This is a genomic window from Vibrio sp. Vb1554 (genome assembly GCF_033344235.1).
In genome coordinates this window covers 1-115,343 of the sequence record NZ_JAWPOJ010000007.1, presented here as the reverse complement: position 1 = coordinate 115,343, position 115,343 = coordinate 1, and the positions used below count along the sequence as shown (strand labels likewise).

Genomic DNA, 115,343 nt, shown 5'->3' with positions numbered 1-115,343 from the left:
ATCATGATCACGCACGACCTTGGTGTGGTTGCAGGTTCGTGTGACAAGGTGCTAGTGATGTATGCAGGCCGTACTATGGAGTACGGCAACGTAAACGAAATTTTCTACAATCCAAGCCATCCTTATGCGGAGGGGCTGCTGAAGGCGATTCCTCGCCTCGATACTGAGGGTGAAATTCTGCCGACCATTCCTGGTAATCCACCAAACTTGCTTCGTCTACCGCCGGGCTGCCCTTATCAAGAGCGCTGTCACCGTGTGATGGATCGTTGTAAGCGCGAGGCGCCAATTCTGACACCATTTGGTGATGGTCGTCAGCGTGCATGTTTTTCTGAATGGGAGGCTTGGAACAAATGAACGCAGTAGACAAAAAACTAATTCTGGACATTTCTGAGCTGAAAGTTCACTTCAGCATTGCCTCAAAGTCGGCATGGCCGTGGTCAAAGCCTTCGAGCCTGAAAGCGGTAGATGGCGTGAACGTTCGACTATACGAAGGGGAAACGCTTGGTGTAGTAGGTGAATCAGGTTGTGGTAAATCGACGTTTGCTCGTGCCATCATTGGTCTGGTTGAAGCTACTGACGGCCAAGTAGTTTGGTTGGGTCAAGACCTTACTAAAATGAAAAGCGTTCAGCGCCGTGAGACGCGTAAAGAAATTCAGATGATTTTCCAAGACCCATTGGCATCGCTGAATCCGCGTATGACTGTTGGTGATATCATTGCTGAACCTCTTGAGACATTCTATCCAGAACTGTCTAAGCAGGAAGTGAAAGATCGCGTTAAAGAGATGATGGCGAAAGTTGGCCTATTACCTAACGTGATTAACCGTTACCCACACGAGTTCTCGGGTGGTCAGTGTCAGCGTATCGGGATAGCGCGTGCGCTTATCCTTAAGCCTAAGATGATCATTTGTGACGAGCCAGTATCGGCGCTTGATGTATCTATTCAAGCTCAGGTGGTTAACCTACTTAAAGAGATTCAAAAAGAGTTAGGGCTTTCTCTGGTATTCATTGCGCATGACTTGTCTGTCGTTAAACACATTTCAGATCGCGTTTTAGTTATGTATTTAGGTAATGCCGTGGAACTTGGCGAGGCCGAGGCTCTGTTTGCTGATCCTAAGCACCCATATACGCGTGCGCTGATGTCTGCGGTTCCGATCCCGGACCCGGATATTGAGCGCAATAAGAAAATCCAAATGCTAGAGGGTGATCTTCCTTCACCTATCAACCCACCGTCGGGTTGTGTATTCCGCACTCGTTGCCCACAAGCAACCGAAGAGTGTGCGAAGACAAAGCCAACCATTTTAGGTAATGACGTTCACGCGGTATCTTGTTTACACGTTAGTGTATAAATTCAGCCTGTGACGGGCTTAAGCGCGACACCTTCATCGGGTCGCGCTTTTTTTATGTGTCTGATTTATACATTCGAATTTCTTGAACATGATGTCCTAAGTTCGATGATTCTCTGTTTGATAGGAAACGCTAATATAGACACAAACAGAACGAGAGGAGAGCAATCATGGGTAAGCTGGTTGAAGGTGTTTGGCAAGATGTCTGGTATGACACAAAATCAAATGGTGGCAAATTTGTGCGCGAAGATGCCGGATTCCGTAACTGGGTTAAAAACGACCCTGATGCGGAGTTTACACCAGAGTCCGGTCGATACCATTTGTATGTCTCTCTTGCTTGTCCGTGGGCACATCGAACCCTCATTTTCCGCAAGCTGAAAGGTTTAGAACCACATATTGATGTCACGGTCGTTTGCCCTGATATGCTCAGCCAAGGTTGGCAAATGGGGCTTCCTGAGCCATTGTTTGGTCACACGCGTATGTATCAAATTTACACGCAGGCCAAACCCGATTACACGGGCCGCGTAACCGTGCCTGTACTTTGGGATAAAAAGACCAATACTATTGTGTCAAACGAGTCGTCAGAGATCATTCGCATGTTCAATTCGGAATTCAATGCGTTAACAGGGAATCACGACGACTACTATCCAGAACATCTAAAACACGTTATTGATGAGTGGAACGATTTTGTTTATCCGAATGTCAACAACGGAGTGTATCGTTGTGGCTTCGCGACTACACAAGAGGCGTATGAAGAAGCGTTTGATTCTTTGTTTAATGCGTTAGATAAAATCGATGCTCACCTAGCGACGCATCGTTACTTAGCAGGGAACACAATTACTGAGGCGGATTGGCGTTTGTTTACGACTCTTATTCGTTTTGATGCGGTGTATGTGGGGCATTTCAAGTGTAACAAGCAGCGCATCGCAGACTACGAAAATATACAAGGCTACTTAAAAGAGTTGTATCAAGTTGAAGGCGTCGAAGACACGACGGATTTCTATCACATTAAACGCCACTACTACTTCAGCCACACTGGGATTAATCCGACGCAAGTTGTACCAAAAGGGCCTGATTTAGACCTAAATACTCCTCATGGAAGAGAAAGGATTGGCTAGTTTGCTGCTTCCATCGCAAATGAAAAAGTACTTAACGGTTAGCAATGCCGTTAAGTACTTTTGTGTCATCTAAATACCGGGAGTAGGAGTTTACTTTTTCATTCATCGTCACCTTACTTAGCGCGTACGATGTCCATCACTAGCTTTCCGTCCACTTTTACAGGACCGTCCTCTTTAGCGCCGAGCGTATACTCAAACACACCAGTCTTCATGCCACCTTTCTCTCTGTGGACCATTAACATCAGCATATCGCCTGATTCTACTGGTTCCATCAAAATTGCATTTACGTTTTCATTCTTTCCCATTTTTAACGGAGCGTAGCCGATAACAGGACCAGGCTTCATTGATTCGTCTGTTCGGTGGACAACCATCCACCCATTGTCATCAGCATGAGCCATTTCAGCGGTCACCGTTCCTCCGGACATATCTTGATCGACGCCTTTAATACTCGGGGCGGAAAAGCTGAATGAAGAAAAACTAATCAGAAACGCAGCTAAACCAAACTTTATCAGTGATGTATTGATGAAATCCTTCATATATATTCCTTAGCAGTCAATGAGTTTGTGCATTGCAGTAGCTTTTACGTATTTCCTAGCAAAAAAGTTTAGCTAAAACGTAAATAATGTCGATAAATTGAACAGGGACCGTGCTGGTTTGGAGCCAATGCATTTTGGGGAGTGGGTCAATCGGTGTAAGAACAAGCACGAGCAATGTCGATTAGGTATGGGGGGCGATAGGAAGAAAAGCTTTGTGCACCAGTAATTATAGGTTGTGCAGTGATTGGTATAAAAAACAAATAAGTGTTCTGGCCAGCAATAGAAAAAGCCCTCGACGAATCGAGGGCTTTGTATCTATATCCAACTAGATGTCAGAAGCGATTATTTAGCTTCTTGGTCTGCTTGGATAGCTGTTAGAGCGATGGTGTACACGATGTCGTCTACTAGCGCGCCACGAGACAAGTCGTTTACAGGTTTACGCATACCTTGCAGCATTGGACCGATAGATACTAGGTCAGCTGAACGTTGTACCGCTTTGTAAGTCGTGTTACCCGTGTTTAGGTCTGGGAATACAAATACTGTCGCTTTACCTGCAACTGGAGAGTTTGGTGCTTTAGAAGCAGCAACGTTTTCCATAATAGCAGCGTCGTACTGTAGAGGACCGTCAATGATAAGATCAGGACGTTTCTCTTGAGCCAGTTTTGTTGCTTCACGTACTTTATCAACGTCTGCACCCTTACCAGATTCACCAGTAGAGTAAGAGATCATTGCAACGCGTGGTTCGATACCAAATGCTGCTGCAGAGTCAGCAGATTGGATAGCGATTTCAGCAAGCTGTTCAGCAGTTGGATCTGGGTTGATTGCACAGTCACCGTAAACCAGTACTTGATCAGGCAGAAGCATGAAGAATACTGAAGATACGATAGACGCATTTGGTGCCGTCTTGATGATTTGGAACGGAGGAACGATAGTGTTCGCCGTAGTGTGAACAGCACCAGAAACTAGGCCGTCAACTTCGTCGTTCTCAAGCATCATTGTGCCTAGGAATACTGAATCTTGTAGCTTCTCACGAGCCACAACTTCAGTCATGCCTTTAGCACCGCGCAACTCAACTAGGCGAGCAACGTAGTTTTCACGAACAGCATCTGCATCAATGATGGTTACACCAGTACCTAGCTCAACGCCTTGTTGAGCCGCTACGCGACGGATTTCATCTGGGTTACCTAGAAGTACGCAGTCTGCAATGCCGCGTTCAGCACAGATTGCCGCTGCTTTAACTGTGCGTGGTTCGTCACCTTCTGGAAGAACGATACGCTTACCTGCTTTACGAGCAAGTTCAGTTAGCTGGTAACGGAACGCTGGTGGGCTTAGACGACGAGACTTCTGAGTGCCTTCAGTCATAGACTCGATCCAGTTACCGTCGATGTGGCCAGCAACGTGTTCGTTGATGAACTCGATACGCTCTTTATCGTCTGCAGGTACTTCGATGCTGAAGCTCTGTAGGTTTAGAGACGTTTGCCAAGTGTTACCTTGTGCTTTGAAGATAGGTAGACCAGTGTCGAATGCTGGTTTACATAGGCCTTCGATTTCGCTAGGGATATCGTAACCGCCAGTTAGCAGTACTGCACCAATATCCACACCGTTCATTGCAGCAAGAGAAGCAGCAACGATAACATCAGGACGGTCTGCAGAAGTAACAAGTAGAGAGCCCGGTTTGAAGTGCTCAATCATGTTTGGCAGAGAACGTGCACAGAAAGTGATGCTCTTGATGCGACGAGTGTTGATGTCACCTTCGTTGATGATATCTGCTTTCAGGTGTTTAGCCATGTCGATTGCACGAGTCGCAATCAGATCAATGCTCCATGGCACACAACCTAGTACACGAATTGGAGAAGTGTTGAAAATTTCCATCACTTTCAATTCGTTTTGTTTCGCGCTGTCTGCATCGTCAAAGATTTCAGATAGGTCAGGGCGAGTACGGCCAGCTTCGTCAACAGGAGCGTTTAGCTTGTTGATGATAACACCAGAGATGTTTTTGTTTTTAGTGCCGCCGAAGTTAGAACATGCTACTTCGATACGCTCTTTCAGTTGCGCAGGGTTATCAGTACCTGGAGTCGCAACTAGCACGATTTCTGCACCAAGTGTTGCCGCGATTTCCGCGTTTACTTGGTTTGCAAATGGGTGCTTACGAGTAGGTACAAGACCTTCGATTAGCGTAACGTCTGCGTCTTTGTTGATTTGGTTGTAACGTTCAACAACGGTTTCTAGCAGCTCGTCCATGTTGTCGTTACCGATTAGGCTTTCAGCAACAGACATCGCCATTGGTTCACCGATCTTCATATCGCTGTTACGACCAACGATAGTTGAAGTCAGATCTGGCTGATCACCACCTGAACGTGGCTGACAGATTGGCTTGTAGAAAGAAACTTTAACGCCTTTACGCTCCATAGCGCGAAGAACACCCATGCTAACGCTTGTTAGGCCAACGCCTGCGCTAGTAGGGATAAGCATAATAGTACGAGACATTCGTAGAGTACCTTTAGCTATTTGGGGGATAAAAGCTCAACTCTTATTCCATGAAGCTCGAAGAATAGGAGTTGAGCCCCTAAGAAATTCGTTTGAATGAAAATCTGGCTAGCCGAGTGGCTAGCCAGGAATTCAATTAAAGACCTGTCAGGCGAGCAGTGTCTTCAGCGATGACTAGCTCTTCGTTAGTAGAGATAACCATTGCAGGGATACGGCTGTTTTCAGTCGTGATAACGCCTTCGCCGCCGAAGCGAGCTTTAAGGTTAGCTTCGCTATCTACTTCGATACCGAAGATGCCAAGACGGTTTAGAACCATTTCACGGATAGGGCCAGAGTTCTCGCCGATACCGCCAGTGAAAGTGATTGCGTCTAGACGGCCTTCCATTGAAGCAGTGTAGCCAGCAACGTATTTAGCTAGACGGTGGCAGAACACGTCCATTGCGCGTGTTGCTTCTTCTTTTTGACCGTAGTTGTCTTCAACGAAACGACAGTCAGAAGTCACTTCAGTTAGACCTTGAAGACCAGACTCTTTAGTTAGCATTGTGTTGATTTGATCAACAGAGTAACCTAGAGCGTCGTGTAGGTGGAAGACGATAGCAGGGTCGATGTCGCCACAGCGAGTACCCATTACCAGACCTTCAAGTGGAGTAAGACCCATAGAAGTGTCTACAGATTGACCGTTCTTGATCGCACATACAGATGCGCCGTTACCTAGGTGACAGTTGATGATGTTTACTTCTTCAACTGGTTTGTTTAGTAGGCCTGCAACTTCACGAGTGATGAACAAGTGAGAAGTACCGTGCATGCCGTAACGACGGATACCGTGTTCTTTGTATAGGTTGTATGGAAGAGCGTATAGGTAAGACTCTTCAGGCATAGTTTGGTGGAACGCAGTGTCAAATACAGCAACGTTTTTCAGCTCTGGGAAGTTTTTCTTAGCCGCTTCGATACCGATGATGTGAGCAGGGTTATGAAGAGGTGCAAATGTTGCAGCGTCTTGAATACCTTTTAGAACTTCATCAGTAATTAGTGCAGATTGAGTGAACTGCTCGCCGCCGTGAACGATACGGTGACCGATTGCGCCTAGGTTAGCTTTAAGCTCTGGCTTAGAAGCAAGAATAGTTTCTACCATAAACGCTAGTGCTTCTTCGTGAGCTGCACCATTGCCTAGTTGAGCTTCGTGCTTGCCATCAAGTTTCCACTTGATGCGAGCTTCAGGAAGGTGAAGACACTCAGCAAGACCTGACAAGTGCTCGTCGCCGTTCTCGGCATCAACAACGGCAAATTTAAGAGAAGAACTACCGCAGTTTAAAACTAAAACTAGCTTAGACATGTATGACTACCTGTTATTCGTCTGATAAAAAATCAGTTAAAGAATGAAAAATTAATCACAAGAATAGCCGATACCCAGAAGGCTGCGTACTAATCCTGGTCAAAAATTGTTCTAATTCCATATAAAGAAATAGTGATGAACCCTTCCATCACTATGATGCGATCCGTGCAGATAGATATCTCGGAGTTGCTTAAATTGTAAATAACAGCAACAATGAGATTGAGGGTCTGCAAAGGATAGCGATAATAAGCAATGATAACAAAAAAAATTTGAAAGAATATTAACTTTCATCAATTTTTTGTACCTTCAGTTGAAATGTTCAACTATTTTTTAGTGAGAGAGCGGTATGAGTAATAAAGTCGGATTGATCCATAGCCTGAAAGATGGCCAGAATTACATGGAGATCTGGCCGGTTCGTAAAGAGCTAAGCGCCATATTTCCGGAACAGCGTATCATTAAGGCGACTCGCTTTGGCATTAAAGTCATGCCGGCCGTTGCTGCGATCAGCGTACTCACTCAAATGGCATTCAACAATTACCACGCGTTACCTCAATCCATTGTTGTCGCCTTGTTTGCGATTAGCTTGCCACTTCAAGGCATTTGGTGGCTTGGTGCTCGATCCAACACGAAATTGCCGCCTTCTTTGGCCTCTTGGTATCGGGAGTTGCATCAAAAAATTGTGGAAACAGGTTTTGCTTTAGAGCCTGTCAAAGCTCGCCCTCGTTACAAAGAGCTTGCGATAATACTGAACCGAGCGTTTCGCCAGCTCGATAAATCGTCATTAGAGCGTTGGTTCTAATTTAAATTGTTTGAAATGGAGTGTGCACTGGCTGCTCCATTTTTGATCCTGCCTCTATTACCTACTTTGACGGTCGTTGATGAAGCGAGCGAAGCTTTGTTTACCAAAGATTCTTTCCGGATGAAGAAGTCCCCCCGATCACAAATGTTGCTTTAGTGTTAAATCTTTCTTTTCTTTACTAAGACTTAGTAGTAATAATAAAAACAAGATGCGCAAGAAGTGCACAGTTATATGAACACAACAATACCGCCTTCAAACATTTGAATTCACGAGTCGATACACATATTGAAAGCTCGTGAAACAAGGACGAAGTCACATCAAGGAGTTATGATGAAAACGAAACGTTTATTAGCCACTGCCGTTCTATCAGCTACTGCTATTTTCTCTTCTACCAATGTACTGGCCGCCACTGCAACTGTCGCAGTTTCACAGATTGTCGAACACCCGGCGTTAGACGCGACGCGCCAAGGGTTACTTGATGGTTTGAAAGCGAAAGGCTACGAAGAAGGCAAAAATCTAGAATTTGATTATAAGACCGCACAGGGTAATCCAGCGATTGCGGTGCAAATTGCCCGTCAGTACGTCGGCGAAAATCCTGATGTGTTAGTTGGCATCGCGACACCTTCGGCACAAGCTTTGGTGTCGGCTAGTCGCTCTATTCCTGTTGTCTTTACTGCGGTAACAGATCCGGTTGGTGCGAAATTGGTTAAGTCGATGGAACAACCAGGTAAAAACGTAACTGGCCTGTCTGATCTTTCACCCGTTGCTCAGCATGTCGATCTCATCCAAGAAATTCTTCCTCAGGTGAAAAGCATCGGGATTGTATTTAATCCCGGTGAAGCTAATGCCGTGACTTTAGTTGAATTACTAAAAGAAAGCGCAAAAGCAAAAGGCATACAAGTGGTTGAAGCGACCGCACTAAAAAGTGCTGATGTTCAGTCTGCGACTCAAGCGATTGCAGCGAAATCAGACATTCTTTACGCCCCAACAGACAATACAGTTGCAAGTGCGATTGAAGGGATGATTGTGGCAGCGAATCAAGCGAAGAAACCTGTATTTGGTGGCGCGACGTCGTATGTCGAAAAGGGTGCAATTGCAGGCTTAGGTTTTGACTACTACCAGGTTGGTGTACAAACCGCGGATTATGTGGCGGCGATTCTTGATGGTCAAGAACCAGGCAAGCTGGATGTAAAAGTCGCGACGGGTTCTGACCTTGTAATTAATGAAAGCGCAGCATCTAAGCTCGGTATCAAGCTGCCAAGTTCTGTGGTTGAACGTGCGACAAGCATGCAATAAGTAACGTTCTTTTGGGGTAAAGACCGTCACGCTGGTTGGTAGAGGCTTGCCCCAAAATTGATACTCGCCAGACTTCTCGTGTAGAGCATTCTGCTAGAGAAGAAGGGGAGTATACGTTAGAAGTCTTACGTTCAGGTTGGTATTAGCCAGCCTGAGCATGCAGAAAGGAGCAGTTATGTCTGCATTTGCTTTTTTTGGTGCACTCGAAATTGGCTTGATTTATGGCCTAGTCGCTCTGGGTGTGTATCTTACGTTCCGTGTTCTCGACTTCCCCGATTTGAGTGTGGATGGCAGCTTTCCAATGGGAGCTGCGGTGGCTGCAACGGCGATTGTCGCAGGTATTAATCCTTGGCTTGCGACAATAATGGCGATGATAGCTGGTAGTATGACGGGGTGGGTAACCGCTTTTCTGGCTGTTCGGTGTGGTATTTTACACCTGTTAGCTTCCATTCTTACCATGATCGCTGCATTTTCAATTAATATTCGTATTATGGGCAAACCTAATATGGCGTTGCTTGGAGAGGATACGATTCTCACTCCGTTTGAAGCATTGGGCGATGCGATGTTTATTCGCCCTCTGGTTGTTGGGGTCTTAGTTCTTCTTTCCGCTTTCTTTGTCATTCGCCTGCTGAACAGCGACTTTGGTCTTGGTTTACGAGCCACGGGTGTGAATGCGCGTATGGTTTCTGCGCAAGGGGCGAGCACTGGCTTTTATACCTACTTTGGCTTGGCTTTATCTAACGGTTTTGTCGGATTCGCAGGCGCGTTGTTTGCACAAACGAACAGCTTTGCAGATGTGACCTCTGGCGTGGGCACCATTGTGGTTGGTTTGGCTGCTGTGATTTTGGGCCAGACCCTCATTCCGGGGCGAAAAATTTGGGTTGCGGTATTTGCTGTCATCATCGGTTCGGTACTTTATCGCCTTGCAGTGGCTTTCGCTTTGAGCTCTGGCATGTTTGGTTTACAAGCTTCAGACCTCAACCTGGTTACCGCAGTATTGGTGGCTGTGGCGCTTATTGCTCCAAAGCTAAAACAGAGCATGAGAGCGAAACAACGCGTTACTGATGCTAAACAAGCGGCATCAAAAAATGGTTCTGGGGAGGCATTATGATCGAACTAAATAATATTCAGGTCACGTTCAACCCTGGGACGATTTTGGAAAATCGTGCATTGAAAGGCGTCTCTTTAGAGGTTCCAGAGCATCAATTTCTTACCGTGATTGGTTCTAATGGCGCAGGAAAATCGACGTTGCTTGGTGCGGTGACAGGTGAGACGCCGATGATAGGTGGTCAGGTGATCATTGATGGCAAAGACGTCACCAAGCAGACGGTTGCCCAACGTGCAACGCAATGCGCCCGAGTGTTTCAAGATCCATTGGCCGGGACTTGTGGTGAACTGACGATAGAAGAGAACATGGCTCTCGCGCACATGCGTGGTAAAAAACGCAGCTGGGGGTTGGCGCTCTCTACCAAACGTCGCAAGCTGTTCCAAGAGCGAATTAGCATCCTCGGTCTTGGTTTAGAAGACCGCTTGGGCGATAGCATTGGGTTACTGTCTGGTGGACAACGACAAGCCGTTAGCCTTGTGATGGCGACGTTATCGGAGAGTAAGTTGTTATTGCTTGATGAACACACGGCTGCGCTTGATCCTCGTATGGCGGCGTTTGTTATCGACTTAACTAAACGTATTGTCGATGAGTTCAATTTAACAGTGATGATGGTGACGCATTCGATGAAAGACGCATTAGCATGTGGCGATAGGACCGTAATGCTTCACCAAGGTGAAATTGTGCTTGATGTGGCTGGAGAGCAGCGCACTAACATGCAAGTACCAGACTTGTTGGATATGTTCTCCAAAGTGCGTGGTGAAGAGCTGGCAGATGACAGTCTCTTGTTGAACTAAGCGGTATCCGACAAGTCACTACGCCTACTAAGTGTGATCCTCCTTGGGAAAATTGGCTGATATGTCAACTCGCAGGGAGGATTTCTTGTCTCTAATTCTTCAATAACATAGTGGCATATCCGATGACGAGGAGTGCCCATAATGAACCTGCCATTTATTTTTCATAGTCAAACTATTGATGGTTTAGCTTTTAATGACGAGCAAGTTACAGTCAGACTGAAAACCGAGACATTGGATTTTGATTCCGTCTATGTGCGTATTGAGCCGGACAATGAAGAATATCTGGTCGACATGGCTCAAGTAGGAACGGCTGGTGAATTATTACTATGGGAGGCATCGTTTCGACCAAATCAAGATCGAGATGTCACACATTATGTGTTTAAGCTCCTTAAAGACGGACAACAATACTGGCTCGATGCTCGAGGCGTACAAAAGCGTATTCCACCCAAAGAGTTCCACTTTAAGTTGAATGTAGAGCATCAACCACCAAGCTGGGTCCAAGAGCAAGTTTTCTATCAAATCTTTCCTGACCGTTTTTCTGCTAGTAAAAGTGAGTCTGATATTCGTCACGCTTATGCTCAGTATGATTCTGCATCGATCGTCAAGGTGTGGGGAGATGCGGTAGGCTCTCACCAAAATACCGGGGCACGTGAATTCTTTGGCGGCGACCTCAAAGGTGTGGAGCAAAAGTTGGACTATCTTGAACAGCTCGGCGTTACTGCGCTTTATTTTAATCCGATCTTTTCTTCACCAAGTAATCATAAATACGACACCACCGATTACTTCACTGTTGACCCTATGTTCGGCACTAATGATCAGTTTGCTGAACTGTGTGAGAAAATCCGTGGTAAGAATATGAAGATTGTCTTAGACGCGGTGTTTAACCACACGTCAGTGCATCATCCTTGGTTTGATATCCAACAAAAAGGAGAAGGAGCGTATGGCAATCCGCAGTCAAAGTTCCGTGATTACTACTTTTTCGAAGGTGAAACCAATCACTACATTGGTTGGAAAGGCATTGGTAACTTACCGGTTCTGAACTTTGAAAATGAACAGGTGCGCGACTACATCTACCAAAGTGAAGATTCTGTCATCAAGTATTGGCTGAAGCCACCGTACTTGGTTGATGGCTGGCGGTTTGATGTAATCCATATGCTTGGCGAAGGAGACGGCGCGAAAAACAATGCTCATTATGTGGCAGCGTTTCGTCATGCAACTAAGTCAGTAAACCCGAATGCTTATGTGTTAGGTGAGCACTTTTTTGAAGCAACGCAGTGGTTGCAAGGTGATCAAGAGGATGGGGCGATGAACTACTACGGTTTTGCTCATCCAGTCCGAGCTTTTATCGCACGACAAGATATTATGTACGATCCAATCAACATTGATGGTTTGGAGTTTAAAGCATGGTTGGACGAAGCCAGAGCAAAAATCCCATTTTCTAATCAGCTATCGCAGCTAAATCAACTCGATAGTCACGATACTGCTCGGTTTATCACATTGGTTGATGGTGATAAGCGTAAAATGAACATCGCGCTAGCAATGCTTATGACTTACGTTGGCACGCCTTGTATTTACTATGGGAGTGAAGTCGGTCTAGAAGGAGGGCTAGACCCGGATAATCGTCGTTGTTTTCCTTGGAATGAAATTGAAAGTTCACAATGGCTATCGCTTTACCAACAATGGATCAAGATCCGTAAACAATGTAAGCCTTTAGAGTCGGGCTGTATTCAATGGCTTCATTGTACTAACAACCAGTTGGCGTACGCACGTGTACTGGGTCGTGAAGCAGTCGTTGTAATGGTTAATCTCAGTGGTAATGAATGTTCAATCGATTTACCTATGTGGCAACTGGGCTTGGAGGTTAGCCAAGTTATATCGTTGTTAGATGACACAGAACAGGTTGATTATAAAGGTCATATCTCTGTCAATATGTCGGCACAGAGCTGCAAATTATGGCGACTAAAGTGACACCACACTCTATATTGATTAAACTCCTTTAATATATAAACGGTCTCAAACAGCGCGCACACATTTGTTTGGTCTCTTGTTATCTGGTGCTGCATTGCATGCGTCACCAGATAACGAGTATCAATTTAATAGCAGTCATAAGAGACTATTGACCTTTCATATGCATGGTACTCAATGGTAAACCAAAGGCGATTTAGCCTCTCATTTGTCATCTTTTTTCCTCTGGCGTTATTTGTAGTGGTTTTACTCGTGACAACGAAAAATTACTATGATGCGGTTAACCGCTATATCGATTCTGAGTATTCGCGTATCGAGCGTGCAATGTCTCGCGGTATTAAAGTACTCACGGCTTTAGATTACAGCTTCACCAACTATACCAATTACGCTAACCCACTGTTTGAAGAACATAATTCTTTAGTCAAAGAAGGGCTTTGTTATCTTTGGCCTATAGATGTGTTATTACTCGAAAGTGTTTATAGTGAAGGGTTACCTGCGGTTGACCTTGATTATATGATCGTAGGGGACGAAAGCTTATGTCAGCAAGGTTCAACGATTAACCAGTTAGCTGAACAAAAGGCGGGTTTTGCGCCGTCATTGTCATTTCTGCACGATATTGAATCGCACATTGTTGGAATTCATTACATTGACAAGCGCGGTTACGTTATCTCCTCACCCGATACCTACGCAAAAAATTTCACGAGAGAACTTTTGTCAACGCTAAAAGCCCGACCTTTTTGGCAAAAAACCGCGCAAGATAAAGTGAATATTACCTTGGCTGGACCAGGGCCAGTGTTGGACTCGATGGAAGGTCAAGTCATTAGTATGACGGTACCCGTCTATGAGAAAGGAGAACACCAAGGTGTTTTGTCTATTGATTTTGACATCAATACGCTCATGGCTTCGTCGCTAGGTCTTGTTGGTCAGTTTCATTTGGTTTCCAATTTACAATCCATTCCTTCAAACAGTACACGAATCAAACCAGTCGAATTAGAGCGATTGAGTGCGAATCACAGCATGTACTACGAGTACAACCTTTGGGATGAAGCTAAGAACCTAGCGGTTTTTGAAAAATACAGCCTTATTGTCGCACTATTTATTTACGTGCTGAGTACCGTCGTCTTGTTCTATGTGAATATGCATAGCGAGCGACGCTACTTTAAAGAACTGGCAGCAAGAGACCCAATGACCAGCTTATTGAATCGTCGAGGTATGCAAACCGTGTGGCGTAATAAGATGACAAAAAAACAGGTTGCTTTAGCAGTGTTCGATATTGATAACTTCAAGAAGATCAACGACACCTATGGTCATGATGTCGGTGATTCTGCAATTCAGCTTGTTGCAAAATGTATACGTGAAAATATTCGCCATACCGATGTTGCCTCAAGGTTTGGTGGCGAAGAGTTCGTTTTAGCGATTTATGACGAAGATTCAGAGGGCATTAAACTCATTTTAGACAGAGTAAAAAAGGCCATAGATGAGCGCTCGACACGCGTAACGAAAGAAGGCTTTACGATCTCTGGCGGTGTGGTGTTTAGTAAAGAGAGCCGAGTAGAAAACTTTGATGAATTGTTTAAAGCGGCGGATGAAAAGTTATATCAAGCCAAAAGTACCGGCAAAAATAAGATCTGTTACTAGGATTTAGATACAAAAAAGGACGAGATATTCGTCCTTTTTTGTGTTCGGGAGTTATGCAACCTGAGAGTTTAAGTCATCGCGGTAGCGTTGAATATGCTCAACAATTGGTGCGGCTTTGTTGAACGTTCTGATTTCTCTAAATAGGTCTTTTGCTTCAGGATAAGCTTGACGTAAGTAAGAGAACCATTGTTTTACGCGGTTTGGGTAATACAAGCCTTTATCGCCTTTCATCTCGAACTTGGAGTAATAGATGAGCAACTCAACCACCTCGGGCCATGACATTGGCTGGTGGTTATGTTTTACCATATTGCCTAAGTTAGGGATATTGAAAGCGCCTCGGCACACCATTAAAGAGCTAACGCCAGTCGTTTCAATGCAACGTTGACCGTCTTCATAATTCCAAATTTCACCATTCGCTATCAGTGGGATATCGAAACGTTCGCGAATTTGGTTGATGTAATCCCATTTTATCTCAGAAGCTTTATAACCACCTTGTTTAGTACGTGCGTGTACGGTCAGTTCATTTGCGCCAGCAGACTGAATGGCATCGACAATTTCAAAGCAATCTTCAGGGTTCTCCCAGCCAAGACGAATTTTTGCAGTTACGGGAATGGCTTCTGGAACGGCTTCTCGACAAGCTTTAACCACACGGTGAATGAGCTCTGGATGTTGGAGTAGCGCTGCTCCACCTTTACTTTTGTTGACCATTTTGGCTGGGCAACCAAAGTTTATATCAATGCCTCTTGCGCCAAGGTTTGCCGCTTTAATTGCGTTCTCAGCCATCCAGTTCGGTTCTTGTCCCAACAATTGCACATGTACTGGCACACCAGATGCAGTCTGAGAACCTTGCAACAGCTCTGGGCATAAACGGTGAAACACATGATCGGGTAATAGCTGGTCGATTACGCGAACAAACTCCGTAACACACAGGTCATAGTCGTTTATCTCGGTCAGGATTTGGCGCATCAAATGATCTAAAACGCCTTCCATTGGGCCTAGTACAACTCGCATAGCTTGCCTAATACAGTTTGGTGGTAAAAAGGAGGGCGATTGTAGCGATGTAAGTTAAGTTTGTCATTAAAAGAGTCGAAGCGCCCAATGCCGTCAAACACACAACGTTAGGTTACGTGCTTTTGAGCTCTGAGGTATAATGCCGCCAAATTTATGGGAAACCAGATGTCATGCAATACACATTGATTGAAAAAGGTGAAGTTCACGTCGATGAATCTTGCCTATTTATCGAAGGCGCAGTGTTAGCTGCGAATCTGACGACAAAACCACTCGCTCCTGAAAAGTGGTTAGAGCCGCTATTAGGTGAGGGATTCAAAGCGATTCAACCAGCTGTGGAAGAGCAAATTCACAAGCAGCATAACCGAATTCAACGAAACGAATATTCCGTGCTAGAGCTAACAGGCAAAGAACCTGAACAACTTGCTGATTTTGCCGAAGGCTTTATGTCTGTTTGGCCAATGATTGAAGAACAGTGGCAAGACGTTGAGCTCAATGATGGATTACAGCGTATGCTGCAAGCATTACTGACCACTTTGATGCTGGCGATCGATGAGCCAGCAACGCAGCAACAGATGCGCGACGCAGGTATTGAAACGCCACCGGCCCTGACAGATTTAGTCGACCAGCTTGATTTAATGGTCGGTGAAGTCGCGCTGGGCGCGGATGAGTTGATGGTAGGCAATAAAGCTCAAAGCCTAAACCCATTCAAAGGTATCGGGCGCAATGATCTCTGTCCTTGTGAGAGCGGAAAAAAATTCAAGCAGTGCTGTGGTCAATAACGTGGCTAAGTCGAATCGCCGCGCTATCCACTTAACAAAAAGCCGACCAGATGGTCGGCTTTTTGTTAATTTTTACGCGTCAGTAGGATTAACGAATTGGATTAACGCGTTTTGCAGGGAAGAATTGTGCAATTACAATTAATGCCAAAGCGATTAAATTACCTGCAAAAATTACGACTAACCATTGTGGCATTGATAAATCAAGGAACTGCCATACAACCTTAGAGCAATCACCATATGCTTCAAACATCCAAGGAACCCACTGATTGAGCGGAGCCCAGCTAGGGAATGTGACGAATAAATCGCAAGTCGCGAATGGTGATGGATTAAACTGGTAGTCAACGTGCTGCATCGCAAGTAACAAACCCTTGTAAGCACTTAATCCCCAGCCTATCAAACCTAGCCAGCGGAAAATTGGGTTCTTGGGTGCCAATATACCAACCATTGCAGCGACGCCCACTCCCATCATCGCGACTCTTTCATAAATACACATGACACATGGTGCAAGCATCATGACGTGCTGAAAATAGAGGGCACATGCTTCAAAGAAAACGACGAATAGCAGAAGCAGTAGCCACGATAAACGTCCCTTTGAAAACTGGTTAAGTGAATTTAAAATAGTCACGTTTTTGTTCCTGTCTGAAATAGAAAAAGCTCTGAATACTCAGAGCTTTTTATCGTGGATAAGTTTCCTAATCAACTCAAATTTTAGTGACCACCGGATACTACGGGAGTCAGATCACCACTATGAGGTAAAATCCAACCAGCTTCGTAGAAAGAAGCGGTTGCAGGCTCTAGGAAGAACATGATTCCCATCAGACCGACAATCGCAAGAACGACGGTGTAAGGCAGCGCCATGATAACCATTCGACCGTAAGACAGGCGAATTAATGGAGCGAGAGCCGATGTGAGTAAGAATAGGAATGCCGCTTGACCGTTTGGCGTTGCAACAGAAGGCAGGTTAGTACCAGTATTGATTGCCACCGCCAGTAAGTCGAACTGATCACGAGTAATGAGGCCTTCAATGAGTGCAGTTTTTACTTCATTGATGTAAACCGTACCAACGAACACGTTATCCGACACCATAGATAATAAGCCATTCGCCACATAGAACAGAGCTAGCTGAGTACCTTTATCTTCAACGGCAAGCACCGCATCAATGACTGGTTTAAACAGCTCTTGGTCAATGATTACAGCAACGATCGAGAAAAATACTGCAAGCAGTGCAGTGAAGGGCAGGGCCTCTTCAAACGCTTTCCCCATGGAGTGCTCTTCAATGACACCAGTAAATGCGGTCGCTAAAATGATCACAGAAAGGCCAATTAAGCCGACAGCCGCTAAGTGCAAAGCGAGTGCAACGATCAACCAAACCGCAATAAGACCTTGAACCCATAGTTTTGCGACATCTTGATTTGTTCGCGTTTTACGCTCTTCACGGTCAAAATCGACGAGGATCTGACGAACGTTGTTAGGAAGCTTCGCGCCGTAGCCAAACACTTTAAGCTTTTCAACTAAAGCACAAGTGATGAGACCACAGAAAAATACAGGGAGTGTCACTGGAGACATACGGATTAGGAATTCACCAAACAACCAACCCGCTTGGTCTGCAATAATTAAGTTTTGAGGTTCACCAACCATCGTGGTTACGCCACCTAAGGCAGTACCTACACCAGCATGCATCAACAAAGAGCGCAAAAAGGCACGATAGTTTTCTAGGTCATCACGCGTTAGTTCAGTGATCGTGTCATCTTGTGTATGGTCATGGTCACCGATAGGGTTACCAGACGCCACTTTGTGATAGATAGAGTAAAAGCCGATCGCCACGCTGATAACAACGGCGATAACCGTCAAGGCATCCAAAAACGCAGACAAAAATGCCGCAGCAAAGCAGAACGCGAGTGATAGTAGGGTTTTAGAGCGAATGCCAAGTAAAATTTTGGTAAAAATGAACAGCAATAGCTGCTTCATGAAGTAGATGCCCGCAACCATAAATACCAGAAGTAGCAGTACTTCGATATTTGCTACTAATTCGTGCTTAACTTGCGCAGGGCTAGTCATGCCGATAGCAATGGCTTCAATAGCAAGTAAACCGCCAGGTTGTAATGGGTAGCATTTTAATGCCATTGCTAGCGTGAAAATAAATTCAGCGACCAACAACCATCCAGCTACAAATGGGTTTATTAGGAAGAATACAATCGGGTTAATTATTAAGAAGGCTATAATGGCAACTTTGTACCAATCAGGCGCTTTACCAAGGAAGTTCTTGATAAAAGCGTTTCCGAGCGATATCGGCATGATAATTCTCTTTATAACAAAATTATGAATAGACACTACAATAGTGCTTAAGTATCTGTTTGTTAGACTTATTAACTAGTCTTTAAAAACAATAACTTAGTAAAACAACAATCCTTTGTTTATTGTAGTCTTGCCAAGTTACTTCCCCTGAACTCAAGCACCGCTCACTTTCGACCGCAAACTCTACACTCAGGCATTTATTAGTCAATAACAAAACGTGATGCTACCGACTAAAATGACTTTTTAAATGTAATAACGCGATCAAAACGGCGTTACTATACCATGAAAGTCTTAAAAAAATCCTCTTGGATTTTAAATGACGGTCAGTGACGAGAAAAGGCAAATTAAGAAAGAATATTAACTGTGATATACAAAGTAATTTTTCATATTTTGAATATAAAAATGTGACACGGTTGTCTTTATTTCTCCGAGATTTGTGAGCTGTTTAATTAAATGAAAATTCATATTTTACTGCTTTCGCTCGCATGTTAGAGCCTCTTAAATTGACACAACATATAGAGTATTAACTCTATGTTATGGAGTCGTTTTCACTATTGATCGTAAATTTTCTCAAACCGCTAAGTAGTGGTATGATGAGTAGTATCGACCCTCAGAAATCAATATTGGATAAAAAGTAGAATGGTCATAAAGGCGAAAAGCCCTGCGGGATTCGCAGAAAAATATATTATCGAGAGCATTTGGAACGGCCGTTTTCCTCCAGGCTCAATTTTACCTGCTGAGCGCGAGCTGTCCGAACTGATTGGTGTTACTCGAACGACTTTAAGAGAGGTTCTTCAACGACTAGCCCGTGATGGATGGCTGACTATCCAGCACGGCAAACCTACGAAAGTTAACCAATTTATGGAGACCTCTGGTCTGCATATTTTGGATACTTTAATGACGCTAGACGTTGATAATGCGACAAACATTGTAGAAGATCTGCTTGCGGCACGTACTAACATCAGTCCTATCTTTATGCGCTATGCATTTAAAGCGAACAAAGAGAGCTCTGAGCGTACAATTAAGAACGTAATCGAATCTTGTGAAGCTTTAATGAATGCGGCTTCCTGGGACGAATTCATCGCTTCCTCGCCGTATGCCGAAAAAGTTCTGCAGAATGTGAAAGAAGATAACGAGAAAGATGAAGCGAAGCGTCAAGAAATCTTGATTGCTAAAACGTTCAACTTTTACGATTATATGCTTTTCCAGCGCCTAGCATTCCATTCAGGAAATCAAATTTACGGTTTGATCTTTAATGGTTTGAAGAAGCTCTACGATCGTGTCGGTAGCTACTACTTCTCAAATCCAGCTTCTCGTGAGCTAGCTCTGAAGTTTTACCATCAATTGCTCGAAACTTGTGAAAGTGGCCAGCGTGAGCAACTACCAGTAGTGATTCGTCATTATGGTATGGAAAGTGCGTTGATCTGGAACGAAATGAAAAAGCAATTACCAACGAACTTCACGGAAGACGACAGCTAAGCGCTGACAAGTTGAATAAACGAAAACCGCAGTGCCTTAGGCCTGCGGTTTTTTTGTTTTTATTTATAAGTCGGCGACGGACCTAGCACCAATAATAAGGTATGGAACGTTTATCCTGCTAGCGAGAGTCTGGGTAACGGTAGATATAATGACTCTACGACATCTGAAAGGACATGGTCGTAAGTATTGAAGATGGTCAATGACAAGTCCGATGTGACGCCATAAAGCTCTGCTTCTGTTAAGTCGACATGACTCCCTGTCACGTATTCATTTAGCGTCTGTATTGAGCGCGTGGAAGCAGGAGAGGTAATGCTAAGTGGAGCGATAACCGCTAGTTGGTTTAGCTTACGCATCATGACCGATGCATAGTTTTTGAAACGCTCATTTCCGCCTTGTTCTCCTAAATCTTGAATGCTGATTCGTAACTGAGTCAGGGTCTCCAAGCTATCCATAATGTTTTGCCAGTTCATGTGATACTCATTATGCAAGTCATCTCTTTGCTCAACCGCTAGCCATGCGATGGTTACTTCATCCATCAAGAACAAGCAATGACGAATCAACTTACCATGCTCCATCTGGTTTCTTGCAACACTATGGTCATCCCATTGTTCAAGTAGTTTCCCTACTTTAATCTGTAATACGCGATACATGGGTTTGTTTTCAAACCGTGAGGTTTCGACTAAAAGATGAAGCTTGTTGGTGAGATCGTTATGAAGGACTTCTAATTCTTGTTCGTTATTTTGTTGAAATTGAAGTGAGTAGTGCGTCGCAGCTCGATGGCGTCTCAGCAGATGAACAACATCTCGTAATAATGTTAACAGCTGATATTTGCGCGCATGTTGCTGCTCTCGTTTAGAAGATAAGTGATATATTCCGGCTAAAATAGCGATGGACAATAGTGTGGAAATCAAAACAAACATAACCAACTCCTTGTTAGTGTTTGGACCTAACAAGGAAGATTGCAGTTTTGATGCCACTAATTAAATTCTATTAAAACAGTAATTTAGGATTGTGATGGGAGAGGTGCTGTACAAGTTTGGTGCACAAATTCCCCAAAAGTGTGAATTCAGTCAAAAAAAGTCCCCGCTGAACTGGCGAGGACTTTTTAAATTTGATTGTAAAGCTACAACTTACATTACGCGCATACCAGGTTGAGCGCCTTCGTGTGGCTCAAGGATCCACAGGTCACTACCACCAGGGCCTGCCGCTAGGATCATACCTTCAGACATACCAAACTTCATCTTACGAGGTTTTAGGTTTGCTACCATTACCGTTAGCTTACCTTCTAGCTCTTCAGGTTTGTAAGCTGACTTGATGCCAGAGAATACCTGACGAGTTTCACCACCGATGTCCAATTGGAACTTAAGCAGTTTGTTGGCTTTTGGTACTTCTTCACAAGAGATGATGCGAGCGATACGCATATCTACTGCAGCAAAAGCATCGAACTCAATCTCTTCAGCGATTGGTTCTTTGTCTAGCTCGGTTTGGCTAGCCTTGTTCTTTTCCGCTTCAGCTTTCTCTTTCGCCGCCATTTCTGCCGCCGCATCTTCTTTAGACGCTTCGATCATCGCTTCAACATTCTTCGGATCGATACGGTTGAACAGTGCTTTGAACTTAGTGATCTCGTGGCCTGTTAGTGGAGCAGCGATGTTTTCCCAAGTTAGCTCTTGGTTTAGAAACGCTTCAGTACGCGCAGCTAGCGATGGCATTACTGGTTTCAGGTAAGTCATCAGTACGCGGAATAGGTTGATACCGACAGAACAGATGTCTTGTAGTTCCTGATCTTTGCCTTCTTCTTTTGCTACAACCCACGGTGCTTTTTCATCAACGTATTGGTTAGCTTTGTCTGCCAATGCCGTGATTTCACGGATTGCACGACCAAACTCACGCGTTTCGTAAAGCTCAGCGATACGGTCAGCAGCAGCAACAAATTCGTTGTAAAGTTCAGGCTCTGCAAAGTTGTCAGACAGTTTGCCTTCAAAACGTTTCGCGATGAAACCTGCGTTACGAGATGCCAGGTTAACGATCTTGTTAACAACGTCAGCGTTTACGCGCTGAGTGAAGTCTTCAAGGTTAAGATCTAGATCGTCGATACGGCTGTTTAGCTTCGCAGCGTAGTAGTAACGTAGACACTCAGGGTCTAGGTGCTCTAGGTAAGTGCTTGCTTTTACGAACGTACCTTTAGACTTCGACATTTTTGCGCCGTTTACGGTTACGTAACCGTGTACGAATACGTTGTTAGGCTTGCGGAAGCCAGAACCTTCTAGCATTGCTGGCCAAAATAGGCTGTGGAAGTAAACGATGTCTTTACCGATGAAGTGGTACAGCTCTGCTGAGCTGTCTTTTTTCCAATACTCGTCGAAATCTAGGTCGTCGCGCTTGTCACATAGATTTTTGAAAGAGCCCATGTAGCCGATAGGCGCGTCTAGCCATACGTAGAAGAATTTGTTCTTCTCACCAGGGATCTCGAAGCCAAAGTATGGTGCATCACGTGAGATATCCCATTGCTGCAAGCCAGATTCGAACCATTCTTGCATTTTGTTCGCTGTTTCAGCTTGTAGCGAGCCAGAGCGAGTCCACTCTTTTAGCATGCTTTCAAACTGAGGCAGGTCGAAGAAGAAGTGCTCTGAATCTTTCATTACTGGCGTTGCACCAGAAACCGCAGATTTAGGATTGATCAGTTCTGTTGGGCTGTAAGTCTCACCACAGTTGTCACAGTTGTCACCGTACTGGTCTTCAGACTTACATTTTGGACAGGTACCTTTTACGAAACGGTCCGGTAAGAACATCTCTTTTTCTGGATCGAACAGCTGAGAGATAGTTCGGCTAGAGATAAAGCCATTTTTCTTCAACTCAAGATAAATGTGTGACGCTAGCTCACGGTTCTCATCTGAGTGTGTGCTGTGGTAGTTATCAAAGCTGATATCAAATCCAGCGAAGTCTTTTTGGTGCTCTTCGCTAACTGCGGCAATCATTTCTTCAGGAGTAATACCCATCTGTTGCGCTTTAAGCATGATTGGCGTGCCGTGAGCATCGTCAGCACAGATGAAGTTTACAGTGTTGCCGCGTAGGCGTTGGTAACGAACCCAAATGTCCGCTTGGATATGCTCAAGCATATGACCAAGGTGGATCGAACCGTTAGCGTACGGAAGGGCACAAGTTACCAGCATTTTCCTTGACGGAAAGTTTTTTGGATCGTTTGCCATACTTAATATTCGCTTTTCTTGATAGGTATAAATAAATTTTGATGGATAATACTACCCCATGAACTGACTAACTCCAAGGTGTCAAACTGCGGAATGCCTTAGTTTTTTTGGGGTTCTGGTTGAGCCTGGACGGTGGTAGCATGACATCTAAAAGGAGGGCTTATGCATCAGTTCACTTCAAAACAAGATTTTTGTCACTGGTTTAACCAATTCCAACATCCACAGTTGGTGGAAAACTGGGCAGATATTCATGGCGCAATTTCGATTACGACACAGGGTTCTATTGATATAACGTTGCCATTCGCAAGTAATGAGCTTCAAACCGTACTGCATGACTGGATCAAACAGCAGCAAGCCTCGGGTAAAGTGGCTGAATTCCCATTTAATATTCGCCTTGGAGTTAAAGCTTTAGAAACTCAAGTGGCTAACTCGGTTAAGGGTGTTAAGAACATCGTTGCCGTCAGTTCTGCGAAAGGTGGCGTTGGTAAATCTACTACCGCAGTTAACTTAGCGTTGGCGATTGCTCAATCTGGGGCGAAAGTGGGATTGTTGGATGCAGATATCTATGGTCCGTCTGTACCTATGATGTTGGGGCAAGAAGATGCTAAACCAGAAGTTCGTGATAGCAAGTGGATGGAACCCATTTTTGCTCACGGCATCTATACTCATTCTATCGGTTATTTGGTGGATAAATCAGAAGCGGCGATATGGCGCGGTCCAATGGCTTCAAAAGCATTGTCGCAGTTATTAACTGAAACAGATTGGCCAGATTTGGATTATTTGGTGATTGATATGCCGCCCGGTACGGGGGATATTCAATTGACTCTGTCACAACAAATTCCGGTAACAGGTAGCGTGCTAGTCACAACACCGCAAGATTTAGCCCTTGCCGATGCAAGGAAGGGAGCGGCAATGTTTAACAAAGTCCATGTCCCGGTTATTGGTGTTGTGGAAAACATGAGTTATCACATTTGTAGTCAATGTGGCGCGAAAGAGCATATTTTTGGTATGGGCGGAGCTGAAAAAATGTCGCAAGAATTTGGCTTAGCATTGTTAGGACAAATTCCGCTTCATATCTCTATGCGAGAAGATATTGACGCTGGCGTGCCAACGGTAGCAAGACGCCCAGAAAGTGAGCATGCAGGGTATTATAAGCAACTTGCCGATCGCGTATGTAGCACGATGTTTTGGCAAGGCAAAGCAAAACCAGATGCGATTAGCTTTACAATGGTGAACTAAGTTTACTATGCCTGTTGGTTGATAATTGCACATTTTAACGTTTGCTCGGAGGTTAATCCTCTGAGCAGGCAGAAACTTATGACTAAACCCTAATTCCAACTAGTAACTATGGGGTGAACTCCCTATAATCAGGCAGTTTATCTTTTTATGTGACTAGAAATCATCATCGGGTGCAAACTAATGTCTGATAATAATCAATGCGTCATCGTAGGTATTGCTGGCGCTTCTGCTTCTGGAAAAAGTCTGATCGCGAGCACTATTTATAATGAGCTTCGCGCGAAAGTAGGCGATCATCAAATCGGTGTCATCACGGAAGATTGCTACTACAACGACCAAAGCCACCTAAGCATGGAAGAGCGAGTAAAGACGAACTACGATCACCCGAGTGCGTTGGACCACGACCTACTGTGTGAGCACCTAGAAAAATTGGTACGTGGTGAAGCAGTAGAAGTGCCTGAGTACAGCTACACTGAGCACACAAGAACAATTAACACCACCACAATGACACCTAAAAAGGTGATCATTCTAGAAGGTATCCTTCTTCTTACAGACCCTCGTCTTCGTGATTTGATGCATGCGACAGTATTTATGGACACACCGTTAGATATTTGCTTGCTTCGCCGTGTTAAGCGTGATGTGGAAGAACGAGGCCGAACTATGGAGTCTGTTCTTAAGCAATACCAACAAACAGTACGTCCGATGTTCATGCAGTTTATCGAACCTTCTAAGCAATATGCGGACATTATTGTTCCTCGCGGTGGTAAAAACCGTATCGCAATTGATGTATTAAAAGCTCACATTGCAAGACTTTTGAAAGCTTAAGCCTATAGACGGCTATATCGCTTTATTTTTAAGAGAAGAAGTGGCACCTTAAGTGCCACTTCTTTTTTTGTTTTTAAATTAGTCAGTTGCAGGTTAAAACCAGACACTTTTCACGCTTTTGTGGAACTGTCAGCGGTAAATGGAGTCTGCGCTTATAATTGTAAAAACACTCGAGCAAGGAAAAACAAATGAAGAAACTGCTCTTAATTCTAGCAATACCGATTGTGGTCATTTTGGTCGCAATTTTAGCGTTAACCATCTTCGTCAATCCGAATCAGTTTAAACCCCTTATTGTTGAGCAAGCACAAAAGCAAACGGGATTAGAGTTGGTGATTGAAGGGGATATCAGTTGGCAATTTTTCCCATCGATTGGCTTTGAGTTGGGACATACAGAATTGCGAAACCCACAAGGCTTTAGTAAACCCAATTTATTCAAAGTTGATACCGTTGGTGTAGACATCTCTGTTATGCCACTTTTTAGTCAACAGCTTGAAATTGGAAACGTCACGCTTGATGGTGCTGAGTTCTACATTGAAACCAAGAAAGATGGCAGCAAGAATATTGATGCATTGACGAAAGCCCAAACACAACAAGCAGAACAAGAGAGCAATGCTGCGCCTACGCAAAATGGTGAAACGCAAACTTCTGGTTCTGAGTGGAGTATTAATCTTGCTGGCGTTACGGTTTCTAACGGTTCATTAGAAATGCAGGATAAGCAAGCCGGTAGTTACACCAAACTTTATGATATTTCATTAAACCTTTCCGAATTCGCTTTTGACAACTGGACAACGGCTGATTTTGGCGTGAAGGGCGAAATGAACGACCAAAAGTTCACCGCGAAAGGTCAGGCAGACTTTAAGCTAGAAAAAGGTTTGGCAAACTACGCGCTAAAGAACATCAACTTTGATGCGACATACTCTGACCCTGCCAATAAAATTGAATCGGCAACGATCGGTTTAGACACGTTTGAATTCGATAAAGTAAATAACCTGACTTATGCCATTAAGGGTGACGCTGGTGGTATGAAGTTAGATATGCAGGGTGCTGGTCAACTTAGCGTGGACAAGGCTATCAGCAAAGTACAGTTGGATAAGTTAACTCTTAAATCGACTTTTGAGGGTGATGCCTTACCTCAGTCCCCGATGAAAGTCGACATGGTGTCTGATCTGTCTTTCGACCTAACGAAAAACCATCTGAGTTTTGTTCTAGAGAAGTTAACAGCGAATGCTATCGCCTTAGATGGTAAGGCTGATGTGGCACTCGGTGATATTCCTAAAGTACGCTTTGCTCTCCATAGCCCCAATATCGATCTTGATGAGTTCTTAGGGTTAGATAAGCAAGCTGCCGAAGGTAATAAGCCTGCTTCTGGTGGCGAGAGTGCTCCTGCCGGACCTGAGGTTGAGCCTGATTTGTCTGCGTTGAAAACGTTAGATGTAAAGGGTGACATTACCATCGACAAATTCAAAGCGGCAAATGCGAAGATGGAAGCGGTAAAAACGAGCTTCACTGTAAATCGTGGCGTGTTTGAGCTTACATCTTTTAGTTCGAAGTTGTACCAAGGCTCAATCTCAGCGACAGCGAAGTTAGATGCACGCCAATCACCAGCGACTTACAGTGTTAAAAAGTCAATCAAAGGCGTGAAAGTTCAACCGCTACTTATAGACGTTGCTGAAAACGACAAACTTGAAGGGACAGGTAACATTGATGTGAATGTTACAGGTAAGAGTCTCACGCCTACCGGTATCAAGAAGAATCTATCTGGTACGGTTGTTATCAATTTTGCTGACGGTGCGGTGAATGGCATCAACGTTGCTCAGTTGATTCGTGAAAACTATGCGAAATTTAAAGGGCAAAAAGTTGAAGGCACCAATGTAGCTAAGAAAACAGACTTCAGTGCGATGACGGCGACATTGAAACTCAACAAAGGTGTAGTATCAACGGATAATATGCAAGCTCAGTCTCCATTGTTACGTGTTCGTGGTAAAGGTACCGCAAACTACATCAATGAAACAGTCGACTTTACTATCAGCACGTCAGTTGTAGGCAGCCTAGAAGGCCAGGGCGGTAAAGATATAGATGAGCTGAAAGACATCACGATTCCAATCAATGTGTCTGGTAAGTGGGCAGATCCTAAATTCAAGCTCGTATTCGATGATGTTCTGAAGCAGAAAGCTCAAAAAGAAATCGATCGTGGCGTGGAGAAGCTAACGGACAAAATCAAAGACGAGAAAACCAAAGATGCGGTCGATGGTTTATTGAAGAATCTTTTCAACTAACCGTGCGTGAAAATCAAAAGGGTTGGCATTTTGCCAACCCTTTTTAAATTACTCTGCGAGTGTTACCAATCGACGCCTTTGAGGGCTTTTACGCCAGATTCAAATGCGTGCTTTACATTTTTCACTTCAGAAACGGTATCGGCCATTTCAATCAGGGTTCGATGTGCGCCACGCCCAGTAATAATAACCGACTGCATTTTAGGTCTGTTGCTCAGTGCTTCGACCACTTCGTCTAAGTCGATGTAGCCGTAGCTCACCATATAAGTTAGCTCGTCAAACAAGATGACATCGATAGAGTCGTCTTGCAGCATGCGCTTACATTCTTGCCATACGCCTTGCGCTGCTTCGGTATCAGCGGCTTTGTTTTGAGTTTCCCACGTAAAGCCGGTTGCCATTACTTGGAATTCAACGCCGAGTTTCTCAAGTAGGTTGCGCTCACCGTTGTCCCAAGTACCTTTAATAAACTGCGCGACAGCACAATTCAAACCATGACCCACTGCGCGTGCGATCGTACCGAATCCTGATGTCGATTTACCTTTACCATTTCCGGTAATGATCAGTAGCAGACCTTTTTCCTCTTTAGCAGCAGCGATTTTTGCGTCTACCTGTTCTTTGACTTTTTGTTGGCGAGCTTTATGGCGTGCTTCTTTATTTTCTTCGATAGACATAATACTTCCTCAATTCCTTTTCGTGCTGTGCCCAAGCTAATTTGGGTTCATTGATTTATCTCGCTATGATAGACCAACATATCGTGAAGAAAAACCACCGATAATTCAGGGAATAAAATGAAGAAAATACTTGTTGTTTGTATGGGAAACATTTGTCGGTCACCAACTGGAGAGGCAGTGTTAAGAGCGAAAGCTCAAAAGCTAGGCGTTGAAGTAGAGGTTGATTCGGCAGGTACAATTGGCTACCACGCAGGAAACCGACCGGATTCAAGAGCGATGGCAGCAGGAAAGCAGCGAGGTTATTCTTTTAAAGGAATGCAAGCGCGCCAAGTCACCATTGATGACTTTGAAAAGTTTGACCTTATATTAGCCGCAGATAAAGCAAATTTGGCCGATTTATTGGATATTTGTCCGTTGAAGTATCGACACAAAGTATCGTTATTTTTAAGTCATTCTGAGTCAGGTTACGACGAAGTCCCGGACCCATATTATGGTGGGGAAGATGGCTTTGAACTGGTGCTTGATTTAATCGAAGAGGCATCAGACGCAATTTTGAAGAAGCTATAATCGCCGTGCTTGAAGACAATAGAAAAAGGGATGAGCTCAGCTCATCCCTTTTTATTCGTGTTAACCCGCTAGTATGTCGGTTGCGACTTTGTAGCTTGGGTCTTCCTTCACGTTAATTTCAACCAAGCTGCCAGCTTTGTCCAAAAGTTTACGACAATCTGGGCTTAGGTGACGAAGGTGCAGCGTTTTACCTTGAGCATTGTAACGCTCAGCCAGTGTTTCAATGGCTTCAATTGCAGAGTGATCTGTCACGCGAGAGTCTGCAAAATCGACAATCACATCTTTTGGATCTTCAGGCGCGTTAAACAACTCCAGGAAGTTAGCCGCAGAGCCAAAGAAAATAGGGCCGTGAATCTTGTACTCTTTTGAACCTTCCTCGTTTAAGCACGTGTCGGCATAGATGTGCTTAGCGTGTTGCCATGCAAACATTAATGCAGAAACGATAACACCAACCGCTACGGCAACAGCAAGGTCAGTAAGAACAGTGACAACGGTCACAAGAACAATAACGAAGAAGTCTTGCTTCGGTACGCGGCGTGCTAGCTTAAATGTTGCCCATTCGAATGTACCAATGACAACCATGAACATCACACCAACCAGAGCAGCGAGTGGGATCATTTCAATTAGCGAAGAAGCGAATAAGATAAACATCAATAGAGCGATAGCCGCAACGATACCAGATAGACGGCCGCGACCACCTGAGTTTACGTTGATCATCGACTGACCAATCATCGCACAACCACCCATTGCGCCAAACACAGAACACGTCATGTTTGCCATACCTTGACCGATACATTCGCGGTTAGATTGACCACGAGTATTCGTCATCTCATCTAAAACTGTCAGTGTTAGTAGAGATTCAATTAGACCAATGGCCGCTAGAATGATCGCGTATGGAAGAATGATTTGTAGAGTTTCTAGCGTAAATGGCACCGCCGGAATAGAGAAGGTCGGCAGTGAACCTGCGAGTGTTGCCGCTTCATCACCAGACATTGTACGCAGGAAGTCAACAACAGTACGAGTTTCCAGATCCAAACCAACCACTAAAGCAGTCACCGTTACGATTGCAACAAGTGAAGAGGGTACAGCCGTTGTGATTTTTGGTAGAAAGTGAATGATTGCCATAGTTAGCGCAACCAAACCAAGCATTAGTAGCATTTGGTCTTGTGGTAGCCAAGTAAGCATGCCGTTGATATCTGGCGCTTTAAACTGACCCAACTGAGCTAGGAAGATAACAATAGCCAGACCGTTCACAAAACCAATCATCACAGGGTGAGGCACGATACGGATGAACTTACCCAATTTAAACATACCAGCGGCAATTTGAAGTATACCAGCGAGCATGATGGCTGCGAATAGGTACTGGACACCGTGAGTCGCGACAAGCGAAACCATTACGACTGCCATGGCACCTGTTGCACCAGAGATCATGCCGGGACGACCACCGAAAATGGAAGTAATAAGACCAACGATGAATGCAGCGTAAAGACCGACCATCGGATCTACGCCTGCGACGAACGCAAATGCGACAGCTTCAGGAACCAATGCTAGCGCAACGGTTAAGCCTGATAGCACATCATTTTTTACGGAGTGCTTAGAAAATTGGGGAAATTCGAACATGTTTGTTTTTAAGTTCTCTTTGCAATGAGTTAAACCCGACACATATTCGTATTTGCACAAGCCACTGAGTGGTTGATTTCTAATCAAACATTGCAGTGTAAACCGTAGTATTAAAAGAGCAGCATCAGAATGGTGTCGAAAACTTGAGTCGGCGCATGCTACCGAAAAGTGTGATTAAGTTCAAGAATGATACGAATAATGGCGTACAAATGTGATCACGAATTGGTATTTATATGAACAATTTATTGGGCAAATATGAAGATAAAAAAGGCTACCAGATGGTAGCCTTTAATTTATTTATGCCGTTAAGCAGTTGAACGTAATGATTTAGCCTAGTTAAAGTTAGGCTTTGTCATCTCTGCTGATGCGCGGTTTTTAGCCACTTGGCTACCCGCACCTTTAGCTTGGTAACGTTCGGTTTTGAACGGTGCTGCTGCAACCGTGATTTCGCGTAGCTCTTGAGGGCCAGGTGCTTTCGTCATCGGTGCGCTAGCGTTTAGCTTAGCCGCAACTTTAATGGCTTCGACTTTAGGCTCTGGTTTATCTACTGGCGCTTCGGCTACAATCTCTTTTGCTGCTTCAACGATAGGCTCTTCAGTAGGTGCCGTTTCTACAATGGCATCAACCGGTTCAGCATGTTCAGTTACAGGAGTTTCAACGATAGGCTCTACCGATGCTGTTTCTACTACTGCCGATTCAGCTTTTTCTGCGATTACTGTTTCAACAACAGGTGCTTCTACTACTGGAGCTTCCACTTTCGCTTCAACGGTTTCTTGAACCTTGTGTTCAACAACTGGCGCATCTGTTACGACAGGTTGCTCGCGACGAATAATCACTTTACCCATTGCCATTTCTGGACACGCAAAGCCACCTTGGATTGTAGGTACTGCTGCTACAGCTTCTTCCTTAACTCGCTCTTCCTTCTTAGGTGCTGGTTTCGGAATGTAACGTGGCATTACTTTACCCATAGCCATTTCAGGAGAAGCGACACCTCCCTTACGTAGGCGGAACGGGTTAGGGCGGCGATCACGGCCACGGCGACGACGCTGGCCGCTTGCACGCAGGTGACGTGGCGAACGACGATTACGACGTTGCTTAGACTCTGCTTGCTTGTTGTCTTGCTGTGCCTCTACCGCTGCTTCTGTTGGCTTTTCAACTTTAGCTTCAACCGTTTCTTGAGTCTTAACCGTTGTTTCTTCGGCTTTCTTCTCAATAGCTTCTTGGTCCTTAACGCGTACAGACTTGTTCAATTTGCGACGTTGGCGGCGCTCTTTCACTTTTTCTGCTTTCGCATTTTGCTGCTTCGGTTTGCTCTCTTCTGGTTTTGTTTCAGTACGAGCTTCCGCTGCTAGCTGCAGACCTTTTTCCGCTACTTTTGCGTTTGCTTTCTGCTCTTGGGCTTTATCTGCCTGTTGAGCTTTAGGTTTACGCTTTTGGTTACGGTTTTGCGGTTTATTTGTTTGTTGTTGAGCTTCGTTTTGCTCATTCGCTTGCTCATCACGAGGCTTACGACGACGTCGGTTATCGCGATTATCACGATTATCGCGCTGGTTGTTATTGCGACGACGATCGTTGCGATCACGCTTGTTACGTCGATTATCGCGATTTGGTTTTTTCTCTTCCTGAGGTTTCTGTTCTTCTTTTGTTTCTTCAGAACCACCGAATAGGAAGCTACCAAGTGCTTTAAACAGACGGCTGAACAATCCAGGTTTCTCTTCTTGTTCAACGTTTTGTTCTTTCTTCTTCGCCTCAGGAGCTGGTTTAGCTGCTGGTGCAGGTGCGGTTTGAGACGGAGCAGCAAAGCCTTTAAGAACTGGCTCTTCAATTCGTTTTGGTTTTACGTCAACTTCCGCTGGCTCTTTACCTTCTGCTTCTTTCATTGCTTCCAGTTTCTTAGGAAGTAAGTAAGAAATCAGATCGAACTCTTCGCCTTCACGAACACGGATAACTTCAAAGTGCGGTGTTTCCATATCAGAGTTAGGAACAACCGTAATTTTCACTTCTTGAATGCGTTCGATATGGTTTACTGAACGACGTTTTTCGTTCAATAAGTAAGAGGCGATTGGCACAGGTACGACTGCAAGTACTTGTGCTGTGTTGTCTTTTAGCGCTTCCTCTTCAATTAAACGAAGTACAGAAAGTGCTAGAGATTCGTTGTCGCGAACGACACCAGTTCCGCTACAGCGAGGACAGATGTGGTGGCTTGCTTCTGCTAGAGAAGGGCTCAAGCGCTGGCGTGACATCTCCAACAAACCAAAGCGAGAAATACGACCGATTTGTACACGAGCGCGGTCAAGGCGAACGGCTTCACGTAGACGGTTTTCTACTTCTCGTTGGTGACGAACTGGGGTCATATCGATAAAGTCGATAACCACTAAGCCACCTAAGTCACGTAGACGTAATTGGCGAGCAATTTCGTCGGCTGCTTCTAGGTTCGTGTTTAGAGCTGTTTCTTCAATATCGCCGCCCTTGGTTGCACGAGCAGAGTTGATATCGATAGACGTTAGTGCTTCAGTCGGGTCAATAACAATAGAACCACCAGATGGCAGACGCACTTCACGTTGGAAAGCCGATTCAATTTGGCTTTCGATTTGGTAGTGGCTGAATAGTGGAACTTCGCCTTCATATTTCTTAACGCGGTTAAGGAAATCAGGGCGCACCAATTGAATGTGCTCTTTTGCACGTTCGTAGATGGTGTTGCTATCAATTAAGATTTCGCCAATATCACGACGCAAATAGTCACGGATTGCACGAACGATAACGTTACTTTCTTGGTGGATTAAGAATGGAGCAGGGTTAGAGTCCGCTGCACCTTTGATTGCACCCCAGTGGTTAAGTAGTACATTCAAATCCCACTCAAGTTCTTCAGCACTCTTGCCAACGCCAGCAGTACGTACGATTAGGCCCATGCCCTGAGGCAGTTCCAAAGTACTTAATGCGGCTTTTAGTTGAGTACGCTCGTCACCTTCGATTCGACGAGAAATACCGCCAGCACGAGGGTTGTTAGGCATCAGAACAAGGTAACTACCGGCAAGAGAAATGAAAGTAGTAAGAGCTGCGCCCTTGCTTCCACGTTCTTCTTTTTCCACTTGAACGATAACTTCTTGGCCTTCCGTTAGCACTTCTTTGATGCTTGGACGACCTTGGTAGGTGTAACCTTCAGGGAAATATTCGCGGGCAATTTCTTTGAGAGGGAGGAAACCGTGACGCTCGGCGCCGTAATCAACAAATGCGGCTTCTAAGCTTGGTTCGATACGTGTGATACGTCCTTTGTAGATATTCGCTTTTTTAGATTCATGCCCTGGACTCTCGATATCAAGATCGAAAAGTCGCTGGCCATCAACCAGAGCGACACGCAACTCTTCTTTTTGAGTTGCGTTAATTAACATTCTTTTCATTGAAAATTCTCGTTGTCTTTTCTTTTATATCTTTCTTGTCGACTTGCCACTGTTTTTTCGCTCTTTCACGGTGCCTGATCCCATGGCTTGTATTTTGCAGCCTCCCGGCTGGAAGGGGATGCTCTCGGGCACTTCAGTCATCACAAGCCTCTTGTGGTTTCTGTTGGAAACGTAGACTTGTGACCCGCTATTTGGGCGGTAGGTACTCAACGTGAATATGCGAGGAGTAGGGTGGCAAGAGTGTTGAATTCGATGTGTCTCACGCCAATGCTGCACTCGACCTTCAACGATCTACTCACATTGCTTGAGGATAAATGATTGGTAATGAATAAAATGTAACCAAACCTTCCTTAGCAGCTGTGAACTATAGCAGTGCGCGTGGCTATCAGCAATCTGCTTTCACGCAAACGATAGAAAATTTGCCGCTAAACTCAAAATTTCTATTTTATAACTGGCTGTTTCATAAGCAATTGAGATGTGCAAACTGTTCAAGACAGAAAACAAATTGAGAACTTGATTGAGAGTTTTAATAATTTAAACAAAAGCTTGGCGAAATTTAGACCAGTATGTGCCACCGAGTGTTTCTTTTACGACAAGAATAATGTGAAGTCGCACGAAATTGAGTTTACAATACCGCCCATGAACGAAATAAGAACAAAAGTCCAGTTCGTCGACATCGACGAAGATATGGCGGGTCAGCGCATTGATAATTTTTTGCGCAACCAATTAAAAGACATTCCTAAAAGCATGATTTACCGAATTGTGCGTAAGGGCGAAGTGCGCGTAAATAAAAAGCGTATAAAAGCAGAGTACAAGTTAAAAGCAGGCGATCTCGTTCGTATTCCACCGGTGACCGTCGAGAAAAAAGATGACGATGTCGCACCAAGTACGAAACTTAACAAAGTCGCTGAGTTGGAAAATATGATTATCTTCGAAGATGACCATATGTTGATTCTAAACAAACCATCTGGCACCGCTGTGCATGGTGGCAGTGGTTTAAAGTTTGGTGCGATTGAAGCGCTTAGGGCTCTGCGTCCTCAAGCTCGCTTTCTTGAACTTGTGCATCGTATTGACCGTGATACTTCAGGGATTTTGCTGGTTGCTAAAAAGCGTTCTGCACTTCGTCACTTGCAAGCCCAGTTTCGTGAAAAGACAGTAAAGAAGTTTTACTTAGCTCTTGTCATGGGGCAATGGAAAAGCAGTTGTAAGGTTGTGAACGCGCCACTGCTCAAAAACGAAGTGAACAGTATTGTTCGTGTTAACCCTAATGGTAAGCCGTCAGAAACGCGTTTTAAGATTTTGGAAAAGTTCGAACAAGCTACATTGATTCAGGCGAGTCCGATTACTGGTCGAACTCACCAAATACGAGTTCATACGCAATACACTGGTCACCCAATCGCTTGGGATGATCGCTACGGTGATCGTCGCTTTGATGCTTACACAGGTCAAGTTGGTTTAGATCGTTTGTTCCTACACGCGGCAAACATCAAGTTCCAACACCCATCAAATGATGAGTGGATGGAAATCAACGCACCGATGGAACCGAAACTAGAAAAAGTGTTGGCGGGTTTAAGAAACGCGTAACCATGTTTTCCTCGCGGATGCAAAAGGGAGCCTGTAGCTCCCTTTTATCGTATTTGGGTTAAAGGACATCGAGTCCTTGAACATGCAACATATCAATCAAATCAATCAATGGTAGTCCGACAAGTGTGTTCGGGTCTTTACCGACTAATTTCGTAAACAAGCAAATTCCCATGCCTTCGCTTTTAAAGCTGCCCGCGCAGTAAAAAGGTTCTTCCCTGTCGACGTAGCGTTCGATTTGTTCAAGCGTTAAATCTCTAAAGTGCACCTCGAAAGAATCAAAGCCGACTTCTGTATGGTTTGTCACGGTGTTATGTACCGCAAGACCAGTATAGAAAGTGATGACTTTTCCACTTTGAGCCAAAAGTTGATTTATCGCGTTATCTCTATTTAAAGGCTTGCCAACGATTTCACCATTAATGACACAAACTTGGTCACTGCCGATAACTAAACTTGCTTTATCCGTCTGGCAAGATATTGCTTTCTCTTGGGCCAGTCTCTGCACAAGTTCAGTTGGCGTTTCTTGGTCAAAAGGTGTTTCATCGCAATCAGGTGGTAAACAAACGAATGGTAGTGAGAGCTTTTCAAGCAGTTGTTTACGAAAAGGGGAAGTTGAGGCTAAAACCAGTTGGTAATTTTTCATTTTGAATTACAATTCGTGGGAGCATTTCCAATAGGATAATCGATCAAAAATGATTCTGGCTAATGCTCTGTATGTTAAGCGTAAAAAAGTACAACTTTTTTGCCTTTTTCTTTGACTAATTTTGATTTGGAAGATAATATTCGCGCCCTATGCAAAAGGTAAAAATACCGCGAACGGTTGACCCAGCTAAAGCTGCACAGAAACGATTGGATTACGATGGCATCATCCAAGCTAGTCTTTTCAAGCGCTTAGTGGAAACAACTGAAGGCGTAAAACGCGACGCAGAAGTCTCATTGTCATTTGGGATGGATGAACAGCGACTCGTTGTTATCTCTGGTAAAGCTAACATCGAAGTCGATTTAGAGTGTCAGCGTTGTAATGAGGTATTCGCACATGAGTGCGAAGTTGAATTCCTTTCTACTCCTTACTACGGTGAGAAAACAGAACAGGAAGCACCAGAAATTTATGATTTGGTAGATCTAAATGAATATGGTGAATTAGACCTCATACAACTTGTTGAAGACGAGTTCATCTTAGCATTACCTCAAATTGCGATGCACGATGAAGCGGATTGTAGCGTTGATTCAAATAACATGGTTTTTGGTGAGATTCCTGAAGAAATTGAGGAAGAAAAACCGAATCCATTCGACGTTTTGAAAAGTCTGAAAAAGTAATAGGTGTGGTAGCCGATTCTTCTTCAGGTTTTTAACCCAATAGTATAGGAGTAGGGTCAATGGCCGTACAGAAAAACCGTAAAACTCGTTCTAAGCGCGGTATGCGTCGTTCACACGATGCGCTAACTACAGCTGCTCTATCTGTAGACGCGACTTCTGGTGAAACTCACCTACGCCACAACGTAACTGCTGAAGGTTACTACCGTGGTCAAAAGGTTATCAACAAGTAAGGTTGAACCTTTGCAAAGTATTACCGTTGCACTTGATGCAATGGGCGGGGATTTCGGTCCACGCGTAACAGTGCCTGCCGCCGTGCAGGCACTGTCTCATTTCCCAGAGCTAAAAGTGATTCTTATTGGTGATCAATCTCTGATCACGTCTCAATTATCTCAACTCGGTACCTCGACCAGTTCCCGCTTGACTATTCTTCACAGCGAGAAAGTTATCTCGAACTCAGAAAAACCTTCATTGGCGTTACGTAATAGCCAAAATAGTTCTATGCGTATGGCTATCGATTTGGTTTCTGAGCAGAAAGCGGATGCTTGTGTTAGTGGTGGCAACACCGGTGCATTAATGGCACTATCGCGTTTCATTCTTAAGTTACTTCCTGGCATTGAACGTCCTGCTTTAGTTTCCGCTTTACCGACGATTACCGGAAAGCGCACTTGGATGCTAGATCTGGGGGCGAATGTATCGTGCGATGCTGATAGCTTGTTCCAATTTGCTGTAATGGGCAGTGCATTAGCTGAAGAACACTTGGGTCGTCCTCCTCGCGTTGCTGTACTCAATATTGGCGCAGAAGAGATTAAAGGTAACGATTTAGTCAAACGTTGCGCAGAAATGCTTTCTCAGACCGATGCGATTAACTTTGTCGGTTATATTGAAGGTAATCAAATTTTGCATGATGTTGCTGACGTCATTGTTTGTGATGGATTTGTCGGCAACGTATGCTTAAAAGCCAGTGAGGGAACAGCTCAACTTTTTATCGAAAAAATTAAAACCAGCATAATGGCATCAACGATAAAGGGTTGGATAGCTAGAAAGTTGTTTTCTAGGCTGTTTAATGAACTAAAAACACTGAACCCCGACCAGTATAACGGCGCAAGTTTGCTAGGATTGCGCGGCATTGTCATAAAAAGCCATGGAAGTGCGGATGTATCTGCGATTGTCAATGCACTTGGCGAGGCAGTACACGAGGTCAAACGACAAGTACCAAGCCGTATTAGCGATCGTTTGGAAGCGGTTTTACTCGAGAGGCATTATTAGTCTTCATGTATAGCAAAATTTTAGGTACTGGCAGCTACCTGCCATCTCAGGTGCGTACAAACGCAGATCTAGAGAAAATGGTAGATACAAGTGATGAGTGGATCGTTGCTCGCACGGGTATTAAAGAGCGTCGAATTGCTGCAGAAAACGAGACTGTAGCAGACATGGCATTCTACGCAGCTGAAAACGCTATCGATATGGCGGGTATTGATAAAAACGATATCGACCTGATTATCGTAGCCACAACGAGCAGTAGCCATACTTTCCCTTCATCTGCGTGTCAGGTGCAGGCAAAGCTTGGCATTAAAGGTTGTCCAGCTTTTGACTTAGCCGCTGCTTGTTCTGGTTTTGTGTACGCATTATCTGTTGCAGACCAACATATCAAATCTGGTATGTGCAAAAACGTACTTGTGATTGGTTCAGATGCTTTGTCTAAAACGTGTGATCCGACAGACCGTTCAACCATTATTCTATTTGGTGATGGTGCCGGAGCCGTTGTCGTAGGCGCTAGCCAAGAGCCTGGCATTATCTCTACCCACATATACTCGGATGGTCAATTCGGAGAGCTTCTAAGCCTACCTGTACCTGTGCGGGGGCAAGATGCGGATAAATGGCTTCATATGGCTGGGAACGAAGTATTCAAAGTCGCTGTCACTCAGCTATCGAAACTAGTAAAAGATACGCTTGAAGCCAACAACATGCATAAGTCTGAACTAGACTGGCTAGTGCCGCACCAAGCGAACTACCGCATTATTTCAGCGACAGCGAAGAAACTTTCGATGTCACTAGACCAAGTCGTGATTACACTTGATAAACACGGCAACACATCAGCTGCGACGGTGCCAACAGCACTAGATGAAGCGGTACGTGATGGTCGTATTAAACGCGGTCAAACTCTGCTTCTTGAAGCGTTTGGCGGCGGATTCACTTGGGGCTCGGCCCTTGTGAAGTTCTAAGTTTCACAAGAATTCAAAATTTAAGGTGCACTTGGTGCATCTTATTTCTTTTTACTTTGCTTAAAGGAAAACAACATGAGCAAGTTTGCTATCGTATTTCCAGGTCAAGGTTCTCAAGCTGTAGGTATGCTTGCAGAACTAGGCGAACAATATGACGTAGTAAAACAAACATTTGCAGAAGCATCTGACGCACTAGGTTACGATCTATGGGCGCTTGTTCAAAATGGACCTGCAGAAGATTTAAACGAGACTTTCCGTACTCAACCAGCTTTGCTAGCTTCATCTGTTGCAATCTGGCGTGTATGGCAGGAACTTGGCTTAGAGCAACCAGCAAACCTAGCCGGTCACAGCCTAGGTGAGTACTCAGCACTTGTATGTGCGGGTGTTATTGACTTTAAAGAAGCCATCAAGCTGGTTGAATTACGTGGTCAACTTATGCAAGAAGCAGTACCAGCTGGTACTGGCGCAATGTACGCGATTATCGGTTTGGCTGATGATGCGATTGCAAAAGCGTGTGAAGACGCAGCGCAAGGCGAAGTGGTCTCTCCAGTAAACTTTAACTCGCCTGGTCAAGTCGTTATCGCTGGTAGCAAAGACGCAGTAGAGCGAGCTGGTGCGCTATGTAAAGAAGCTGGTGCGAAGCGTGCGCTTCCTCTCCCTGTTTCAGTACCTTCACACTGTGCACTTATGAAGCCAGCAGCGGAAAAACTTGCTGTAGCTCTCGAGTCTATCGAATTTAACTCACCACAGCTGCCAGTTATCAACAACGTTGATGTGGTTGCTGAGACAGATCCTGCAAAAATCAAAGATGCGCTTGTTCGTCAGCTACATAGCCCAGTTCGTTGGACTGAGACAGTTGAACTGATGCACGAACAAGGCGTAGAAAATCTTCTTGAGCTTGGTCCTGGTAAAGTTTTAACAGGTCTAACAAAACGTATCGTGAAAACGCTAACTGCAGCCGCAGTGAATGATATCGCATCGCTAGACGCTGCGAAGTAATCCATCAAGCGATAAATTTGCGATAAGAAAAGGAAACACAACATGATGAATCTAGAAGGTAAGATCGCGCTAGTTACCGGCGCAAGCCGTGGTATTGGCCGCGCGATCGCGGAACTTCTTGTCGAGCGAGGTGCTACGGTTATCGGTACTGCTACTTCTGAAAGTGGTGCGGCTGCTATCAGCGAGTATCTTGGTGATAACGGTAAAGGCTTAGCGCTTAACGTGACTGATGTCGAGTCTATCGAAGCGACATTAAAAACGATCAACGAAGAATTTGGTGTGATCGATATTCTGGTGAATAACGCTGGTATTACTCGTGACAACCTATTGATGCGCATGAAAGATGATGAGTGGAACGACATCATCGATACCAACCTAACGCCAATCTACCGCATGTCTAAAGCGGTTTTACGCGGTATGATGAAAAAACGTGCGGGTCGTATCATCAACGTAGGCTCTGTTGTTGGTACCATGGGTAATGCTGGTCAAACTAACTACGCAGCAGCGAAAGCGGGCGTGATTGGTTTTACTAAATCAATGGCTCGTGAAGTTGCGTCTCGTGGTGTAACAGTGAACACTGTTGCTCCTGGTTTCATCGAAACTGACATGACTAAGGCACTAAATGATGACCAACGTGCGGCAACATTGTCGAACGTGCCAGCAGGTCGTTTAGGTGACCCACGTGAAATTGCATCAGCAGTAGTTTTCCTTGCTTCTCCTGAAGCAGCGTACATTACTGGTGAAACTTTGCATGTAAATGGTGGCATGTACATGGTTTAATGCGACAGTTTATGCAAAATAAGCTATTTTACATTGTGAAAAATAGCCTATAGTTGCAGTTAACTGTCATGAACTTGTCATGCTTATGCGCAAGATTTGTGCATGATTTAAGTCAAAAATGTATTGAAATTCGGTTAAATTCGCTAATTTTGTGGTTTGACCAGCAAGGACCCCCTTGCAACTTTCAATAGTTCGAATAAACTACGGAATCATCGCATTAGGCGAAATCTGTAAAGGAAAAGAAAAATGAGCAACATCGAAGAACGCGTAAAGAAAATCATTGTTGAACAGCTAGGTGTAGACGAAGCAGAAGTTAAAAACGAAGCTTCTTTCGTTGACGATCTAGGTGCTGATTCTCTAGACACTGTAGAACTAGTTATGGCTCTAGAAGAGGAATTCGACACTGAGATTCCTGACGAAGAAGCTGAGAAGATCACTACTGTTCAAGCTGCAATCGACTACGTAAACAGCGCTCAGTAATTAGCTCTCCCAGGCGGTCTCCTAGACCGCCTGTGTTCTTTCTAACTTCTTCTATCCTCTCATAGAAATATTCAATTCCCGGAGAATTATATCGTGTCCAAGCGTCGTGTAGTTGTCACTGGCATGGGTATGTTGTCACCGGTAGGCAACACAGTAGAATCATCTTGGAAAGCCCTGCTAGAAGGTCAAAGTGGTATCGTAAATATCGAGCACTTTGATACTACGAACTTCTCAACTCGTTTTGCAGGTCTTGTTAAAGATTTCGATTGCACAGAGTACATGTCTAAAAAAGATGCTCGTAAGATGGACCTTTTCATCCAGTACGGCATTGCAGCGGGTATTCAAGCTCTTGATAACTCTGGCTTACAAATTACCGAAGAAAATGCGGCTCGAGTTGGTGTTGCTATCGGCTCAGGCATTGGCGGTCTTGACCTTATCGAAACTGGCCATACTGCATTAGTAGACAAAGGCCCTCGCAAAGTTAGCCCATTTTTTGTTCCTTCGACCATTGTAAACATGGTTGCAGGTAACCTATCTATCATGCGTGGTCTTCGTGGTCCAAATATCGCGATTTCTACCGCATGTACTACTGGCCTGCATAATATCGGCCATGCAGCACGTATGATTGCCTACGGCGATGCAGATGCGATGGTTGCTGGTGGTGCAGAAAAAGCTTCTACGCCTCTTGGCATGGCTGGCTTCGGTGCAGCTAAAGCACTATCTACTCGTAATCAAGAGCCTCAAAAAGCGTCTCGCCCATGGGATAAAGGCCGTGATGGTTTTGTTCTAGGTGATGGTGCTGGCATGATGGTGCTTGAAGAGTACGAACACGCAAAAGCACGTGGCGCGAAGATTTACGCAGAACTGGTTGGTTTTGGTATGTCTGGTGATGCTTACCACATGACATCTCCAAGCGAAGACGGCTCTGGTGGTGCACTTGCGATGGAAGCGGCGATGCGTGACGCTAACATCACAGGTACTCAAGTAGGTTATGTGAATGCTCACGGTACTTCTACTCCAGCTGGTGATGTTGCAGAAATCAAAGGCGTGAAACGTGCTCTTGGTGAAGAAGGTGCGAAGCAAGTTCTTGTATCTTCAACTAAGTCGATGACGGGTCATCTATTAGGTGCTGCTGGCTCTGTTGAAGCAATTATCACGGTTATGTCTTTGGTTGACCAAATTGTTCCGCCAACCATTAACCTTGATGATCCAGAAGAAGGTCTAGACATCGACCTTGTGCCGCATACAGCGCGCAAAGTTGAAGGTATGGAGTACGCTATCTGTAACTCGTTTGGCTTTGGTGGTACAAACGGTTCTTTGATCTTCAAGAAGTTCGCTGAGTAACACTATCTAACCTAATTTAGATAAGCGAAACTTGTATTCTAACGGCTCGATGCTTAGCATTGAGCCGTTTTGTTTTATTTGTTGTCTGCTAATTTGAAGGTACGTGAATGTTTTGGGTAAATGGAGTTCCGCAAACGCATGTAGAGCTAGGTGATCGCTCATTCCAATACGGTGATGGAGGCTTTACCACCATCCTGACCCAAAATGGAGAGTTGGTTTACTGGCAGGAACATACTGAGCGCATGAGTGCTTGCCTTGACGCTTTGAAGATCTCTTCACCTGACTGGAAAGTTGTGCATGATTGGGCAAGCAAAGCGGTTTTATCTGACGCACGAGCGGGGGTGAAGATTCACGTTAGCCGCGGTATTGGCGGGCGAGGGTATAGCCCTAATGGGATTGAAAGTCCTATCGTGACGATTTCCAATTTTGCGTTTCCTTCTCATTATTCATCTTGGCAAGAACAAGGTGTGGACTTGGGCGTTTGTAATACTCGTCTAGGGATTCAACCTTTACTTGCGGGACATAAGCACAACAACCGTTTAGAGCAGATTCTCGCCAAGGCTGAAATCGACAATACAGAGTTTGCAGATGCAATAACGTTAAATGTGCAAAACCATGTCATTGAAACTACAATGGCCAACCTTTTTTGGGTTAAAGGTAATAAAGTATTTACGCCGGAGCTGACCTTATCAGGCGTTACGGGCGTAATGCGTCGTAAGGTGCTTGAGTTACTTAAAGTAAGTCATATTGAAGTCATCGAGGGGCGTTTTATACTTCCAGATTTGCTGAGTGCTGACGAGGCTTTCATGTGTAACTCAATATTAGGTGTCGCACCTATTCGCAGCATAGTGACATCGAACTCTAAGACTATATTTCCGATAGGAAAATTGACTCAACGACTGCAAGGGAATTTAACTACGTGATTAAAAAACTGTTGGCTTTTGTTGTGCTGATCGCAGTGATAGGCGCAGCAGCTGTTTTTTATATAATTTCACAGGCTAAACAATACGTTGAAAAGCCTATTCTATTGGAACAACCTCAGCTGTTTACTGTAGAAAGTGGTACAAGCTTTCATCATGTCATGCGCGCCTTAGTTGAAGATGAGGTGATTGAAACATCGGAGTACATCCGTTTAATTCCTCACTTATATCCAGAATTGTTGCAAGTGCGAGCGGGTACTTACCAACTTGAGCCTGGTATGTCACTTTCGCAAACATTGGAGCATCTGAATACTGGAAAAGAATACCAGTTTGCGATCACTTTTGTTGAAGGCAGCCGCTTTTCTGAATGGGTAGATCAACTAAAAAGTGCTCCTTATTTAAAGCATGATTTAACCGATCTTTCAGAAAAAGAAATGGCTGCGAAGCTCGGAATTGAGAGAGAAAAGCTAGAAGGGTTGTTTTTAGCAGAAACCTACCATTACACAGCGGGTGCGAGTGAAAGCCAGTTATTAAAACGAGCGCATCGAAAACTCAATAAAATACTGGACGCTAGCTGGGAAGCTCGTCAAGAAAAGCTGCCATTACAGGATAAATATGAAGCCTTGATTCTCGCGTCTATCATCGAGAAAGAGACGGCTATTGATTCTGAGCGTGAGCGCGTCGCTTCTGTGTTTATCAACCGATTGAACAAACGTATGCGGTTACAAACTGATCCGACAGTTATTTATGGTATGGGTGACGCCTACGATGGCAACATTCGTAAGAAAGATTTGCGTACGCCGACACCATATAACACCTATACCATCAATGGTTTGCCACCAACACCGATTGCGATGGCTGGTGAAGCTTCCATTGAAGCGGCTTTGAATCCAGAAAGCAGCAACTATTTATATTTTGTAGCAAGTGGAAAGGGCGGACATGTATTCTCGAAATCCCTTGCTGAGCACAACCGTGCTGTTCGTGCCTATTTAAGAGAACTAAGAAAGAACAAATGATGAAAGCAAACTTTATTGTCGTTGAAGGCCTAGAAGGCGCGGGTAAAAGCACTGCGATTAAAACCGTTTTAGATACGCTAAAAGCGGCCGGTATTGAGGATATCGTAAATACCCGTGAGCCAGGAGGCACACCGCTAGCAGAAAAAATGCGCGCTCTGGTGAAAGAAGAGCACGAAGGCGAAGAACTTAAGGACATGACGGAGTTGCTTCTTCTGTACGCTGCACGTGTTCAGTTGGTTGAGAACGTGATCAAACCAGCTTTGGAAAACGGTCAGTGGGTGGTTGGTGACCGACACGATATGTCGTCGCAAGCTTATCAAGGTGGTGGCCGTCAGATTGACGCATCGTTAATGAAAAATCTCCGAGATACAACGCTTGGTGATTTTAAACCTGCTCTCACTCTCTATATGGATATTGACCCTCGTGTTGGGCTTGAGCGTGCACGTGGGCGTGGTGAGTTAGATCGTATAGAGAAGATGGATATTAGTTTCTTCGAGCGTACACGTGAGCGTTATTTGGAGATTGCTCATGCCGATCCTTCCATCGTTATCATTAACGCAGAACAGACGATTGAAGGCGTGTCGCGTGATATTCGGGACGCTCTAAACGAGTGGCTAGCTCGTCAATAAGTGAAACGTAAATTTAGGTGACTCATGTTAAATGATTATCCATGGCTACAGCCAATATGGGACAACCTCAAAGTAGGGTTAGAGTCGGACAGAATACCAGGTGCGCTTTTATTACAAAGCGAGCAGGGCTTGGGCATCGAAAAACTTATCGAGTTTTTTAGCCAAGCACTTCTTTGCCAAAATTACGCGAGTGAAGCATGCGGTTTTTGTCATAGCTGCCAGCTAAATCAATCTCAAAACCACCCTGATTTACACTGGATCAAGCCAGAGAAAGAAGGAAAGGCGATAACGGTGGACCAAATTCGCGCTTGTAACCGTCTTGCTCAGGAATCATCTCAGCTTAATGGTTACCGCCTATTTGTAATAGAACCGGCGGACTCTATGAACGAGTCGGCATCGAATGCGCTGTTAAAGACGCTAGAAGAGCCTGGGGCAAAGTGCTTGTTTTTGCTCGTTACCCACAATCAGGAGCGTCTGCTCCCAACGATTCGTAGCCGTTGCCAACACTGGGTTGTTGCGCCTCCGTCAGCGGAACAAGCGATGCAATGGATGCACGAACAAGGGGCGAAGCAAGTTCCTGCTTACGCCTTAAAACTGAATATGGGCTCTCCAATAAAAACATTGGATGCGTTAAATAATGGCGATCTCGAAGCTTACTTGGCTTTTGAACGCAGTTTTATTAAGGCAATGTCTTCGCCTGTTTCAGACGTTTCTGAGTGTGCTTCTTTAATCGCTAAACACTCAGAGCAATCACTAGACTGGGCATGGTATTTACTGACAGATGCTCAGAAAGCGCAGTTTGGTGTATCAGAAGCTCAAATGCTTCCGGGCGCGACAAAGTTTCAACCGGACAACTATAACGGTTTGTACTCATCAGCGAAGGCGCTGATGAACCTGAAAGCTCAGGTGCAAGCCTTTCCTGGCCTGAACCTTGAGCTACTATCAATGAATTGGTTAATTGAATCACGAGAGGCATTATGTTCGTAGATTCTCATTGTCATTTAGACAAATTGAATTACGACGATCTCCACATCAATGTGGAAGACGTTATTAACAAAGCTAAACAAGCAAACGTAACTGAGCTACTTTCTGTTGGAGTAACGCTGGATTCTTTCCCGAAAATGATGGAAATGATCGAGCCTTATGACAATGTTTATGCTTCGTGCGGTGTGCATCCACTTGATGTTGAAAGCGACTTTTCGATGGACGTATTGCGCCACCATGCGTCGAATGCAAAAGTCGTCGCTATTGGCGAAACGGGTTTAGATTATCATTACAAGCCCGAAACGGCCGCGTTACAGAAAGAGCGCTTTGAGCAACACGTTGATCTTGCAGTGGAGCTCAACAAACCTTTAATTATCCATACCAGAAACGCACGTGCGGATACTCTTGATATTTTGCGTAAGGGTGGGGCAGAGAAATGTGGTGGTGTTATCCACTGTTTTACAGAAGATCTTCCATTTGCTGAAGCTGCACTGGAGCTGGGGTTTTATATTTCTATCTCGGGGATTGTTACTTTCCGTCAAGCTACAGAGTTAAAAGAAGTGGTGAAGACTCTACCTTTAGAGAAGCTTCTTATTGAGACAGATTCTCCTTACTTGGCTCCTGTCCCTCATCGTGGCAAAGAGAATCAACCCGCTTATGTTGTCGAAGTCGCTTCTTATATTGCGCAACTCAAATCGTGCTCTCTTTCTGAAGTGGCACAAAAAACCACCGAAAACTTCCGAAATCTTTTTTTGCGATGAAAAAATAATAAGAGCATAAAAAAGGAGCTTAGGCTCCTTTTTTGTTGATAAAAACAACAGATACGCTCACGAGTTTAATGTTTACTAAAAATGTTGATTTAATAACATTCAAAAATCACAAATGTAATTTTGTTACTAAAAATAACATTGGGGCGTATTTTATTTACGCCTTAAAATTAATTATATAAATAATTAATTCTTTATAAAACAGTAATATAAGTGCAATGCAAACCTTTTCATCGGCTGTTTTTGGGTGTGATCCAAGACTTGTTTTGAAACTAAATTTCGTAACTGTGTGGAAAGTTTGAGGGTCATCAATATATATTTAGAGCCGGAAAATATAATGCAGTTGTGGTTACATTTTCATTGGGTGCTAACCTTTAGGCTACGGGGGTGTGCCGTTAGTGCCCAAATAATACTTATAAATTTATCAGGAGCATAAACATGTTTAAGAACCTTTTTGCTAACCTGCAAAAAGTTGGTAAGGCTCTGATGCTTCCAGTATCAGTTTTACCAGTTGCAGGTATTTTATTAGGTGTGGGTGCTGCCCATCTAAGCTTTATTCCAGAGATCGTTTCTAATCTTATGGAACAAGCTGGTGGTTCAGTATTCGGCCAAATGGCACTTCTATTTGCAGTAGGTGTAGCTCTAGGCTTCACTAACAACGACGGTGTTGCAGGTCTTGCAGCTATCGTTGGTTACGGCATCATGACGGCAACGCTAGGTGTAATGGCGGGCGTTATGGGTGTTGAGAAAATCGATACAGGTGTACTAGGTGGTATCCTTGTCGGTGGTGTGGCTGCTTGGGCATTCAACCGTTTCTTCAAAATCCAACTTCCAGAGTACCTTGGCTTCTTCGCTGGTAAGCGCGCAGTGCCAATCATCACTGGTTTTGCTGCGATCATCCTAGGTGTTATCCTTTCTGTTATCTGGCCACCAATTGGCGGTGCAATTTCTGCATTCTCTGATTGGGCTGCACACCAAAACCCACAGCTAGCATTCGGTATCTACGGTGTTGTTGAGCGTTCTCTAATCCCATTCGGTCTACACCACGTATGGAACGTACCGTTCTTCTTCGAAGCAGGTTCTTGTGTTAACGCTGCCGGTGAAGCTCAAAATGGTGTACTAACTTGTTACCTAGTTGCTGATGAAGCATCTCGTGCTGCTGGTAATGGCTTCGGTCAGCTAGCGGGTGGTTACATGTTCAAGATGTTCGGTCTACCAGCTGCAGCAATCGCAATTGCTCATTGTGCTAAACCAGAAAACCGTGCAAAAGTAATGGGTATCATGGCGTCAGCTGCACTGACTTCATTCCTAACTGGTATTACTGAGCCAATCGAATTCTCATTCCTATTCGTTGCTCCACTACTATACGGTATCCACGCTCTACTAGCTGGTTCTGCATACATCGTTTCGAACACTCTAGGCTTTGTACACGGTACTTCTTTCTCTCACGGTCTGATCGACTTCCTAGTTCTATCTGGTAACGCTCAGAAGATGGTGCTAATGATTGCCGTTGGTCTAGTTTACGCAGTAATTTACTACGTAGTGTTCCGTGGTGTAATCACAGCGCTTGACCTAAAAACACCTGGCCGTGAAGATGAAACGGAAAGTGCAGCTGTAACTTCTGGCTCTGATATGGGCGGTGAACTGGTTGCAGCGTTTGGCGGTAAAGCTAACATTACTGGTCTAGATGCATGTATCACACGTCTACGTGTAGCAGTTGCAGATACAGCAGCTGTTGACCAAGACAAGCTAAAACAACTAGGCGCTGCTGGTGTTGTAGTTGTAGCTGGTGGTGTACAGGCTATCTTCGGTACTAAGTCTGATAACCTAAAAACTGAAATGGATGAGTGGATTCGTAACCACGGTTAATCGCAGTCATTCATAGTAATGCATAAAAGGAGGCTTCGACCTCCTTTTTTAGTTCCTATTTTATTAACTGACAGTTCCTTTTTTAGTGTGATCCTAAACTCATCTTTACTTTTGTCAGCTTTTTCATACATCGAGCTTACCCATCGTTGACATATTGATATGCCATTATGTTTGAATAGCGAATAATGTTTTTTTGAATAATTGATAACGTGTATGAAGAACAAATTCATTTTAGTTTTGGGACTAGTTTCTAGTACGGCAATGGCGGCAAGCGAGCCAACGGATCTATCAGTTGGTATGGCTGTCGATCAACAATTAAGTGTTGTTGTAGAGTTAGATAACAAATATCGTGGCATTATCGGAAACGATGGTATGGCGTTTGATTACATCGCTAAGCGTGGAACATTCGATCAAAACATGCCTGTGACTTGGTATGTCGGCGTTGGTGGCTGGTATGAATGGGATGACGAGTTTGGTGTGAGAGTACCACTTGGTGTGAACTGGGATTTATCACGCGGCTGGGACCTTTATGGTCAAATACACCCAGAGCTAGATCTTTACAAAGGTGCTGACTTGCAACTTGGCGGCGCCGTTGGCATCAAGTACAGTTTCTAGAATTGAACTAATGTATGTATAAAAAAACGCCGGTAACTACCGGCGTTTTTTATGTGGAACTTAACGTTCTATTGTTTATCCATGGCTCGCTTGATGCAAACGGCAGCGCCGCCCCAAGTGATACCTAAACCAATAACCATCATAATAATTGCGCTGATTGTCATTTTGCTGTCTCCTTGCGGTTCACTGCGTTGATCACTAGACCAAAGATAAAGAGTGCGGCGATAAGTGCCCAGCCTAAAGTTAGATCATAGCCACCGTAGCCTTCAGTAATTAGGGCGTATAGCTTGGTCGCTAAGATAATGGCGAGCATGATTGGTGTAACGAAGCGTAAGCAGACCTCGAACCATTGACCAACAGAGAAATCAGAGCGCTCGTTAACGTAATTACGTACTTCTGGCACGCGCTTCAATAGCCACGCCATCAAGACAATCTCAACCAGACCACCAACCATGATGCCAACGTTGTTTGCAAAGTGGTCTACTAGATCGAGTAGCAGCAGACCGCCATTGGTAGCAAACGCCATAGAGACAACGAAGCCAATACCAATCACAACATTTGCAGCTTTTTTACGGCTCCACTTCAGCTTGTCGATAATGGCTGAAGTTACGGCTTCCATAATTGAAATATGCGAACTTAGACCAGCAACCACCAGTGCAAAGAAGAACAGTGGACCAAGAATATATGGGGCAGGTAGTAGGTTAATTGCCGCAGGTAAAGTAACAAAAGCCAAGCCAACGCCTGCAGATACCACCTCTGTTAACGGCTTACCTTGCTCTTGAGCCATGTAACCCAATACTGAGAAGATCATGATGCCGGCTAGGATCGAGAAGCCACAGTTGATCAACACGGTCATAAACGCGTTATTCGTTATGTCTGACTTTTCTGGTAGGTAGCTAGAATAAGCTAGCATGATGGCGAAGCCGATACTTAGCGTAAAGAAGATCTGACCATATGCCGCTGCCCATACTTTCACATCCCAAATTTTGCTGAAATCGGGTTCGAACATGTAGTTCACGCCATCTAGAGCTCCTGGCAAGAAAATCATACGTCCGATTAAGAAAATCACCATCAAGAATAGGATTGGCATCATAATTTTAGATGCTCGTTCAATTCCTGATTTCACGCCTTTGGCAATAGCGGTGTAAGTAATTGCCCAAGCAATCACCATGGATAAAGCAATCTTCCATTGAATACTGCCTAAGTCTGTTGGTGAGTTGTCACCTAGCTTTAGGTATTCACTAAAGAAAAATGCGTTGGTATCGGTTCCCCAACCTTGAGTGAACGACAACCCAAAGTAAGAAATCGACCAACCGATAACAGCCACATAGTAAACGGCAATAACTGCAGCCACACCAACTTGGAACCAGCCAAGCCATTCAAATTTAGAATGAATTTTCGCTAGTGTTTTTGGTGCCGAGCCTCGGTATTTTTGTCCCATACTGAACTCAAGGATCATAAATGGAATACCGGCAGTGATCATGGCAAAAATGTAAGGAATAAAAAATGCGCCGCCACCGTTTTCATAGGCCATGTATGGGAAACGCCAAATGTTTCCCAAACCGATAGCAGACCCAACTGCTGCTAAGATGAATCCCGCCCGGGATCCCCATTGTTCTCGCTTCATATTTGACTCCTATAAGACTCCCTGAGGAATGAAGCTCTCTACGTAACACAGTAATAATTGCGCAAACAGTTGGAAGAAAGGACCGCTGTTATCCATCAGCTTTTCTATCCTTAATTCTAACTTCTTATAATTTTATAGAGCTATATTCTGGCTACTGTAAGAGAAAGTAGATTATTAATCTTAAAATTTTGATGTGTGTTTGATAAAACTGAAATATTTATCTGTTTTCACTGATCAGACTAACTTCTAATAATACTTAGCGCAATAGAATCTAAATGTTAATTCAGATGCGTTGTCTGGTTTTAATCTTGTTAAATTTGAGTTTGATTGTGGTTTTATGTGGGTGTGTGGTTGTTTGTCTGGAATAAATGACTGGGATCTAATAATTGCTTTGGTGTTTAAGACTATTTTGATTAATTAGGGCGTACGGCTATCTTTTGTGCACCTATCTAGATGATGCTTCGTTACTTTGCCAAACAATGGTGTTTAGACGATATCCTTTATCGGCTCTGTGCAGGACTCGTTCAGCGTTCTTTGTGACGAGTCCTATAAAGGAACATGCATAAAAATTAGAAGCGGAAACTAAAACCGACATTTGATTGGAATTGGTTCATCCAATCAGTATCGAACTTAATGATACAGTTTGAGCCGTCATTAGGTAGAGTACAGGCGCCAGATGTATCGTTATCAACGACCGTTCCTAACCATCTCAGTTGGGCTGTTAATGCAAAGTTCTTTGAAAATTCATATTCCAGCCCTGCAAAAGCGCTAGCCGAAAATCCGTATTTTTTGTCTACCCAATCCACATCGGCGTAAGAAGCGCCCAAACCTACACCGATATAGGTTTGCCATTTTTCTGCGACAGGATAGTACATGCTGCTTTGGAAGTGCAGATAATGGATATCTGCCGAGTTGGACAGCTTTTCAAGTTCCGTCGATTGATTGGAGTAAAACAATCCGATCCTTCCTTTTTCTAAGGGAGTCTCGACTGAAAGAGCGTAATTCACTGCGGGGTCGAGATCGTATGTATTACCACTTTCATCCTCTACTTGGCCGCCTCCTGTATAGCCTATGTATGGTGTAACGATGATATTCGCTTGTGCATTGATAGCAGTACTCATCATCATGATTCCTACTAGCCAGCTGAGTTTTTGGTTCATGCCCTATCTCCTTATTATGACTAAGCTAATTGTGATGGGTTAGTCAAAATTGCGCGACTAAATTAAGCAAATCTTGAACATATTTCACACCGGTGTTATTAATTTGTTACATATTAAGGAGGTGTTTATGGAACACGATCTAAAATCCGCATTAATCATTGTGGTGACTGTTTTTGCAGTGCTTTTGTCATTTGGCATCATTGCTATTACAACAGCTTAAGATAACCACTTTTACCAAACGTTTTAACAAAATGGCGTGAGCCTATGATACGTAACAGCGGTATAATCACAGAAAGCCATGCAGAGCTTGATGTAAAAGTTTATGAGCACTTTAGGCATGGTAAAACTGCTTTAGTCACGCAAGGTGGAGGGCAGAGAGGGATTTTTACCGCTGGCGTTTTAGACGCCTTTTTACTTTCCAACTTCGATCCTTTCGATGAATTCTATGGCACCTCTGCCGGAGCACTTAACTTATGTTCTTACTTGTGTCGTCAACATGGCATGGGCAAAGCTTTTATTACCGAGCTGACAACGTCTCCTGAATTTTTTAATCTGTTTCGCTATATCCGAAAGCAGCAGTACTTAGGTTTAGAGTGGGCATTAGAACGGATTCAAGATTTCCCATACAAGCTTGACCTTGATTTAGGTCGCAGTGCATTGGGAAAACGAGGAGCGTTTGCTGCGGTAACGAATATAGAGACGCTATCAGATCAATATCTACCAATCTTGGATGACTCGTGGTTTAACACTATGCTAGCGACATGTGCGATTCCCAAGTTATATCACGGACCTGTCGACGTAAATGGCAATAAGTTTGTGGATGGCGGCGTGTCTGCCTCTATCCCTGTTCAAGAAGCGTGGCGTCAGAATGCTCGCAACATTATTGTCATTCGCACAGAGCCGTTTTCAGAGATTGAAGCGAGAGCCCAAAGTGAGGTGGGGGATGTGCCTGTCGAATGGTATCGGGAGTCTATCAACTCAGTACAGCAATCATGGCAGCAAAAAGTGAATCAGTGGAAGCTGGATTGGGCGTCGTTCTTCCAACAAAAAATTAATGCAGCACATCAATCGAAGCTTGCAGGGAAAATGCTGTTAAATGGAGGCCGTTGGTTGTTCGGTGCCGATAACTTGTATCGTTTAAGCCACCTGATTGGTGAGAATTTTGACTCAGGTTTAGCCGACATGCTGATGATTCATTATCAAACATTTGAGCTCACGCAGGCCTTTATATCTGCTCCACCTGACGACACTTTTATTTTACAAGTTGCGCCTAAAGAGGGACTTCGTTCTTCTTCTTTGTTAAGTGACCAAGAGTCACTAGAGCATGACTATCAACTTGGGCTTCAAGCTGGGTTTAACCTAGTTCAACTCTACGACCAGCTGGATGTTGAAATTGATGGTAGAGAGAGTGCATAAACCTTCTTACGTTCACGATGTGCGCAATATACAAAGCATATAAATAAGGCTCCATTTTCTGAGCCTTATTTGCGGGTTCTTGTGATTAATTCCAGTTAGGTATAACGACTACGCTTGTAGAATGCGCATGCAGTTGGTTGAGCCCACAACATCCATTACATCGCCTTGAGTAATAATGACTAAATCACCTTTGTGCAAGAACCCTTGCTCTTTAAGGCTAGTAATCGCTGCTTGAGCCGTTGGTAAACCCGCATCACTTTTTGACTCGAAATATACAGGTGTCACGCCTCGGTATAATGCTGCTCGATTTAGTGTCGATTCATTCCGTGATAAGGCAAATATTGGCAAGCCAGAGCTTAAGCGAGACATCATCAACGCAGTCCTGCCGGACTCAGTTAACGAGATCATCGCTTTAATTCCTTCCATGTGATTCGCAGAGTACATGGTTGCCATTGCGATGGTTTCTTCAGCGGTTTCGAAGGTTCTATCTAAGCGATAGGTTGATAGACTTGCCTCCGACATTTTTTCTGCCCCCACACATACTTCGGCCATGGATTTGACCGTTTCTACAGGATATTTACCTGCAGCAGTCTCTCCAGACAGCATCACCGCGTCAGTGCCGTCTAGAACCGCATTGGCTACATCCATCACTTCAGCACGCGTTGGCATTGGGCTAGTAATCATGGATTCCATCATTTGTGTCGCAGTAATCACGATACGGTTTAAACTGCGTGCGCGGCGAATCAGTTTTTTCTGGACACCAATGAGCTCAGGGTCACCGATTTCTACACCAAGGTCACCACGTGCAACCATCACCACATCGGATGCGAGAATAATGTCGTCAATAGACTCATTGGTCGCGACGGTTTCTGCTCGTTCGACTTTAGCCACTAACATGGCTTCAAGGCCTGCATCTCTGGCTAAGCGTCGAGCGTAATGCATGTCTTCGCCGTTACGTGGGAATGAAATAGCAAGGTAGTCCACTTGAATTGCTGCGGCGGTAAGAATGTCGGCTTTATCTTTCTCAGTGAGCGCATCCGCTGACAATCCGCCGCCTTTTTTGTTGATCCCTTTATTGTTGGACAGTGGACCACCGACAATCACACGGGTATGAACTTTATTACCCTCTACTTTGGTAACTTGCAGCTGAACGCGTCCATCATCGAGTAATAAAATGTCATTTGGTGAAACATCTTGCGGTAGTTCTTTATAATCTAACCCTACAGATTCTTGATTGCCTTCACCTTTTGGTAAATCACTATCTAATGTGAATTTATCGCCCACATTCAAAATGACTTGGCCGTCTTTAAACGTTGATACACGGATTTTAGGGCCTTGTAAGTCACCAAGAATTGCAACCTGACGCCCAAGTCTTGCTGCAATGGTACGGACTTTGTTCGCACGTTGAATGTGGTCTTCACTGGTTCCATGTGAAAAATTCATACGGACAACGTTTGCACCGGCTTTGATGATCTCCTCAAGTATATTGTCCTTATCCGTTGAAGGACCCAGCGTAGTGACAATTTTTGTTCGTCTTAATTTGGAAGTCATAGATTCTCCGATGAATGTGTGTGTAAAGGTAACTTGAACTCTATCCTTACTTTACGCAATCGCTCTCAAGGTTAGCCTCGTTGCTGAGCCCACACCTTAAAGCTATTTGAATATAAGTATATGCACAGAATGTTTACATTAAGAGTAACCCCGGTAAAACAGACAGATATTCGACAGGCAATGGCCTTATTGATAAAAATGCGCTGCTTTAAAGGCACTACTTCATAATTTAGTGAATAAAAATAAGTTATTTTTCAAACAATTTAACAGGAGTAGATTCTTCGTTATTTGATTGAATACACAAACAAACAGGTTTATACGTGATGCTTGTCACGGGGATTTATTAATTCACTTCACAATTAGTTCGCAAAGTAAAAAAATTGTCCCGTTATAGAATTTCGGAGTGCAAGATGTACATGGCTCAACCGGGCCATATTGATCATATCAAACAGGTCAATGCTGGTCGTGTATATAAACTAATTGACCTAAAAGGTCCTATTTCTCGAATTGATTTGTCCAAGCAGAGTGAGCTTGCTCCTGCTAGTATCACCAAAATCACTCGAGAATTAATTGAAGCGCACTTGATTCATGAAACGACAGTACAAGAAGCGACGAGTCGTGGTCGACCTGCTGTCGGTTTGCAGGTCAATAATGAAGGCTGGCAATTTTTGTCAATGCGTTTGGGGCGGGGTTATTTAACCATTGCTTTGCATGAGTTAGGCGGTGATGTACTGATCGATACTAAAATCGAGATACACGAGCTTGACCAAGACGATGTGCTTGAGCGCCTGCTTTACGAAATTGATGAATTTTTTCAGACTTACGCGGATCAACTGGATCGGGTTACCAGTATTGCCCTTACACTGCCTGGTCTCGTGAACTCAGAGCAAGGTGTCGTTTTGCAGATGCCTCATTACAATGTCGAAAATCTTGCTCTTGGACCAGAGATATACAAAGCAACAGGCTTGCCAGTTTTCATTGCCAATGACACGCGAGCTTGGGCATTAGCAGAAAAGCTTTTTGGTCATTCTCAAGATAATGACAACTCCGTTCTTATCTCTATCCACCACGGTTTAGGTGCGGGCATCATTCTGGATGGGCGCGTTTTGCAAGGCCGTCACGGTAACATTGGTGAACTCGGGCATATTCAAATTGACCCAAATGGAAAACGTTGTCATTGCGGCAATATTGGCTGTTTGGAAACCGTTGCCAGTTCTCAAGCAATTCGTGAAGAAGTCGTAAGACGAATCGCTGATGGCGAAGACTCTATTCTTGCTAAACAAGAGGAAATGAGTATTGAGAGCATTTGTGAAGCCGCTGCAAACGGTGATCCTTTGGCCGTCGATGTGATTGAAAAACTTGGACGCTACTTAGGCTCTGCAATTGCTATTGTGATCAACTTATTTAACCCTGAGAAAATCTTGATCGGTGGTGTGATTAACCAAGCAAAAGATGTGCTTTATCCTGCGGTTCGTCGATGTATCGAAGAGCAGAGTTTACCGGTTTATCACCAAGATCTTGAGCTGGTGGAGTCTCGTTTCTATAAGCAAGCCACAATGCCTGGTGCCGCGTTGATTAAGCAAGCGTTGTACGATGGTCAACTATTGATGAAGGTTGTGGAAGGTTAAGTACTTTTTAACATGATGATGTGCCTGGCTGTTGAGACTGCATTTGTAGGTGATTTAGGGTGAGACTTAACGGCTCACCCTTTTTGATCGCCTATTACTAGAAAGGGAATTTGAGTTATGTTGCATTGCTATATCTGCGCCATTCATGTAATTTCCTAAAAAGCTCAAGTAAATAAACAAAATGGCTTTCAATGTGCTGCGTGACTTTGCGTCTGATGCAAAGAGAAGTAATACGCTAAAACTGTTGTACTTTAAAGCTGTGCTCGAAAAGCCAAATATTTTAAGGTTATTTGGTTATATAACCTTGCTGTGTCTGTACTGATTTCGAGTAAAATAAGAATTATCCATAATTTAGGTAGTAGTATGTCCGGAGTGTTAAATACGGTTGACCAGCGTACAAACTTGGTTGGTGAAAATCGACTAGAGCTTCTGCTGTTCACTTTAAATAGTCGCCAATTATTTGCGATTAATGTGTTCAAAGTGAAAGAGGTCATCAAGCTTCCACCGTTAACCAAGCTCCCTGGATCGCACTACAATATTCGTGGGGTTGCTTCTCTACGAGGTGAAGCGGTACCAGTGATTGATTTACGAGGCGCAATTGGTTTTCCTGCTTTACGTGGTGAAGCGGAAGAAGAAAATTTGATCGTGACAGAGTACAACCGCACGGTGCAGGGCTTCTTAGTCGGTCCGGTTAAAAACATTATTAATACGGCATGGACTGAAATTCAGCCGCCTCCTTCCACGTCTGGTCGCTCGAATTACCTCACGGCTATCACGCAAATCAAAGAAGGGGATGCCTCTCAAATTGTCGAAATTATTGACGTTGAAAAAGTTTTAGCAGAGATCGTGCATTACGACGTGACTATTTCGGAGGACATTCTCGATCAAGAACTGGCCCAAGCAATGGTCGGGCGTAATGTTCTGATTGTGGATGATTCCTCTACAGCTCGTAATCAAGTTCGCGATACGCTTTCTCAATTGGGTATGAATATCATCGAGTGTCGTGACGGGCTAGAAGCGTTAACGGTTTTAAAACGTTGGTGTGATGAAGGTAAAGATGTAGAAAAAGAGCTGTTGATGATGATTACGGATGCTGAAATGCCTGAAATGGACGGTTATAAACTGACCCATGAAGTGCGCCAAGACCCACGTATGTCTAAGTTGTTTATCACATTGAACACTTCTCTGAGCGGTAGTTTTAATGAAGCCATGGTACAAAAAGTAGGCTGTGATCGCTTTATATCTAAATTCCAACCGGATCTGCTGGTTGAAGTTGCTCAAGACCGATTACGCCAGATGCTTTCTAAAAGTGCATGATTAGATCTAGTGAAATCAGAGGGAGCGCACCTCTCTCTGATTTTTAACATCTCTCTCCTTAATTCCTCTGTACTAATGGAAATCCCGAGACTTACTTTGTAGATTGTTCAAGTAGTGCGTGCAATCAATCAACTTACCAGCAATAACGTGCGTGACTTCTCCCTCTCTTTCAAGAATGCCTTTCACCATTAATACTTTAGCGCCTAAATACGCTTGCTTTTGGGCTCGTGCTGTCGCTTGCCAAACGACCACATTAATGTTGCCCGTGTCATCTTCTAACGTAAAAAATGTCACGCCAGCGGCGGTGCCTGGAGATTGTCTTCCTGTTACCACACCTACCACTGTGACCAGTGACTTATGCGGTTTCTCTGTCAGTTGCCTCATGCGGGTAAAGTGAGGGAGTTTGCCCGTTTCTTCTAATAATTTAATTGGATGGCGGCTAAGAGATAGTCCCGTGCTTGCGTAATCCTCAATTAAATTTTCATATTCAGAGGGTTGAGTCTGGTAGCTAACATTGGGTTCTTCGACCTTGTGAAACAATGGTAGGTCAGATAAGGAATCCATTGCTGCCCAGCGAGCGTTATAACGATTTCCCGATAAGGCCTGAAATGCATTGGCTGAAGCCAATAATTCAATGTCACTTCGGCTTCTTAATATCTGCTTTACTTCTTGAATCGATCGGTAACCATTAAGTGGTTTGCGCTCAATAAGCCTTTGTGCGCTTTCTGCGTTAAAGCCTTTCACCAAGCGAAAACCAAGTTGCACGCCGAGCCTGCCATTCGGACGTGAGACGAGATGATGTTGATATTTTGAATGATTGACGCACACCGGCAATACTTCGACGCCATGTCTGCGAGCATCTTGTACTAATTGCGATGGGCTATAAAATCCCATTGGTTGGCTGTTCAATAATGCAGTGTAAAATTCGGCTGGGTAATAATATTTTAACCATGCAGAACAATATGCCAGCACTGCGAAAGACGCTGAATGACTTTCAGGGAAGCCGTACTCACCAAAGCCGCAAATCTGATCGAAAATGCGCTCAGCAAACGCTAAGTCATAACCTCTCTCTTGCATACCATTGATCAGTTTTGGTCTGAATTTAGCGAGATCGCCATTCTTTTTCCATGATGCCATCGCTCGACGGAGTTGATCGGCCTCGCCGCCGCTAAACCCTGCGGCTACCATGGCTAGCTTGATGACTTGCTCTTGGAAAATAGGGACGCCCATAGTCCGCTCCAGAACGCTTTTTACTTCTTCCGATGGATAACTGACAGGCTCTTTGTGATCTCGTCGTTTTAAAAAAGGATGCACCATATCACCCTGAATAGGGCCTGGACGAACAATTGCAATTTGAATCACTAAGTCGTAATAACAAGCAGGCTTTAGGCGAGGAAGCATGCTCATTTGTGCACGAGATTCAATTTGGAATACGCCTATCGTGTCAGCTTTTTGGATCATGCGGTACACGTGTGGATCATCTTGTCGGCGAGTGATCTCGGAAATCGAGAGGGATCGCTGGTGATGTTTCTCGACCAGTTGAAAGCACTTTTTGATGGCGTTTAACATGCCGAGTGCGAGTACATCGACTTTTAGTAGCTTCAAGCTTTCTAAATCGTCTTTATCCCATTGAATGATAGTGCGATCTTCCATCGAGGCATTTTCAACAGGTACCAACTCATATAAAGGGCCAGATGAAATTACAAAGCCACCTACGTGCTGAGATAAATGGCGTGGGAAGCCAATGATCTCGTTGACCAATTGGATAAACTGCTGCCCTTTGAGAGATTCTGGTTGTAAGCCAAGTTCAATAATTTGAGCTTGCCAGCCTTGGCTGCGATCTCGGCGATTAACGTTCTTAATGAAAAAATCTAATTGGGTCTCTTCAATCCCTAGTGCTTTACCGACTTCACGCACGGCACTTTTAAAGCGATAGCTGATCACTGTTGCAGCAAGTGCTGCACGCTCACGACCATATTTTTTGTAAATATACTGGATAACTTCTTCACGGCGCTCGTGTTCAAAGTCCACATCAATATCCGGCGGTTCCTTACGTTCTTTACTGATAAATCGTTCGAATAAGACAGCGATTTGTCGAGGATCGACGGCGGTAATTTCCAGGCAATAACACACTACAGAGTTTGCAGCGGAACCTCGCCCTTGGTAAAGAATACCTTGCTGTTTCGCAAACATTACGATGTCGTGAATAGTAAGGAAGTAGTAGTGGTATTTAAGCTCTTGAATAAGCGCCAGTTCATTCTCGATGGTTTGATTGACTTCTGCTGGCACGCCTTCAGGAAAACGCAGCTTTTTACCACGTTCGACCAACATACGTAAGTAAGAGTCGGGTGTATAACCATCTGGGATCAGCTCGGTAGGATATTCGTATTTTAAATCGGAGAGCTTAAACTCGCATAAATCGGCGATGTAAGTACTTTCTTCCAGCCATTCTGGTTTGTAAATCCGAATCAACTTTTTAAAAGGACGAAGCGCTCGCTCAGTATTCGAAATACGGTCAAAACCGAGTTTATCGACGCTACACCCATGTTTTATAGCAGTAAGTACATGCTGTAATGGCAAGCGTTCAACATCATGCATGAGAACGCCTCCGCAGGCAGTTATAGGTAATTGAAATTCATGTGCTAACTGCTCGCAGTGCGCAATGTACTCAGTATCGTTGTTACTCAAATGGCGCTGAATCGCTACCCACAAACGATTAGCGTGGTGTTGATTGAGCCAGCGCCCCCAATAGTGATCACTCTCTTGATGTGTGGGCAGCCACAATACCAAACAATGTCGAACCGACATCAAATCCCATTCGAACAGTTGATAGTTGCCTTTTTCACTGCGTCTCCTTGCGTTTGTGATGATACGACACAACTCGGCATAAGCCTTGCGACAAGGGCAAAGCAGTACGATTTGGCATTCATCATTTAACCAAAACATACTTCCAACGATTTGTTTGATATCGAGTTTATGTTGTTCGATGGTCGTATGGGCTTTGACAACGCCCGCGACTGAACATTCATCCGTTATAGCTAGAGCTTGATAGCGATAGAAAGCAGCTTGGAGTACCAGCTCTTCTGCATGAGAAGCCCCAGTCAAAAAAGAGAAGTTAGACTGACAAAATAGTTCCGCGTAACTCATAATGACCCAACAAAAATAACTGTCGATTTAACAAAAATAGCCATGAAGAAACCAGTGCTTGTGCTGATCGCGAAATATCCATAACCAGCGGCCTTGCTTGGTGTGTGCAATGTAGTAATCACGCATGATCTCATCACCATCCCACCACCCAGAAACTATTCGCTCAGGTCCGTGGACCAAAGAAACTTGCTCTTGCAATACAATGGGAGTCGGTAATTGCATTGCTGGGCGTAGTATGGATGGTATGGCGTGCCCCTTTTCATCCGGAGCATCAGCAGGGCGATACTGACTGGCCTTTTCTGGTCTAGGATCGCAAGCAATATTGGGTTTTAAAACGGCACTTTTTCCCAATTTAGCTTGCAGTAAAGAGAGCAGCTCTAAAGCATTCATGTTTCCTTTCTGCCCAGCAAAGAGATCGCGTGATGCACTAAGAGGCTCACCTTGACGGATGACTTTTAACGTTAGCCCTGTGACTGGGCCATTAAGCGAGAGTGATTCTAAGCTTAAACTCGCTAACTGTTGCCAACGCTGACATAGGTAATCACCTTGCGCAGAAGTGAGTTGAAGGTGTTGCTCTTGTTTCTCACGCTGGTGGAGTGTTAAACACAGTTCAAAAGCGACCTTATCTCTTAATTTTAGAAAGGTTTCGAGTTGACGAAGTAATTTGGCCAACGGCTTTTCAATCCACTGAACGTTTTCGATCTCAAACAAGAGCTCTAAATAAACTTGGAAGGATTCGGTAGGGTGATAAAAGTCGACAGGGTGTTTAAACTGCCCAGTCAGTCGACCAACGTAGTTCACCAAATCGATATCAAAGCGTCGTGCGATGTCTTGCAATGGCAGTTCAAGCAGGTTTTGCAATGTGGTGACGCCTACACGTTGTAACTTCTCTACGGTAGCGTTTGATAAATCTGTCAGTGTTAACGGTAGTGGTGATAAAGCTTTTTGTATGGCAGATTTGTCTTCACTGATGACGTTCGCTCCTGATATTGCCATCAATTTGGCAGCAAAAGGCGAAAAACCACATCCGAATTGAAAACTCAGTTTCAGCTCCGATAAGTGAGCTCTGACTTTATTCCAATAGTTTTCAAGCCCTTCATACAGAGCGAGCATTGGAGTAGCACGCAGCAAAATACCTTGGTTTGGCATCAACACAACGTCAGATGTGATCAAATACAGCCATTGAGCAATTTCTTGTAACTTGCTCAATTCGGTGTGCGGATGATAAGGATGCACTTGTAAATCTCGACACAAGGACGCAGCACTGCCTAGGCCCATACCAGGCTTAATGCCTTGTTGTTCGGCAATCTCGTTGTATTGAAGAATCTGGCAACGTTGGCTTTCGACAATCACCACGGGTTGTTCTTGGTTATCACCAAAGAGTGCGTCTAGCTGCAGGCGAGGGAAGTGCAAGTAAATCCACAGAGCCATATCACTAACCTTGGTTCGCCAGTGGGAAATTGACCACAGTCGAGTGCACAGTTTCAGATGATGGTTTCACCAGTTGCGGGTAATGGTGTTGGAAGCCGATACTAACGCTACCTCTATTCCAGCCTCCTTTCCTTTTCAGCACTTCAACATGAATCCCTTGCTCGTCGCCTTTCAGTTTTAAACTGAGTGACACAGGCAAAGACAAGCGGTTGATAGTATCTGTTTTAAGCATAAAGAGAGGGCAAGTACCTTGTTCACTCGCTACCTGTAAGCGTTTCACTTGATGTATTTCAAGCTCTTCTTGCCATAACAAAACATTACTGCATACCCCACTTTTCAGACATTGCTCTGCTGCCCAAAGAGCATCTTTGGGGTGAGTTGGAGTAACAACCCACACTTGGTTTATATCCAACCCGATGTAGTGTAAAAACAGAGAGTTCACTAGAGCAGGTGGTTGAATAAATGCGGTCATACCATTGGTCTGAGTGGCTTTTAAATAGGGAGCGAGCAAACGCAATTCACCAATACTACCAATAGATTCCATCTCCACTACGCCATTAGGTGGAAAGCCTCCGCCGAGCAAATCATCTAATTCAGAAAAACCGGAACTAGTCTGCAACTGCTGAGGATCTGCTTTCGTTAAATTTGCTTGCCAAACAAGGTGTTGGCTTTTTAAGTTCTGAATAATATCTTGCATAATAAACACCTGTATATGTGTACAGTATATTTCTGTGGGAGAAAGTCGCAAGATTTTTATGAAGAGAGAAATGAAAAAAGGCAGCGTTTGCTGCCTTTTCAATCGATTATGTGAGGTAACCTGAATGAGTTATTTACGCTTCGGTTGAGCGTCGATGCACTGACCGTTCACATCGGTAACCGCAGGATCCATTAAGTGCAAATATAGCGGCATGATATCCAGTGGCGTTTTGAGAGTATTCGCATCTTCACCCGGATATGCTTTTTCACGCATGCGAGTACGAGTGGCACCAGGGTTAATTGCGTTAACGCGGATCGGTGTATCACTCAGCTCGTCAGCCAAAACTTGCATCATGCCTTCTACGGCAAATTTAGAGATAGCGTATGGCCCCCAGAATGCGCGGCCAGAGTGGCCGACGGTTGAAGAGGTAAAGATAATACGCCCAGCTTCTGATTTACGCATCACAGGCAGTAGTGCTTGAGTCATTAGCACTTCGGCTTTCACGTTGATCTGCATGATATCGTCGAAGTCTTCCTCTTTGATTTGATCAAATGGACACAGCGAACTCAAGACACCTGCGTTGTGTAATAGACCATCCAAGCGACCAAACTGTCCTTCGATTGTCTCTGCCATATCAATGTAATTCTGCTGAGTTGCGCCCTTGAGATCCAATGGAATGATAGCTGCTTGTGGATAGCCAGCAGCTTCAATCTCATCATAGATAGATTCAAGGTTTTGCACATTTCTACCCAAGAGAATAACAGTTGCACCGTGCTCGGCATAAGAAAGCGCGGCTTGACGGCCGATGCCATTACCAGCGCCAGTAACAAGAATGACTTTACCTTTTAGAGCATCAGCTGAAACGGAGTAGTTCACGGCGATAAATCCTTATTATTGTAAGAGGGTCCATGATAGTTAATTGACGCTAAAAAACGCCTGTTTCTCAATGGAAAATCTTGGTAATCGTGACAAGATGGTTACAATACACCAATTCATGTGTTATACCAATTCCAGAACTTTCGTTAGGTATGCTATCAATCAGAACAAGTGGTTACAAACCGCGCTGCCTTCTCGCTGATGTTTCTGCGTAACATACTAACGTCATCTGAAATGAGATAAAGGAGCTCTCGTTGGAATTTTTATTAGATTATGGTCTGTTTCTGGCCAAAATTATCACGGTGGTTGCTGCGATAATTGTTCTGCTCATTATTGCAAAATCGGCTGGTGGCAAATCGGGTGCGGCGAAAGGGGAGTTAGAGATTACCAACCTTTCAGAGCAACACAAACAATCTGTTGAGCAGTTAGAGCATCATTTGCATGACGATGCTTTCATCAAGGCTCGAGATAAAGCCGTCAAGAAAGAAGAAAAAGAGAAGAACAAATCTCGCGAGAAAGAAATCAAACAAGCGAGCAAAGACGGTTCATTAGATAGCAAGCGTGAACCACACCTATTTGTTCTTGATTTCAACGGTAGCATAGACGCAAAAGAAGTCGCGTCTCTACGTGAAGAAATCACCGCTATTTTGGCTGTCGCACGTGAAGGTGATGAAGTGTTACTTCGCTTAGAGTCTGGCGGTGGTATGGTTCATGGTTACGGCCTTGCCTCTTCTCAACTGGACCGAATCAAAGCTGCGGGTCTTCCTCTGACCATCTCTGTTGACAAAGTTGCGGCAAGTGGTGGTTACATGATGGCATGTGTAGCAGATAAGATTGTTTCTGCACCATTTGCAATTGTGGGGTCTATTGGCGTTATCGCACAAATTCCTAACTTCAACAAACTGTTGAAGAAACATGACATTGAGTACGAACAACTAACAGCGGGTGAATATAAGCGCACGCTAACGATGTTCGGTGAGAATACCGATAAAGCGCGCGATAAGTTTAAGCAAGAACTTGAAGAAACACATGTCTTGTTTAAAGACTTCATTCGTGAGCGTCGCCCTAGTTTGGACCTAGACAAAGTAGCCACTGGTGAGCACTGGTTCGGTACACAAGCGAAAGAGCTTGGTTTGGTGGATGACATTAGTACATCTGATGATATCGTTGTTGCAGCATGCAAAGATAAAACTGTACTTTCTGTGCATTATGTACAAAAGAAAAAACTGGCCGACAAGCTAGCAGGTGTGGCGGGTAAAGTCGCTGATAGTGTGATTTTAAAGTTAGCTGAGCGTGGTCAAAAGCCGATTGTTTAATCGAGCTTAAGTTCATGGCATTTAAAACGGCGAGGGCAGAAGCTCTCGCCGTTTTTGTTGAACTTTATGTTTATTGATGAATCCAATTACGCATTAGGTGTAATGCTTTACACGACATTTTTCCTCGCTCCAAAGACTGATTACCCGTATAATGTGCGCCTCGAAAACCGAGCAAATTGCTGAAAAGAAACTATTGGTGGAGAAGAACATGTCCTCTCAAACTCCGGTTGTAACCGTAGATGGACCTAGTGGTGCAGGTAAAGGCACTTTATGTATGTTGCTGGCGAAAAAGTTGGGTTTCCAACTCTTAGATTCTGGCGCAATTTATCGTGTACTTGCACTCGCTGCGATTCACCACGGTGTCGACACCGAGTCAGAAGATGCTCTTGTCCCACTAGCAACACACCTAGACGTTCAATTTATCGCGGAAGGTGACTTAGTTAAGGTCATTCTAGAAGGCGAAGATGTGTCAGGGGAGCTTCGTAAAGAAGAAACGGGTATGGCAGCATCTAAAGTTGCGGCTTTGCCACGTGTTCGTGAAGCATTACTACGTCGTCAGCGTGCATTTGAGACCGCTCCGGGTCTGGTTGCTGATGGTCGTGATATGGGCACAATTGTATTCCCGAGTGCGCAAGCAAAAATCTTCCTTGATGCGAGTGCTGAAGAGCGTGCAAATCGACGCCTTAAACAGTTGCAAGAGAAAGGGTTAGATGTTAGATTTGCTGACCTTTTAAGCGAGATCCAAGAGCGTGACGACCGAGATCGTAACCGCCCAGTGGCGCCATTACGCCCTGCTGAGGATGCGCTTGTGCTAGATTCTACGTCGATGACTATCGACGAAGTAGTAGAAAAGGCACTACAATATATCGAATCGAAGCTAGCTGAGTAATAATACTCGACTAGGCTAAGAGCGTTGGTCGCAAGGATGATGACTGGCGAATTTAATAACCCCATGCGGTAGGATACCCGTGGAAGTTTAATTTATTGAAGATTAATTAAATGACTGAATCTTTTGCTCAACTCTTTGAAGAGTTTCTAAACGAAACAGAATTCCAACAAGGCAGCATCGTTAAAGGTACTGTAGTAGCTATCGAGAACGGTTTCGTTCTTGTTGACGCTGGTCTTAAGTCTGAATCTGCTATCCCTGCTGAACAGTTCAAGAACGCTGCTGGCGAACTTGAAGTTGAAGTTGGCGCTGAAGTAGACGTAGCTCTAGACGCTGTTGAAGATGGTTTCGGTGAAACTCAACTTTCTCGTGAGAAAGCTAAGCGTCACGAAGCTTGGATCGTACTTGAGAAAGCTTACGAAGAAGCTGAAACTGTTGTTGGTATCATCAACGGTAAAGTTAAAGGCGGTTTCACTGTTGAACTAAACGGTATCCGTGCTTTCCTTCCTGGCTCTCTAGTAGACGTACGTCCAATCCGCGACACTGCTCACCTAGAAAACAAAGAGCTAGAGTTCAAAGTTATCAAACTTGACCAAAAACGTAACAACGTAGTTGTTTCACGTCGTGCAGTTATCGAATCAGAGAACAGCGTTGAGCGTGACGAGCTTCTAGAAACTCTACAAGAAGGTTCTGAAGTTAAAGGTATCGTTAAGAACCTTACTGACTACGGTGCGTTCGTTGACCTAGGTGGCGTTGACGGTCTTCTACATATCACTGATATGGCTTGGAAGCGCGTTAAGCACCCATCTGAAATCGTTAACGTTGGTGACGAGATCCAAGTTAAAGTTCTTAAGTTCGACCGTGAGCGTACTCGCGTATCACTAGGTCTTAAGCAACTAGGCGAAGATCCATGGGTAGCAATCGCTAAGCGTTACCCAGAAGGTCACAAACTAACTGGTCGCGTAACTAACCTAACTGACTACGGCTGCTTCGTTGAAATCGAAGAAGGCGTTGAAGGTCTAGTTCACGTTTCAGAAATGGATTGGACTAACAAGAACATCCACCCTTCTAAAGTTGTTAATGTTGGCGACGAAGTTGAGGTTATGGTTCTTGAAATCGACGAAGAACGTCGTCGTATCTCTCTAGGTCTGAAACAGTGTAAAGCTAACCCATGGCAGTCATTCGCTGAAGCACAAGCTAAAGGCGACAAAGTTACTGGTAAGATCAAGTCTATCACTGACTTCGGTATCTTCATCGGTCTAGAAGGCGGCATCGACGGTCTAGTTCACCTATCTGACATTTCTTGGAATGTTGCTGGCGAAGAAGCTGTACGTGAGTACAAGAAAGGCGACGAGATCTCTGCAGTTGTTCTAGCAGTAGACGCTGAGCGTGAGCGCATCTCTCTAGGCATCAAGCAAATGGAAAATGACCCATTCAATGCTTACGTTGCTGACAACAAGAAAGGTGTTCTAGTTAACGCTACTGTAACTGCTGTTGACGCTAAAGGCGCTACTGTTGAAATCGCAGAAGGCGTTGAAGGTTACATCCGTGCTTCTGAAGTATCACGCGATCGCGTAGAAGATGCTTCTCTAATCCTAAGCGCTGGTGATGTTGTTGAAGCGAAGTTCACAGGTGTAGACCGTAAGAACCGCGTAATCAACCTATCTATCAAAGCTAAAGACGAAGCTGACGAGCAAGAAGCAATGGCATCTATCAACAAGCAAGATGACAATGCATTCGGTAACGCAATGGCTGACGCTTTCAAAGCTGCTAAAGGCGAATAATATACTCGCTTAAGCAAAAAAGGAGCCGCAAGGCTCCTTTTTTATATTTGGTCATATTTAAGTAGTAATACTAATGACAGTAAACTATCTTAATAAAAGGCATTTCTTCATTGCGCATTTTGCATAAAATTTGTCTAGAATTGTCAGCAAGTGTTTGTTGGAATTAGTATTACTTACTATAATAAGTGATAAAGATACTCAAAGAGGGCAACTATGACTAAGTCTGAACTGATTGAAAGACTCTGCGCTGAGCAAACACACTTATCAGCGAAAGAGGTAGAGGATGCTGTAAAAGATATTTTAGAGCACATGGCCTCTACACTAGAGAGCGGTGACCGTATCGAGATCCGTGGCTTTGGTAGTTTTTCTCTTCATTACCGCGAGCCTCGCGTAGGTCGTAACCCTAAAACGGGCGATAAAGTGGAATTGGAAGGTAAATACGTTCCACATTTCAAACCTGGTAAAGAACTTCGTGAGCGTGTAAATATTGGTTAATGCACTCTTATTAGTTTGAAAAAAGCGGCATACGTTTGTGTATGCCGCTTTTTTGTAATGTATCCAAGTTAGTCATACATCCAAGATCGTTTACTAATCTAATTGTGGATTCAGCTGTTTTCTATACCCAAATAACTTTAACTTCTAAGCATGTCTACAAACTAAGCATCTTGAGGTTACTTGGGTATAGATTATTGCTAATATACGTAGTCTGAAGAAGCATTTTCCTGCATAATCTTACCGACTTACTCCTAGAAGGGTGATGTAACATGAAAATTATAAAAATCGTTGCTGTTTTAGCTCTCTTTTTAATTGCATTGGCGTTAGGTTCCCAAAACCAAGAGCTCGTGACTTTTAACTATCTTCTAGCAAAAGGAGAGTTCCACTTATCTACGCTATTAGGTGTAGTATTTGTGGTTGGCTTTGCTTTAGCGTGGGTTATCTTTGGTAGCATCCAACTGAAAACTCAGCTACAGGTCCGTCGTTTAAAGAAAAAACTGAAAAAGTACGAACCAACTGAATCAAACAACGCTGCTGATAAGCCAGCCATTGAAAAACAGGCATAAGGATAAGGCTTAACTTTAATGCTTGAACTACTCTTCTTGTTGTTGCCTATAGCTGCTGCGTATGGCTGGTATATGGGGCATCGCAGCGCTCAGCAAGACAAGCAGAAGCAATCTCATCAAATCTCTCGTCAGTATATGACGGGTCTTAATCTGCTGCTCTCTGACCAATCAGATAAGGCTGTCGATCACTTTATTGAATTGCTCCAAGTTGATAACGAGACCATCGATACTCACCTTGCGTTGGGTAACCTGTTCCGGTCTCGTGGTGAAGTCGACCGCGCAATCAGAATTCACCAAAATCTTATTTCTCGTTCAGGCTTAACACTGGACCAAAAGAACCTCGCCCTTCAACAGTTAGCGAAAGACTACATGGTCTCAGGTTTTCTTGATCGTGCAGAGAAAATCTTCGAACAGTTAGTCGAAGAGCCAGATTACAAAGAGGCGGCTCTTCAACAATTAGTGACCATTTATCAGCAAACACGAGAATGGGAAAAGGCGATTTATTACGCGAACCAATTGGCTAAGTTAGGTAATAAACGCTCAAGGATGCGTGCAAATATTGCCCATTTTTGGTGTGAAATAGCCATGCTCGACCAAGCTGATGGGAATACTAATAAGGCAATACAGCATTTTAAAAAAGCGTTAGCGGAAGACCCGAAGTGTGTTCGAGCAAGTATTGCTTTGGGACGAATTTATCTAGAGTCTGAAGACTATAAGCACACCATCAAATATCTGACAGGGGTACTTGAGCAAGATAAAGACTTTATCAGTGATGTCTTGCCAACTATTGCAGAATGCTATCATCATCTGGGTCAGGAAGATGAACTTGTCGAGTTTCTGCGAGCTTGTATTGATAAGAAAGCAGGCGTATCAGCCGAGTTGATGTTGGCTCAATTAGTTGCTCATCACGAGAACGTTGGGGCTGCTCAAGAGTTACTGACGAAACAATTGCTGAAAAACCCAACCATGAAGGGCTTCTACCGTTTAATTGACTACCACATTGCAGAAGCAGAAGATGGTCGAGCGAAAGACAGCCTATCAACACTACAAGCGATGGTGGGTGAACAGTTAAAAGTGAAACCACATTACCGATGCCGGAAGTGTGGATTTTCTACCCATTCCCTTTATTGGCATTGTCCGTCCTGTAAAGGATGGGGGACGATCAAGCCAATCCGCGGATTGGATGGTGAATAATTCTTAATGCAGCTGGCAGAGTTTCTGTCCGCTGCATTTTTTTAACTTTTTATTTAATAAGAACCAAAACAGTTAGGAGATGAAATGATCGACCAAAAAGTTATTGTCGCACTGGATTATGATAACCAAGCAGATGCACTTGCGTTTGTAGATAGAATTGATCCTGCGTCATGCCGACTAAAAGTTGGCAAGGAGATGTTTACGCTATTTGGTCCTGATTTTGTACGTGAACTCCATAAACGTGGTTTCTCGGTATTCCTAGATTTAAAATTTCACGATATTCCAAACACCTGTTCGAAAGCAGTTCGCGCTGCGGCTGAAATGGGTGTATGGATGGTGAACGTACACGCGAGCGGTGGTGAGCGTATGATGACGGCATCACGTGAAATTCTTGAGCCATATGGTAAAGATCGTCCACTTCTTATCGGTGTAACGGTACTAACCAGTATGGAACAAAGTGATTTAGCTGGTATTGGTTTGAATGTTGCGCCTCAGGAGCAAGTGATTCGTCTAGCAACCTTGACCAAAAACGCAGGCTTAGATGGTGTGGTATGTTCAGCGCAAGAGTCCTCATTACTGAAGAGCGAACTAGGCCAAGAATTTAAGTTAGTGACCCCTGGTATTCGACCTGCTGGCTCAGAACAAGGTGACCAACGCCGTATCATGACGCCAGTAGACGCTATCCAATCAGGTTCAGATTATCTTGTGATTGGTCGCCCTATCACTCAAGCGTCAAATCCTGCAGAAGTGCTGAAGTCGATCAATGAGAGCTTATCTAACATGTAAGCACTGTCTCGATTGTATGGAGAAAAGTGAGGCTAAGATGCCTCACTTTTTACATCGAATGAAAATACTGATCGCGGTAAACAACCATTCCTTTTAACCAGCTATGTCTGATCATTTACTCGCTTTAACTGGTATATCGGGGCCAATTGAGATAAAGGTTCTGCGGTTTATTCTGAGTAAAGTAGGGCTTGGTACTATGCCGATCACACTTTTGTAACATAACTCACTGTGATGCCTCGAAAATGCAACCATGTGTTATTGATGGCTTGCGTTACAAATGTCTAAAGAATACTATGGCGAAGATGCATTCACTGCGTTGTAAGGTCTAGGATGACCTAGTGAAACTCTTTGAAATTAATATAGAAGCTGGCAGGACGTCACTTCATATTACGTTCCTATTATTTCCTATCTGCGTATTTTAAATCGCAGCTTTCTGTGAGCTTTCACACGCTGTCTTCCTTGTTACGACCTTAGTGCGCAAACACAACAAGGAAGAAACATGACTAAAAAACTGCCATTTTCAGTACTAGCAACACTGACCGCTGCCAGTTTTCAACTGAGTGCGGCAGAATTGCCAGCTGATATCGAATGGATTTCAAACAACAACGAACCTCTATTTTCCTCTGAAGAAGCGGTACGAGGTGGCACCTATCGCACTTATATTCAGAGCTTTCCGCAAACATTACGAAGTGTTGGTCCAGATGCGAACTCAGGTTTGCGCCAATACTTAATGGATGGTTCACCAAAACTGGCTCAGCGTCATCCAAATACTGGCAAATGGATCCCTCAACTTGCTAAGTCATGGGCATTTGGAGAAGACAACAAAACCGTATTCTTTAAACTCGACGAAACGGCCGAGTGGTCAGATGGTGAAAAAATTACAGCAGATGATTACGTCTTTATGATGAAGTACTACACGTCAAAAGACATTATCGACCCGTGGTATAACGACTTCTTCACAAACAGTATTGTGAGTGTTGAAAAAATTGATGACTACACGATCAAAGTCAATCTTGCTGTAGCTCAAAGTCATGACTCACTTATGGTTATGATTAACATGCCAAGTAATGGTTTTCAGCCTCGTCCTGAACACTTCTTTGAAGGAGAAAAGGACGCAAATAACGATGGTATGCCTGATAACTTCGTCAGAAAGTTTAACTTTAAATCTGAGCCAACCGCAGCGCCTTACTACATTGATCAAGTGAAGAAAGGTAAGAGCGTGACATTCAAACATGTCGGTGAAGATTGGTGGGGATACAACAACCGCTACTATAAAAACCGTTATAACGTTGAAAAGGTTCGCATTAAGGTGATTCGCGATCCTGATATTGCCATGAAGCACTTTGAGAAAGGCAACTTAGACTACTTTGAGATGGTGCTACCAAGCTTTTGGCATGACAAAACCAATAGTGATGTGTACAAAAAAGGCTATATCCAAAAGTACTGGGGCTTTAACGAAGCACCGCAAGGAGCTGGTGGTCTTTGGATGAACACAGCGATGCCGATGTTGGATAACCTAGAAGTGCGTAAAGGTGTTATGGCAGCCACTGACTATGACGGCATGATTGAAAACATCATGCGTGGAGATTATTCACGTAAACCGCATGGACTCGGCTTTGGTCATGGCGAATACGATGATCCTAACAATACACCGCCAAAGTTTGATGCTGATGCGGCGGTTAAACACTTCGAAAAAGCGGGCTTTGACAAAGTGGGCGCAGATGGTATTCGTGTTAACGACAAGGGCCAACGCTTGAGCTTTGCTATCACCTACGGATACAACTCTTGGACACCGCGTATTGCATACCTGAAAGAGCAAGCGAAACTTGCTGGTCTTGAGTTCACGTTAAACTTGGTGGATGGCTCATCTGCGTTTAAATACATTCTTGAGAAAAAGCATCAGTTAGCGTTTTTGAATATGGGCTCTGGTGAGATCCCTGCGTATTGGGAATACCTACACTCGGATAATGCAAATCGACCACAAACGAATGCTCACACCAACTACAGCAGCCCTGAGCTAGACAAGTTAATTGAAGCGTATGATTCTGAGTTTGATCAGGAGAAGCGTTACGACTTGTCGCATCAAATCCAAAACTATGTCAGCAAAGCGAATATCATCGTTCCTGGCTACATGGTGCCTTATTCTCGAGTTGCTCATTGGCGCTGGGTTAAAATTCCTAAAAACGGCATGACAAAAGCGACAGAATGGGTGCTTCATCCAATGGATATCGGTAATTTCTGGATTGATAACCAAGTAAAAGAAGAGACAGAGGAAGCGATGGACGAGGGTAAAACCTTCCCAGAATTAACGGTAATTGATGATCGTTACAAATTGTAAGTCATTAGTTTAGATAGAAAATGATAGCCCCGGTAATGAATTTTATCGGGGCTTTCTTTTTTACTTAATAAGGTAAGACACTTCTAAAAGGTAGGTTTTTGCATCACCAAGCAAAGAGAACGCTCTATCGATGGTTTTAAATCGATCATCAAGCGAGTCGCTTGATATCAGCTGGCTGAATGTTTGCAACGAGAAAGCTTCGTTTGCTTTGAAGAACTGATGTACGTTTTCAAGCTGCACTTTATGAATATGCTCCACCTTATTTAGGGCGGTGGTTAGATCGGAAATGTTAATCGACATTGCTACTCGGGAACCTTATCAACAAGACCTATATGAGGTCATAGAGTGGGGTTTTATATTTTGCGACAGAGAGTAACACCGAAGAGCAATTTATAGTCTGATGAAGATCAATTTGCCTTATTTAAGCATCTGTAACGCGGCACTAGACGTGTACCTAGAGCTAGTACACGTTACAACGCTTGAATATAGGCTAGGGTTTCACCTGATCAAAAGTAAAAGCCAAGTCCGACTAAAAGCCCTTGAGAAGCCGTATCATATTCAAATACCTCTTCATTTTTGTAATCGACCCAGGTCGACTTGTAAGCTAAGTTGAGATCAGACCATTCGTTAAAGCGATAACGAACACCAGTTTGAATGGCATAAGTGAAGTGAGTATCGTTGCCAAGTCCGGCGTCGATACTGGCATGAAATCGCCAGTTTTCGCTCAATTCATCAATGAGTCGCAAGCCAACTAAAAAATCGACCCAATCTTCTTGTAATGACAGTCTATCTTCTAGTACCCGGTTATCATTACGATACAGCTTGCCGGTGATGTCATTGTCCCACCAACGTAATCCAAACATATAATCCAGTTTACCAAATGAATATTGTTCGCGTTGGAATGCCTTTGCTTCTAGAACACCTTGCCGTATTTCGATGTCCGCACGATAACGAGCGTTAGGCAGAGCGCCCTTGATATTATTAACATCACCACTTAAGTTCATGAAACTATAATCTATGTAGTAGCCCCACTTACTTTGGTAAATACTCTCGAATCGCAACATCGCCCCAATATCGAGGTGGTCTACGATGAACTTAGGATCGACATCCACCTCTGATGAAAAGCGACCAATACTGGTATCCCCGTGGATATTCAGTCCTAGCATGTACACTTCTATGCTATTTCGCCAACGAGATTCTTGTGTCTCGGCTGAGAGCGCTACTGATGTAGGTAATACAAGAATGAGTGAGGAGAGTGATAGCAGGTTACATGGTTTCATCCAATTTCCTTTTCGGCTTTTCGTCAGCTTTCAGCTTAGTAGAAGTCGCTACACTCTGCATAAAAAAGGGAAGCAACTTGCTTCCCTGTAATTAACATTGACTTAGAGTTGTTTGGCAATGTTTGAGGTTAGGCTTTCTAAGCCTATGGATAAAGCGTTGACGAGCGCTTCATAGCCCTCATCTTGAAGCGGCTGTGAGATTTGTATTGGCGCGCTGTTTTCTACCTTACCTTCGGCATTAATGAGTAACCATTCCCCCTCAATTTCGATATTACCTTTGTAGCTGCCATTAAATTTATTTAACGTAAGCTGGAGTTTGGCTTCACCGCTTTGATCCAACAGATTATTCATTTCAGCCGGCCAGTAATGACTTTGCTTGTGACGCAGATCCGCGACGACTCTCTGAGTGATTTGCTCAGAAATACTGTGCGCCCATTGATTGTGTTTCGCCTGAATAACTTGGGTCTCAGAGGTTCGATAAACAATGCCACTATCATTCAAATAACTCGCCAATGTCACTGGACGAACAACTAAAGTTGGGCGCTGAGCGATATCAGAAGAGCTCAGCGTCACTGGTTCCACCTTAGGTAGAAGGTACATAGCTCCTTTAGTTTGCGGAGCGCTACTGCAACCCGTTAGACCGACAAATAGCGCGATAGACAGAAAGAATACTCGTTTCATTAGTTTTGGCCTTTAACTGGTATTGGGTCACTGATTTCATCTTCTCCAAACACAAGAGAGTTTGGCTTTTCGTTTAGCTGTTTAAGTACGGGTTTAAACTCTGTCATCACGCTTTCTAATTCTTTTAGCGTGGCTTCCATTTCGCTGTACATGGTTGAGTTGGGCCCATAACCATCGAGTGTTTTTTGTAATTGCTGTAAGCTTTGGCGAATATCTGTTGGGATCTCTTGCGTCTCTTTTTGATTCAAAAGTTTATCAATACTGTCCGCCACGCGTTCTGCTGAAGCTAACGTTTTTTCGGACGTTTTTAACGTTGAATTGAGAGAGTCTAGTGTTTCTTCCATTGGTAAGTTATTAATCTTATTTAGGAAGTCGTTCACTTGGCGCTGAACCTGCGCAAAACCACCACGCATGGTTGGGAAAACATCTAAATCAGCAAACTTACTCGGTACGTAAGGCTCGTCGTTTGGATAGAAGTCGGCGTCAACATACAGTGCGCCTGTTAATAAGTTACCTGTTTTTAAAGTACCACGTAGGCCTTTAGCAAACTCACTCTTCAATTTATCTTTTAACATTGGTAAAGATTGGGATTGGAAATCGCCATAAACACGGCCGAGCTCGATTCGTACCAATACAGGGATTTTTTTCGCAGAAAAGTTCTCTTCTGGGGTTGGAAGTCGCATTGGTACACGCATCACAGTACCAATTCTCAAGCCTCGATATTCGACAGGTGCCTTACGTTTAAGTCCTCGTACCGATTCATCAAAAAGCATAACGAATTCAATATAATCATCGTACATGCCTTCTCGAAGTTGTTTAATATCATCGTACAAGCGGAAGTTGACCATATTTTCAGTGAGCTGTTCACCGGATTCAAGACCTGGAACGGTATCGAAGGTAACACCACCCGTTAGCATGCTCTCTAATGAGCCAAACTTGACTTCGAACCCTTCAGCGTTGAGCTGTAAATCTACGCCAGAATTCAGCCAGAACTTGGTACGAGTGCGCACTAAGCTGTCATAAGGCTTGAAAATAAAGAGTTGGTATAACGCTTTGCGAGTGTCAACATCAAAGCTGGTTTTCTCTACACGACCAACCGTAAAGCCTTTATAAATGACGGGGTCACCAACGCCTAGCTTACCAGCCTCGCGGTGTGTTAACACAAGGCGTAACCCCTCTGCATCAGGAGAGGCGACTGGGGGAACATCTAAGACCGTAAAGCGCTCTTTCTCTATCTTAGATTTACCCGGCTGAAGTTGGATATAAGCGCCAGAGAGCAAGGTCTCTAAACCTGAAACGCCATCACGGCCAATACGAGGCTTCACCACCCAAAACATGGTGTCATCTCGCAGCATGCGTTCTGCATCCTTGTTCATTTGTGCCTTAGCGATGATGTGATCGTAATTTTCACTGAGAGTGACTTCAGTAATCAGTCCGACTTTTACATTCAATGCTCGGATTTCGGTTTTGCCAACCTCAATCCCATCTGCGGTTGGCAGTTGGAGAGTAATTTGTGGGCCTGTACTGTTGATATATTGGAACAGCATCCACGCTCCCATGGCTAGCGCAAGGATCGGGACAATCCATATCGCAGAAATCTGCTTTTGCGGTTTTATTTGAGCGGTTACGTTGTTCTCATCACTCATATTTGGCTTTCTCGTTTAAGTTGTCAGAAATCGGCTCCTGCACTTCGTTTTGTGGCAATTGCCACAACAAACGTGAGTCAAATATCATTGCAGAAAGCATAGTAAAAATGACCACTGCCGCGAAAGAGAGCGCAGCAGGACCTGGATAAATCGCCATTAAGTTTTGCAGCTGAACCAGTGCAACTAAGATCGCGACGACGAAGATATCGATCATGGACCAACGACCAATAAACTCAGTTATGCGGTAGATCTTTAAGCGTGAAATACTCTCTTCGTGCGGAAGATATCGCGCTTTTTGCGCATTGTAATACAGCCACGCGAGTGCCAGCATTTTCGCCATTGGAATAAATACGCTAGCAAAGAAAATTACCATCGCAATAGGGTAAGAACCTAAATGCCAAAGCAATATTACCCCCTCCATGATAGTTGAACCTTCTGCATGTCCAAGGCTTACGGTGTACATCATAGGGTAGAGGTTCGCAGGGATATAGAAAATGACTGAAGCAAACAAAAGCGCCCAAGCTTTTTGTAAATTGTCTGCGGGGTTGTATTTGTGAATAGGGCTTTTACAACGAATGCAGTGTTGGTGTTTTTTAGCTTCAATAGGGTTGAGCTGGTGACACGTATGACAACCAATATGGTTGTGGTTATGGTGCGTATCACCCTCTTTTACATCAGATAGCTCGATAGCTGGAATAAAGTGCCCCCAGAGCCAGCTTTTGTCGACCATTGATATGCATTTGACTACCAGAACGGTATATACACAAAACGCCCAGAATGAAGTGCCCATTCCTATGTCTGCGAGGGAAGCGATTTTAATTAAGCTGACCAACACGCCAATCAAAAAGACATCCACCATTAACCAGGGTTCGACTCGAAACAGAAGACGGCATAAAACTTTTGCCATTCGTTGCTGCTTTCTAGAGGGGGTATGTTTACGTGCTTTTAATGCTTCAAGGTGAAGAAAGAGAATGAGACCAACATAGATTGCGGGCAAAACGATAACTGTTGCGAGTAGCAGCACACCCAAAAGCACATTTTGAAACTCAGCCAGCATTTTGGCAGCGTGCAACAAGGTGATTTCTTGCGACAACCCTTGCACGCTGAACGACATAAAAGGGAAAGAAATGCTTAGCACTAACATGATCAAACATGCCGATGATATGGCGATCACGCTTTGGTAAGGCTTGGCATTCACTTTAGTCAGCGAATGCGAACATCGAGGACATTGTGCTTTTTGCCCCTGTTCGATATCGGGAATGCGAACAACAAGGCCGCACTCTTCGCATGAAATTAACTGACGGGAATTAGGTTGAATACTCATCGGGTAGGTTTTAGATTCATTTGCTTTAAGAATACTCTTTTTTCACTGGGCACGCTTGTTTTGATTCAGGAGTTTACGAGTTTCTTAATTTTGGCATTAGAGCATATGGGAGATCTAAGACATAAACGAAGTCGCGTTTGGTACAAGATTTTACGGCGAAGATGAGTATGTTGGAAGCCGAAAGTAATATGATGTTGCTTGGTTTATTGGAGGGGGTAACTACTTGTTTTTAAGGGTAAGTAACCCTGCCCAGATAATCTGAGCAGGGAAAAAGAGCATTTTATTTAAGGTGCTTAGTTGTACTTTACTTGACCGTTCCGCTCTTAAAGGCATTGGAGCCGACTTGCGTACCGTTGAGCGTTTTGCCGTAATAGCCTTGGTGCTGGTGATATTTCTCCGCGTTTGCGGTGACATTGCCTTTGAATCGAGGATCTTGTGGACGCTCATGGCTGTTGACGTATGCTGCGACATCCCAAGCTTCTTGCTCTGTCAGCTGCACACTTTTCCCAAGCGGCATGTTTTCGTAAATAAAATAGGCTGCAGTGTTAATCCGGTGCATGCCTGCGCCCCAGTTATACGCATATTCGCCCCAAAGTGGTGGAATGTATGAATGGTCGTTGGTGTCTTTGATGCCTGAACCGTCGGCGCGATGGCAAGTTTCACAGTTCTTTTCGTAGACCAATGCGCCTCGCTCTATTGATGGTTCTTGCTCAGGGGCGGCGATTTTTGGGTAGCCACGCCCAGAGAGATTACCTCGCTTTTCAACTGGTAATGCTTGTGCGATGGCTTCGGGCAACGGAAAGTCTTTTGCTTTTCCACCAATTTGCAACGCTTTTGCGTCTAGCTCTGGAATGGGTTCATCCGCCATACCATGTTTGTCAAGCAAGCCGCCCATCGCTAACCAGTAGGCGTAAGCACTAAGGGCAACAATTTCTGGCGAATCGTAAGCGGGCGCTTTACCGTTCATGGAATACTCGAAACAACCCTGGATACGGTCAGCATAGCTGTTTACGCGATCGTTTTTCTTACGATATGCCGGGTATGCCATGTAAGCTGCCCACAGTGGCGCAGCGTTTGCTTTTCGTCCTGCCTCCATATGGCAGTTCACACAGTTTTGTTCGTTGCCAACGTATTTTCCGCGCATTTGTTGTGAGTTAACAAAGAGCGAGTAACCGCGTTTTACTTGCTCACCAAATGCGGTGTTTGGAATTGTACTGAGATCACGCGGTTTTAAGTATTCACCGTGCTTTTCTTTTTCTATCGCAGGTAGCTCTTTCTGGCGGTCCGGTAACGGATCGTTAGCTAGTACGAGCGTAGAAATGAAAGGCAATGCGAACAAAGAATAGAAACGTTTCATGTCTGCTCCTAGTAACGTAATGAGGCAAAGTAGTACGAAAGGTTTTCAATCTCTTCGTCAGTGAGATTTTTTGCGATGGTCCCCATCATATTGAGCGGGTCACCACTGCGAGTGCCGTTTTTCCATGCCATCAATTGCGTTTTTAAGTAATCAGCATGTTGGCTTGCGAGGCGAGGGAACTTGTCGACGCCCATACCGCTGGCTCCATGACAAGTTGCGCAAGCTGGAATGTTTCTATCCCAATCGCCTTGGAAAATTAATTTACGATAAGGGTTACGAATATCAGCTTGGTCGCCGCGTTGTTCTGGATTCGTGAACTCATAGCTCGGGAGGTTAGCAAAGTACTCCATAACTTCCTTACGGTCTGCGGGATCGCTGAGTTCCTTCGCCATGCCTTGCATGACCACATTTTGGCGTTCGCCACTAAGGAATAGTTCGATTTGAGTGTTGAGATAATTCGCGTTTAAACCAGCGATCATAGGCGCGATATTTGGCTGTCCCATGCCATCTTGGCCGTGACAACCGCTACATACGCTGGCTTTTTCCGGAATAGACGAGGCGCTTGCGCCCATAGTGGCTGCTAACAAACAGGCCGCCACCACTGAAAGAATTTTTGACATGCTGACTCACTTTAATTTTTATTAATATGTCCAAGCGCTACTTGGTAGTCACTTGGACGATATTGTCGGCCTTGTCAATAATGAAAGGTATTGTGGATTTCCACATATTTAATAAGTGTAAATGGCCGTATTTGTTTTTATTGGTTGTTCTATAAGCGATAAAAACAAAGTGGTGAAGAGCTGCACAAATCGGCAGCTCTAAGTGGTAGAGACGTCTTAACGTGCGGCGTCACGCTTTGCGGATTTTGGCCGGCAGGGACTGACGTGCCGCCGCGCCCACTACCCAATCCAACAACACGCCTTTGCCTTCTCGAGTAGGGTCAATTAAGCCAATGTCGTTAATATTGACGCCATCTTGGCTGCGCGTTTTTACGGGTTGTTGTTTATCGCCGATCCAGTGCGAGCGTTGCCCTAGCTCGGTATGACCAAACCCATGTTCAAACCCGAGTGTGCCAGGGCGAATCCCACTCACTATCATCGCAAGTGCTTTGGTGCTTGCAGATGGGGTTTCGATAACAAACTCATCACCCGTTTTAATGCCTGCGCGCTCGGCATCGATTGGATGGATGTACACTGGGTTTACGCCTTTAATCGAGTTCAACCGTGGCGATAGGTTGGACACCGCACTGTGAATGTTGGATTTAAAGTTCGTCAAGCTAAATGGCCACTCCGAGCTTGGGAACTGGTCTTCCATTGGTGTGCCGTCGGCCAGCTTTTGCGGATGCCATGTCGGGCAACCGGTGTAGAAATCACCCGTCATGGTGTTTCTCGCGCTGCCGACTCGCTCGTTCCAGATTGCGACTGGTCGTGTCCATTTGTGTTTCATCTGTTCGCCTTGATACGCTTCGCTGGCATTTTCAAAGCGTCCACCACGAGCAAAAATAAACGCCACACGTTTCATCTCATCCGCTGTCAGCGTCTTCTGCATGGCTGGCATTAAACGCTCTAGGCCGGACCACGCAATGTCTTCTGCCGAAACTTCAGGCACCCCGCCTTTCACATAAGCCAAGTTTGCCGCGGAACGTAAGTAGAAATCTTCAGCTCTGTGGAGAGCGAGCCAATTCCCTTGCGCATCTTGAATCGCGTTGTCACCAAAGCCGCCTAGTTGCATTTTCTTGGCGACATCAATCAAAAAGTTTTCTAAGCAAATCGAGCGACCGTCGGCGGTTTTCTCTGTTCGTGCTTCCACTATCGGCCAACGAGCGGTGACGGTTTTCACCGGAACGTCGTGCCAAGGCGTTGCCATACCCCAGCTTTCGTAGGTGACCGTGTCCGGCACAATATAGTCCGACAATGCGGTGGTTTCGTTAATGAACGCATCAACAGACACAATCAAACCGAGCTGCTTTGGATCTTTAAGCTTGTCTTCCAGCAGCGCTTTCAAACCGGGTACACCATACATTGGGTTCGCCATGTGATTGATCCACGCTTTAACGCGGTATGGATACCCATCAATAGCCGCAGATAGGTGCTCTGTCAGCAGTGGCGCGGCAAACGGATACCAAGGGGCGCGAGTTGGATAAGGGGATTCACCAGCCTCAACGCGACGTTTGTATTCGCTGGTTTTGTGGTATGGGAATTTACTGCGCGATAAAAAGACGCCTTTCGGGCCGACTTTGCCAGCAAATTTGGTGAAGTCGTAACGAGGACCCGCAGCGGAAGTTGGATAGCCACCCGCTTTGGCCATCGCGCCGCCTTTCATGTTGATATTACCAATCAACGCATTGAGCATCATGATAGTAAACGAGTTATAGAACCCATTGGTGTGCATGTTGCCACCGTGGGTATCGACCACCGCTTTTGTTCCGTGACTGGTAAAGCGCTTTGCTAGTTCAACAATTTGTTCGACAGGGATTTCACATTGTTGGCTGTAGAACGCAAGACTGTATTTGAACGCCTCTTCTTTGAGTCTTTGTAGAGACGATTTTACGCGCACTTCGCCCGATGCAAGCGAAACCGTTTTATCGACAAACAGTGCCGCTTCCTCAGCTTGGGTATGAACACCAAATTCGCCGCTTTGCTCATCCACGATGACGTACGGGTCGGAGTCAGACAACGCTTCTCCCTCGAATGGCAGATTCAAGTCCGACGCGCGTAAAAACGTGCCGTTTCTCGGGTGCTGATTATCGCTTATCACGAGATGCGTAGCATTACACCAGTGCGCGGTGCCGGCTCGTTTCATCGCGTTTGCCCCCGGCTGCGCCAAGAAGGTTTTGTTGTAGCGTTGGTTTTCGATGATCCACTGGATCATGCCAAGCACGAGGGCAGAGTCGGTACCCGGTTTGATTGGTATCCAGCGGTTGTTGTCACCGGCGGCCAAGCTCGATGAACCCGTAGGCAAACTTGGCGTGATGATGGTGTATTCCAAGCTACCTTCTGTTCGCGCATTGGCGAGTTGGCGCGCCTGACGCTTAAAAGGGTTGCCAGCTTGCGCAGGCGACATACCGATGAAGATGATGTATTCCGCATTATCAAAGTCTGGCTTCAAGTGTGCGTTCTTATCTAAATCGTTCATGAATGCGCCGCTGCCAGCACGAAATGCGTAGCCGCAGTAAGAGCCGTGATGCCCAAAGTTACGTGTACCATAGCTGTTGAACGCGAAGCGTTTGAATATGTCGTCTCGGCCTTCGTTACCGGCGTTGGTCATTAACAATTGGTTGGCTTTCGGTCCATATTCTGGGTTTTCAGGATCTACGGGCGTTGTTAAATCGTGAATGCCGCGTAAGCCATCAACATGGCCTTCACCAAATAAATCACCACCTTCTACGACTTCTTCTATCAATTGCTCGTAGCTGATCGGAATCCATTTTCCTTCACCGCGTTTGCCAACTCGTTTCAGTGGCTGAGTAATACGGTACGGGCTGTTGCGAATTTCTAACATCCCGTTTCCTCTTGCACAGGCGGTGGAACGACCTTCAAGGCCCGCTTCTCCTGCCAAACTTAAATAAGCATCTTTGACTGGCGTTTCGAACGGAATGTGTTGTTGATGAGAGAGTGGGTGATATGGGTTGCCAGTAATACGCAAAATCTCGTCGTTGCGGTTATCAATGCGTACACGCAATCCGCACAGTGACCAACAACCAAAGCACATCGATGGTGCAACGCGCTGATTTGGATTAGGGATTAGGTTGCCTTTGCTGTTGACCGTGTACTCTGGTTCAAGCGAGTTACCGTGGTGAATATCACGCGTTTTTTCTCCCGCAGTGCCTTCGAGCGCACCCTCGACCATGTGTTTGGTGGTGGTGGCGTAACCCGCAGCGAATGCGCCAAGCCCACCCACTGCAATGCCTGATTTCAAAAACTGACGGCGTTTGTTATCCATGATGAAATCCCCTTTGATTAGCGTTCAGTTAAGGTGGGTGATGAGGCTTTTACTTCGATCTTTTGTTTTGGCTGAACCAGCTCCGAACCGAGCAGTGCCAGTGCAAGCCATAATCCGAGCATGCCGATAATGCCTATCCAGCCATTTCCATCCATAGTGAGTTGGTATGGATACAGCCCTGCATCGAACTTGGCGATGGTTTGCACTTCCATGATGGTAAACCAGCGAATCAGCCATGCACTTTCCAGTGCGGCAGCAGACACAAAACTGAGCCCTATGACGTGACGAAATCTGGCTGATGCGGACTTTTTGGTATCGCGCAAGAAGATGAAAGCGAGCAAAACACAACCTAAAACGACAAAAGTGAGCAGGGCAATGTTGTGCATCCATTGTTCGCTAGAATAGAGCGAAAATGCGGAATTGTTGGATGCCCAAATCGGTAGCAGTATCAGCGTTAATACACCGCTGGTAACCACTGATTTTTTCAGTAAATTAGTATCGCCAGATGTCAGCGTCTTTGACTGACTAGGCAGCAGTAACCAAATCAGCAGAGAAAATCCGACAGCGCCCATAAATGCAGTGACAAACCAAAGAATTGGTGACGCGGGTTGGTGCCATAAAGAGCGCGATTTAACGACCGCAATTTCAGCGCCTGTGTAGACTGCAATGGTGATGCCTGATAGCACCGTGATGGCAGACACCATAAGCATGACTCTACGAGAGAGCGCCCAGTCACCCAGTGACAGCTTTGAAATTAGAGGCAGTACTTTCCCTGGCTGATTACGTAAGTTGATCAGATCCTCGCGGAGATACAGCCATGCAGTCACTACCGCTAAACCTGAGAAAACAGGCAAGAAAAGCGACCCTAAAGACATCCATGACCACGGAGTGATGTGTGCGTAAAAATGCCATGCGCGTCCCGGTTGGTGAAGGTCGCCAGTTAACGCTAATGGCCCCACGATGGCGCCGATGGCCAGCGTCAGAACAAGCGCAGCGCGCAGTCTGTGACTGGTGTGTTTTTCAAATAATAGGGCGATTAGGAATAAAACAGCAGCCGCATAAGCCGAACCGATGTAGAAGAAATATTGCACCGCCCACGGGAGCCAAGCCATCGCTTGAGGTTGGACTAACACTTCGGTGATGTTCATGCGCGCTCTCCCTGTGGGTCGTAAATAGCAGGTTGTCCGTCGATGTGGCTGGTGAAGCGTTCATCCATGCCGATGTAAAACACGTGAGGCTTGGTGCCTTCATTGGGTTTTAGCACTTTGATATCGTCTTGGTGCTTCGCAATTAAGTGGCGGACTTCACTTGATGGATCATTCAAATCACCAATTACACGTGCACCGCCAACACAGGTTTCCACGCAGGCAGGCAATAGACCTTGTTCTAGACGGTGAGCACAGAAGGTACATTTATCTGCGGTGAGGGTGTCTTCATTGATAAAGCGAGCATCGTAAGGGCAAGCTTGTACGCAGTACGCGCAGGCGACGCAGCGGCTGTTATCCACCATGACAATGCCATCTTTGCGCTGAAAGGTTGCTTGAACCGGACACACTGCCACGCAAGGTGGGTTGTCGCAGTGGTTACAAAGGCGCGGTAGCATAAAGGCTTTTGCTTCTCGCGTGGTAGAGCCATCATCTAACGTAACTTCGTATTGCTTTACGGTGGTTCGGAATTGACCGATAGGCGCTTGGTTCTCGATGCTGCAACCCACAGTGCAAGCCTGGCATCCGACACATTTACGCAAATCTATCACCATGGCATAACGCTTCCCGACTTGTCCTTTTCGGTCAGCGGACTGGTTATTTCGAATAATGTTTCCCGCAGTTGCCGTGCCAATGCCTGCGACTGGAATTAACGCGGCTCCGGCTGTGACCGCGCTGAGAAAGCGACGTTTGGTGGAATCCATAACTCACCTGCTTTTTTGTTGTATTTGAATTGACTGATTCCATTGTGAGAAATGCACTGCGAGGCTTATATTGTGGATTTCCACATACCCAGATCAAACTTGATCTAAAACAAATGTGGTTTACCAAGGGTAGCTGTTATTCTTGCTCCATTACTTTCGAAGGAACGATTCTACTCATCATGAACAAAACGCCACGGTTGCTTCAGTTTTGGGTTCTTTGCTTAGTTGCCTTTGCATCTTTGGCTCACGGCGCAGTTTCTGAACAAGCAGATCTGCAAGAGCAAAAAGCAGAGCAGCCACAGGCCAAGCAAAAAGTCGAAGTGGGCGTGTTAGCGATACGTGGTCATCTTTATGCCGAGCAGAGATGGCAACCGACCATTGATTGGCTCAATCAGCAAATTTCCGATGTGCATTTTGTTCTTCATCCCCTTAACTTGGATGAAATGGGCGAAGCGGTGAAGTTTCAGACCATGGATTTCATCTTAACCAACCCAGGTCAAGCAGTGCGGTTGGGCAGGCAATACGCGCTATCGTGGATGGCAACGCTAACCAGCCGAGCGCCGCAAAATTCGAACTACGGCATTGGTTCGGCGCTTGTGGTTCGAGCCAATTCAAGTTATCAAACGGTGCAAGATGTCTCAGGACGTCGCGTTGCGGCGGTATCAGAAAAAGCCTTTGGTGGTTATCTAACGATGCGCTATCAAATAGTCAAAATGGGGCTTAATCCAAACGATTTCTTTTCTGATGTCCGCTATCTTGGTTTTCCTATTGATGCCAACCTGTATCAATTACGTGATGGCAATGTGGAAGCGGCCGTCGTCCCTGCTTGTTTATTGGAACAGATGTTAAGTGAAGGGCTTTTACAACCGGGTAATTACCGAGTTTTAAATCAACAGCCGAACGAGCGCTCGTTATGCGCTGTTTCCACACCGCTTTATCCTAACTGGTCATTTGCCAAAACAGAGCGCGGCTCAGCTCAGATTGCCAAACAGATTGCGCAAGTATTGTTAGCGATGCCACCTGAACACCCTGCGGTTATTGCGGCAGGCGCGTCAGGTTGGACGTCCCCCGTCAGCTTGCTGAGCATCGACAAACTTTATCAGGCGTTGGATCTCCATCCGTTGCAACAACCTTGGTGGCAAGAAGCATTGCGCTGGCTGCGTAGTCATCAAGAATGGGCATGGGCGCTGTTCATGTTTGTTATTGTGTTGAACGCGTACCACTTTTGGCTTGAGTATCGATTTAGCAAGAGTAAGCAAGCGTTGGAGCAGACATCGTTACGATTAAAAGAGAAAAGCGAACAGTTAGAACACTCACAAAGAGTCGCGATTGTCGGAGAAATCGGCACTAGTCTTGCCCATGAACTCAATCAGCCATTGGCGGCCATTCGCAATTACAGTGAAGGCGGTTTACTTCGCTTGGCCAAAAAGCGCCCTCATGAAGATATTGTCCCAGTGCTTGAGAAAATACAGGGCCAAGTTGAACGAGCCGATGCAATTATTCAGCGCTTAAGAACGTTGATCCGCAAGCGTAGTGTCGACAAAGCGCCGTGCGATCCTCAAGTACTCATTGATGACACGATTGAGTTGCTCCATTTTCGAATGAAGAAGCAAAATATTTCGATTGTGACCAGTATAGAAGGGAACGTCCGTCCGGTACTTGTCGACGCTGTGGGCGTTCAACAGGTTTTAGTTAATGTGATCAGTAACGCGATTGATGCGTGTACTTTGTTCCAAGAGAAATATCACTCGTCAGGTTATCAAGGTAAAATTGCCCTGCATAGTGACTACCAAGTCAATCAACTTTCCATTCGAGTGTTAGACAATGGTACAGGGTTGCAGCAAGAGAATCCGACTCAAGCGTTTGTGAGTAGCAAAGAAGAAGGGCTTGGGCTGGGGTTAGCCATTTGTCGCGATGTGATGGAAATGCATGGTGGCGAGTTTGTCATCAGCTCGACAGCACCACATGGTTGTTTGGTTGAGCTTGTGTTTCCATATCAAAACTAATCTGAACTAGGCATAGGAGCATTCAATGAGCAGCGGTGAAAAGCAGCTACCTGTTTTTGTAGTCGATGATGATGAATCGGTGCGTGACTCGCTCGCTTTTATGCTGGAAGAGCATGACTTCAACGTGACGACTTTTGCTGATGGGCAATCTTTTCTCGATAAAGTGAACATTCATCAGGCCGGATGCGTGATCCTTGATAGCCGAATGCCCAACCTTCGTGGTCAGCAAGTGCACCAAGTTTTAAATCAAGCCAACAGCCCGTTGGCCGTTATTTATCTGACAGGGCATGGTGATGTTCCGATGGCGGTCGATGCATTGCAAGCTGGGGCGGTCAATTTCTTCCAAAAACCAGTCAAAGGCGATGAACTGGCACGAGCCATTTTGCAGGGACAGGCGCAGTCTGCCACAAACCTCGATATGGCAGCAGCTAAATCGGCTTATGAATCGCTCACACCTAGAGAAAAAGACATTTTACGTTTGATTATTGAAGGAAAGCGCAACATTCGTATTGCTGACGAACTTTGCATAGCAATGCGAACGGTTGAAGTACACCGAGCCAATCTATTGAAGAAGTTCTCGGCAAAAACCGTCGCAGAGTTGGCATATATTTATGGCAGGCTAGATTAAAGCTTAGCGAGTGAAGCCTCTTAAGGTTATTTAGAGGATACAACTTGAGCTTTATGACGACTCGCGTATTATCTTCTTCGTTCTTACTTTATCTGAATTCTTATGAGTTTGTTGACTAAACGACATCACACGCCACATAAGCGGGCAAAATGGCTACTGGCGATTATTGGCTGGGTGGTCGTTGTGTGTCTGATGCAAAATTCAGGCTTTGCATCGTCATGCTCTATGAAATATGAGACGGAAGCGCCTGCGGTTTCACTTGCTGATGAGCGTTCGAGCGTCAAGTCGATTGATACTAAAGAAACTAGCAAGTGCGAATTGTCTGAAAAGTTAATTCAGTTTTCTCAACATCAACTCGATGTATTTATTGTTGTTCTGTTTGTCGGTCTTTTTGCTTCGGCAATTTGGTTGTGCAGTGCCTATATTGGTGCGCAACATTGGACGGAACCGATAGGCCGTAAGTATCGAGTCCATCTGACTTTCTGTGTGTTCCGAGAATAAAAGCGTGCTTTCTGACCACTAGCGTCAGTTATTTAGCACCTTTGTCTTTTAACTAGGAATCACTATGAATCAAATTACTAAACTGACTCAGTTTGCGTTCATGTTTTTTATGACGCTTGCTTTGAGTTTGCTCTCTCTGAGTATTTCAGCTCAAACTACTGATACAGGTTGGCTAACCAACCCACAACATCCTCCAGTGCAAACGCGCTTTGTGCTCACTGGTCAACAAGATCCGCAAGCCAAAACACTTACAGGTTATTTGGATGTCAAGTTAACCGGAGACTGGAAAACTTACTGGCGTTCACCTGGTGAGGGCGGCGTAGCACCATCTATTGATTGGCAAAATTCACAAAATTTATCCAAAGTGGATTGGCAATGGCCGCACCCACAAAAATTCGAACTATTAGGTATCGAGACTCTTGGGTATAAAGGCGATACTTTGTTCCCCATGACGCTGCACGTCGAAGACATGTCCAGACCTGTCACGATTGATGCGGTACTGACACTTTCTTCTTGTACGACGATTTGTGTGCTGACCGACTATCAAATTCAATTGACGTTCTTGCCTTCTGATCTAACAGTCGATGAAGGCGTGATGTTCAGTTACGCTCAAGCAGTGAGTAACGTGCCGCAGCCATCGCCGTTTATTGATGTTACTCAGGCGAGTTGGGATGCGAACCAATCAAAACTACAAATCAAGCTACAGAACAGTCAGGGTTGGCAACAACCACAAGTGCTGGTGGATGGTGTCGATGAAGCAACGCGAGACTATAGCTTCAAGCTTGAAGGAATGCATCAAGAAGGAAACATCGTCACCGCGAGCTATATCGTTGATACTTGGCTGGGCGATGTGGAGTTAGATGGTCAGTCGCTGTTTGTGACCATCAAAGACACCAATTTACTAGCAGAAGAAACCACTCAAGCAACTGCTGAGGCAATAGTTGAACCGTTGCCGAGCACGTCTCTAACGAGTGTTTTTCTATTCGCGTTGCTCGGCGGTTTAATTCTTAACATTATGCCTTGCGTTCTTCCGGTTTTGGGGATGAAGCTAAGTAGTATTGTTGCCGCTCAAGGTATCGAGCGTCGTCAAATTCGCGCTCAGTTTGTTGCCTCGTCACTTGGTATATTAACGTCGTTCTGGATTCTCGCTGGTTTTATTTTGGTGCTTAAGCTAACAGGTAATGCCATTGGCTGGGGCGTGCAATTTCAAAGCCCTTGGTTCTTAGGTTTGATGGTGTTGGTCACCACTTTGTTTGGGGCCAATATGCTGGGGCTGTTTGAAGTCCGTCTATCATCGGGTACCAATACATGGCTAGCCTCGAAAGGTGATAACTCCCTAGTTGGTCACTATGTTCAAGGTATGTTTGCCACATTGCTTGCGACGCCTTGCTCCGCGCCTTTTCTAGGAACGGCCGTGGCGTTTGCCTTGGGTGCCGACGTATTAACGTTATTTGCAACCTTTACAGCATTAGCATTGGGTATGGCACTGCCTTGGCTCTTAGTCGCTGTGTTTCCAAATATCGCGCTGAAACTACCAAAGCCTGGCTCGTGGATGAATGTCGTTAAAATAGCGTTTGGCATAATGATGCTGGCAACCAGCGTTTGGCTACTTTCATTAATGGCAAATCATGTACCTATGTTATGGATTGCACTCATCGCTGTGGTTGCTTTTGTTGTAATGATGGCAAGAGTTAAGAAAGTGTATGGTGAGAAAGCGCTTGCTGTATCCGGAACTGCGTCATTAGTGTTGATAGCTGGTGGCCTGTTACTTGGTAGTGTCACTGCCGACCAATGGGCGACACCGCTTCCTGAGGACTTAGCGTGGCAGAAGCTTTCTAACTCGGCGATTGAAGATCACGTCAATAATGGGCGAGTGGTGTTTGTGGATGTCACTGCGGATTGGTGTGTCACGTGTAAAGCGAACAAGATCGGTGTGATCTGGCAAGATCCTGTCTACTCATTGCTGCAAAGCCCTAATGTAGCGACGTTAAAAGGGGATTGGACACATCCGGACGGCTCGGTAACTGACTTTTTACGAGCTCATGGGCGTTACGGTGTGCCGTTTAACATCGTCTATGGCCCGGCAGCGCCGCAAGGTATCCCGTTACCTGTGATTCTGACTGATGATGTTGTTTTAAGTGCGGTGAAGCAAGCGAGTGGGGGAGCTATTCAATGAGTTCGACAAAGCGGCGTAGAACATTCCGATATTGGCTCGTTCAAATCGTACAGATGGTGCTCATTGTCACCGTCATTTCCATCGCGATGGATTGGTATCGCACTAAAGATATTCCTAAACAGGAGTCACCACCATTGAGCTCAGTCTTGAGCGATGGCGAACACTTCGATGCAATCGCGCAAAGTTATGAACAACCTGTCGTTGTTTATTTTTGGGCGACTTGGTGTCCCGCTTGTAAATTTGTAAGCCCAAGCGTGAGTTGGCTGAGTGATGACTACACCGTAGTTGGCGTTTCTGGATCGTCGGGACCGAATGAGCGTGTGGCGCAGTTTATGAGGGCAAAAGAATATCGTTTCGAAAACATAAACGATCCTTCAAGCGATATTATGCGCGAATGGAAAATTAGCGTGACCCCAACCATTTATGTTTTAAGAAATGGTGAAATTTCCTCCGTCACAACTGGCGTTACTACTCCGATAGGAATATTAACGAGAATTTGGTTAGCTCGATAACGCAATAAAAATCCGATATTCAAAATATTGAGTATCGGATTTTTTCTTTTTATTTTCTCGCTCTAACGGGAATAATAATGTGTGCGTATGGCATACCATTCCACATCACGTATGGGCCATCATAACTTGAACCGGTTGGTAGAGAGTCGAGCAACACTTGGTCTAGGGTAATAATCATCATGTGTGGTTCTTCCACAATCCATTGGTTATCGTCCGTTATTCCTTCTGAAAATGGGTCGGTGTTATTGGCGCCGCCATCACCCGCTAACATGCCAAAAAATACAATTAACTGAAATGAAATTAGTTAAATAGTCAGATTAATAAATCAAAGCTCAATTTAATAAAAAATTAAAGTTTGATAAATTTAATTATAGATTGACCTTAAAAAGGAGTTTTATTTAAATTTAAAATAGTAATTGATAGTTTTACTATGTTAATTTAAGTGTTCTTTTATAAACATTTTTCGTCTATTAATACGCATGGTTTAAAACATCTGGCTGTTCTGCTTTGAAGCGTGACCAAAAGATGCTAAATAGATGTTTTTAGTGATATGAGCTGAGTTTATTTGTAATCTATATTTTCAACACCTAATTTCCCTCGTATGGCTAATCGTATAAAACAACATTTTATCTTTATTGTTGTCACGCTAAAGCGTACTTTCTTAATTATATGATTGGTTATAAAGGTAACGAGAATGGGATTAAAAATCCGTGGCTCTGTTGGTATAAATGGCACTAATTCGAAAAATGATGTTAAAGCAGTTCAACAATTTTTAAATGATAACCAAAAGAGAATAGGTTTTACCCGACTGTTGGTTGTTGATGGCTCGTTAGGGCGGAGTCCTCATTTGTCGAAAACAGTAGAGGCAATAAAAGTGTGTCAGCGTAAGCTACTTTATATGGTAAAGCCAGATGGTCGGATCGACGTAAATGGTAGAACTCATCGTAAGCTCAATGGATTACCAACCTATAGCTCATTGAAAAATGATCCTCATGATGCTCAAAAACTAGTAACCAAAGTACCTTGGATGAAAACAGCGTTGGGAGAAATTGGACAAAAAGAAGTTTCAGGCACTAAGGGCAATCCAAGGATTTTAGAGTATTTTACAGCATCTAAGTTCTGGGGCACTGATGACTCTGGAGGTCAAAATGCTTGGTGTGGTTCGTTTGCCGCTTGGGTTTTTAAACAACACGGAATCACTCCAGTAAAAGAAGCTTATCGAGCAAAGGAGTGGAAGGGTTTTGGTAAAAACATCTCAGAACCTATACATGGAGCTCTAGGGATTAAATCGAGAAAAGGTGGTAGGCATTTGTACATGTTAGGAGGAAACCAAAGCAACCAAGTCAACATAGCAAAGTACTCTATTGATGTCTGGGACAAGTTCGTAGTACCGAGTAACTACGATGAAACAAAAGGTACTTTACCTGTATATACAAAAGGCTCTGCCTTAGCAGGAACGGAAAGCTAAATATGAAGAAATTTATAAGTTTGCTAGGCTGTATGAGCTTATCAGCTTGTGCTTCACAGGGAGTGTACTCTCAGAATGAGGTACTCAAAGATGCGATATTTCAAACGCCCTATTCTGCAGTGGTGAAAATTACAGGTTTTGAAAAGTTTGCTGAACACGAGGAAGATGTTCTCTTTAAAGTTCAAGCAGAAGTGATTCAGAAACTTCGTGGAGACGTTGGGTCTGAGATTACTTTCAGTATGTATGGCGAGCTAGGAGATGAGCCCAATATACACAATGATCCTGTCATTCTCACACTATGTCGTGATAAAGATACATATTACTGGCCTGGAACGGGGGCTGAGTTTGAGGCTAATCAAGAGAACATATTAAACGCTCAAGAAACAGCCGCTCACTTGGATACAGAACAGCGCCATTTTGCACATTGTTCAGAATGAAAAGGGTGGTGGTTGAAACGAGCGGTTACAGAGCATGTTAGTCGCCATCGTAGACAGCGTCTTTGCTGAATGATTCCTCGAGATTTTTTTAGTCTTTGATTGTCAGAGGTGACTGACAAAACCATACCAACTGTGACAACCAAACCGCTATTAAAGCAGGATATTATTCCTTCAACTTTGTGTTTTAGGAGTAGTCATTAGACTACCCAATAATTGTTGGAATAAATAATGACGAAACGTTGGCTTGTCTCCGCAGTGAGCATTGCGCTGCTCGGCGGTGCTGCGTACTTCTATCTCCAATCTGCCGCTCAACCAGAATTACTGCCTACATTGATTGTGGAAAAAGGCACGATTGAAAAACAAGCGGTGGCTGTTGGTAAAATTGTCCCTGCACACTCTGTGTCTATCAAGTCACAAATCGACGGTATCGTCGGTGAAATTTACGCGAAAGTTGGTGAAAAGGTGAAACAAGGCCAGCCGCTGATCAAAGTGCGTCCAAACCCAACCCCCCAAGCATTAACGGATGCATCGGCAGAACTCATGCGTAGCGAAGCCGATCTGGAATCCGCCAAACAAAAACTGTCCAACTTAGAAAGCTTGGTCAAGCAGGACATTATTCCAAGTAACTACGACGAATACGTAAGTGCGCGCTCGGCAGTCAAATCTGCGCAAGCGGACGTATTGCAAAAGCGCCAGAATCTCGAACTCATCCGCAGTGGCGAGGCGTCTATCGGCGATGCACGTTTAACGTCGACGATCTACGCGCCAATTGATGGCACGGTACTCAACCAGAAAGTTGAGGTCGGAGAGCCGATCATCTCGACTCAATCAAGCCAAGCCGCGACTGAAATGATGTCATTGGCCGACATGAACAGTCTGATTTTTAAAGGTAGCGTCAGTGAGCATGATGCTGCGCAGTTGTCTCCGGGAATGCCCGTTATGTTGACGGTTGCGCCTTATCCTGATGTGGCGATTTCTGGTGTGCTAACCAAAGTGGCGATTCAATCTGAGAACCTTAACTCACCAGAGGGCAATGCTTCTGCAAAAAGTTTTGATAACGGTTTTGAGGTTGAAGTGGGAGAACTCAAGATCCCACAAGATGTGTTGCTTCGTTCTGGTTTTTCATCGACGGCTCAAATCATTCTGAAGAAGTCTGAAAACGTGCTCACTCTACCGGAGCGCGCTCTGCAATTTGATGGTGACGCACCGAATGTTCTGATCCCCGATAGCTCAGAACAAGGGTTTCATAAACAACCTGTGAAACTCGGTCTGTCAGATGGCATCAATGTCGAAGTGCTTGACGGCGTGGAGCTTGATGAAGAGGTTATCGACAACAGTATGATGGGAGCGGCGCATGGTTAAGCTGCAACGATCAACAATCGCCTTTGCATTGTTGGCTGCCACGCTCAGTTTGCCGACCTACGCAATTTCTATTGAACAAGCTTGGCAACAAGCAAAGCAGAACGATCCAAATTACGAAAAAGCGAAAATCGGCGTCCAGCTTGGCGAGGTTGGCGTACAGAGTAGCCGCAGTGCGTTATTGCCGGGTTTAAGTGCCAGTGCGTCAGCGGATTGGAATGAGTCCTCAAGCCATTCGAACAGTTACGGCGCGACCTTATCTCAAACTATTTGGGATAGCAGCTTGTGGTCGGAACTGGATCAAGCGAATGCCAATTATCTCAAAGCACAGTTAGAGCTATCTCAATCACATAACGAGCTTGCGCAGAAGTTGCTCACCGCTTACCTAGATGTGGCAAGCGCACAGGGCGACCTCAAATTGGCACAGTCCAAGCTGGAGGAGGGGAAAGAACTTCTCAACATCATTGAGAAACGCTATCGAGCAGGCAAAGTGAAGTCGGTTGATGTTGAAGAGATGCGAGCGAATCAAGTCTCTGAGCAAGCAAGTATCCTCAATGCAAAAGCCGATCTCGAAGTGAAAAAAGCAGAGCTTGCGGCGTTAATCAATCAAATGCCGGAGAGTGTCGACCAAATTCGAACGGATTCTCTAATTCAGCCGCCGATGCTGGTGGACTCTCAGGAGCAATGGCTAAAGCTAGCGACAGACAGCAGTCCAGAGCTGTTGGTGGCGGCGCAGATGGTGAAAGCGAGCGAGTTCGCGAAAGATTCAGCTAAGGGTGGATACTACCCGACCGTCAAAGGCAGTGTGGGCTACAGCGATGGTGACAATCGTTCAAACGGCGAGTTTAACGCTGGGATTAGTTTGAGTTTGCCGATTGACCTCAATGGTGCAGTGCGAGCGAAAGTGGACGAAGCATCGTTGAACATTTTAAGCGCCAAGCAAGATATGCGTAGAGTGGAAATTGATATTCAGAAACGAGTTATTCAGCAGTTTACGCAGGTCGATATCAACTGGAATCAAGTTTTGATAGCGAACGAGCTGGTTGAGTCGCGCGCCAGAGTGTTGCAAAGCAAAGAGAAACTTTACGACGCTGGTCTGCTTGAAGTGTCGGAAGTTATCAGCGCACACAACAGCTTGTTTGAGGCGAAAAACAGTCTGCAAACCAACTTGTACAGCTACTGGCGTAAGAGAATCGGCTTACTGCAAACCGCAGGGAAACTCGATGACGATACCATGGCGTTGATCTCTCGGGCTTTTCATTCATGAGCAGCCTATTGCAACAAACTTGGCAAACGTTGATGGCGCACCGCATGAAGAGCGTGCTAGCCATTATCGCGATTGCTTGGGGCGTGATCTCTGTGGTGGTGTTAATCGCACTTGGCGAAGGCTTTTATCGCCATCAGACCCAGTCGTTTTCGTTTATGATCAACAATGTGCAAGTGGTGTTTCCATCGAGCACCAGTAAACCGTGGCAAGGGTTACCTTCAAGGCGACAAATTGATATTCCACAAGAAAAAGTCGACATGATCAAACAGTCGGGCTTCGTGCAACAGGCGTCGAGCGTTTACGCCAAATGGGATGCGAATATCACCAATCTCAAAGGACAGAATTTATCGAGTACGGTCAGCGGTATTGATACGTCTTACTTTCCTTTAATGCAACGCAAGCTGCAATCCGGTTCGAGAAACCTGTCACCCAGTGATATGGACAACCACACTCGCGTGGCGGTGTTAGGCGATCAAATTGCGCAAATGGGCGGAATCCAAATCGGGGATAGGCTCAAAGTCAACGGCATTCCGTTTTTGGTGATTGGGATAACCGTTGGTGAGGACACTGGCATTTCATTCGGCGATAGCCGCACGGTTTTCATTCCTCAAACAACGTACCGCGATTTGTGGGATGCGAAACCTTGGATGGTATTGATGAAGCCGAGAGAAGGGATGGATGCATCGTCGTTTCGACAAAATATCGTGAACTTTTTCGCCAAGCAGCTTCATTTTGACCCAAGTGATAAAGATGCGGTCGAATTACCCGATTTTAGTGAAGGTGCGGCGGTCATCAGTGGAATTTTACGTGGCATTCAGATTTTTCTTGGAGCGAGCGGCGCGATGACCATGGCGGTCGGTGCGCTTGGCGTTGCCAACATCATGTTTTTATCTGTCACGGAGCGCACGCGTGAAATCGGTGTGCGTTTGGCGATCGGGGCGACTCAAAAATCCATACTCAGTCAGTTTATTCTTGAGGGGCTTATTTTGGTAGCTGTGGGCACGGAATTAGGTCTGATGTTTTCGTATGCCGTGGTATCTGTCCTAAGCAGCATGGCATTACCGGAATGGATTGGTTTGCCTGTGATCACGCCAGATTCCATTGCTTGGTCTTTACTTGTGACGCTTATCTTGGCATTGATGGCATCGTATTTCCCAGCAAGGCGAGCATCGCGTCTCACGCCAGTCATTGCTTTGAGTGCGAGGGCCTAGTCATGTTGTTACCGATGAGACAAATTTTCCAAGAAATGGCCGCAGAAAAGCTGAGACTGGGTTTGACCATTCTGGCTGTAGCGTGGGCGACCCTTTGTATCGCTGCTATGTTGGCGGTAGGTGAGGGTATTCGTCAGGGCGTATTGAAAACCGCACAAAATGGTAACGGCAACTTGATTTATTTGACCGGAGGGATGGCCACCGTCGACCACGGTGCTTTTCACCAAGGTAAGTTTCTGACACTAAAAATGGACGATTCAGAGGTCGTTCGAGCGTTACCCGATGTAAAAAGCGTTGCGCCAACGGCGAAGTGGAAAGAGCGTATCACCGTTGGTGACAGAAGCTCGTGGCAAGAGCCGTTAGCGGTCACGAGCGAGTTTCAATCCATGACCAATTTGGTGCCGATGGCGGGGGGGCGATGGTTAAATCCACTCGATCAAAAAGAGACGCGCAAAGTCGTTGTACTGGGTTATGAACTGGCAGCCGACTTATTCAACCCGAATGAGGACTTTAGTTGGTTTGCGGCAGTCACATTGCAAGTCAACCCTGTGGGGAAAAAGGTAAAAATCGGCAATGAGGAGTTCACTGTTGTGGGCGTATTGGAGAAAAACAGCGCCCAAATAGAACTGGGGGATCTTATCAACTATTCCAGCTTTGTGCCGTTAGCGACGTGGAAGCGATTTCATGTCAACGGTGAAATTGGTGGCATCAATGTGCAGCCACAAGCAAATGTAGACCGAGAAGCCTTAGCAAAGACGATCAGGCAAGTGATTGCCCGTAAACACGGGGCAAGTGTCAGTGATGAACAGGTCGTCCAAGTTGATGATATGTTCCTTAAGCAAAAGAGTATGCAGCAGTTTCTGATAGGTTTGCAGAGTTTCCTTGGCATTATCGGCTTCGTGACGTTAGCTGTTGCTGGCGTTGGCATCGCCAATGTGATGTATGCCACCGTAAAGCGATCTACGCGTGATATCGGTGTGCGCATGGCAGTCGGTGCAACCCCAACGGCTATTCGCATGCACTATTTAGTACAGTCTTTATTGACAATGATGATGGGGGGGGCGTTTGGGTTAGCCGTGACGTACGCGCTGGTGTCTGCCATCAGTTCCATTCCTTTAGAGGGCAATGCCTTTTATGAACAACTGGGTAAACCTGTCCCTGAGTTGTCGTGGGTCGTTGTCGCGATTGTCATCCTCACCTTAGTGATAATTGGTGTGGCATCTGCATGGTTACCTGCAAACCGAGCCGCAAAAGTCAGCCCGTTGGAGGCGCTACAAAGTGAATAACAACAATAACTCTGGAGAGAACATGTCGAACAAGTCGCTTGTTGAGCTGACCAACATCTGTAAATACTACTCAAGCGGGGAGGCGGAAGTTCGCGCGCTAGACGGCGTTGACTTAACCATTAATCAAGGCGAGTTTCTTTCGATTCTTGGCCCGTCCGGTTCAGGCAAATCAACGTTGATGAACATGCTCGGCTGTTTAGATAAGCCCACCGATGGCGAGTACCAACTTGGCGGCCAAAACGTCGCAAGTTTAAGTGCGAATGAGCTGGCTGGCATTCGTAACCAAAAGATCGGATTTGTCTTCCAAAGCTTTAACTTATTGGAATATGCGACGGCGCTTGATAACGTGGCACTGCCGTTGGTTTACTCTGGTATCAAAGCCAAAGAACGTCGCCAGCGCGCAGCTAAATTGCTAGAGCAAGTCGGGCTAGGGGATCGTTTAGACCATAAACCAAACCAGCTTTCTGGTGGTCAAAAGCAGAGAGTTGCGATTGCAAGAGCCTTGGTCAACGATCCGCAAATCATCTTAGCGGATGAACCAACGGGTGCATTGGATTCAAAATCCGGCGCAGAGATTGAAGCCTTGTTCAATCAACTTCACGCTGAAGGCAGAACATTGATCATCGTGACGCACGATAACGCTCTGGCAGAGCGCACTAAACGCATCATCACCATCAAAGACGGCAAGGTGATTTCGGATAGGGTGCCGGTAAGTAGGGAGAAATGAGCTTTTCTTAATTGAGAACTGAGTTTTAAGGGAAATAGCGATACAGAGGCTATCTCCCTTTACTTTTATTCGCGATGTTCGTTTTGTCTCTCTTTTATCAAGTCATGCTTTTGTTCTTTAAGTAGAGTGATTGCGAGCTTAGTGTCCTCAATCAATTTACTGTTATCGTTGAGATCTTTGCTCTTCAAAGGTAAAACTAGATAATGAATACTGCCATCTGCATTCTGTACTCCGGTAGCGATGATGACATCACCTTCAGACGCCGTACCAAAATACTCTGATACAACTTTGGTTTCGCTGACACCGTAGCTATCCAAATAGGATGGCTCCGTATTGTCAAACAAGATAGGAACCCCTTGCTTAGCTAATGTTCGCAATTGTTTTTGCTTTTGCTCGTCGAATGGATAGTCGGTCGTACTGATGTAACTTACCTGTTCAGCTTCAATAAAATCGTACAGTTCATTGCTCAGTTCATTTAATGGGGCAGATATCCAAGGTGTAGCTGGAATGACGTCGGAAGTATCATCATTGCGACTTTGTGGTGTAGGAGCGGTAACCACCTTTTGAGCAGCATTGCTCTCAGGAGGCGTTACACTTATTGTAGCAGCGTCTTCTGTCTTGATTTGCTTGTCAAGGCTTGCAACAGGTTCGGTCTGGTCATTCTTGTTATTTGAATTAATTAGAAATATGGCGAGTACTGCACCAAGTGCTAGCACCGATCCAGTCAAGAGTTTTTTGTTACTTGTCATGTGTCATGTCTTACCGTTTATTTCATTAGTAAATACAGCGGCCACTTATTTATTCCGTGGCCGCAGGCTAATAAGTTAGTGGTAGAGATCGTCATTCCAAGAGATAGTTACGGCTCGGCTAGTCTCTGTCCATTGACTGCTATCACGATTTTTCTTCCAGGTATTTTCTGGAGTGGTATACCAGCTACACCAGTCGCGACCAAAGTAGTAATTGGTTTTTCGCCAACCAGCAACCAGCTTGACCTCTGATGTATCTAGGCCATCTTGAATGTCATTTTTTCTATATACGACGCCGACTTGTGGTTTAAAGTCTGAACGCATAACGACAGGTAACTCATTGTAATCAATCAAATTACCCATGTCACAACTGGTCCAACGATACAATAACCAGTCTTTAGCTGGCGTATTATGGCGGATAGTCTTGTTTTCAATTAACCAATTAATGCTTTCGTTAGCTTGGTTAAAATCGGCAACCGTTTGAAACTCTGGCTGGTCGTACGTTACACGGTTGCTCCAGGAGATTCCCCCACTAATATTTGGAGAAGTAGAAGCACTAAATCCAAGGTTAAAATCTAGAGACTCACTGACAGATGCCGTTGCAATGGTGTTTTCTGGAGCATGGCTCATGTGGCGTAAAGGGGCACCATTTAAATAGCTCAGTGCCAGCTTAAAAGCCGTTGGAACGGTGTAACGGTAATCTCCCCCAGTGGCAAAACCATAGATTTGTTCTTTGTTTGGAACATTAGTCATGTCGAAGCCAGAGCCGCCATTTAGGATCAACTTAGCTTCTTTAGCGCCATTTGGTAGTAAAGATTGGTTCCAGACATTTTCTAAAGAATAAATTAAGCGGATTTTTTTCGAGCGTGCATCACCATCATCAAGCTGAAGCAACGTCGAAGTGTAAGATTTTAATGTATCTTCAGCATGTGCTGGTGCTAAAGAACCAAGTAAAGCGAGTGCGATAATACTCGCGGAAAGATGCTGTTTTTCCATTATTGTTTCCTATTAGTCAGCCCATAAAGACTTTTGTTTTAAACTATCTTGATGGGCACTTTATAATTATGGACAGGTTATAAATTCAAGCTCAATAAATGAGCGGTGAAATAGTGCATCTTGTTTTTTATTAAAAAAAGAAAAAGGATAGATTCGTGGGATTAATGTCTCATAGTTTTTAAATTCACCTCTCAACTATAATAAATAAGAATTTGGTTATTAAGTCTTGCCTTTTTAAGTTATTGCTTAATTTTAACATTTCTAATGTTATATTGAGCTTTTTTATTGATAAAAGTGAATTTTATAAATGTTAGCCATGTTATTTTTAGGGTTTTTGTTATACCAAACTAAGTAAAGTATCGTTATGTGGTTATCTCGGGTTTATGGGTTCAATTCAAATTAAAACAGTGGTTTATGTTTTTTGTTATTGGTTTTTTAGAACTCAATGTAATAGTTGAGTGATAAAGTCCGTCAATGAAGTTGTCATGTTCGTGTATGAAGTTATATGTGCTTTTACAGCAGGAAATTAAACTTTACGTTTAAGATGATAAAGATAGAAAAAGAAATAAATAAGATAATTAAATAATCATGTTTCGAGAATATAAAATGTAACGTACTTCTAATTAAACGAATGCTTGAATAAACGATGGAGTATGAAAAGTAATATTTAAGTTACGCTGTCCTATATTCCAGTTGGTGCCTTGTTTATACAATGCGTTTTCTCGGCTTAAAACTGGTCTACGTACTGCTAATCCCTTATCAGTTTCTTAATTACACATATTGGCAATATGCTCGCCAAGTTACGTGTATTGGTGTCAATGAAAAACAGTATCTACGATAGCTCTCTCAGGGTTGGAACTCCCACTATGAATTTCCTTCATGTTCAATGTGAAACAATACCAATATTACTCAACTCGTGAAGCAAGTATAAAAAAAGGACTGCTCTGGTGTTAGGCACTGCGACGGTCATTTTTGTACTAACCGTTCGTCGTAAGTGCTGTGCAACCTAACGATTGGGAAAACCAAAAAACAAAAAATGTCCCCATGCACAGAGTTAGGAATAGTCTGCTTTATCTAAGGAAATAGGATACCAACTCACGATGAATAACGATTTCACATTTGCTATCAAAAGCATTCGCTTTGATGAGAATTACCAACCATCAGACAACACGCGAATCACTACCAACTTTGCTAATCTGGCTCGCGGAAACCACCGCCGAGAGAATCTGCGCAATGCGCTCCGAATGATCGATAATCGTTTTAATGCGTTGGCATATTGGGATAACGCGCAAGGTGACCGCTACTCAGTTGAACTTGAAATCATCTCTGTTGATATGGATATCCAAGGTAGTGGAGAAGCATTCCCATCGATTGAAGTGCTCAAAACTAACATTGTTGATCACAACACTAACGAGCGCATCGAAGGCATTGTGGGCAATAACTTCTCTTCATACGTTCGTGATTACGACTTTAGCGTTTTGCTGTTGGACCACAACAAAAACCAGCCACAGTTCAGCATCCCAGCGAACTTCGGTGATTTGCATGGCAAACTGTTCAAAGCTTTCGTTAATTCTGAGTCTTATAAACAGCATTTCAAAAAGCTGCCAGTGATTTGTCTGAGCGTATCGGACAACAAGGTATACCGACGCACCGAAAATCAACATCCTGTTTTGGGCTTTGAATATCAGCCGAACGAATCTTCGTTGACGGAGCAGTACTTCAAGAAGATGGGCTTACAGGTGCGCTACTTTATGCCGCCAAACAGCGTTGCACCGTTGGCATTCTACTTCTTCGGTGACTTGTTGAACGATTATTCAAACCTAGAGCTTATCAGTACGATTAGCACGATGGAGACATTCCAGAAGATTTACCGACCTGAGATTTACAATGCCAACGCGGTTGCCGGTAATTGCTACCAGCCAAACCTAAAAAACCTAGACCACTCGCTAACTCAAATCGTTTACGACCGAGAAGAGCGCAGCCAACTGGCAATTGAACAAGGGAAATTTGCCGAGGAGCATTTCATCAAACCTTATCAATCTGTGCTTGAACAATGGTCTGCAAACTACGCGTAATCGACAACGAGAATCTAGAAAGGAATGACGATGAAAACACTATTACCGACTTCAACGGCTGGCAGCTTGCCGAAACCTTCTTGGCTAGCGGAACCAGAAAAACTTTGGTCACCGTGGAAACTGCAAGGTGAAGAACTGATTGATGGCAAACGCGATGCGTTACGTGTCGCTTTGCAAGAACAAGAACTGGCAGGCGTTGATATCGTCAGTGATGGCGAGCAAACTCGCCAACATTTTGTGACGACCTTTATTGAGCATTTAAGCGGCGTAGATTTTGAAAACCGCAAAACGGTGACCATTCGCAACCGTTATGAAGCAAGTGTTCCGACTGTGGTTGGCCCAGTAAGCCGCACAAAGCCCGTGTTTGTTGAAGATGCCAAGTTCTTGCGTCAGCAAACTAAGCAACCTATCAAGTGGGCGCTGCCAGGCCCTATGACGATGATCGACACACTTTATGATGATCATTACGGTAGCCGTGAAAAGCTGGCTTGGGAATTTGCAAAGATCCTCAACCAAGAAGCGAAAGAGCTTGAAGCGGCAGGTGTCGATATCATTCAATTCGATGAACCTGCGTTCAATGTGTTCTTTGATGATGTGAACGAGTGGGGCATTGCATGTTTAGAGCGTGCGATTGAAGGGCTGAAATGTGAAACGGCGGTGCATATCTGCTATGGCTACGGCATCAAAGCGAACACAGATTGGAAGCAAACGCTAGGCACTGAATGGCGACAATATGAAGAAGTATTCCCTAAATTGCAGCAGTCAAATATCGATATTATCTCGCTTGAGTGTCATAACTCACGAGTGCCTATTGAGTTACTTGAGTTGATTCGCGGTAAGAAGGTGATGGTTGGTGCGATTGACGTCGCTACCAACGAAATTGAAACGCCACAAGAAGTAGCGAACACATTGCGAGAGGCGTTGAAGTACGTTGATGCCGACAAGCTTTACCCATGTACCAACTGTGGTATGGCACCTTTGTCTCGTGAAGTATCGACCGCTAAGCTCAATGCGTTAAGTGCGGGTGCGGAGATCATTCGTAAAGAGTTGGTGGGTTGATATTAATACTTAGGCTCCGCACCATGAACTAAAATTAGGGTCAATCTAGCGAGTTTAAACGAGACTAGGAATCTGATTACAGCTCGCTAGGAAATGACGATAACTTTCGCACTTCAAAGCACTCGGTGGGTAGCTCCTGAATCACCTCGTCCCTCGTTGTTCAGGGTGACGGATGTTGGAAGATACATTGCTCGCCACAACCCTAGGTATTGGTTCTGCTCCAAGAGAGGGTCATTCCAGCGAGTCTAGACGAGACTAGGAATCTGATTACAACTCGCTGGGAAATAGCGATAGTCTACGAACCTCAAAGCACTCGGTGGGTAGCTCCTGAATCACCTCGTCCCTCGCTGTTCAGGATGATGGATGTTGGAAGATACATCGCTCGCCACAAAACCGATATTTGAGCAGCTCCAAGATAGGGTCATTCCAGCGAGTCTAGACGAGACTAGGAATCTGATTACAGCTCGCTAGGAAATGACGATAACTTTCGCACTTCAAAGCACTCGGTGGGTAGCTCCTGAATCACCTCGTCCCTCGTTGTTCAGGATGACGGATGTTGGAAGATATATTGCTCGCCACAACCCTAGTTATTAGAGCAGTTTCAAGATAGCGTCATTCCAGCGAGTTTAAACGAGACTAGGAATCTGATAACAGCTCGCTGGTAAATGACGATAACTTTCGCACTTCAAAGCACGTGATTAGTAGATTCTGAATCACTTCGTCCCTCGCTGTTCAGGATGACGGATGTTGGAAGATATATTGCTCGCCACAACCCTAGGTATTAGAGCAGTTTCAAGATAGGGTCATTCCAGCGAGTTTAGACGAGACTAGGAATCTACTAACAACTCACTGGAAAATGGCGATAACCTTAGAACTTCAAAGCACTCGGTGGGTAGCTCCTGAATCACGCTCGTCCCTCGCTGTTCAGGATGATGGATGTTGGAAGATACATCGCTCGCCACAAAACCGATATGTGAGCAGCTCCAAGATAGGGTCATTCCAGCGAGTTTAAGTGAGACTAGGAATCGGGTTACAGCTCGCTAGGAAATGACGATAACCTTAGAACTTCACAGCACTCGGTGAGTCGATCCTGAACCACGCTCGTTCCTCGATGTTTAGGGTGACCGTTTTAAATAAAAATGCCGCTCACAGTAAAGTGAGCGACATACATTTCCCGTTTCCAGCCTCTGCCAAGGCTTAATTCAACTCCACGTTCTTCATCTCAGGATGCTTTAGCAATATCACACGAATCCAGTGATGCACCACCCACATCACCATCGCGGTGAGCAGAACAGCAACGAAAATCGAGCTGAAACGGTACAAGATCGAAAAGAACGCGTCTTTTTGTTCTGGCACCAATGAGGTCGTCAGCGGAACCGATAGGGCAGACATGGCAGAAAACGCGATAGCCGCTTTAATTTGCCCCTTGGTGAGCCACAAGCAGAATGGCCCCATCGCAATGGTAAAGGCGAGCCAAAAGAGTAGCCCATGCCCATACCAACTGCCCAATATGAGCTGAACAGCCATCCCTGCGATGCAGCCTAGTGCGGTGCCGATGATGCGAATTTTTGCCATGGCGAGCGAGCCCGCTAAAGTCATTGGGGTTAGGATGATCAAAATGGAAGCTTGTGCGGACAGCGAGTCATATAAGTCCGCTACTTGGAATACGATAAATGCCACCATCGCCACTACCCAACCCATAGCAACTTGGCTGATGTAGTCAATATCGCTTTTTACTGGGGTCGACATCTCAATGTGCTCGGCGGGGGACTTTGGCTCAGGGAACAACCAATACGCGAATGCGCAAACAAAAATATTGCTGAACGCCATCACCCACATGTTGACGTTGAACTCTTCAATATCCATGAAGTTATAGCTGGCAAAATTCAACACAATTGAACCCACCAACAGCCCCATGTAACCAAACAAATAGGTTTTCTGGTTCATCATTGCAATGCACTTGAACAGCATCATGATTCCGACGGCAACGGTCATTAATGTTGGATGAAACTGCAAGTATTCCAGCAAAAATGTGGCTTGTATGGTTGTCCACACCGCAGAGAAAAACACGATCAATAAAGCCGAAATATTAAAGTTGTCCATTCTGCCCAATATAAACAGCGGCATCATGATGGCAAAAAATCCGTAAGACCAACCGAAGATCATGCTTAGCGCTAGCCCTAAAGAGCAGCCGAACCAAATTCGTAAGGTTTTCATTGTCGCCGCCTAGTAAATGAAGTGGAACCAGCTTGCGAGGTGAATCTGTGCTTGCGCCATCAACTGCCAGAAAATGCTGTTGTCTGGGTACAAAACAATGGTAGCGCGAGAGCCGACAAACAGTGCTGGTGGTAACTCTTCGCTGCTGGTTAGGTTCACTCGTGTACGCTGCGCATCACGTACCCAGCGGTTGTTCACTTCCACTTTGGTTAGTGCGCCATTAGGCGTTTGTTGTGCGGCTGCTACACCGTAATCGCGGCTAGCTAAATCAAAGTCGTACACCGAACCTGGGTTGGCATCAAATGTGACCAAGGCGTGGAAAGTCTTGTCTATGTTCGCGACGGATTTTTCACGAAAATCAGCGGCTACCCAGAGTGATCCTGTTGGTACAAATGTCAGCAATGGCATGTTGGTGTTTGCCATCGTGCCAACTTCTAGTTGCAGGTTGGTCACGACACCATCACTGGGAGCGAGTACCGCGGTATTTGCCAAATCAAGTTGCGCCTTTTCGATGCCGTTTTTGGCAATTCGAACGGCGGTGCTTTGACCTTTTTGATCGCCTAATTGCGCCTCAATGACTTTTAAGTTTTGTCGTTCCGCTTTAAGCGCTGCACGTGATACCTGATTTTGGGCAAAGGCATTATCGAGTGTCGATTGAGAGATGACTTTCTGCTTCGATAACGTCAGTAAGCGGTTGTATTCGCGGTGTGCATTATCAAATGTCGCTTGTGCGCGGGCAATATTGGCAAGAGCGGCTTCGCGTTGAGAATACAGCGTTGCTTCTTTTTCATAAGCGGATTGCAGAGACAGCTCCGCCTGTTCAAGTGCTATCTTGTATTTACGATCATCAATCGTAAACAACACATCGCCTTTTTGAACGGACTGGTTATTCTCGATGAGAACGTCGGTCACTTTACCAGATACCTCGGGTGCGACTTGGACAACGTATCCTTGCACTCGTCCTTCGGTCGTTAAGGGGGCGTGGCGGTCAGCAATGATAATGTACAAAAATAGTACGATGAACAGGACAATCAAAGTTCGCATCCAGTGTTTGAATTTTTGGTCAGCCGTCATTACAAGTTCCGTTAAACATATTGGATAGCGGATTATAGAGAAGTCACTCACAATTCAGTAGAATGATAATACGAACATAAATGACCTAAAAATAGGACAATGAACGTTAATTTTGATGATATTTACCTATTCACTCAGACGGTGGTTCACGGCGGTATAAGTGCAGCGGCAGAGGCGAATCAACTACAACGCTCAAAAGTGAGTCGTCGCCTGCAAGAATTAGAGAAATCGCTCGGGGTACAGCTTTTGATCCGCACAACACGCAGCATTGAGTTGACGGAGCACGGGAAACGCTTGTTTGAGTTGGTGGGGCAGCCTATTGACCATATTCAGCAAGGTTTAAATGCCATGCATGAATATCAACAAGAGCTGACGGGCAAGGTGCGTTTAGCCATTCCTTCCGCATTGATGAGCTCTGCCGCGTTTAACGCGATCATCACCGAGTACACAACGCGGTATCCGGAGATTTCGGTCGAGATTGAAAACCATCAAGAGAGTGTCGATCTCAAGCGTCAATCGTTTGATTTGCAGCTTCTTCCGAGCGTAGTCAAAGTCACCGATGACAGCTATGTGCAGTTCAGTCTTTTGCCTTATCGTAGTCACTTTGTTGCGTCAAAAGCCTATCTAGAATCGCATCCGCCAGTAAAAATGGTTGAAGATCTTAAGCAACATCGCCTTTTAACTAATCGTTACAATGCCGATTTGCTCGATTCAGATTTGCATGTCGCGTTGCGTTCGGATGACCTCAACTTGCTGCGCTCGATGGCGATAGCAGGAAACGGCATCGCGTTTATTCCTCAAATTCACTCCAAGCCTGCACTGAGAGACGGTTTGTTGGTCGAGGTGCTGCCTCAATTCGCGCATCCGAAGCAGCATCTTACTCTGATTTATCCCTCGGCCTTATTTCTGCCCAATAAAGTCAAAGCCTTGATTGAGCTAATTCGAGAGAAATTTAAATAGTCAGTTCAAACCACTCTTAACTAAGAGCAAATGTGTGAGCGAAGATCATCTTTCTAGGTTTTAGTGCTCTAATATGAAAGGATTCTGATACATTAACTGTTGCTCAACTTGTTGAGTATGGTTTGTGGTCGCACAAGATAGGAGGTGGAAATGTTATCGAAAGGAAACACGGGCCTGATTGTGGTAGATGTTCAGGGCAAACTCGCTACATTAATGCATGAAAGCGACTCACTGATTGAAAATATCACGAAACTGGTAAAGGGTGCCAAAGCACTAAATTTGCCTATTCTGTGGCTAGAACAGAATCCAGAAAGGTTGGGCCCAACCGCGGAGCCGATTCGTGAAGTGCTTGAAAGCACGCATTTACCTATTACCAAGTACACGTTTGATGGCTGCAAAGAGGCGACGTTTAACGTCGCGGTGGAGAACGTAAAAGTGGATACCTGGTTGGTTTGCGGTATTGAGTCCCACATTTGCGTCTATCAAACCGCGGTTTCTCTGCGTCAGTCCGGTTATCGCGTTGAATTAGTCACGGATTGTGTATCTTCCCGAACCGCTGCCAATAAGGCGCTCGCTCTTGCGAAGTTAACCGCTAACGGTGTGGTGCTCACTGGGCTAGAAATGTGTTTGTATGAAATGGTCGAAGATTGCCGAGCACCTGAATTCAAAGAAATTCTGGCGCTCATCAAATAGTGTAATCATTGTAATCAGCAACAACTTTATTTGAACACGCTATTCAAATTCTCGTTGATACCTTGGCAACATCGACTCGTTGCCAAGTAACCCGCCTTGGTGAATGTAAATCACCGTTTTATCAGTGTTCTCTTCCAACCAAGGGGTGAGGCATTGCCACATATACGGGTCGTATAACAGGTCAAATTCGAGGTCGGTTTGCTCAAAGAGCGCTTTCCATGTGATGTAATCTTCTTCGTACAAGCGACCAAAATGGTGTTTGTTGCGCACGGTTAAAATGGTTGGGTGGCTGTTTTCACCGAGCTGGTTGAACTGCTCAGTTAAGTAATCTGCATTGCCTACGCAAGGGCAAGTTAGCACTTCTATGCCGTGTGGGCTTAAATGTTTATGAAGATATAAAGCGGTCGTGCCAGTGCCTGATGGCAGGGCGACGGTAAACTGTTCTTTACCTCTCAATCGCGTCCAATCAAGAATTTCTCGTGCTAACTGTTTGATGCCAGCTTCAGCGAGGTGGGAACGTCCACCCTCAGGAATAAGCAATGTCGACTCATCTAATCTTCGTACCTGGTGGATGTATTCACTAGGGTGGAGTTCGCTACCGATGTCTTGCATGGCAGTGATTTTCATACCCAAATCGAGAGCGCCGCGATAGTTTCCGATGGGGGAGCTTTTTAGCCAAGATGGAATGTGATGAACATAAAACTCAAATGCCCAACCTTTAATCTGGGCGAGAGCCGCTAGCGAGTACATGGCATTAGATTGAGCGGAGCCAAAGCTTATTAACGTGGTGATGTCGGGATTTTGCTCTTCCATTAACGTCATAAACTTACGTGCTTTGTTCCCAGAAAAGTGGGAGTGGAGCATGTCGTCACGTTTAAGGAAAAATTTGTGCCCATTAAAGCTATGTTGGGTGATAGGACTTTCTGAGAGTTTCATGTCGATGCTGACGGAATAAACCGTGTCACCTTTGCCATTTAAAAAGGGCGCGTAGTGTAACGCCATTAAACCCAGATAAAAAGTCTGTGTTTCAGTACAACCATTTCGGTTATTCCTGATGCTCTGACGTAAGGTCAATCACCGCCTCACAACCACCTTCTGGATGTGTACCAATCTTAAATTGCCAGCCATAACGCTGGCATAAATCATCCACAATCATCAAACCCAATCCGTGCCCATCAGAATGTGGAATGGTCGAAAAGCCTTCGCCTTCATCACGTACCGAGATGGTGTTTTCCCCGATGCTGATATGAATTGATCCCGATGGTGTCGCGGCGATGCCGTTGCGAATCAGGTTGCCAAGAATAATGGTCAACACAGCATTGGTAGCGCGCGTTTTTGGGTTTCCGTCGATCTGTACATCAAAGCTGAGTGCTTTCTCATCCGCCTGAGCTTGGCTTTGGAAGATGATTTGGATGAGTTCTTCTTCGGTGATGCTGCGCACTGGTGAATCATCTGCATTACGCTCGTAACGCACTAAGCCGAGTAGGGCATCCACCATAGTCGACATCTGCTGCGTTGCATCTTGAATTCGGTTCACCTGGCGGGTCTGGAAATCCGTGTTCGCACTTCTTGCCAGTAAACTGCTTGAGCCTTTCATTACGGTTAACGGTGTACGCAGTTCATGGCTTGCGTATCGTGCAAAGGCTTGCTCACGCTTGATGACTTGGTTGATTTTGTGGCGATACTCATTCAACTCATCCGCGAGGGTTTGGAACTCTTTGGCCGAGCCCTCTGGCACGCTAAAAGTTTGCGTAGCATCGCCTTGATGATGGTCGAGTTGAGTTTTAAGCGCATTGACGGGTTCAATCAAGCGTTGTGATAAGCGCAGCAGGAGGCTACCAAACAGGAACACCAGCACGGCGACAATGGACAGCACCATAGCGACGACGAGAATGAATTCCTCTGAGGTGATCTCGATTTCATCAATCAAGGAAACCAGAATAACGGGATGTTCAACGCCTTTGTAGGTGTAAGTGCTCATGTAAACCATGCGCGAGTATTCACCGTCTTCTACTTCATCAAGAAAGTGCTTTTGACCAATCAGGTATTTTTGATAGCGCTCGGCAACCAATGAGATGTCGTTGTATGCAGTGGTGAGCAGGTCAAGCTGAATACTGCCTTGCTCTGGGTGGGACTGGAAATGTTCAATTGCTTCTTTTTTGTCGACCATAATACGACGCTCGCCCACGCGGTCTTCAGACCAAAGCAGGGAGCCGGTAATCAACAAAAAGCAGAAGATGCCAATCACGACCGACACAAAAGAGAAAAACAGAGCGAGTCGCCCTGTCATACTTTGTGTGCTTTGCGTGCTAGCAAGTAAGCGATTGATCATGCACCTGTCTCCAAGCGGAAGCCAACTTTCGGCACGGTGATAAGCACATGTTGTTCAAATGGCTTATCAAGTTGGTTGCGAAGTTGGTAAATGTGGCTGCGCAGAACGTCGTTGTTCGGCTCGTTCTCTTGCCAAAGTTGGAAGGCAATTTCTTCGCGTGTCACTACGTCTGGCGCGCTTTTCACAAGCATTTCCAGAATGGTGTAAGTGGTAGGGTTTAGCGCCAACAGTTTATCTTGGCGATAAGCTTTACGCGTTTTTGGGTCGATAGACACTTCACCGTATTCCAATTTGCTCGATGTGACAGTGCCACGGTAACGGCGGATCAGTGCCATCATGCGCGCTTCAAGAATATCCAGATCGAAAGGTTTGGTCAGATAGTCATCCGCACCGTGTTGGAAGCCTTTGAGCATATCGTCACGGCTATCGAGCGCCGTCAGCATAAGTACCGGTGTGTTGTTGCCCGCGTCGCGAAGTTTATTACACATGGTCAGGCCATCCATGCGTGGCAGCATGAGGTCGAGCAAGATGATGTCGAAGGTGTTTTCCATCGCCAGTTTCAGGCCGAGCTCGCCGTTGTCTGCATAATCGAGTTCCATACCTGCACACTCAAAATAATCGAACAGCATGCCTGCGATTTCTCGATTATCTTCGACTAAAAGTACGCGTTTCATGTATTTCTCTCCAAGTGGGCGGGTTTTCGAAAATAAGACTTCGTCTTAACCGAACATTATTCACTAAGAACGTGAAAAAGATGTCAACAACATCTCTTTCACATTGATGTTTGTAGACTGGATTCATTCATCGGATTTAGTGGAAGAGTAGCATGTCAACCTTCAACATTCACGCTGCAACCTTTTCAAAGGTGAGCCAACACACTGAGCCTAAAACAGTTTTGTCTGTTGTGGTGCCATTCTTTAACGAGCAAGAAGTCTTGTCTGAATTTCATCGTCGTTTAGCCGCCGTTTTGGATGAAATGCCAGAACGCTGCGAAATCGTCTATGTGGACGACGGCAGCAAAGACGACAGCCTAATGATCGCGCAAAACTTTTCTCAATCTTCTAGCGACGTTCGTTGTATTGCACTAAGCCGTAACTTCGGCAAAGAGTCCGCCATGAGTGCGGGGCTGGAACACTGTCAAGGTGAAGCGGTGATCGTGATTGATGCTGACTTGCAAGACCCGCCGGAGTTGATCCCGCAAATGGTATCAAAATGGCGTAAAGGGTATGACGTAGTGAACATGCAGCGCAGTGAACGCCACGGTGAAACTTGGTTCAAACGCTTCTCGGCCGCTTGCTTTTACAAAGTGCTTAATAGCATGGCGAAATTGGATGTGCCGGAGAACGTGGGCGATTTCCGTCTACTGAGCGCAAAAGTGGTTAAACACATCAATGCGTTGCCAGAGCGTAACCGATACATGAAAGGCATTTTCTCTTGGCCGGGTTTCAAGCAAGTGACGGTTCAATTTGAGCGTGACGCTCGTTTCTGTGGTGAAACCAAATGGAACTACCTCAAGCTGATTGGCCTTGCAATGGACGGCATCACCTCGTTTTCCATTCGTCCTTTGCGTTTAGCGACACTTGCCGGTGCATTGGTGGCGTTCAGTGCCTTTATCTATGGCGCATTCATAGTGATGAAAACTGTTGTGTTTGGTGAGCCTGTCACTGGCTACCCATCCATGATGGTCGTCCAACTTGCCTTGGGCGGTGTGCAACTGCTGTCGATTGGCCTTTTGGGCGAATACATTGGCCGCATTTTTGTCGAGACCAAGCAACGTCCTCTTTATCTTGTTCAGTCTGTTTACGAGCAGCCTGCAAAACATCAATCCATCCAAACCATGAAGTTTAAATTGGGAGAAACCGCGTAATCATGAGTATTAATAAAACCCATCTGTGGTTGTTGTTGGCGTTTGCTCTTTTACTCCGTCTTATTTCACTTGCCGCTTACCCTTTGATGGACACCACGGAAGCCCGCTACGGCGAAATGGCGCGCTTAATGGTGGAAACCGGCAATTGGCTTACCCCACAGTTTGATTACGGCGTGCCTTTCTGGGGGAAGCCCCCCCTGTTCACTTGGATGAGTGCTTACGGCATTGAGCTGTTTGGATTGAATGAATTTGCAGTGCGCGCGCCTCATTGGTTAGCGGGTGTTGCGACGATTGTTTTTGTTGCTTTCATGGCGCATCGCGCTGGCTTTAATGCAGTCATCGCAGCGTTGGTACTGGCGACGTGTGGCATCTTTTCAATTGCGGCGGGTGCGGTGATGACAGACATGGCACTGACGTTGGCAATGACGATGGCGATGGTTGGTTTTTACTATTGCTGGCTCGGCAAAGACAAACACAGCCGACTGTGGGGTTACCTCGGTTTCTTTGGCTTGGCTTGCGGGCTGTTAGCGAAAGGTCCAGTGGCGATCGTGATCATGGGCATCGCAGTATTTCCTTGGCTCGTGATTCAGCATGGTTTCTTTGGTGCCTTCAAAGCCTTGTGGCAGCGTTTTCCAATTGTATCGGGGTTGGCGCTCATGCTGGCGATTGCTCTACCTTGGTACATAATGGCTGAAATGGCGACGCCTGGATTTATTGATTACTTCATTGTTGGCGAGCACTTTAAGCGTTTTGTTGTCAGCGGTTGGGAAGGGGACCTTTATGGCTCTGCTCATGATCAACCACGTGGGATGATCTGGGTATTCTGGCTGCAATCGGCTGCGCCTTGGTCAATCGTATTGCCTATTTTGGCATGGAAACGTCGTAAGGTACTCAAAGCCATTGAAACCGATCATCAAGGTTTATTTAGCTTCCTGATGTGTTGGCTGATTTCTCCAATGATCTTGTTCACCATGGCTGGGAATATTTTGCCTGCTTACGTGCTACCGGGTGTGCCTGCATTAGGTATCTTGATTGCGATGCTGGTGGATAAACACGATTTCAAATGGCTGACCGGAACGGCAGCGGTGTTGCCAGCCCTGCTTATGATTGCGATGTTGGTTTTGAATATGGGCAAAGCAGATAGTCGCAGCGACCGCATCATCTTCGCGCAAATTAATGACAACGCTCCGGTCTTTTATATTGGTAAGCGCCCGTTCTCAGGCCAGTTCTATAGTCATGGTCAGGCGAAAAAGCTTGAAGACAAGAATGACTTAAACAATCTGAAGAAATTCCACCTGATTGGTAAATCGCAGCAAGTGGATAGCATGATTCATGAAAATGCGTTGAGTTGTACCAATGAGTTCACAGCAAAATCGAAACGCTCACTCTACACTTGTGTGGTTGGGTAACGGAATGCGCAAATTAACAAAGTTTGCTTCGTTAGAAAGGTTTGCTTCGTTAACAAGGTTTGCTCTGGTAGGTGGTGTCGGCTTTATGGTCGACACCCTTATCTTTTCTGTGTTGTTCCATTGGTTTGGTCTGGAGCTGATGCTGGCTCGTGGGATAGCATTTTTGTTTGCAGCAACCACGACTTGGCTTGGCAATCGCTGGCTGACTTTCTCTCAAGCAGAAAAAACCAACCCTTTCGCTCAATGGCAAAAATTTATGGCGAGTGCCTGTATCAGTGCTTTGCCGAACTTTATTGTGTTCAAAGGCGTAACGCTCGCGCTTGGAACGCAAGGAGTGATGGTCTATTTGGCTTTGATCTTAGGCATATTGGCAGGCATGGTGAGTAACTATTTACTCAGTGCAAAATGGGTGTTTAGTAGAGGATAGAAAGGTTCGGGCTTACTCTCCTATCCTCGAGTTAAAAATTCGTTATTTGAACCAATTTTTCTTTTTGTACATCAGAGTAAACCTAAAGCTTTTCATGGGGGATGTAAAAAGGTAAATAAGCCAAGGTTTATACCTTGGCTGCCGTTAGTTCAGATTTTGATTGTTCGATTTCAGATTCCGTTTGCCACTTGCCGTTGTAAAGGTATTCACGCTCAGGAAGTGGGGCATTTGACGCCCTTAAATCAAATACCTCTTC

General features: G+C 44.9%; 100 protein-coding genes (1 of these 100 running past the window's edge). 62 read left to right on the top strand and 38 right to left on the bottom strand.

The window, feature by feature from the left end:
* From R8N28_RS08330 to R8N28_RS08320, 3 genes are all read left to right on the top strand, one after another.
* Positions 1 to 354: the end of an ABC transporter ATP-binding protein gene (locus R8N28_RS08330; protein WP_005380792.1), read on the top strand. Its footprint begins 618 nt before the window's first position; the window shows 354 of its 972 coding nt (coding positions 619–972); its start codon lies off the left edge, out of view; its stop codon occupies positions 352 to 354.
* Positions 333 to 1,346, top strand: coding sequence for a murein tripeptide/oligopeptide ABC transporter ATP binding protein OppF (gene oppF, locus R8N28_RS08325; protein WP_005387265.1), 1,014 nt, complete (start codon positions 333 to 335; stop codon positions 1,344 to 1,346). Before R8N28_RS08330 ends, oppF begins: the two co-directional genes overlap by 22 nt.
* A 167-nt stretch (positions 1,347 to 1,513) precedes the next feature.
* Positions 1,514 to 2,461 (top strand): glutathione S-transferase family protein, encoded by a 948-nt coding sequence (locus R8N28_RS08320; RefSeq protein ID WP_042523110.1) that lies wholly within the window; start codon positions 1,514 to 1,516, stop codon positions 2,459 to 2,461.
* A 113-nt stretch (positions 2,462 to 2,574) separates the two neighbouring features.
* Here R8N28_RS08320 and R8N28_RS08315 read toward each other — a convergent pair whose 3' ends face one another.
* The 3 genes from R8N28_RS08315 to R8N28_RS08305 form a co-directional block, all read right to left on the bottom strand.
* The gene (locus R8N28_RS08315) at positions 2,575 to 2,997 is read right to left on the bottom strand and encodes a hypothetical protein (protein WP_065274715.1); all 423 of its coding nucleotides are present in this window, start codon (positions 2,995 to 2,997) and stop codon (positions 2,575 to 2,577) included.
* A 342-nt stretch (positions 2,998 to 3,339) separates the two neighbouring features.
* Complete coding sequence (gene pta, locus R8N28_RS08310) at positions 3,340 to 5,484, bottom strand: phosphate acetyltransferase (protein ID WP_005380805.1); 2,145 nt, start codon at positions 5,482 to 5,484, stop codon at positions 3,340 to 3,342.
* A 136-nt stretch (positions 5,485 to 5,620) separates the two neighbouring features.
* The gene (locus R8N28_RS08305) at positions 5,621 to 6,817 is read right to left on the bottom strand and encodes an acetate kinase (protein WP_005380807.1); all 1,197 of its coding nucleotides are present in this window, start codon (positions 6,815 to 6,817) and stop codon (positions 5,621 to 5,623) included.
* 346 nt (positions 6,818 to 7,163) lie between these two features.
* Between R8N28_RS08305 and yfbV the strand changes: the two genes are divergently transcribed.
* The 6 genes from yfbV to R8N28_RS08275 all read left to right on the top strand — a co-directional run bounded on the left by yfbV (position 7,164) and on the right by R8N28_RS08275 (position 14,417).
* Positions 7,164 to 7,616, top strand: coding sequence for a terminus macrodomain insulation protein YfbV (gene yfbV, locus R8N28_RS08300; protein ID WP_005380809.1), 453 nt, complete (start codon positions 7,164 to 7,166; stop codon positions 7,614 to 7,616).
* Between the two features lie 330 nt (positions 7,617 to 7,946).
* Positions 7,947 to 8,912 (top strand): ABC transporter substrate-binding protein, encoded by a 966-nt coding sequence (locus R8N28_RS08295; RefSeq protein ID WP_065274714.1) that lies wholly within the window; start codon positions 7,947 to 7,949, stop codon positions 8,910 to 8,912.
* Between the two features lie 175 nt (positions 8,913 to 9,087).
* Positions 9,088 to 10,023, top strand: a complete 936-nt coding sequence (locus R8N28_RS08290; RefSeq protein WP_012841584.1) for an ABC transporter permease — start codon at positions 9,088 to 9,090, stop codon at positions 10,021 to 10,023.
* Positions 10,020 to 10,814, top strand: a complete 795-nt coding sequence (locus R8N28_RS08285; protein ID WP_065274713.1) for an ABC transporter ATP-binding protein — start codon at positions 10,020 to 10,022, stop codon at positions 10,812 to 10,814. Before R8N28_RS08290 ends, R8N28_RS08285 begins: the two co-directional genes overlap by 4 nt.
* Positions 10,815 to 10,955: 141 nt before the next feature.
* On the top strand, positions 10,956 to 12,782 hold the full coding sequence (gene malZ, locus R8N28_RS08280) for a maltodextrin glucosidase (RefSeq protein ID WP_005380814.1): 1,827 nt from the start codon (positions 10,956 to 10,958) through the stop codon (positions 12,780 to 12,782).
* A gap of 174 nt (positions 12,783 to 12,956) precedes the next feature.
* Positions 12,957 to 14,417 (top strand): sensor domain-containing diguanylate cyclase, encoded by a 1,461-nt coding sequence (locus R8N28_RS08275; RefSeq protein WP_005380815.1) that lies wholly within the window; start codon positions 12,957 to 12,959, stop codon positions 14,415 to 14,417.
* A 51-nt stretch (positions 14,418 to 14,468) separates the two neighbouring features.
* Here the strand turns inward: R8N28_RS08275 and dusC are convergent, their stop codons facing one another.
* The gene (dusC, locus tag R8N28_RS08270; RefSeq protein WP_005380816.1) at positions 14,469 to 15,428 is read right to left on the bottom strand and encodes a tRNA dihydrouridine(16) synthase DusC; all 960 of its coding nucleotides are present in this window, start codon (positions 15,426 to 15,428) and stop codon (positions 14,469 to 14,471) included.
* A 170-nt stretch (positions 15,429 to 15,598) separates the two neighbouring features.
* On the opposite strand from dusC, the gene R8N28_RS08265 reads away from it, so the two are divergent.
* The gene (locus tag R8N28_RS08265; RefSeq protein WP_017821378.1) at positions 15,599 to 16,207 is read left to right on the top strand and encodes a YecA family protein; all 609 of its coding nucleotides are present in this window, start codon (positions 15,599 to 15,601) and stop codon (positions 16,205 to 16,207) included.
* Between the two features lie 88 nt (positions 16,208 to 16,295).
* On the opposite strand, the gene dsbB is transcribed toward R8N28_RS08265, so the two are convergent.
* Positions 16,296 to 16,832, bottom strand: a complete 537-nt coding sequence (dsbB, locus tag R8N28_RS08260) for a disulfide bond formation protein DsbB (protein WP_017821379.1) — start codon at positions 16,830 to 16,832, stop codon at positions 16,296 to 16,298.
* A gap of 83 nt (positions 16,833 to 16,915) precedes the next feature.
* On the bottom strand, positions 16,916 to 18,502 hold the full coding sequence (gene nhaB / locus R8N28_RS08255; protein WP_005380822.1) for a Na(+)/H(+) antiporter NhaB: 1,587 nt from the start codon (positions 18,500 to 18,502) through the stop codon (positions 16,916 to 16,918).
* A gap of 639 nt (positions 18,503 to 19,141) precedes the next feature.
* Between nhaB and fadR the strand changes: the two genes are divergently transcribed.
* A complete protein-coding gene (gene fadR, locus R8N28_RS08250) occupies positions 19,142 to 19,981 on the top strand; it encodes a fatty acid metabolism transcriptional regulator FadR (protein ID WP_005380824.1) in 840 nt (279 codons plus the stop codon).
* Between the two features lie 110 nt (positions 19,982 to 20,091).
* Here the strand turns inward: fadR and R8N28_RS08245 are convergent, their stop codons facing one another.
* Positions 20,092 to 20,901, bottom strand: coding sequence for a hypothetical protein (locus tag R8N28_RS08245; protein WP_025767216.1), 810 nt, complete (start codon positions 20,899 to 20,901; stop codon positions 20,092 to 20,094).
* 210 nt (positions 20,902 to 21,111) lie between these two features.
* Positions 21,112 to 23,187 (bottom strand): methionine--tRNA ligase, encoded by a 2,076-nt coding sequence (gene metG / locus R8N28_RS08240; protein ID WP_005387290.1) that lies wholly within the window; start codon positions 23,185 to 23,187, stop codon positions 21,112 to 21,114.
* 162 nt (positions 23,188 to 23,349) lie between these two features.
* Between metG and apbC the strand changes: the two genes are divergently transcribed.
* From apbC to R8N28_RS08225, 3 genes are all read left to right on the top strand, one after another.
* Positions 23,350 to 24,426 carry an iron-sulfur cluster carrier protein ApbC gene (gene apbC, locus R8N28_RS08235; protein WP_065274712.1) on the top strand — a complete coding sequence of 359 codons (1,077 nt, stop codon included), beginning with the start codon at positions 23,350 to 23,352 and terminating at the stop codon, positions 24,424 to 24,426.
* A 180-nt stretch (positions 24,427 to 24,606) separates the two neighbouring features.
* Complete coding sequence (gene udk / locus R8N28_RS08230) at positions 24,607 to 25,248, top strand: uridine kinase (protein WP_005380833.1); 642 nt, start codon at positions 24,607 to 24,609, stop codon at positions 25,246 to 25,248.
* Between the two features lie 188 nt (positions 25,249 to 25,436).
* Positions 25,437 to 27,524 carry an AsmA family protein gene (locus R8N28_RS08225; protein ID WP_054576220.1) on the top strand — a complete coding sequence of 696 codons (2,088 nt, stop codon included), beginning with the start codon at positions 25,437 to 25,439 and terminating at the stop codon, positions 27,522 to 27,524.
* Positions 27,525 to 27,586: 62 nt separating this feature from the next.
* On the opposite strand, the gene cobO is transcribed toward R8N28_RS08225, so the two are convergent.
* Positions 27,587 to 28,192: a cob(I)yrinic acid a,c-diamide adenosyltransferase gene (gene cobO, locus R8N28_RS08220; protein ID WP_065274711.1), complete on the bottom strand. Its 606-nt coding sequence runs from the start codon at positions 28,190 to 28,192 to the stop codon at positions 27,587 to 27,589.
* 117 nt (positions 28,193 to 28,309) lie between these two features.
* Between cobO and R8N28_RS08215 the strand changes: the two genes are divergently transcribed.
* A complete protein-coding gene (locus tag R8N28_RS08215; protein ID WP_025767219.1) occupies positions 28,310 to 28,759 on the top strand; it encodes a low molecular weight protein-tyrosine-phosphatase in 450 nt (149 codons plus the stop codon).
* A gap of 60 nt (positions 28,760 to 28,819) precedes the next feature.
* On the opposite strand, the gene R8N28_RS08210 is transcribed toward R8N28_RS08215, so the two are convergent.
* Positions 28,820 to 30,379, bottom strand: coding sequence for a SulP family inorganic anion transporter (locus R8N28_RS08210; protein ID WP_005380840.1), 1,560 nt, complete (start codon positions 30,377 to 30,379; stop codon positions 28,820 to 28,822).
* 332 nt (positions 30,380 to 30,711) lie between these two features.
* Positions 30,712 to 33,777, bottom strand: coding sequence for a ribonuclease E (gene rne / locus R8N28_RS08205; protein WP_065274710.1), 3,066 nt, complete (start codon positions 33,775 to 33,777; stop codon positions 30,712 to 30,714).
* Positions 33,778 to 34,416: 639 nt separating this feature from the next.
* Between rne and rluC the strand changes: the two genes are divergently transcribed.
* Positions 34,417 to 35,361 (top strand): 23S rRNA pseudouridine(955/2504/2580) synthase RluC, encoded by a 945-nt coding sequence (rluC, locus tag R8N28_RS08200; RefSeq protein WP_021033985.1) that lies wholly within the window; start codon positions 34,417 to 34,419, stop codon positions 35,359 to 35,361.
* Positions 35,362 to 35,419: 58 nt separating this feature from the next.
* Here rluC and R8N28_RS08195 read toward each other — a convergent pair whose 3' ends face one another.
* On the bottom strand, positions 35,420 to 36,001 hold the full coding sequence (locus R8N28_RS08195; protein WP_054729223.1) for a Maf family protein: 582 nt from the start codon (positions 35,999 to 36,001) through the stop codon (positions 35,420 to 35,422).
* A gap of 149 nt (positions 36,002 to 36,150) precedes the next feature.
* On the opposite strand from R8N28_RS08195, the gene yceD reads away from it, so the two are divergent.
* The 15 genes from yceD to R8N28_RS08120 all read left to right on the top strand — a co-directional run bounded on the left by yceD (position 36,151) and on the right by R8N28_RS08120 (position 49,300).
* Complete coding sequence (gene yceD, locus R8N28_RS08190) at positions 36,151 to 36,675, top strand: 23S rRNA accumulation protein YceD (RefSeq protein WP_005387307.1); 525 nt, start codon at positions 36,151 to 36,153, stop codon at positions 36,673 to 36,675.
* 59 nt (positions 36,676 to 36,734) lie between these two features.
* Positions 36,735 to 36,905, top strand: coding sequence for a 50S ribosomal protein L32 (gene rpmF / locus R8N28_RS08185; protein WP_005396978.1), 171 nt, complete (start codon positions 36,735 to 36,737; stop codon positions 36,903 to 36,905).
* Positions 36,906 to 36,915: 10 nt separating this feature from the next.
* Positions 36,916 to 37,941: a phosphate acyltransferase PlsX gene (gene plsX / locus R8N28_RS08180; RefSeq protein ID WP_017633846.1), complete on the top strand. Its 1,026-nt coding sequence runs from the start codon at positions 36,916 to 36,918 to the stop codon at positions 37,939 to 37,941.
* Between the two features lie 5 nt (positions 37,942 to 37,946).
* Positions 37,947 to 38,897 (top strand): beta-ketoacyl-ACP synthase III, encoded by a 951-nt coding sequence (locus R8N28_RS08175; protein WP_017821385.1) that lies wholly within the window; start codon positions 37,947 to 37,949, stop codon positions 38,895 to 38,897.
* 75 nt (positions 38,898 to 38,972) lie between these two features.
* Positions 38,973 to 39,896 (top strand): ACP S-malonyltransferase, encoded by a 924-nt coding sequence (gene fabD / locus R8N28_RS08170; protein ID WP_005387313.1) that lies wholly within the window; start codon positions 38,973 to 38,975, stop codon positions 39,894 to 39,896.
* Between the two features lie 45 nt (positions 39,897 to 39,941).
* A complete protein-coding gene (gene fabG, locus R8N28_RS08165; RefSeq protein WP_031781117.1) occupies positions 39,942 to 40,676 on the top strand; it encodes a 3-oxoacyl-ACP reductase FabG in 735 nt (244 codons plus the stop codon).
* Between the two features lie 246 nt (positions 40,677 to 40,922).
* Positions 40,923 to 41,156: an acyl carrier protein gene (acpP, locus tag R8N28_RS08160; protein ID WP_004406112.1), complete on the top strand. Its 234-nt coding sequence runs from the start codon at positions 40,923 to 40,925 to the stop codon at positions 41,154 to 41,156.
* 93 nt (positions 41,157 to 41,249) lie between these two features.
* Complete coding sequence (fabF, locus tag R8N28_RS08155) at positions 41,250 to 42,500, top strand: beta-ketoacyl-ACP synthase II (RefSeq protein WP_065274709.1); 1,251 nt, start codon at positions 41,250 to 41,252, stop codon at positions 42,498 to 42,500.
* Positions 42,501 to 42,607: 107 nt separating this feature from the next.
* Positions 42,608 to 43,423, top strand: coding sequence for an aminodeoxychorismate lyase (gene pabC, locus R8N28_RS08150; protein ID WP_065274708.1), 816 nt, complete (start codon positions 42,608 to 42,610; stop codon positions 43,421 to 43,423).
* A complete protein-coding gene (gene mltG / locus R8N28_RS08145) occupies positions 43,420 to 44,436 on the top strand; it encodes an endolytic transglycosylase MltG (protein WP_005372950.1) in 1,017 nt (338 codons plus the stop codon). The genes pabC and mltG overlap by 4 nt, the downstream gene beginning before the upstream one ends.
* Positions 44,433 to 45,065, top strand: a complete 633-nt coding sequence (tmk, locus tag R8N28_RS08140) for a dTMP kinase (RefSeq protein WP_005387350.1) — start codon at positions 44,433 to 44,435, stop codon at positions 45,063 to 45,065. The genes mltG and tmk overlap by 4 nt, the downstream gene beginning before the upstream one ends.
* A 24-nt stretch (positions 45,066 to 45,089) precedes the next feature.
* Positions 45,090 to 46,052 (top strand): DNA polymerase III subunit delta', encoded by a 963-nt coding sequence (locus R8N28_RS08135; RefSeq protein ID WP_005372955.1) that lies wholly within the window; start codon positions 45,090 to 45,092, stop codon positions 46,050 to 46,052.
* Complete coding sequence (locus R8N28_RS08130) at positions 46,043 to 46,810, top strand: TatD family hydrolase (protein ID WP_005372957.1); 768 nt, start codon at positions 46,043 to 46,045, stop codon at positions 46,808 to 46,810. The genes R8N28_RS08135 and R8N28_RS08130 overlap by 10 nt, the downstream gene beginning before the upstream one ends.
* 444 nt (positions 46,811 to 47,254) lie before the next feature.
* A complete protein-coding gene (ptsG, locus tag R8N28_RS08125; RefSeq protein WP_005372959.1) occupies positions 47,255 to 48,685 on the top strand; it encodes a PTS glucose transporter subunit IIBC in 1,431 nt (476 codons plus the stop codon).
* Positions 48,686 to 48,898: 213 nt separating this feature from the next.
* Positions 48,899 to 49,300 (top strand): hypothetical protein, encoded by a 402-nt coding sequence (locus R8N28_RS08120; RefSeq protein WP_005372960.1) that lies wholly within the window; start codon positions 48,899 to 48,901, stop codon positions 49,298 to 49,300.
* Positions 49,301 to 49,368: 68 nt separating this feature from the next.
* Here R8N28_RS08120 and R8N28_RS08115 read toward each other — a convergent pair whose 3' ends face one another.
* The 3 genes from R8N28_RS08115 to R8N28_RS08105 form a co-directional block, all read right to left on the bottom strand.
* The gene (locus tag R8N28_RS08115; protein WP_005372963.1) at positions 49,369 to 49,464 is read right to left on the bottom strand and encodes a MetS family NSS transporter small subunit; all 96 of its coding nucleotides are present in this window, start codon (positions 49,462 to 49,464) and stop codon (positions 49,369 to 49,371) included.
* On the bottom strand, positions 49,461 to 50,927 hold the full coding sequence (locus R8N28_RS08110) for a sodium-dependent transporter (protein ID WP_065274707.1): 1,467 nt from the start codon (positions 50,925 to 50,927) through the stop codon (positions 49,461 to 49,463). The genes R8N28_RS08115 and R8N28_RS08110 overlap by 4 nt, the downstream gene beginning before the upstream one ends.
* A 569-nt stretch (positions 50,928 to 51,496) precedes the next feature.
* Complete coding sequence (locus tag R8N28_RS08105) at positions 51,497 to 52,087, bottom strand: outer membrane protein (RefSeq protein WP_005372968.1); 591 nt, start codon at positions 52,085 to 52,087, stop codon at positions 51,497 to 51,499.
* A gap of 127 nt (positions 52,088 to 52,214) precedes the next feature.
* Between R8N28_RS08105 and R8N28_RS08100 the strand changes: the two genes are divergently transcribed.
* Entirely contained in the window at positions 52,215 to 52,307 is a 93-nt protein-coding gene (locus R8N28_RS08100) for a YnhF family membrane protein (RefSeq protein WP_005372970.1), read from the top strand.
* A 44-nt stretch (positions 52,308 to 52,351) separates the two neighbouring features.
* The gene (locus tag R8N28_RS08095) at positions 52,352 to 53,503 is read left to right on the top strand and encodes a patatin family protein (RefSeq protein ID WP_005372971.1); all 1,152 of its coding nucleotides are present in this window, start codon (positions 52,352 to 52,354) and stop codon (positions 53,501 to 53,503) included.
* A 108-nt stretch (positions 53,504 to 53,611) separates the two neighbouring features.
* Here the strand turns inward: R8N28_RS08095 and pyk are convergent, their stop codons facing one another.
* Positions 53,612 to 55,054, bottom strand: coding sequence for a pyruvate kinase (pyk, locus tag R8N28_RS08090; protein WP_005372972.1), 1,443 nt, complete (start codon positions 55,052 to 55,054; stop codon positions 53,612 to 53,614).
* Between the two features lie 410 nt (positions 55,055 to 55,464).
* Between pyk and R8N28_RS08085 the strand changes: the two genes are divergently transcribed.
* On the top strand, positions 55,465 to 56,682 hold the full coding sequence (locus R8N28_RS08085) for an ROK family protein (RefSeq protein ID WP_005385828.1): 1,218 nt from the start codon (positions 55,465 to 55,467) through the stop codon (positions 56,680 to 56,682).
* Positions 56,683 to 57,045: 363 nt separating this feature from the next.
* Positions 57,046 to 57,999 (top strand): chemotaxis protein CheV, encoded by a 954-nt coding sequence (locus tag R8N28_RS08080; protein ID WP_005372976.1) that lies wholly within the window; start codon positions 57,046 to 57,048, stop codon positions 57,997 to 57,999.
* Between the two features lie 72 nt (positions 58,000 to 58,071).
* On the opposite strand, the gene R8N28_RS08075 is transcribed toward R8N28_RS08080, so the two are convergent.
* From R8N28_RS08075 to R8N28_RS08060, 4 genes are all read right to left on the bottom strand, one after another.
* Positions 58,072 to 61,146, bottom strand: a complete 3,075-nt coding sequence (locus tag R8N28_RS08075; protein ID WP_065274706.1) for an error-prone DNA polymerase — start codon at positions 61,144 to 61,146, stop codon at positions 58,072 to 58,074.
* 27 nt (positions 61,147 to 61,173) lie between these two features.
* Complete coding sequence (locus R8N28_RS08070; protein WP_065274705.1) at positions 61,174 to 62,577, bottom strand: Y-family DNA polymerase; 1,404 nt, start codon at positions 62,575 to 62,577, stop codon at positions 61,174 to 61,176.
* Between the two features lie 4 nt (positions 62,578 to 62,581).
* Positions 62,582 to 63,274, bottom strand: a complete 693-nt coding sequence (imuA, locus tag R8N28_RS08065) for a translesion DNA synthesis-associated protein ImuA (RefSeq protein ID WP_065274704.1) — start codon at positions 63,272 to 63,274, stop codon at positions 62,582 to 62,584.
* A gap of 129 nt (positions 63,275 to 63,403) precedes the next feature.
* Positions 63,404 to 64,150, bottom strand: a complete 747-nt coding sequence (locus R8N28_RS08060; protein ID WP_005372980.1) for a YciK family oxidoreductase — start codon at positions 64,148 to 64,150, stop codon at positions 63,404 to 63,406.
* Between the two features lie 254 nt (positions 64,151 to 64,404).
* On the opposite strand from R8N28_RS08060, the gene sohB reads away from it, so the two are divergent.
* From sohB to R8N28_RS08020, 8 genes are all read left to right on the top strand, one after another.
* Positions 64,405 to 65,466: a protease SohB gene (gene sohB, locus R8N28_RS08055; protein WP_005385819.1), complete on the top strand. Its 1,062-nt coding sequence runs from the start codon at positions 64,405 to 64,407 to the stop codon at positions 65,464 to 65,466.
* Between the two features lie 208 nt (positions 65,467 to 65,674).
* On the top strand, positions 65,675 to 66,355 hold the full coding sequence (cmk, locus tag R8N28_RS08050) for a (d)CMP kinase (protein ID WP_021033981.1): 681 nt from the start codon (positions 65,675 to 65,677) through the stop codon (positions 66,353 to 66,355).
* 110 nt (positions 66,356 to 66,465) lie between these two features.
* Positions 66,466 to 68,136, top strand: a complete 1,671-nt coding sequence (rpsA, locus tag R8N28_RS08045) for a 30S ribosomal protein S1 (RefSeq protein WP_005385817.1) — start codon at positions 66,466 to 66,468, stop codon at positions 68,134 to 68,136.
* A gap of 213 nt (positions 68,137 to 68,349) precedes the next feature.
* Positions 68,350 to 68,631, top strand: coding sequence for an integration host factor subunit beta (gene ihfB / locus R8N28_RS08040; protein WP_005385816.1), 282 nt, complete (start codon positions 68,350 to 68,352; stop codon positions 68,629 to 68,631).
* Between the two features lie 269 nt (positions 68,632 to 68,900).
* Positions 68,901 to 69,197, top strand: coding sequence for a LapA family protein (locus R8N28_RS08035; protein ID WP_005376663.1), 297 nt, complete (start codon positions 68,901 to 68,903; stop codon positions 69,195 to 69,197).
* 18 nt (positions 69,198 to 69,215) lie between these two features.
* Complete coding sequence (gene lapB, locus R8N28_RS08030; protein WP_005376665.1) at positions 69,216 to 70,391, top strand: lipopolysaccharide assembly protein LapB; 1,176 nt, start codon at positions 69,216 to 69,218, stop codon at positions 70,389 to 70,391.
* Positions 70,392 to 70,475: 84 nt separating this feature from the next.
* Positions 70,476 to 71,177, top strand: coding sequence for an orotidine-5'-phosphate decarboxylase (gene pyrF, locus R8N28_RS08025; RefSeq protein WP_005376667.1), 702 nt, complete (start codon positions 70,476 to 70,478; stop codon positions 71,175 to 71,177).
* A 499-nt stretch (positions 71,178 to 71,676) separates the two neighbouring features.
* Positions 71,677 to 73,515, top strand: coding sequence for an extracellular solute-binding protein (locus R8N28_RS08020; protein WP_065274702.1), 1,839 nt, complete (start codon positions 71,677 to 71,679; stop codon positions 73,513 to 73,515).
* Positions 73,516 to 73,575: 60 nt separating this feature from the next.
* Here R8N28_RS08020 and R8N28_RS08015 read toward each other — a convergent pair whose 3' ends face one another.
* The 10 genes from R8N28_RS08015 to dsrO all read right to left on the bottom strand — a co-directional run bounded on the left by R8N28_RS08015 (position 73,576) and on the right by dsrO (position 85,654).
* Positions 73,576 to 73,815 (bottom strand): hypothetical protein, encoded by a 240-nt coding sequence (locus R8N28_RS08015; RefSeq protein WP_033905728.1) that lies wholly within the window; start codon positions 73,813 to 73,815, stop codon positions 73,576 to 73,578.
* 206 nt (positions 73,816 to 74,021) lie between these two features.
* On the bottom strand, positions 74,022 to 74,795 hold the full coding sequence (locus R8N28_RS08010; RefSeq protein ID WP_017633868.1) for a hypothetical protein: 774 nt from the start codon (positions 74,793 to 74,795) through the stop codon (positions 74,022 to 74,024).
* Between the two features lie 102 nt (positions 74,796 to 74,897).
* Positions 74,898 to 75,476, bottom strand: a complete 579-nt coding sequence (locus R8N28_RS08005) for a membrane integrity-associated transporter subunit PqiC (RefSeq protein ID WP_054577654.1) — start codon at positions 75,474 to 75,476, stop codon at positions 74,898 to 74,900.
* Entirely contained in the window at positions 75,476 to 77,122 is a 1,647-nt protein-coding gene (gene pqiB, locus R8N28_RS08000) for an intermembrane transport protein PqiB (protein WP_005376682.1), read from the bottom strand. The genes R8N28_RS08005 and pqiB overlap by 1 nt, the downstream gene beginning before the upstream one ends.
* Positions 77,115 to 78,446, bottom strand: a complete 1,332-nt coding sequence (locus R8N28_RS07995) for a paraquat-inducible protein A (protein ID WP_005385807.1) — start codon at positions 78,444 to 78,446, stop codon at positions 77,115 to 77,117. The genes pqiB and R8N28_RS07995 overlap by 8 nt, the downstream gene beginning before the upstream one ends.
* Before the next feature lie 304 nt (positions 78,447 to 78,750).
* Positions 78,751 to 79,803 (bottom strand): c-type cytochrome, encoded by a 1,053-nt coding sequence (locus R8N28_RS07990; protein ID WP_065274701.1) that lies wholly within the window; start codon positions 79,801 to 79,803, stop codon positions 78,751 to 78,753.
* A gap of 8 nt (positions 79,804 to 79,811) precedes the next feature.
* Positions 79,812 to 80,375: a c-type cytochrome gene (locus R8N28_RS07985; protein WP_372082336.1), complete on the bottom strand. Its 564-nt coding sequence runs from the start codon at positions 80,373 to 80,375 to the stop codon at positions 79,812 to 79,814.
* A 277-nt stretch (positions 80,376 to 80,652) separates the two neighbouring features.
* Positions 80,653 to 83,745 (bottom strand): tetrathionate reductase subunit A, encoded by a 3,093-nt coding sequence (locus tag R8N28_RS07980; RefSeq protein WP_065274699.1) that lies wholly within the window; start codon positions 83,743 to 83,745, stop codon positions 80,653 to 80,655.
* Between the two features lie 17 nt (positions 83,746 to 83,762).
* A complete protein-coding gene (gene nrfD / locus R8N28_RS07975) occupies positions 83,763 to 84,893 on the bottom strand; it encodes an NrfD/PsrC family molybdoenzyme membrane anchor subunit (protein WP_017821651.1) in 1,131 nt (376 codons plus the stop codon).
* On the bottom strand, positions 84,890 to 85,654 hold the full coding sequence (gene dsrO, locus R8N28_RS07970) for a sulfate reduction electron transfer complex DsrMKJOP subunit DsrO (protein ID WP_047103392.1): 765 nt from the start codon (positions 85,652 to 85,654) through the stop codon (positions 84,890 to 84,892). Before dsrO ends, nrfD begins: the two co-directional genes overlap by 4 nt.
* A 179-nt stretch (positions 85,655 to 85,833) precedes the next feature.
* On the opposite strand from dsrO, the gene R8N28_RS07965 reads away from it, so the two are divergent.
* The 5 genes from R8N28_RS07965 (at position 85,834) to R8N28_RS07945 (ending at position 91,477) form a co-directional block, all read left to right on the top strand.
* Positions 85,834 to 87,660 carry a sensor histidine kinase gene (locus R8N28_RS07965; protein ID WP_065274698.1) on the top strand — a complete coding sequence of 609 codons (1,827 nt, stop codon included), beginning with the start codon at positions 85,834 to 85,836 and terminating at the stop codon, positions 87,658 to 87,660.
* 25 nt (positions 87,661 to 87,685) lie between these two features.
* Positions 87,686 to 88,288: a response regulator transcription factor gene (locus R8N28_RS07960; protein ID WP_017633878.1), complete on the top strand. Its 603-nt coding sequence runs from the start codon at positions 87,686 to 87,688 to the stop codon at positions 88,286 to 88,288.
* Positions 88,289 to 88,390: 102 nt separating this feature from the next.
* Complete coding sequence (locus tag R8N28_RS07955) at positions 88,391 to 88,789, top strand: hypothetical protein (RefSeq protein ID WP_065274697.1); 399 nt, start codon at positions 88,391 to 88,393, stop codon at positions 88,787 to 88,789.
* 64 nt (positions 88,790 to 88,853) lie between these two features.
* Positions 88,854 to 90,965 carry a protein-disulfide reductase DsbD family protein gene (locus tag R8N28_RS07950; RefSeq protein ID WP_065274696.1) on the top strand — a complete coding sequence of 704 codons (2,112 nt, stop codon included), beginning with the start codon at positions 88,854 to 88,856 and terminating at the stop codon, positions 90,963 to 90,965.
* The gene (locus R8N28_RS07945) at positions 90,962 to 91,477 is read left to right on the top strand and encodes a protein disulfide oxidoreductase (RefSeq protein ID WP_025767244.1); all 516 of its coding nucleotides are present in this window, start codon (positions 90,962 to 90,964) and stop codon (positions 91,475 to 91,477) included. Before R8N28_RS07950 ends, R8N28_RS07945 begins: the two co-directional genes overlap by 4 nt.
* Before the next feature lie 49 nt (positions 91,478 to 91,526).
* On the opposite strand, the gene R8N28_RS07940 is transcribed toward R8N28_RS07945, so the two are convergent.
* Positions 91,527 to 91,748: a hypothetical protein gene (locus R8N28_RS07940; protein ID WP_005385790.1), complete on the bottom strand. Its 222-nt coding sequence runs from the start codon at positions 91,746 to 91,748 to the stop codon at positions 91,527 to 91,529.
* A 423-nt stretch (positions 91,749 to 92,171) separates the two neighbouring features.
* Here R8N28_RS07940 and R8N28_RS07935 point away from each other — a divergent pair, with 423 nt between their 5' ends.
* The 7 genes from R8N28_RS07935 to R8N28_RS07905 all read left to right on the top strand — a co-directional run bounded on the left by R8N28_RS07935 (position 92,172) and on the right by R8N28_RS07905 (position 99,232).
* The gene (locus R8N28_RS07935) at positions 92,172 to 92,945 is read left to right on the top strand and encodes a TIGR02594 family protein (RefSeq protein ID WP_065274695.1); all 774 of its coding nucleotides are present in this window, start codon (positions 92,172 to 92,174) and stop codon (positions 92,943 to 92,945) included.
* Positions 92,946 to 92,947: 2 nt separating this feature from the next.
* Entirely contained in the window at positions 92,948 to 93,382 is a 435-nt protein-coding gene (locus tag R8N28_RS07930) for a hypothetical protein (protein WP_082240158.1), read from the top strand.
* 228 nt (positions 93,383 to 93,610) lie between these two features.
* Positions 93,611 to 94,744, top strand: coding sequence for an efflux RND transporter periplasmic adaptor subunit (locus R8N28_RS07925; protein WP_065274694.1), 1,134 nt, complete (start codon positions 93,611 to 93,613; stop codon positions 94,742 to 94,744).
* A complete protein-coding gene (locus tag R8N28_RS07920) occupies positions 94,737 to 96,008 on the top strand; it encodes a TolC family protein (RefSeq protein ID WP_065274693.1) in 1,272 nt (423 codons plus the stop codon). Before R8N28_RS07925 ends, R8N28_RS07920 begins: the two co-directional genes overlap by 8 nt.
* Positions 96,005 to 97,219: an ABC transporter permease gene (locus R8N28_RS07915; protein ID WP_065274692.1), complete on the top strand. Its 1,215-nt coding sequence runs from the start codon at positions 96,005 to 96,007 to the stop codon at positions 97,217 to 97,219. The genes R8N28_RS07920 and R8N28_RS07915 overlap by 4 nt, the downstream gene beginning before the upstream one ends.
* Positions 97,220 to 97,221: 2 nt before the next feature.
* A complete protein-coding gene (locus tag R8N28_RS07910) occupies positions 97,222 to 98,505 on the top strand; it encodes an ABC transporter permease (RefSeq protein WP_065274691.1) in 1,284 nt (427 codons plus the stop codon).
* A 22-nt stretch (positions 98,506 to 98,527) separates the two neighbouring features.
* A complete protein-coding gene (locus tag R8N28_RS07905) occupies positions 98,528 to 99,232 on the top strand; it encodes an ABC transporter ATP-binding protein (protein WP_104216627.1) in 705 nt (234 codons plus the stop codon).
* Between the two features lie 65 nt (positions 99,233 to 99,297).
* On the opposite strand, the gene R8N28_RS07900 is transcribed toward R8N28_RS07905, so the two are convergent.
* The gene (locus tag R8N28_RS07900) at positions 99,298 to 99,981 is read right to left on the bottom strand and encodes a topoisomerase I (protein ID WP_065274689.1); all 684 of its coding nucleotides are present in this window, start codon (positions 99,979 to 99,981) and stop codon (positions 99,298 to 99,300) included.
* Between the two features lie 75 nt (positions 99,982 to 100,056).
* On the bottom strand, positions 100,057 to 100,974 hold the full coding sequence (locus tag R8N28_RS07895; RefSeq protein WP_005376731.1) for a leukocidin family pore-forming toxin: 918 nt from the start codon (positions 100,972 to 100,974) through the stop codon (positions 100,057 to 100,059).
* Positions 100,975 to 102,074: 1,100 nt separating this feature from the next.
* On the opposite strand from R8N28_RS07895, the gene R8N28_RS07890 reads away from it, so the two are divergent.
* Entirely contained in the window at positions 102,075 to 103,049 is a 975-nt protein-coding gene (locus R8N28_RS07890; RefSeq protein WP_065274688.1) for a DUF1852 domain-containing protein, read from the top strand.
* Positions 103,050 to 103,079: 30 nt separating this feature from the next.
* Entirely contained in the window at positions 103,080 to 104,108 is a 1,029-nt protein-coding gene (locus R8N28_RS07885; protein WP_047103352.1) for a methionine synthase, read from the top strand.
* A 1,197-nt stretch (positions 104,109 to 105,305) separates the two neighbouring features.
* Here R8N28_RS07885 and R8N28_RS07880 read toward each other — a convergent pair.
* Both R8N28_RS07880 and R8N28_RS07875 read right to left on the bottom strand, forming a co-directional pair.
* Complete coding sequence (locus R8N28_RS07880; protein ID WP_053349644.1) at positions 105,306 to 106,325, bottom strand: DUF2955 domain-containing protein; 1,020 nt, start codon at positions 106,323 to 106,325, stop codon at positions 105,306 to 105,308.
* Between the two features lie 9 nt (positions 106,326 to 106,334).
* On the bottom strand, positions 106,335 to 107,399 hold the full coding sequence (locus R8N28_RS07875) for an HlyD family secretion protein (RefSeq protein WP_053349645.1): 1,065 nt from the start codon (positions 107,397 to 107,399) through the stop codon (positions 106,335 to 106,337).
* Between the two features lie 99 nt (positions 107,400 to 107,498).
* On the opposite strand from R8N28_RS07875, the gene R8N28_RS07870 reads away from it, so the two are divergent.
* Together R8N28_RS07870 and R8N28_RS07865 are read left to right on the top strand one after the other, a co-directional pair.
* Positions 107,499 to 108,359 (top strand): LysR family transcriptional regulator, encoded by an 861-nt coding sequence (locus tag R8N28_RS07870; RefSeq protein ID WP_054577055.1) that lies wholly within the window; start codon positions 107,499 to 107,501, stop codon positions 108,357 to 108,359.
* 150 nt (positions 108,360 to 108,509) lie between these two features.
* The gene (locus R8N28_RS07865) at positions 108,510 to 109,052 is read left to right on the top strand and encodes an isochorismatase family protein (protein ID WP_054577054.1); all 543 of its coding nucleotides are present in this window, start codon (positions 108,510 to 108,512) and stop codon (positions 109,050 to 109,052) included.
* 39 nt (positions 109,053 to 109,091) lie between these two features.
* Here the strand turns inward: R8N28_RS07865 and R8N28_RS07860 are convergent, their stop codons facing one another.
* The 3 genes from R8N28_RS07860 to R8N28_RS07850 all read right to left on the bottom strand — a co-directional run bounded on the left by R8N28_RS07860 (position 109,092) and on the right by R8N28_RS07850 (position 112,058).
* Positions 109,092 to 109,988 carry a 1-aminocyclopropane-1-carboxylate deaminase/D-cysteine desulfhydrase gene (locus R8N28_RS07860; RefSeq protein WP_065275076.1) on the bottom strand — a complete coding sequence of 299 codons (897 nt, stop codon included), beginning with the start codon at positions 109,986 to 109,988 and terminating at the stop codon, positions 109,092 to 109,094.
* Between the two features lie 109 nt (positions 109,989 to 110,097).
* Positions 110,098 to 111,384, bottom strand: a complete 1,287-nt coding sequence (locus R8N28_RS07855) for a sensor histidine kinase (RefSeq protein ID WP_017820496.1) — start codon at positions 111,382 to 111,384, stop codon at positions 110,098 to 110,100.
* Complete coding sequence (locus R8N28_RS07850) at positions 111,381 to 112,058, bottom strand: response regulator transcription factor (RefSeq protein ID WP_065274687.1); 678 nt, start codon at positions 112,056 to 112,058, stop codon at positions 111,381 to 111,383. The genes R8N28_RS07855 and R8N28_RS07850 overlap by 4 nt, the downstream gene beginning before the upstream one ends.
* A gap of 152 nt (positions 112,059 to 112,210) precedes the next feature.
* Between R8N28_RS07850 and R8N28_RS07845 the strand changes: the two genes are divergently transcribed.
* From R8N28_RS07845 to R8N28_RS07835, 3 genes are read left to right on the top strand one after another with little or no spacing between them, the layout of a single operon-like run.
* A complete protein-coding gene (locus tag R8N28_RS07845; RefSeq protein WP_318183343.1) occupies positions 112,211 to 113,251 on the top strand; it encodes a glycosyltransferase family 2 protein in 1,041 nt (346 codons plus the stop codon).
* Positions 113,252 to 113,253: 2 nt separating this feature from the next.
* Complete coding sequence (locus R8N28_RS07840) at positions 113,254 to 114,660, top strand: ArnT family glycosyltransferase (RefSeq protein WP_045412049.1); 1,407 nt, start codon at positions 113,254 to 113,256, stop codon at positions 114,658 to 114,660.
* 4 nt (positions 114,661 to 114,664) lie between these two features.
* Entirely contained in the window at positions 114,665 to 115,087 is a 423-nt protein-coding gene (locus tag R8N28_RS07835) for a GtrA family protein (RefSeq protein ID WP_065274686.1), read from the top strand.
* Positions 115,088 to 115,343 lie beyond the last annotated feature (256 nt).

Bases quoted from the DNA above. Each gene is read 5' to 3' on its own strand.
- R8N28_RS07840 (WP_045412049.1), top strand. From the start codon at position 113,254: ATGAGTATTAATAAAACCCATCTGTGGTTGTTGTTGGCGTTTGCTCTT.
- R8N28_RS07890 (WP_065274688.1), top strand. From the start codon at position 102,075: ATGAATAACGATTTCACATTTGCTATCAAAAGCATTCGCTTTGATGAG.
- R8N28_RS08315 (WP_065274715.1), bottom strand. From the start codon at position 2,997: ATGAAGGATTTCATCAATACATCACTGATAAAGTTTGGTTTAGCTGCG.
- R8N28_RS08115 (WP_005372963.1), bottom strand. From the start codon at position 49,464: ATGACAATCAGCGCAATTATTATGATGGTTATTGGTTTAGGTATCACT.
- R8N28_RS08120 (WP_005372960.1), top strand. From the start codon at position 48,899: ATGAAGAACAAATTCATTTTAGTTTTGGGACTAGTTTCTAGTACGGCA.
- cobO (WP_065274711.1), bottom strand. From the start codon at position 28,192: ATGTCTATCGAAGAAAATAAAGAAGCACGCCATAAAGCTCGCCAACAA.
- R8N28_RS08175 (WP_017821385.1), top strand. From the start codon at position 37,947: ATGTATAGCAAAATTTTAGGTACTGGCAGCTACCTGCCATCTCAGGTG.
- R8N28_RS08245 (WP_025767216.1), bottom strand. From the start codon at position 20,901: ATGTTTGTTTTGATTTCCACACTATTGTCCATCGCTATTTTAGCCGGA.
- R8N28_RS08210 (WP_005380840.1), bottom strand. From the start codon at position 30,379: ATGTTCGAATTTCCCCAATTTTCTAAGCACTCCGTAAAAAATGATGTG.
- R8N28_RS07960 (WP_017633878.1), top strand. From the start codon at position 87,686: ATGAGCAGCGGTGAAAAGCAGCTACCTGTTTTTGTAGTCGATGATGAT.
- R8N28_RS08290 (WP_012841584.1), top strand. From the start codon at position 9,088: ATGTCTGCATTTGCTTTTTTTGGTGCACTCGAAATTGGCTTGATTTAT.
- pyk (WP_005372972.1), bottom strand. From the start codon at position 55,054: ATGACTTCCAAATTAAGACGAACAAAAATTGTCACTACGCTGGGTCCT.
- rne (WP_065274710.1), bottom strand. From the start codon at position 33,777: ATGAAAAGAATGTTAATTAACGCAACTCAAAAAGAAGAGTTGCGTGTC.
- R8N28_RS07925 (WP_065274694.1), top strand. From the start codon at position 93,611: ATGACGAAACGTTGGCTTGTCTCCGCAGTGAGCATTGCGCTGCTCGGC.
- R8N28_RS07900 (WP_065274689.1), bottom strand. From the start codon at position 99,981: ATGACAAGTAACAAAAAACTCTTGACTGGATCGGTGCTAGCACTTGGT.
- pabC (WP_065274708.1), top strand. From the start codon at position 42,608: ATGTTTTGGGTAAATGGAGTTCCGCAAACGCATGTAGAGCTAGGTGAT.
- R8N28_RS08035 (WP_005376663.1), top strand. From the start codon at position 68,901: ATGAAAATTATAAAAATCGTTGCTGTTTTAGCTCTCTTTTTAATTGCA.
- lapB (WP_005376665.1), top strand. From the start codon at position 69,216: ATGCTTGAACTACTCTTCTTGTTGTTGCCTATAGCTGCTGCGTATGGC.
- rpsA (WP_005385817.1), top strand. From the start codon at position 66,466: ATGACTGAATCTTTTGCTCAACTCTTTGAAGAGTTTCTAAACGAAACA.
- R8N28_RS07965 (WP_065274698.1), top strand. From the start codon at position 85,834: ATGAACAAAACGCCACGGTTGCTTCAGTTTTGGGTTCTTTGCTTAGTT.
- dusC (WP_005380816.1), bottom strand. From the start codon at position 15,428: ATGCGAGTTGTACTAGGCCCAATGGAAGGCGTTTTAGATCATTTGATG.
- R8N28_RS08010 (WP_017633868.1), bottom strand. From the start codon at position 74,795: ATGAAACCATGTAACCTGCTATCACTCTCCTCACTCATTCTTGTATTA.
- R8N28_RS08265 (WP_017821378.1), top strand. From the start codon at position 15,599: ATGCAATACACATTGATTGAAAAAGGTGAAGTTCACGTCGATGAATCT.
- R8N28_RS07875 (WP_053349645.1), bottom strand. From the start codon at position 107,399: ATGACGGCTGACCAAAAATTCAAACACTGGATGCGAACTTTGATTGTC.
- R8N28_RS08085 (WP_005385828.1), top strand. From the start codon at position 55,465: ATGTACATGGCTCAACCGGGCCATATTGATCATATCAAACAGGTCAAT.
- R8N28_RS07920 (WP_065274693.1), top strand. From the start codon at position 94,737: ATGGTTAAGCTGCAACGATCAACAATCGCCTTTGCATTGTTGGCTGCC.
- oppF (WP_005387265.1), top strand. From the start codon at position 333: ATGGGAGGCTTGGAACAAATGAACGCAGTAGACAAAAAACTAATTCTG.
- R8N28_RS08110 (WP_065274707.1), bottom strand. From the start codon at position 50,927: ATGAAGCGAGAACAATGGGGATCCCGGGCGGGATTCATCTTAGCAGCA.
- cmk (WP_021033981.1), top strand. From the start codon at position 65,675: ATGTCCTCTCAAACTCCGGTTGTAACCGTAGATGGACCTAGTGGTGCA.
- R8N28_RS08130 (WP_005372957.1), top strand. From the start codon at position 46,043: ATGTTCGTAGATTCTCATTGTCATTTAGACAAATTGAATTACGACGAT.
- yfbV (WP_005380809.1), top strand. From the start codon at position 7,164: ATGAGTAATAAAGTCGGATTGATCCATAGCCTGAAAGATGGCCAGAAT.
- R8N28_RS07915 (WP_065274692.1), top strand. From the start codon at position 96,005: ATGAGCAGCCTATTGCAACAAACTTGGCAAACGTTGATGGCGCACCGC.
- R8N28_RS07955 (WP_065274697.1), top strand. From the start codon at position 88,391: ATGAGTTTGTTGACTAAACGACATCACACGCCACATAAGCGGGCAAAA.
- R8N28_RS07950 (WP_065274696.1), top strand. From the start codon at position 88,854: ATGAATCAAATTACTAAACTGACTCAGTTTGCGTTCATGTTTTTTATG.
- pyrF (WP_005376667.1), top strand. From the start codon at position 70,476: ATGATCGACCAAAAAGTTATTGTCGCACTGGATTATGATAACCAAGCA.
- R8N28_RS08295 (WP_065274714.1), top strand. From the start codon at position 7,947: ATGAAAACGAAACGTTTATTAGCCACTGCCGTTCTATCAGCTACTGCT.
- R8N28_RS08105 (WP_005372968.1), bottom strand. From the start codon at position 52,087: ATGAACCAAAAACTCAGCTGGCTAGTAGGAATCATGATGATGAGTACT.
- pqiB (WP_005376682.1), bottom strand. From the start codon at position 77,122: ATGAGTGATGAGAACAACGTAACCGCTCAAATAAAACCGCAAAAGCAG.
- R8N28_RS07930 (WP_082240158.1), top strand. From the start codon at position 92,948: ATGAAGAAATTTATAAGTTTGCTAGGCTGTATGAGCTTATCAGCTTGT.
- R8N28_RS07995 (WP_005385807.1), bottom strand. From the start codon at position 78,446: ATGAGTATTCAACCTAATTCCCGTCAGTTAATTTCATGCGAAGAGTGC.
- R8N28_RS08275 (WP_005380815.1), top strand. From the start codon at position 12,957: ATGGTAAACCAAAGGCGATTTAGCCTCTCATTTGTCATCTTTTTTCCT.
- metG (WP_005387290.1), bottom strand. From the start codon at position 23,187: ATGGCAAACGATCCAAAAAACTTTCCGTCAAGGAAAATGCTGGTAACT.
- ihfB (WP_005385816.1), top strand. From the start codon at position 68,350: ATGACTAAGTCTGAACTGATTGAAAGACTCTGCGCTGAGCAAACACAC.
- R8N28_RS07865 (WP_054577054.1), top strand. From the start codon at position 108,510: ATGTTATCGAAAGGAAACACGGGCCTGATTGTGGTAGATGTTCAGGGC.
- R8N28_RS08215 (WP_025767219.1), top strand. From the start codon at position 28,310: ATGAAGAAAATACTTGTTGTTTGTATGGGAAACATTTGTCGGTCACCA.
- R8N28_RS07885 (WP_047103352.1), top strand. From the start codon at position 103,080: ATGAAAACACTATTACCGACTTCAACGGCTGGCAGCTTGCCGAAACCT.
- pta (WP_005380805.1), bottom strand. From the start codon at position 5,484: ATGTCTCGTACTATTATGCTTATCCCTACTAGCGCAGGCGTTGGCCTA.
- R8N28_RS08080 (WP_005372976.1), top strand. From the start codon at position 57,046: ATGTCCGGAGTGTTAAATACGGTTGACCAGCGTACAAACTTGGTTGGT.
- R8N28_RS08005 (WP_054577654.1), bottom strand. From the start codon at position 75,476: ATGAAACGAGTATTCTTTCTGTCTATCGCGCTATTTGTCGGTCTAACG.
- R8N28_RS07985 (WP_372082336.1), bottom strand. From the start codon at position 80,375: ATGGGCGCAAGCGCCTCGTCTATTCCGGAAAAAGCCAGCGTATGTAGC.
- R8N28_RS07880 (WP_053349644.1), bottom strand. From the start codon at position 106,325: ATGAAAACCTTACGAATTTGGTTCGGCTGCTCTTTAGGGCTAGCGCTA.
- R8N28_RS08100 (WP_005372970.1), top strand. From the start codon at position 52,215: ATGGAACACGATCTAAAATCCGCATTAATCATTGTGGTGACTGTTTTT.
- R8N28_RS08135 (WP_005372955.1), top strand. From the start codon at position 45,090: ATGTTAAATGATTATCCATGGCTACAGCCAATATGGGACAACCTCAAA.
- R8N28_RS07980 (WP_065274699.1), bottom strand. From the start codon at position 83,745: ATGGATAACAAACGCCGTCAGTTTTTGAAATCAGGCATTGCAGTGGGT.
- nhaB (WP_005380822.1), bottom strand. From the start codon at position 18,502: ATGCCGATATCGCTCGGAAACGCTTTTATCAAGAACTTCCTTGGTAAA.
- R8N28_RS07870 (WP_054577055.1), top strand. From the start codon at position 107,499: ATGAACGTTAATTTTGATGATATTTACCTATTCACTCAGACGGTGGTT.
- apbC (WP_065274712.1), top strand. From the start codon at position 23,350: ATGCATCAGTTCACTTCAAAACAAGATTTTTGTCACTGGTTTAACCAA.
- R8N28_RS07835 (WP_065274686.1), top strand. From the start codon at position 114,665: ATGCGCAAATTAACAAAGTTTGCTTCGTTAGAAAGGTTTGCTTCGTTA.
- R8N28_RS07845 (WP_318183343.1), top strand. From the start codon at position 112,211: ATGTCAACCTTCAACATTCACGCTGCAACCTTTTCAAAGGTGAGCCAA.
- ptsG (WP_005372959.1), top strand. From the start codon at position 47,255: ATGTTTAAGAACCTTTTTGCTAACCTGCAAAAAGTTGGTAAGGCTCTG.
- R8N28_RS07945 (WP_025767244.1), top strand. From the start codon at position 90,962: ATGAGTTCGACAAAGCGGCGTAGAACATTCCGATATTGGCTCGTTCAA.
- dsrO (WP_047103392.1), bottom strand. From the start codon at position 85,654: ATGGATTCCACCAAACGTCGCTTTCTCAGCGCGGTCACAGCCGGAGCC.
- R8N28_RS07855 (WP_017820496.1), bottom strand. From the start codon at position 111,384: ATGATCAATCGCTTACTTGCTAGCACGCAAAGCACACAAAGTATGACA.
- malZ (WP_005380814.1), top strand. From the start codon at position 10,956: ATGAACCTGCCATTTATTTTTCATAGTCAAACTATTGATGGTTTAGCT.
- R8N28_RS08285 (WP_065274713.1), top strand. From the start codon at position 10,020: ATGATCGAACTAAATAATATTCAGGTCACGTTCAACCCTGGGACGATT.
- fadR (WP_005380824.1), top strand. From the start codon at position 19,142: ATGGTCATAAAGGCGAAAAGCCCTGCGGGATTCGCAGAAAAATATATT.
- udk (WP_005380833.1), top strand. From the start codon at position 24,607: ATGTCTGATAATAATCAATGCGTCATCGTAGGTATTGCTGGCGCTTCT.
- R8N28_RS08020 (WP_065274702.1), top strand. From the start codon at position 71,677: ATGACTAAAAAACTGCCATTTTCAGTACTAGCAACACTGACCGCTGCC.
- rluC (WP_021033985.1), top strand. From the start codon at position 34,417: ATGAACGAAATAAGAACAAAAGTCCAGTTCGTCGACATCGACGAAGAT.
- acpP (WP_004406112.1), top strand. From the start codon at position 40,923: ATGAGCAACATCGAAGAACGCGTAAAGAAAATCATTGTTGAACAGCTA.
- nrfD (WP_017821651.1), bottom strand. From the start codon at position 84,893: ATGAACATCACCGAAGTGTTAGTCCAACCTCAAGCGATGGCTTGGCTC.
- R8N28_RS07860 (WP_065275076.1), bottom strand. From the start codon at position 109,988: ATGAAACTCTCAGAAAGTCCTATCACCCAACATAGCTTTAATGGGCAC.
- R8N28_RS07895 (WP_005376731.1), bottom strand. From the start codon at position 100,974: ATGGAAAAACAGCATCTTTCCGCGAGTATTATCGCACTCGCTTTACTT.
- R8N28_RS07940 (WP_005385790.1), bottom strand. From the start codon at position 91,748: ATGTTAGCGGGTGATGGCGGCGCCAATAACACCGACCCATTTTCAGAA.
- fabG (WP_031781117.1), top strand. From the start codon at position 39,942: ATGAATCTAGAAGGTAAGATCGCGCTAGTTACCGGCGCAAGCCGTGGT.
- R8N28_RS08070 (WP_065274705.1), bottom strand. From the start codon at position 62,577: ATGGCTCTGTGGATTTACTTGCACTTCCCTCGCCTGCAGCTAGACGCA.
- R8N28_RS08320 (WP_042523110.1), top strand. From the start codon at position 1,514: ATGGGTAAGCTGGTTGAAGGTGTTTGGCAAGATGTCTGGTATGACACA.
- R8N28_RS07905 (WP_104216627.1), top strand. From the start codon at position 98,528: ATGTCGAACAAGTCGCTTGTTGAGCTGACCAACATCTGTAAATACTAC.
- imuA (WP_065274704.1), bottom strand. From the start codon at position 63,274: ATGCAAGATATTATTCAGAACTTAAAAAGCCAACACCTTGTTTGGCAA.
- rpmF (WP_005396978.1), top strand. From the start codon at position 36,735: ATGGCCGTACAGAAAAACCGTAAAACTCGTTCTAAGCGCGGTATGCGT.
- R8N28_RS08095 (WP_005372971.1), top strand. From the start codon at position 52,352: ATGATACGTAACAGCGGTATAATCACAGAAAGCCATGCAGAGCTTGAT.
- R8N28_RS08015 (WP_033905728.1), bottom strand. From the start codon at position 73,815: ATGTCGATTAACATTTCCGATCTAACCACCGCCCTAAATAAGGTGGAG.
- R8N28_RS08075 (WP_065274706.1), bottom strand. From the start codon at position 61,146: ATGAGTTACGCGGAACTATTTTGTCAGTCTAACTTCTCTTTTTTGACT.
- R8N28_RS07850 (WP_065274687.1), bottom strand. From the start codon at position 112,058: ATGAAACGCGTACTTTTAGTCGAAGATAATCGAGAAATCGCAGGCATG.
- R8N28_RS08195 (WP_054729223.1), bottom strand. From the start codon at position 36,001: ATGAAAAATTACCAACTGGTTTTAGCCTCAACTTCCCCTTTTCGTAAA.
- R8N28_RS08225 (WP_054576220.1), top strand. From the start codon at position 25,437: ATGAAGAAACTGCTCTTAATTCTAGCAATACCGATTGTGGTCATTTTG.
- R8N28_RS07990 (WP_065274701.1), bottom strand. From the start codon at position 79,803: ATGAAACGTTTCTATTCTTTGTTCGCATTGCCTTTCATTTCTACGCTC.
- yceD (WP_005387307.1), top strand. From the start codon at position 36,151: ATGCAAAAGGTAAAAATACCGCGAACGGTTGACCCAGCTAAAGCTGCA.
- tmk (WP_005387350.1), top strand. From the start codon at position 44,433: ATGATGAAAGCAAACTTTATTGTCGTTGAAGGCCTAGAAGGCGCGGGT.
- R8N28_RS07935 (WP_065274695.1), top strand. From the start codon at position 92,172: ATGGGATTAAAAATCCGTGGCTCTGTTGGTATAAATGGCACTAATTCG.
- R8N28_RS07910 (WP_065274691.1), top strand. From the start codon at position 97,222: ATGTTGTTACCGATGAGACAAATTTTCCAAGAAATGGCCGCAGAAAAG.
- R8N28_RS08305 (WP_005380807.1), bottom strand. From the start codon at position 6,817: ATGTCTAAGCTAGTTTTAGTTTTAAACTGCGGTAGTTCTTCTCTTAAA.
- fabD (WP_005387313.1), top strand. From the start codon at position 38,973: ATGAGCAAGTTTGCTATCGTATTTCCAGGTCAAGGTTCTCAAGCTGTA.